This window comes from Halomonas sp. McH1-25 (assembly GCF_022348165.1).
Lineage (GTDB): Bacteria > Pseudomonadota > Gammaproteobacteria > Pseudomonadales > Halomonadaceae > Modicisalibacter.
This window is the reverse complement of record NZ_JAKRFI010000001.1, coordinates 1015599-1128864: the sequence shown is the minus strand read 5'-3', so window position 1 is coordinate 1128864 and position 113266 is coordinate 1015599. Positions and strand designations below refer to the sequence as shown.

At 61.1% G+C, this 113266-nt stretch carries 105 protein-coding genes, 1 pseudogene and 1 riboswitch (2 of these 107 only partly in view); of the genes and pseudogenes, 60 read left to right on the top strand and 46 right to left on the bottom strand.

What is annotated here, in order from left to right; genetic code table 11:
- The 4 genes from astE to MHM84_RS05660 form a co-directional block, all read right to left on the bottom strand.
- Positions 1–871 carry the 5' portion of a succinylglutamate desuccinylase gene (gene astE, locus MHM84_RS05675; RefSeq protein WP_239263851.1) on the bottom strand. 116 nt of this gene lie to the left of the window's left edge, so the window shows 871 of its 987 coding nt (coding positions 1–871); its start codon is at positions 869–871; the stop codon falls past the left edge of the window.
- A 291-nt stretch (positions 872–1162) separates the two neighbouring features.
- The gene (locus MHM84_RS05670) at positions 1163–2194 is read right to left on the bottom strand and encodes an SMP-30/gluconolactonase/LRE family protein (RefSeq protein ID WP_239263444.1); all 1032 of its coding nucleotides are present in this window, start codon (positions 2192–2194) and stop codon (positions 1163–1165) included.
- 144 nt (positions 2195–2338) lie between these two features.
- Positions 2339–2911 carry a lipocalin family protein gene (locus MHM84_RS05665; protein ID WP_239263442.1) on the bottom strand — a complete coding sequence of 191 codons (573 nt, stop codon included), beginning with the start codon at positions 2909–2911 and terminating at the stop codon, positions 2339–2341.
- A 151-nt stretch (positions 2912–3062) separates the two neighbouring features.
- Entirely contained in the window at positions 3063–4139 is a 1077-nt protein-coding gene (locus MHM84_RS05660; protein WP_239263439.1) for a tartrate dehydrogenase, read from the bottom strand.
- A 111-nt stretch (positions 4140–4250) separates the two neighbouring features.
- Between MHM84_RS05660 and MHM84_RS05655 the strand changes: the two genes are divergently transcribed.
- Together MHM84_RS05655 and MHM84_RS05650 are read left to right on the top strand one after the other, a co-directional pair.
- Positions 4251–5195, top strand: a complete 945-nt coding sequence (locus MHM84_RS05655) for a LysR family transcriptional regulator (RefSeq protein WP_239263437.1) — start codon at positions 4251–4253, stop codon at positions 5193–5195.
- Between the two features lie 48 nt (positions 5196–5243).
- Entirely contained in the window at positions 5244–6554 is a 1311-nt protein-coding gene (locus MHM84_RS05650) for a glycosyltransferase (protein ID WP_239263434.1), read from the top strand.
- A 4-nt stretch (positions 6555–6558) separates the two neighbouring features.
- Here the strand turns inward: MHM84_RS05650 and MHM84_RS05645 are convergent, their stop codons facing one another.
- Both MHM84_RS05645 and MHM84_RS05640 read right to left on the bottom strand, forming a co-directional pair.
- The gene (locus MHM84_RS05645) at positions 6559–7245 is read right to left on the bottom strand and encodes a TVP38/TMEM64 family protein (protein ID WP_239263432.1); all 687 of its coding nucleotides are present in this window, start codon (positions 7243–7245) and stop codon (positions 6559–6561) included.
- Positions 7246–7332: 87 nt separating this feature from the next.
- Complete coding sequence (locus MHM84_RS05640; protein ID WP_239263430.1) at positions 7333–8268, bottom strand: ABC transporter substrate-binding protein; 936 nt, start codon at positions 8266–8268, stop codon at positions 7333–7335.
- 156 nt (positions 8269–8424) lie between these two features.
- On the opposite strand from MHM84_RS05640, the gene MHM84_RS05635 reads away from it, so the two are divergent.
- The 3 genes from MHM84_RS05635 to MHM84_RS05625 all read left to right on the top strand — a co-directional run bounded on the left by MHM84_RS05635 (position 8425) and on the right by MHM84_RS05625 (position 11046).
- Positions 8425–9291, top strand: coding sequence for a LysR substrate-binding domain-containing protein (locus MHM84_RS05635; RefSeq protein WP_239263428.1), 867 nt, complete (start codon positions 8425–8427; stop codon positions 9289–9291).
- A 42-nt stretch (positions 9292–9333) separates the two neighbouring features.
- Complete coding sequence (locus MHM84_RS05630) at positions 9334–9702, top strand: hypothetical protein (RefSeq protein ID WP_239263426.1); 369 nt, start codon at positions 9334–9336, stop codon at positions 9700–9702.
- A gap of 198 nt (positions 9703–9900) precedes the next feature.
- Positions 9901–11046, top strand: a complete 1146-nt coding sequence (locus tag MHM84_RS05625) for an aldo/keto reductase (protein ID WP_239263424.1) — start codon at positions 9901–9903, stop codon at positions 11044–11046.
- 42 nt (positions 11047–11088) lie between these two features.
- Here the strand turns inward: MHM84_RS05625 and MHM84_RS05620 are convergent, their stop codons facing one another.
- The 7 genes from MHM84_RS05620 to glcD all read right to left on the bottom strand — a co-directional run bounded on the left by MHM84_RS05620 (position 11089) and on the right by glcD (position 18976).
- Entirely contained in the window at positions 11089–11886 is a 798-nt protein-coding gene (locus tag MHM84_RS05620) for a M90 family metallopeptidase (RefSeq protein ID WP_239263422.1), read from the bottom strand.
- Complete coding sequence (locus MHM84_RS05615) at positions 11886–13445, bottom strand: bifunctional GNAT family N-acetyltransferase/carbon-nitrogen hydrolase family protein (RefSeq protein ID WP_239263420.1); 1560 nt, start codon at positions 13443–13445, stop codon at positions 11886–11888. The genes MHM84_RS05620 and MHM84_RS05615 overlap by 1 nt, the downstream gene beginning before the upstream one ends.
- 141 nt (positions 13446–13586) lie before the next feature.
- Positions 13587–14285 carry a dienelactone hydrolase family protein gene (locus MHM84_RS05610; RefSeq protein WP_239263418.1) on the bottom strand — a complete coding sequence of 233 codons (699 nt, stop codon included), beginning with the start codon at positions 14283–14285 and terminating at the stop codon, positions 13587–13589.
- 343 nt (positions 14286–14628) lie between these two features.
- A complete protein-coding gene (locus MHM84_RS05605) occupies positions 14629–15033 on the bottom strand; it encodes a heme-binding protein (RefSeq protein WP_239263416.1) in 405 nt (134 codons plus the stop codon).
- Between the two features lie 34 nt (positions 15034–15067).
- Complete coding sequence (glcF, locus tag MHM84_RS05600; RefSeq protein ID WP_239263413.1) at positions 15068–16339, bottom strand: glycolate oxidase subunit GlcF; 1272 nt, start codon at positions 16337–16339, stop codon at positions 15068–15070.
- Position 16340: 1 nt separating this feature from the next.
- Entirely contained in the window at positions 16341–17468 is a 1128-nt protein-coding gene (gene glcE, locus MHM84_RS05595) for a glycolate oxidase subunit GlcE (protein ID WP_239263410.1), read from the bottom strand.
- An 8-nt stretch (positions 17469–17476) separates the two neighbouring features.
- The gene (glcD, locus tag MHM84_RS05590) at positions 17477–18976 is read right to left on the bottom strand and encodes a glycolate oxidase subunit GlcD (protein WP_239263407.1); all 1500 of its coding nucleotides are present in this window, start codon (positions 18974–18976) and stop codon (positions 17477–17479) included.
- Between the two features lie 224 nt (positions 18977–19200).
- On the opposite strand from glcD, the gene glcC reads away from it, so the two are divergent.
- Positions 19201–19950, top strand: coding sequence for a transcriptional regulator GlcC (gene glcC / locus MHM84_RS05585; RefSeq protein ID WP_239263404.1), 750 nt, complete (start codon positions 19201–19203; stop codon positions 19948–19950).
- A 104-nt stretch (positions 19951–20054) separates the two neighbouring features.
- Here glcC and MHM84_RS05580 read toward each other — a convergent pair whose 3' ends face one another.
- The gene (locus MHM84_RS05580) at positions 20055–21752 is read right to left on the bottom strand and encodes an L-lactate permease (RefSeq protein WP_239263401.1); all 1698 of its coding nucleotides are present in this window, start codon (positions 21750–21752) and stop codon (positions 20055–20057) included.
- Between the two features lie 349 nt (positions 21753–22101).
- On the opposite strand from MHM84_RS05580, the gene MHM84_RS05575 reads away from it, so the two are divergent.
- The 3 genes from MHM84_RS05575 (at position 22102) to betC (ending at position 25195) form a co-directional block, all read left to right on the top strand.
- Complete coding sequence (locus MHM84_RS05575) at positions 22102–22812, top strand: glutathione S-transferase N-terminal domain-containing protein (RefSeq protein ID WP_239263398.1); 711 nt, start codon at positions 22102–22104, stop codon at positions 22810–22812.
- Positions 22813–22853: 41 nt separating this feature from the next.
- Entirely contained in the window at positions 22854–23543 is a 690-nt protein-coding gene (locus tag MHM84_RS05570) for a glutathione binding-like protein (protein ID WP_239263395.1), read from the top strand.
- Positions 23544–23680: 137 nt separating this feature from the next.
- The gene (gene betC / locus MHM84_RS05565) at positions 23681–25195 is read left to right on the top strand and encodes a choline-sulfatase (protein WP_239263393.1); all 1515 of its coding nucleotides are present in this window, start codon (positions 23681–23683) and stop codon (positions 25193–25195) included.
- Between the two features lie 83 nt (positions 25196–25278).
- Here betC and MHM84_RS05560 read toward each other — a convergent pair whose 3' ends face one another.
- The 4 genes from MHM84_RS05560 to MHM84_RS05545 form a co-directional block, all read right to left on the bottom strand.
- Entirely contained in the window at positions 25279–26040 is a 762-nt protein-coding gene (locus tag MHM84_RS05560) for an amino acid ABC transporter ATP-binding protein (RefSeq protein WP_239263391.1), read from the bottom strand.
- Positions 26033–26698, bottom strand: a complete 666-nt coding sequence (locus MHM84_RS05555) for an amino acid ABC transporter permease (protein WP_239263389.1) — start codon at positions 26696–26698, stop codon at positions 26033–26035. The genes MHM84_RS05560 and MHM84_RS05555 overlap by 8 nt, the downstream gene beginning before the upstream one ends.
- Before the next feature lie 19 nt (positions 26699–26717).
- Positions 26718–27359, bottom strand: coding sequence for an amino acid ABC transporter permease (locus MHM84_RS05550; RefSeq protein ID WP_239263387.1), 642 nt, complete (start codon positions 27357–27359; stop codon positions 26718–26720).
- A 74-nt stretch (positions 27360–27433) separates the two neighbouring features.
- Positions 27434–28318: a transporter substrate-binding domain-containing protein gene (locus MHM84_RS05545; protein ID WP_239263385.1), complete on the bottom strand. Its 885-nt coding sequence runs from the start codon at positions 28316–28318 to the stop codon at positions 27434–27436.
- 247 nt (positions 28319–28565) lie between these two features.
- On the opposite strand from MHM84_RS05545, the gene MHM84_RS05540 reads away from it, so the two are divergent.
- On the top strand, positions 28566–30035 hold the full coding sequence (locus MHM84_RS05540) for a PLP-dependent aminotransferase family protein (RefSeq protein ID WP_239263383.1): 1470 nt from the start codon (positions 28566–28568) through the stop codon (positions 30033–30035).
- A gap of 9 nt (positions 30036–30044) precedes the next feature.
- Here the strand turns inward: MHM84_RS05540 and MHM84_RS05535 are convergent, their stop codons facing one another.
- A complete protein-coding gene (locus MHM84_RS05535; protein ID WP_239263381.1) occupies positions 30045–31373 on the bottom strand; it encodes an aspartate aminotransferase family protein in 1329 nt (442 codons plus the stop codon).
- Between the two features lie 225 nt (positions 31374–31598).
- Between MHM84_RS05535 and MHM84_RS05530 the strand changes: the two genes are divergently transcribed.
- Entirely contained in the window at positions 31599–32351 is a 753-nt protein-coding gene (locus tag MHM84_RS05530; protein ID WP_239263379.1) for a sulfite exporter TauE/SafE family protein, read from the top strand.
- Positions 32352–32406: 55 nt separating this feature from the next.
- Positions 32407–33165 carry an SDR family NAD(P)-dependent oxidoreductase gene (locus MHM84_RS05525; protein WP_239263376.1) on the top strand — a complete coding sequence of 253 codons (759 nt, stop codon included), beginning with the start codon at positions 32407–32409 and terminating at the stop codon, positions 33163–33165.
- Positions 33166–33169: 4 nt separating this feature from the next.
- Here the strand turns inward: MHM84_RS05525 and MHM84_RS05520 are convergent, their stop codons facing one another.
- From MHM84_RS05520 to MHM84_RS05460, 13 genes are all read right to left on the bottom strand, one after another.
- Positions 33170–33850 (bottom strand): hypothetical protein, encoded by a 681-nt coding sequence (locus MHM84_RS05520; RefSeq protein WP_239263373.1) that lies wholly within the window; start codon positions 33848–33850, stop codon positions 33170–33172.
- Positions 33847–34929: a 2-oxoglutarate and iron-dependent oxygenase domain-containing protein gene (locus tag MHM84_RS05515; RefSeq protein ID WP_239263370.1), complete on the bottom strand. Its 1083-nt coding sequence runs from the start codon at positions 34927–34929 to the stop codon at positions 33847–33849. The genes MHM84_RS05520 and MHM84_RS05515 overlap by 4 nt, the downstream gene beginning before the upstream one ends.
- 18 nt (positions 34930–34947) lie before the next feature.
- A complete protein-coding gene (gene atzF, locus MHM84_RS05510) occupies positions 34948–36765 on the bottom strand; it encodes an allophanate hydrolase (RefSeq protein WP_239263367.1) in 1818 nt (605 codons plus the stop codon).
- Complete coding sequence (gene uca / locus MHM84_RS05505) at positions 36762–40370, bottom strand: urea carboxylase (protein WP_239263365.1); 3609 nt, start codon at positions 40368–40370, stop codon at positions 36762–36764. Before uca ends, atzF begins: the two co-directional genes overlap by 4 nt.
- Before the next feature lie 215 nt (positions 40371–40585).
- Complete coding sequence (locus tag MHM84_RS05500) at positions 40586–41224, bottom strand: urea amidolyase associated protein UAAP2 (RefSeq protein ID WP_239263362.1); 639 nt, start codon at positions 41222–41224, stop codon at positions 40586–40588.
- Between the two features lie 13 nt (positions 41225–41237).
- Complete coding sequence (locus tag MHM84_RS05495) at positions 41238–41978, bottom strand: urea amidolyase associated protein UAAP1 (protein ID WP_239263359.1); 741 nt, start codon at positions 41976–41978, stop codon at positions 41238–41240.
- Entirely contained in the window at positions 41975–42772 is a 798-nt protein-coding gene (locus MHM84_RS05490; protein WP_239263357.1) for an ABC transporter ATP-binding protein, read from the bottom strand. Before MHM84_RS05490 ends, MHM84_RS05495 begins: the two co-directional genes overlap by 4 nt.
- Entirely contained in the window at positions 42769–43596 is an 828-nt protein-coding gene (locus MHM84_RS05485; protein WP_239263355.1) for an ABC transporter permease subunit, read from the bottom strand. The genes MHM84_RS05490 and MHM84_RS05485 overlap by 4 nt, the downstream gene beginning before the upstream one ends.
- A 74-nt stretch (positions 43597–43670) precedes the next feature.
- On the bottom strand, positions 43671–44756 hold the full coding sequence (locus tag MHM84_RS05480; protein ID WP_239263354.1) for a putative urea ABC transporter substrate-binding protein: 1086 nt from the start codon (positions 44754–44756) through the stop codon (positions 43671–43673).
- Between the two features lie 58 nt (positions 44757–44814).
- A riboswitch (guanidine-I (ykkC/yxkD leader) is annotated at positions 44815–44958 on the bottom strand.
- A 203-nt stretch (positions 44959–45161) separates the two neighbouring features.
- Positions 45162–47225 carry an FUSC family protein gene (locus MHM84_RS05475; RefSeq protein WP_239263352.1) on the bottom strand — a complete coding sequence of 688 codons (2064 nt, stop codon included), beginning with the start codon at positions 47223–47225 and terminating at the stop codon, positions 45162–45164.
- Positions 47226–47231: 6 nt separating this feature from the next.
- On the bottom strand, positions 47232–48101 hold the full coding sequence (locus MHM84_RS05470; protein WP_239263350.1) for an HlyD family secretion protein: 870 nt from the start codon (positions 48099–48101) through the stop codon (positions 47232–47234).
- 5 nt (positions 48102–48106) lie between these two features.
- Complete coding sequence (locus MHM84_RS05465) at positions 48107–48322, bottom strand: DUF1656 domain-containing protein (RefSeq protein ID WP_239263348.1); 216 nt, start codon at positions 48320–48322, stop codon at positions 48107–48109.
- An 89-nt stretch (positions 48323–48411) separates the two neighbouring features.
- Complete coding sequence (locus tag MHM84_RS05460; RefSeq protein ID WP_239263346.1) at positions 48412–49341, bottom strand: LysR family transcriptional regulator; 930 nt, start codon at positions 49339–49341, stop codon at positions 48412–48414.
- A 257-nt stretch (positions 49342–49598) separates the two neighbouring features.
- Here MHM84_RS05460 and MHM84_RS05455 point away from each other — a divergent pair, with 257 nt between their 5' ends.
- The 6 genes from MHM84_RS05455 to MHM84_RS05430 all read left to right on the top strand — a co-directional run bounded on the left by MHM84_RS05455 (position 49599) and on the right by MHM84_RS05430 (position 55937).
- Complete coding sequence (locus MHM84_RS05455) at positions 49599–51560, top strand: ligand-gated channel protein (RefSeq protein WP_239263344.1); 1962 nt, start codon at positions 49599–49601, stop codon at positions 51558–51560.
- 53 nt (positions 51561–51613) lie between these two features.
- Positions 51614–51898 (top strand): DUF2218 domain-containing protein, encoded by a 285-nt coding sequence (locus MHM84_RS05450; protein ID WP_239263342.1) that lies wholly within the window; start codon positions 51614–51616, stop codon positions 51896–51898.
- A 41-nt stretch (positions 51899–51939) separates the two neighbouring features.
- Positions 51940–52860 (top strand): iron-siderophore ABC transporter substrate-binding protein, encoded by a 921-nt coding sequence (locus tag MHM84_RS05445; RefSeq protein WP_239263339.1) that lies wholly within the window; start codon positions 51940–51942, stop codon positions 52858–52860.
- Positions 52861–52946: 86 nt separating this feature from the next.
- The gene (locus MHM84_RS05440) at positions 52947–53939 is read left to right on the top strand and encodes an iron ABC transporter permease (protein WP_239263336.1); all 993 of its coding nucleotides are present in this window, start codon (positions 52947–52949) and stop codon (positions 53937–53939) included.
- A gap of 37 nt (positions 53940–53976) precedes the next feature.
- Positions 53977–55086: an iron ABC transporter permease gene (locus MHM84_RS05435; protein WP_239263849.1), complete on the top strand. Its 1110-nt coding sequence runs from the start codon at positions 53977–53979 to the stop codon at positions 55084–55086.
- Positions 55083–55937, top strand: coding sequence for an ABC transporter ATP-binding protein (locus MHM84_RS05430; RefSeq protein WP_239263334.1), 855 nt, complete (start codon positions 55083–55085; stop codon positions 55935–55937). Before MHM84_RS05435 ends, MHM84_RS05430 begins: the two co-directional genes overlap by 4 nt.
- Positions 55938–55944: 7 nt before the next feature.
- Here the strand turns inward: MHM84_RS05430 and MHM84_RS05425 are convergent, their stop codons facing one another.
- Complete coding sequence (locus MHM84_RS05425; RefSeq protein WP_239263331.1) at positions 55945–56892, bottom strand: threonine/serine dehydratase; 948 nt, start codon at positions 56890–56892, stop codon at positions 55945–55947.
- Positions 56893–57056: 164 nt separating this feature from the next.
- On the opposite strand from MHM84_RS05425, the gene MHM84_RS05420 reads away from it, so the two are divergent.
- Together MHM84_RS05420 and MHM84_RS05415 are read left to right on the top strand one after the other, a co-directional pair.
- The gene (locus tag MHM84_RS05420; protein WP_239263328.1) at positions 57057–57416 is read left to right on the top strand and encodes a phasin family protein; all 360 of its coding nucleotides are present in this window, start codon (positions 57057–57059) and stop codon (positions 57414–57416) included.
- Positions 57417–57572: 156 nt separating this feature from the next.
- On the top strand, positions 57573–57893 hold the full coding sequence (locus MHM84_RS05415) for a hypothetical protein (protein ID WP_239263326.1): 321 nt from the start codon (positions 57573–57575) through the stop codon (positions 57891–57893).
- Positions 57894–57938: 45 nt separating this feature from the next.
- Here MHM84_RS05415 and MHM84_RS05410 read toward each other — a convergent pair whose 3' ends face one another.
- Positions 57939–58793, bottom strand: coding sequence for an EamA family transporter (locus MHM84_RS05410; protein WP_239263324.1), 855 nt, complete (start codon positions 58791–58793; stop codon positions 57939–57941).
- A 104-nt stretch (positions 58794–58897) separates the two neighbouring features.
- Between MHM84_RS05410 and MHM84_RS05405 the strand changes: the two genes are divergently transcribed.
- From MHM84_RS05405 to MHM84_RS05390, 4 genes are all read left to right on the top strand, one after another.
- On the top strand, positions 58898–59368 hold the full coding sequence (locus MHM84_RS05405) for a DUF192 domain-containing protein (protein ID WP_239263322.1): 471 nt from the start codon (positions 58898–58900) through the stop codon (positions 59366–59368).
- 243 nt (positions 59369–59611) lie between these two features.
- Complete coding sequence (locus MHM84_RS05400; RefSeq protein ID WP_239263320.1) at positions 59612–60619, top strand: DctP family TRAP transporter solute-binding subunit; 1008 nt, start codon at positions 59612–59614, stop codon at positions 60617–60619.
- Between the two features lie 90 nt (positions 60620–60709).
- Positions 60710–61192 (top strand): TRAP transporter small permease, encoded by a 483-nt coding sequence (locus tag MHM84_RS05395; protein WP_239263318.1) that lies wholly within the window; start codon positions 60710–60712, stop codon positions 61190–61192.
- Positions 61182–62477 (top strand): TRAP transporter large permease, encoded by a 1296-nt coding sequence (locus MHM84_RS05390; RefSeq protein WP_239263316.1) that lies wholly within the window; start codon positions 61182–61184, stop codon positions 62475–62477. The genes MHM84_RS05395 and MHM84_RS05390 overlap by 11 nt, the downstream gene beginning before the upstream one ends.
- Before the next feature lie 12 nt (positions 62478–62489).
- On the opposite strand, the gene MHM84_RS05385 is transcribed toward MHM84_RS05390, so the two are convergent.
- Positions 62490–63017, bottom strand: a complete 528-nt coding sequence (locus MHM84_RS05385; protein WP_239263314.1) for a macro domain-containing protein — start codon at positions 63015–63017, stop codon at positions 62490–62492.
- A gap of 422 nt (positions 63018–63439) precedes the next feature.
- Here MHM84_RS05385 and MHM84_RS05380 point away from each other — a divergent pair, with 422 nt between their 5' ends.
- The 4 genes from MHM84_RS05380 (at position 63440) to MHM84_RS05365 (ending at position 68633) form a co-directional block, all read left to right on the top strand.
- Positions 63440–64414 carry a TAXI family TRAP transporter solute-binding subunit gene (locus tag MHM84_RS05380; RefSeq protein ID WP_239263312.1) on the top strand — a complete coding sequence of 325 codons (975 nt, stop codon included), beginning with the start codon at positions 63440–63442 and terminating at the stop codon, positions 64412–64414.
- A gap of 158 nt (positions 64415–64572) precedes the next feature.
- Positions 64573–67164, top strand: a complete 2592-nt coding sequence (locus MHM84_RS05375; RefSeq protein WP_239263309.1) for a TRAP transporter permease — start codon at positions 64573–64575, stop codon at positions 67162–67164.
- A gap of 12 nt (positions 67165–67176) precedes the next feature.
- On the top strand, positions 67177–67605 hold the full coding sequence (locus tag MHM84_RS05370; RefSeq protein ID WP_239263307.1) for a universal stress protein: 429 nt from the start codon (positions 67177–67179) through the stop codon (positions 67603–67605).
- 212 nt (positions 67606–67817) lie between these two features.
- Positions 67818–68633 (top strand): DUF2189 domain-containing protein, encoded by an 816-nt coding sequence (locus MHM84_RS05365; RefSeq protein WP_239263305.1) that lies wholly within the window; start codon positions 67818–67820, stop codon positions 68631–68633.
- Positions 68634–68774: 141 nt separating this feature from the next.
- Here MHM84_RS05365 and MHM84_RS05360 read toward each other — a convergent pair whose 3' ends face one another.
- Together MHM84_RS05360 and MHM84_RS05355 are read right to left on the bottom strand one after the other, a co-directional pair.
- The gene (locus MHM84_RS05360; RefSeq protein ID WP_239263303.1) at positions 68775–68978 is read right to left on the bottom strand and encodes a cold-shock protein; all 204 of its coding nucleotides are present in this window, start codon (positions 68976–68978) and stop codon (positions 68775–68777) included.
- Positions 68979–69290: 312 nt separating this feature from the next.
- A complete protein-coding gene (locus MHM84_RS05355; protein WP_239263300.1) occupies positions 69291–69497 on the bottom strand; it encodes a cold-shock protein in 207 nt (68 codons plus the stop codon).
- Between the two features lie 259 nt (positions 69498–69756).
- Here MHM84_RS05355 and MHM84_RS05350 point away from each other — a divergent pair, with 259 nt between their 5' ends.
- The 3 genes from MHM84_RS05350 to MHM84_RS05340 all read left to right on the top strand — a co-directional run bounded on the left by MHM84_RS05350 (position 69757) and on the right by MHM84_RS05340 (position 71779).
- Positions 69757–70596, top strand: coding sequence for a 2OG-Fe(II) oxygenase family protein (locus MHM84_RS05350; RefSeq protein ID WP_239263297.1), 840 nt, complete (start codon positions 69757–69759; stop codon positions 70594–70596).
- Between the two features lie 54 nt (positions 70597–70650).
- Complete coding sequence (locus MHM84_RS05345; protein ID WP_239263294.1) at positions 70651–71070, top strand: TM2 domain-containing protein; 420 nt, start codon at positions 70651–70653, stop codon at positions 71068–71070.
- A gap of 67 nt (positions 71071–71137) precedes the next feature.
- Positions 71138–71779, top strand: coding sequence for a LysE family translocator (locus MHM84_RS05340; protein ID WP_239263291.1), 642 nt, complete (start codon positions 71138–71140; stop codon positions 71777–71779).
- Between the two features lie 51 nt (positions 71780–71830).
- On the opposite strand, the gene MHM84_RS05335 is transcribed toward MHM84_RS05340, so the two are convergent.
- Positions 71831–73777, bottom strand: coding sequence for a transglycosylase SLT domain-containing protein (locus MHM84_RS05335; protein ID WP_239263289.1), 1947 nt, complete (start codon positions 73775–73777; stop codon positions 71831–71833).
- Positions 73778–73902: 125 nt separating this feature from the next.
- On the opposite strand from MHM84_RS05335, the gene MHM84_RS05330 reads away from it, so the two are divergent.
- The 22 genes and pseudogenes from MHM84_RS05330 to MHM84_RS05225 all read left to right on the top strand — a co-directional run bounded on the left by MHM84_RS05330 (position 73903) and on the right by MHM84_RS05225 (position 99293).
- Positions 73903–74232 (top strand): DUF1232 domain-containing protein, encoded by a 330-nt coding sequence (locus MHM84_RS05330; RefSeq protein WP_239263287.1) that lies wholly within the window; start codon positions 73903–73905, stop codon positions 74230–74232.
- 87 nt (positions 74233–74319) lie between these two features.
- Positions 74320–76218: a molecular chaperone HtpG gene (gene htpG / locus MHM84_RS05325; RefSeq protein ID WP_239263285.1), complete on the top strand. Its 1899-nt coding sequence runs from the start codon at positions 74320–74322 to the stop codon at positions 76216–76218.
- A 146-nt stretch (positions 76219–76364) separates the two neighbouring features.
- Entirely contained in the window at positions 76365–77192 is an 828-nt protein-coding gene (locus tag MHM84_RS05320) for a protein bax (RefSeq protein WP_239263283.1), read from the top strand.
- 471 nt (positions 77193–77663) lie between these two features.
- Positions 77664–79235: a Re/Si-specific NAD(P)(+) transhydrogenase subunit alpha gene (locus MHM84_RS05315; protein WP_239263281.1), complete on the top strand. Its 1572-nt coding sequence runs from the start codon at positions 77664–77666 to the stop codon at positions 79233–79235.
- Between the two features lie 16 nt (positions 79236–79251).
- Complete coding sequence (locus MHM84_RS05310; protein WP_239263279.1) at positions 79252–80694, top strand: NAD(P)(+) transhydrogenase (Re/Si-specific) subunit beta; 1443 nt, start codon at positions 79252–79254, stop codon at positions 80692–80694.
- A gap of 106 nt (positions 80695–80800) precedes the next feature.
- Complete coding sequence (locus tag MHM84_RS05305) at positions 80801–81862, top strand: NAD(P)H-dependent glycerol-3-phosphate dehydrogenase (RefSeq protein WP_239263277.1); 1062 nt, start codon at positions 80801–80803, stop codon at positions 81860–81862.
- The gene (gene sixA / locus MHM84_RS05300) at positions 81859–82344 is read left to right on the top strand and encodes a phosphohistidine phosphatase SixA (protein WP_239263275.1); all 486 of its coding nucleotides are present in this window, start codon (positions 81859–81861) and stop codon (positions 82342–82344) included. Before MHM84_RS05305 ends, sixA begins: the two co-directional genes overlap by 4 nt.
- 277 nt (positions 82345–82621) lie before the next feature.
- Positions 82622–83539 (top strand): 5-dehydro-4-deoxyglucarate dehydratase, encoded by a 918-nt coding sequence (gene kdgD, locus MHM84_RS05295; RefSeq protein WP_239263272.1) that lies wholly within the window; start codon positions 82622–82624, stop codon positions 83537–83539.
- 153 nt (positions 83540–83692) lie between these two features.
- The gene (locus tag MHM84_RS05290; protein WP_239263269.1) at positions 83693–84718 is read left to right on the top strand and encodes an ABC transporter substrate-binding protein; all 1026 of its coding nucleotides are present in this window, start codon (positions 83693–83695) and stop codon (positions 84716–84718) included.
- A gap of 110 nt (positions 84719–84828) precedes the next feature.
- Complete coding sequence (locus MHM84_RS05285) at positions 84829–85272, top strand: tripartite tricarboxylate transporter TctB family protein (protein WP_239263267.1); 444 nt, start codon at positions 84829–84831, stop codon at positions 85270–85272.
- 15 nt (positions 85273–85287) lie between these two features.
- Entirely contained in the window at positions 85288–86796 is a 1509-nt protein-coding gene (locus MHM84_RS05280) for a tripartite tricarboxylate transporter permease (RefSeq protein WP_239263265.1), read from the top strand.
- Positions 86797–86837: 41 nt separating this feature from the next.
- Positions 86838–88406, top strand: coding sequence for a galactarate dehydratase (garD, locus tag MHM84_RS05275; protein WP_239263263.1), 1569 nt, complete (start codon positions 86838–86840; stop codon positions 88404–88406).
- A 43-nt stretch (positions 88407–88449) separates the two neighbouring features.
- Positions 88450–89775: a glucarate dehydratase family protein gene (locus MHM84_RS05270; RefSeq protein WP_239263261.1), complete on the top strand. Its 1326-nt coding sequence runs from the start codon at positions 88450–88452 to the stop codon at positions 89773–89775.
- A gap of 56 nt (positions 89776–89831) precedes the next feature.
- On the top strand, positions 89832–90587 hold the full coding sequence (locus tag MHM84_RS05265; protein WP_239263259.1) for a FadR/GntR family transcriptional regulator: 756 nt from the start codon (positions 89832–89834) through the stop codon (positions 90585–90587).
- Positions 90588–90642: 55 nt separating this feature from the next.
- Positions 90643–92220 carry an aldehyde dehydrogenase (NADP(+)) gene (locus MHM84_RS05260; RefSeq protein WP_239263257.1) on the top strand — a complete coding sequence of 526 codons (1578 nt, stop codon included), beginning with the start codon at positions 90643–90645 and terminating at the stop codon, positions 92218–92220.
- A 370-nt stretch (positions 92221–92590) separates the two neighbouring features.
- Positions 92591–92731, top strand: a pseudogene (locus MHM84_RS05255) (5-dehydro-4-deoxyglucarate dehydratase); the annotation flags it as partial.
- A 153-nt stretch (positions 92732–92884) separates the two neighbouring features.
- On the top strand, positions 92885–94225 hold the full coding sequence (locus MHM84_RS05250; protein WP_239263255.1) for a glucarate dehydratase family protein: 1341 nt from the start codon (positions 92885–92887) through the stop codon (positions 94223–94225).
- Positions 94226–94319: 94 nt separating this feature from the next.
- Positions 94320–95399, top strand: coding sequence for a TRAP transporter substrate-binding protein (locus tag MHM84_RS05245; RefSeq protein ID WP_239263253.1), 1080 nt, complete (start codon positions 94320–94322; stop codon positions 95397–95399).
- A gap of 62 nt (positions 95400–95461) precedes the next feature.
- On the top strand, positions 95462–96013 hold the full coding sequence (locus MHM84_RS05240) for a TRAP transporter small permease subunit (protein WP_239263251.1): 552 nt from the start codon (positions 95462–95464) through the stop codon (positions 96011–96013).
- A complete protein-coding gene (locus tag MHM84_RS05235; RefSeq protein ID WP_239263248.1) occupies positions 96013–97329 on the top strand; it encodes a TRAP transporter large permease subunit in 1317 nt (438 codons plus the stop codon). The genes MHM84_RS05240 and MHM84_RS05235 overlap by 1 nt, the downstream gene beginning before the upstream one ends.
- Before the next feature lie 21 nt (positions 97330–97350).
- A complete protein-coding gene (locus MHM84_RS05230; RefSeq protein WP_239263246.1) occupies positions 97351–97503 on the top strand; it encodes a hypothetical protein in 153 nt (50 codons plus the stop codon).
- Positions 97504–98537: 1034 nt separating this feature from the next.
- Positions 98538–99293 carry a FadR/GntR family transcriptional regulator gene (locus MHM84_RS05225; RefSeq protein WP_239263245.1) on the top strand — a complete coding sequence of 252 codons (756 nt, stop codon included), beginning with the start codon at positions 98538–98540 and terminating at the stop codon, positions 99291–99293.
- 87 nt (positions 99294–99380) lie between these two features.
- Here MHM84_RS05225 and uxaC read toward each other — a convergent pair whose 3' ends face one another.
- From uxaC to MHM84_RS05195, 6 genes are all read right to left on the bottom strand, one after another.
- Positions 99381–100802 carry a glucuronate isomerase gene (gene uxaC / locus MHM84_RS05220; RefSeq protein WP_239263243.1) on the bottom strand — a complete coding sequence of 474 codons (1422 nt, stop codon included), beginning with the start codon at positions 100800–100802 and terminating at the stop codon, positions 99381–99383.
- Positions 100803–100834: 32 nt separating this feature from the next.
- A complete protein-coding gene (locus MHM84_RS05215; RefSeq protein WP_239263241.1) occupies positions 100835–102124 on the bottom strand; it encodes a TRAP transporter large permease in 1290 nt (429 codons plus the stop codon).
- A complete protein-coding gene (locus tag MHM84_RS05210) occupies positions 102121–102612 on the bottom strand; it encodes a TRAP transporter small permease (protein ID WP_239263239.1) in 492 nt (163 codons plus the stop codon). Before MHM84_RS05210 ends, MHM84_RS05215 begins: the two co-directional genes overlap by 4 nt.
- A gap of 90 nt (positions 102613–102702) precedes the next feature.
- A complete protein-coding gene (locus MHM84_RS05205) occupies positions 102703–103668 on the bottom strand; it encodes a C4-dicarboxylate TRAP transporter substrate-binding protein (protein ID WP_239263237.1) in 966 nt (321 codons plus the stop codon).
- Positions 103669–103747: 79 nt separating this feature from the next.
- Complete coding sequence (locus MHM84_RS05200; RefSeq protein WP_239263235.1) at positions 103748–104488, bottom strand: GntR family transcriptional regulator; 741 nt, start codon at positions 104486–104488, stop codon at positions 103748–103750.
- Positions 104489–104639: 151 nt separating this feature from the next.
- A complete protein-coding gene (locus tag MHM84_RS05195) occupies positions 104640–105584 on the bottom strand; it encodes an AEC family transporter (RefSeq protein ID WP_239263233.1) in 945 nt (314 codons plus the stop codon).
- 265 nt (positions 105585–105849) lie between these two features.
- Between MHM84_RS05195 and MHM84_RS05190 the strand changes: the two genes are divergently transcribed.
- Positions 105850–106737, top strand: a complete 888-nt coding sequence (locus tag MHM84_RS05190) for an alpha/beta hydrolase (RefSeq protein WP_239263231.1) — start codon at positions 105850–105852, stop codon at positions 106735–106737.
- Positions 106730–107755 carry a patatin-like phospholipase family protein gene (locus tag MHM84_RS05185; RefSeq protein WP_239263228.1) on the top strand — a complete coding sequence of 342 codons (1026 nt, stop codon included), beginning with the start codon at positions 106730–106732 and terminating at the stop codon, positions 107753–107755. Before MHM84_RS05190 ends, MHM84_RS05185 begins: the two co-directional genes overlap by 8 nt.
- Before the next feature lie 15 nt (positions 107756–107770).
- On the opposite strand, the gene MHM84_RS05180 is transcribed toward MHM84_RS05185, so the two are convergent.
- The gene (locus MHM84_RS05180) at positions 107771–108346 is read right to left on the bottom strand and encodes a Smr/MutS family protein (RefSeq protein WP_239263225.1); all 576 of its coding nucleotides are present in this window, start codon (positions 108344–108346) and stop codon (positions 107771–107773) included.
- A 139-nt stretch (positions 108347–108485) separates the two neighbouring features.
- On the opposite strand from MHM84_RS05180, the gene prmB reads away from it, so the two are divergent.
- Complete coding sequence (prmB, locus tag MHM84_RS05175; RefSeq protein WP_239263222.1) at positions 108486–109454, top strand: 50S ribosomal protein L3 N(5)-glutamine methyltransferase; 969 nt, start codon at positions 108486–108488, stop codon at positions 109452–109454.
- 10 nt (positions 109455–109464) lie between these two features.
- Positions 109465–110550: a chorismate synthase gene (aroC, locus tag MHM84_RS05170; RefSeq protein ID WP_239263220.1), complete on the top strand. Its 1086-nt coding sequence runs from the start codon at positions 109465–109467 to the stop codon at positions 110548–110550.
- Between the two features lie 24 nt (positions 110551–110574).
- Here the strand turns inward: aroC and MHM84_RS05165 are convergent, their stop codons facing one another.
- Positions 110575–111108, bottom strand: coding sequence for a DUF1269 domain-containing protein (locus MHM84_RS05165; RefSeq protein WP_239263218.1), 534 nt, complete (start codon positions 111106–111108; stop codon positions 110575–110577).
- 162 nt (positions 111109–111270) lie between these two features.
- Here MHM84_RS05165 and MHM84_RS05160 point away from each other — a divergent pair, with 162 nt between their 5' ends.
- The 3 genes from MHM84_RS05160 to phaC form a co-directional block, all read left to right on the top strand.
- The gene (locus tag MHM84_RS05160) at positions 111271–111615 is read left to right on the top strand and encodes a DUF6489 family protein (protein ID WP_239263216.1); all 345 of its coding nucleotides are present in this window, start codon (positions 111271–111273) and stop codon (positions 111613–111615) included.
- A 155-nt stretch (positions 111616–111770) separates the two neighbouring features.
- Positions 111771–112238 carry a phasin family protein gene (locus MHM84_RS05155; RefSeq protein ID WP_239263214.1) on the top strand — a complete coding sequence of 156 codons (468 nt, stop codon included), beginning with the start codon at positions 111771–111773 and terminating at the stop codon, positions 112236–112238.
- Positions 112239–112322: 84 nt separating this feature from the next.
- Positions 112323–113266, top strand: the 5' portion of a protein-coding gene (gene phaC / locus MHM84_RS05150) for a class I poly(R)-hydroxyalkanoic acid synthase (RefSeq protein WP_239263212.1). 979 nt of this gene lie beyond the right edge of the window; only the first 944 of its 1923 coding nucleotides appear in the window; its start codon is at positions 112323–112325; its stop codon lies off the right edge, out of view.

Genomic DNA, 113266 nt, shown 5'->3' with positions numbered 1-113266 from the left:
CGTTGGCATCGCAAGCCAGCCGGGTCCCGACGGGAAACTCGCTGAAATTCGGCGTGTCGTCGGGAAAGCACAGGCGAAAATCATCGCTTTCTCGCATCAGCTCATGCTCGACCCTGAAGAACTTCATCTGGTCGAGGTCGGCGGTGGGCGGCTCGCGCCCCTCGATCAATGCCTCGATCAGCCGGCGCATGGGACGCAAGGCAGCAAGGTCATTTTCTCCGAATGGCCGCACCTTGCCTAGCTCCAGAGTGAACGCCTGGGCCTGATGATAGTGTTTCGAGTAGTGCGAGAATGTCCAGCTGTGCTGATGCTGATGCAGCACCGCCTGAATGTCGGCGGCCGCGAGCCAACGCCACTGCTCGCCCCGAGTGGCGGTATCCGCGTAAGGTTCGACGGCGAAGCGCGGGTAGCGACTGTCGCGAATCGCGGTGTGCAGGTCGTAATGCAGGCGCGGCTGGGGATGACGCGCATAGAAGGCATCCACCGCCGCCATCAGTTCATGGGCACGTTGCGGTTCGTCACCGGTGTCATTCAAGTCGCGGCGGAACAGACGATTGAGATTCGTCTGGCAGAAACGTTTTCCGGCACGGATCGAGGGCAGGTTACCCAGAATGATCAGTGTCGGGGCGCCGAGACGCAGCAGGCCGGCTTCCAGGCGTGCCAGCAATTCGCCGACCAGCTCGATGGGGGCCGTCTCGTTGCCATGAATGGCGGCGGAAGCGATGACGGCATGCGCCTGGGGCTGGAGAACGTTGGGTGTCAGCTCGAGTATGCCCGGTCCGTGGATGCGATAATGGCCGAAGGACACTTGCCCTTGGGCAGCCGAGGGCGACTTACCGTCCAGCGTCAGGCCGAGCCATTCAGCCAGCATGGCGCTCGCCTCGGGCATCGGTGGACTCAACGAAGTGTTCGAGTTTCATTGGCGTCTGCCTGTCGTTTTGACAACGGTTTGTTCTGAAAACGAGCGTTTCTTGACGGCTCATCGATGACGTTAATGGCCGATTAGCTGTCTCGATGATTAGCTACCTTCCGTTGCGCTTTGCATGGTGGCAAGAGAAGGCGTCGGGCTGATGAAAAATGGGGTGCGATAATGAAAACCTGCAGCAGGGCCGACAATTGTGTCCGGCCCTGCAAGGCTGGCTAAACTGACGTGTCGCGATGCCTAGGCGCCGCGCGTAGCGGTATACAGCGTATAGATCGACTGGCTGGCGGTCATCAGCAACTGGTTGCGATCCTCGCCAACGAAACAGACGTTGGAGCAGATTTCCGGTAGCAGGATACGCCCCAGCAGGGTGCCGTCAGGAGAGAACACGGCGACACCGTCGACGTCTTCGCCGCCTGATGCACTCGACCAGATGTTGCCGTGCATGTCGCAGGTCAAGCCGTCATACGTCGTGCTGTTGCTGGTGACGAGTTCCTGCCGGTTGCTGACGCTCTTGCCGTCATCGGCCAGGGACCACTTGATGATCGCGGCAGGTTGGTCCGGGAAGTGGGACGGTGCGGTATCGCTGGCGTAGAACGCCTTGCCGTCGGGGGTCAGTGCGATGCCGTTGGGCTTGTGGATCTCGTCGGTCAGCAGTATCGGTTCGTCGAGCGTATCGTCGACGTAGTAGATCGCCGGCTTGAGTTGCAACTCGCGCTTGTGTCCCTCGTATTCCACGTGCGCCCCGTAACCGGGATCGGTGAAGATGATCCCGCCCGACGGCAGCGCCACCAGGTCGTTGGGCGCATTGAGCGGCTTGCCCTGATACTGGCTGGCCAGGATCGTGGTGGTCCCGTCCCATTCGTAGCGAATCACGCGTGCCGGATAGTGCTCGCAGGAGACCAGGCGCCCGTGGTCATCGAAGGTGTTGCCGTTGGAGTGGCCTACCTTATGGCGAAGCACGCTGACTTGTCCGGTGGGTTCGTCCCAGCGCATCTGCCGGGCGCGGGGGATGTCGCTGAATACCGCATAGCGACCCACGGCGTTCCAGGCCGGTCCTTCCAGCCACAGCCCGCCGGTCCATTGGCGCTGAAGCGGGGTATTGAAGAGGAAGTAATCGCGAAAGCGTTCATCGACGATTTGCCAGGCATCGGCCGGATAACGGTCCGGCGGAGAGGCGTTCATGGCAGTATGGGCAAAGAGGGCGGGGGCGGTGCCGGCAGCGGCCAGAGCGGCCGATGCCGACAGGAACTGTCGGCGTCCAAGCTTCATTTTTCTTTCTACCTGTTTGTTCGTGGCGTTGTGAACAGGACGTAGGCCGCAATGAGCCTACCTAGAAAAATGTAGAAGCTTTGATATTAAATGTTAAACATAGGTGGGGCGCCTTTAGTCGAATACGGCGTCTGCCAACTATCTTTAGCCGGCCTGACGCTGGTCTGGGCAGATGACCGGGCGTTGCTCGACCTTGATCAGTTTCTCGACGGGAAATTGCAATTCCCTGGCCCGGCGCACCAGGGAGCGATAGGTGCGTTCGTCGAGGCTGGGCTCGCGAGCCAGTATCCAGAGGTAGTCACGATCAGGGCCGGCCACCAGGGCATGACGATACTCGTCATCGAGTTCCAGGATGTTGTAACCGCCATAGAACGGCCCGAAGAAGCTGACCTTGAGTCGACCCACGCTGGGGTTCTCGATGAAGTACGCCTTGCCCTCGGCAATGTCCCACTGGCCCGTTTCCAGGTTGTAACCTCGATTGATGACGTCGATGCCTCCATCGTCGCGCCGTCGATAGGTGGCAGTGACACAGGAAAGGCCTTCCTCGAAGCTATGCGGTAGACGGGCGATTTCGTACCAGCGACCCAAGTATCTCTCGAGCCGAAAGTCGCTTACGGCCTGGGTGCCGTCGGGGATGCCGGTGCAACCGGCCAGGAACGTGAACGGCGCCAACCAGGTCAAGCGGGGAAACGAGGGTAGCTGCGTGGCAATGGCCATGGCCGATATCCTTATCGTTGTTGCTTTATTCAGGGATAGGGGGATCGGCAGCGACTTGCAAGACGAAAATACCAGAAAATTGATCTAGCTATTAATGAACAGCGTACTGTAACCGTACCGGCAGTCCTTTTGGACATACCGGTACGTTTCGTTACGCTTCGAGTGCGTCGACGATGGCCTTGCCCAACGACTGGGTCGTGCCCTGACCCTTCAGGTCGGGGGTAAGAGGCGCCTGATCCGGGCCGGCGCCAAGGACGCGTTCGATGGCCTCGACGATAGCCTTGCCGGCGTCTTCATGACCGAGATGCTCGAGCATCATGGCGCCACACCAGATCTGGCCGATGGGGTTGGCGACGCCTTTGCCGGCGATGTCCGGCGCGCTGCCGTGGACCGGCTCGAACAGACTGGGGTATTTGCCTTCCGGATTGATGTTGGCCGAGGGCGCCACGCCGATGGTGCCGGTACAGGCCGGACCCAAGTCGGAAAGGATATCGCCGAACAGGTTGCTGGCCACGACGACATCGAACCAATCGGGATGCAGGACGAAGTTGGCGGTGAGGATATCGATGTGGAACTGATCGACGGTAATGTCCGGGTAATGCCTGGCCATGGCTTTCACCCGCTCGTCCCAGTAGGGCATGGTGATCGAGATGCCGTTGGACTTGGTGGCCGAGGTCAGTGAATGACGTGGGCGTTTCGAAGCCAGTTCGAAAGCGTACTTGAGTACCCGATCGATGCCGACTCGGGTCATGACCGTGTCCTGGATGACCACTTCGCGTTCGGTGCCTTCGAACATTTTGCCACCGACACTGGAGTACTCTCCCTCGGTATTCTCGCGTACGACGTAGAAGTCGATGTCGCCGGGCTTGCGGTCGGCCAGCGGACTTTTTATTCCCGGCATCAGGCGACACGGGCGAAGATTGATGTACTGATCGAAGGCGCGACGGAACTGCAGCAGGGACCCCCACAGCGAGATATGGTCGGGTACCTTTTCCGGCCAGCCCACGGCGCCGAAGAAGATGGCGTCGAATGAAGACAGGATATCGAACCAGTCGTCCGGCAGCATCTGGCCGTGCTTGAGGTAGTAGTCGCAACTGGCAAAGTCGAAATGCTCGATTTCCAGTTCGATACCGAAGCGCTTGGCGGCGGCGTCCAGAACGCGCAAGCCTTCCGGCATGACTTCGGTGCCGATGCCGTCGCCGGCGATGGCGGCTATGCGATGGACCATGGTGGACTCCTTCTTGTTGAGCGGCAGGTCACCAGAGTCTAGTCGCTGTTACGCCTGAGATAATCAGGATAGAATGCAAGCCACTCTTGCGTTCTAGTTGATAATCACGCTATGGCCAATATCGATGATCTCGCCTTCTTCCAGCGGCTGGCCCACTGCGGCAGCCTGACGGCGACGGCCCGCGAGCTCGGCATCTCGCTGTCGGCGGTCAGCAAGCGTCTCAAGCAGGTCGAGGCCCGGCTGGGCGTCGAGTTGGCCAGTCGTACCACGCGCCGTCTCACACTGACCCCTGAAGGCGAGCTTTATCGTGAGCGTGGCGCGGCCATCCTCGATGAGATCGGCGAACTGGAAGGCGCACTGAGTGCCCAGCAGACCGCGCTTTCGGGACGTTTGCGCGTCAACGCGACCTTCGGTTTCGGCCGGCGGCATGTCGCGCCGTTGATTTCCTCGTTCACTCAGCGCCACCCGCAGCTCGAGGTGCTGCTTGAATTGACCAACTTTCCTCTCAATCTGGCGGATCATGGTTTCGATGTCGGCATCCGTGTCGGCCAGCCACCGGATTCCCGACTGATTGCCCGGCGCATTCTGTATAATCGCCGCATTCTGTGCGCTGCCCCGGATTATGTGGCGCGCATGCCGGCGTTGACCTCTCCCCAGGATCTGTCAGCGCACCAGTGCCTGCTGATTCGCGAAAACGACAGTGACTATGCACTCTGGCGCTTCGTGAACGGAATGCATGAAGCCGCAGTCAAGGTATCAGGTCGGCTTGCCAGCAATGATGGTGAAGCGATTACGCTACTGGCGCTGGAAGGGCATGGCATCATGCTGCGGTCGTGGTGGGATGTCTATCTCCATCTGGAAAGCGGGCAACTCGTCGAATTGCTGCCAGACTGGCAGGGAGTGGAGGCAGACTTTTATGCCGTCTATGACCAACGTCGTCATCTGCCGGCTCGTTTGCGCGCTTTCGTCGCCTATCTCGAGCAAGCCCTGCCAGGTCGTGTGCCGGCACCACCGCAGCGCGCTGGCATAGGCCCGAAAGGCATCGCGAGTGCTTGAGGCCAAGCGGTTGTCGCGGTCATCTGCCACTGCCAAGGAGAGATTGGCTTGAACATACTCATGTTTACCAATACATATCGCCCAATCGTCGGCGGGGTCAGCGAGTCGGTGCAACGGCTCAAGGCCCGTTTGCAGGCGGAAGGGCACAAGGTATTGGTCGTGGCGCCCAAGCTGAAGGGACAGCCGAAGCATGAGCCGGACGTGGTCCGCGTTGCAGCGGTGCAGCATTTCAATGGCAGTGACTTCTCATTGCCGGTGCCGATCCCAGGACAGCTCTACGAGGCCATCGAGGCCTTCGATCCCGATATCGTCCATTCGCACCATCCGTTTCTGCTCGGCGATACCGCGGCCCGGGCGGCGGAAACCTATGGTCTGCCGCTGATCTTCACCCACCACACTCTCTACGAACACTATACGCACTATGTGCCGGGCGACTCGCCACGCATGCAGCGCTTCGCGGTGGCGCTGTCCACGGAATACACCCGCCTGTGCGATGCGGTGATCGCGCCCAGCGACAGCATTCGTGACCTGCTGCGCTTGCGTGGCGCCAACGAGGCCGTGCATGTGGTCCCCAGCGGCGTCGACACCCGGCGCTTCGCCCAGGGCGATGGCGCTGCCATTCGGCAACGCATGGGGATCCCCGACGATGCGTATGTCGTCGGTCATGTCGGCCGCCTGGCACGTGAGAAGAACCTGCCGTTCCTGACCGAGGCGGTTACCCGGTTCCTGAGCGAACGACCGCGTGCGCACTTCCTGGTCGTCGGCGACGGGGATGCACGCATTGCCATGCACGAGACCGCCTTCCACGCCGGTGTCGTCGACCGGCTTCATTTTACCGGCAAGCTCCACGACCAGACGCTGATCGATGCTTACCACGCCATGGATGTGTTTGCCTTTGCCTCGCATAGCGAAACCCAGGGCATGGTATTGGTCGAAGCCATGGCGGCCGGCCTGCCCGTGGTGGCGGTAGACGCGCCGGGGGTACGCGAAGTCGTGGAAAATGGTCTCAATGGCTATTTGCTGCCCGGCGATCACGCTGGCGCGCTGGCCGCAGCCCTGCACAACCTGGACGATCGGGGGCTGCGATCCGAGCTGCGTAGCGGCGCATTGTCGACCGCGCAGGCTTTCGATGAGTCATGCTGTGCCGCGCGTTGTCTGGAGGTCTATCGGCAGGCGATCGCTGCCGGGGGGCCCGTCAGTCACGCCGACGAGGATGCCTGGGAGCGCATGCGTGGTCGCCTGGAGGCGGAGTGGCAGCTACTCCGTCATCGGGGGCGAGTGCTGCGCTCGTTGCTCCAGGAAGAACCGGTGTACGGTCTGATGGCCAAGCCCGAGGCGCCGGAAACCTCGCAGAAATAGTGCACTAGCGCCGGCCGCGCTGCTGTTTGTAGGTGGCGTACCGCTTGAGCCCCAGCAACACCAGCACTGCCAGGACCAGACCGCCTAGCGCATAATAAAGTTCGCTGCGGTTCTCGGCGGTCACCAGCGAGCCCAGCTGGCTGCCCAGCAAGGTCATGCCGATCAGACCGGGAACGATGCCGATCAACGAGCCCAGCATGTAGTCTCGAAAACGTAGATGAAAGGCGCCGGCCATCATGTTGGTCAGCGTGAACGGGGCCAATGGCAGCAGGTTGACGACCGTCATGGTGCGGATACCCCGCCCGGCCAAGTGTTTGGCGAGCCCGTTTAGGCGCTGGCCGCCGTGGCGCAAAAGAGCGTCGCGTCCCAGCTTGCGACCCGCCCAGTAGGTCGTGGCCGAGGCGACCAGCGTACCGGCCAGGGCGTAGCCGAATCCCCACCATGGTCCGAACATCAATCCGGTCACGGCCACCAGGATGCTGAGCGGAAACACCAGAAGCGAGGCGCCGGCGTAGACGCCCACGACCACAAGGATGGCCCAGGGCGAGTCGCGCCAGGCGACGGTATACTGGACGAGGTCCATCAGACGTTCCGGTGTCAGGGCGTCGTTCATGGCCAGCCATTGCCACAGCAGGCCCAGGCCGGCCAGCACGACCAGCGATACGATGACGATGATGAGGGGACGGGACATAAGCGCTGCGCATCCATTCGCTTGGGTGGCGGTTAGGATACGCATGAAGGACATGGCGGCCAATGCTTGGCCGCCATGAGGGGAGGGTTACAGCGACAGTGCGTCACGCACGGCCGGCCAGGCCGGTTCGCCCGCCTGGGTGGTAACGCCCTCGAGCATGGCTTGAACGCGCTCCGGATTGCTGCGAATCCACTCTTTGGCAACCTCGTCGGCCGGACGTTCTTCCTGACCGAAGCCCTGAATCATCCAGCTCTGCTCTTCGGCCTCGAAGGCGAACTTCTCGAAGAAGGCCTTGAGGTTGGGGTGGGCCTCGGCATAGCCGCTGCGCATCAGGGTCAGCACGTCGCTCTGGCCGTTGTTTTCGCCGAACAGATCCTTGGAATCGTCGAGATAGCGCATCGGCAGTTCCAGATTCATCCAGTGCGGCGTCCAGCCCACCCAGACGATCGGTTCCTGACGCGATATGGCATCTTCGGCGGCACTCAGCATGCCCACCGTACTCGTGTCGACGATACTCCAGTCGCCCAGGCCCCAGGTGTCGTTGTCGATGGCCTCGTTGAGGATCTCGCTGGCCGCGGAGCCGGCACCGAAGCCATAGATCTCGCCGTTGAACCGCTCACGGTTGGCGTCCAGATCGGCGAAGCTCGTTACGCCGCTCTCATAGACGTAGTCGGGCACGGCCAGGGTCATCTGGGCGCCGTCCACGTTATTGGCCAGGCGAACAACGTCGCCGCTTTCCTCGCGCGGCTCGAGCATATCCTGCTGTGCCGGCATCCAGCCGCCGAGGAAAACATCGATATCGCCGGTGTCGAGTGCTTGGTAGATCACCTGTAGGCCAAGTTCCTGGCTGCGTGTCTCATACCCTAATGGCTGGAGCAACTGCGAGGCGATCTCGGTCTTGACGGTAATGCCGGGCCAGGCCGGAACGCCGAAATCGAGCGTGGCGTCATCGGCCATGGCCGGTAGGGCAATGGCGCCGGCCAAGGGCAAGGCAAGGAGGGGCTTGATCATGGGATGAGTCATAGACAGTTCTCTTTCAGGTTGTTGTAGGGCCGGACCGCCGTGCTTGTCGGGAGGGTTCGGCATCATGCACTGATGTAACCATGCCGAGTGGGCATATCCATTACAAACGATTATTCTAGGGGCTATGCCCAAGTTATACTTATACCGAGCTTTTTCATGAAGCCATTACCTCCCGTTCTCTGGCTTCAGGCCTTCGAGTCAGCGGCCCGCACACTGAGTTTTACGGAAGCCGGCAATGAACTCGGCGTCACCCAATCCGCCGTCAGCCAGCGTATTCGCCTGCTCGAGGATCGCTTGGGCCAGAAGCTGTTCGTGCGTCATCCTCGCAGCCTGACGCTGACTCCGGCCGGCCAAGCGTGGCTGCCTAGCATTCAAGAGGCATTTACGCGGCTGGCCGAGGGCACTGCCGAGGTGTTCGGACCCCGTCCAGAAGCGCCTGTCACGTTACGAGCCACACCGATAATGCAGCAGACTTGGCTAGCGCCTCGCCTGCTTGAGTTCCATCGCAACCATCCGCAGGTTGCAGTGCATCTCGTCAGTGCGATCTGGACCGAGGACTTCGGCCCGGAAGGCGCCGATCTGGAGATTCGCTACGGTCGGGGCGACTGGGAGGGATTCGAGGCTCACTCACTGGGCACCGAAACCATGCTGCCGGTGTGCTCCCCGGAGGTGGCTGCGCGCCTGCGCGAACCGGCCGATCTGGCGGGAGAAACCCTGTTGTCTGCACTGGGATTCGCCGTCGGATGGCAGGCCTGGCTGGAGCAGGCAGGCCTACCGGAGCTCGACACGCGATGTCCCACGATCAGCTGTGACAATCAGGTCACGACATTATCTCTGGCAGCCCGGGGCGGGGGCGTGGCCCTGACGCATCACAGCCTGTTGACCCAACGTGACGATCTGATCGCACCATTCTCGCTGTCGGTACCCAGTGACGAGTGCTTCTGGCTGGTGCGTCCGTTACGCCTCAGGTGGCGCCAGGAGGCCGGGTTGCTATGGGACTGGCTGATGCGTTCCGCCGCCTGACGCCTATGCTGTAGTCAACATTCCACCATGGAGGTCAAGACAATGCGTGAAGCATTAGCGGCGGCATTTCAGTGCCGATACCGCCCCATGGCACTGATGATGGTCGCCTGGTTATGGGTACTGGCTGCCCCGGCCAGTGGCGATGAAGTGCGTGAGGCTGACGGCCATCGTCACCACAGCGCCAAGCATGACGAGCGTGGCTATGGGGCTCACGCCGAGCCTCGCATCGAGGTGATCGTCGGTGGCGTGAGCAACGGCGAACCGGCACGGCAGAAGACGGAGAGCGACGCGGATGAGGAGGCGAGTATCTGCCGGCAGGCGCATAGCGTGACCTGGTCCACCCGCAACCTGCCTTGCCCGGACGCTCAGCCGGCCGAACGTTCCAAGGTCTGGTCGACCACGGGGAATTGATTGGCCGGTCAAGGCAACGACGTCACGTAGCGGGAACATCATGCGGCGAGAAAGCCGGAGAGATGCGTTGGGAAACCAACCTTTACATATCGGTAGTGGTACGGTCATGCATCTTGTTCCAGCTTTAGGATGAGTTTCATCACTATGTTGGCCTCATCGGGCCACTCGTTTCCCGACAGCGTCCAAAGGAGTGAACGCATGCCGAATCGTCGCGAATTTCTTGTTGGCGCAGCTGCAGCCGCCGCAGCTACCTCCGCCTCAAAGCTGCTGGCCGCTCAGGATGGCCCCTCACTGAGCAATACCAACGCCGGTGGCAATAATGGGGAAGTCATCTCCGAACTGCCCGAGAATCCGCCCCTGGCCTCCAAACTGTTTCCGCCCGAGCACAAGTTCGGGGTAGGCGGCACTCAACTGGGCAACATATTCAAGGTCACGTCCGACGACGAGGCCGAGAACATGCTCGAAGCCTGCTGGGAAAATGGCGTGCGTTATTTCGATACCTCGCCATTTTACGGCCTAGGACTCTCCGAGCGCCGTCTGGGCCATTTTCTGAATGGCAAATCGCCGCAGGAATATCTGCTGTCGAGCAAGATAGGGCGGTTGCTGAAGGCCGATGCATCGGTGGACAGCAAAGGCAACTGGAAGGGCGACCTGAACTTCAGCTACCACTTCGACTACACGGCTGCAGGCACCCGTCGTTCCATCGAGGACAGCCTGCAGCGCCTGGGCGTTCCCAAGATCGACATCGTCTATATTCATGATCTGACACCGGGCATGTTGGGCGACGACTGGCGGGAATATCTCGAGACTGCGCGTCAGGGAGCCATGCCAGAACTGTCGCGCATGCGTGACGAGGGCATCATCGGTCACTGGGGCATGGGGGTGAACAACATCGAATCCTGCCTTGCCGCCATGGAATCCGCCGATCCCGATGTCATGCTGCAGGCCACCAAGTACAACCTGATGGACCATGAGGATGTGTTGAATCGCCTGTTCCCGAAATGTCGTGAAAATGGCGTATCCGTCGTTGTCGGGGCGCCGTTGGGCGCAGGCTTTCTCGCTGGCGTGAATCGTTGGCTGTACAGCGAGGGCATTCCGGACGGTTATTGGGAAAAGCGCGACCGTATCGCCCAGATTGCCCACCAACATGACATCGACCTGCGTACCGCGGCGCTGCAGTTCACTGCGGCGCCGGATGTGGTCGCGGCGACCATTCCAGGTGCCCGTAACGCCCAGCAGGCCAAGGAGAACCGCGATTCGATGAACGTCAGGATTCCCGCTGAGTTCTGGCAGCAGCTCAAGCAAGAAGGGTTGATCGCTCAGGAAGCACCTACACCCAGCTAAGGGCAGCGGCCGGCAGACCGGTGGGCTGGTCTGCTGGCCATATCAAGCGGATTGATAAGCTCTCATGCGCGTTAGCGGGTCCTGTCGGAAATAGCGACGCAGCAGGGCGTATAAGGCGGGATAAGCCTCGTTCAGTACGTCCGGGGCAGAGAAAAAAAGCTCGCAGCAGACGGCAAAGCATTCACCGGGATGGGTGGCTGCGTAGTCATCGATGGGTGTCGGTTCACCGCGTTCGAGGTGAGCCTGCAGGTCGTTCCAGACGGCCATGAAGGTTTGGTACCACTCTCGACCGGCAATGTCCGACGACAGTGGCGGAAAGCCGTCGGCATCCAGTGAGTTGTCCATGTCGAGCTTGTGGGAGAGCTCGTGGATGATCACGTTGAAGCCGGTCCAGTCGCCGCTGTCACGTACGTCGGCCAGCGACAGCACGACCGGCCCTTGATGCCAGGTCTCGCCGACTCTCTCATCCGTGTATTCATGCATGACGCCGGCCTCGTCCATCTCCTCCACCCGGCGGCGGAAAGCGTCGGGCAGGACGACTATCTCATGAATACCCGCAAAGGCCTCTTCGGCATCCGCTTCACTCCAGCCCAGCGTGAGCAGGCCGGCCTGGGCCAGTAGGCTCAATCGATCGGACAGATCGAATTCCAGCCCATCCGGCAGAGTCAAGCGCTTGCGATGCAGTAAACGCCAGGTGCGTTGCCCCAGGCGCTGACGTTCATCGTCATTGAGGGCAGCCAACAGCGGCAGGCGTTTGCAGGCCCGTTGCCACTCCGCCTGGGGGAAAGGATGGCGGGCATCGAAGCGTGCGGCCCGCCATTGGCGCCATTTGCTCAGCATCAGTCTTCCTGACGGCCCCCGCTCTTCCACGACCAGTCGCGCCAGCGCAGATCGAACAGGTCCTTGCGGCGATCCTTGAGGTTGGTCACCGAGCCTTCCGAGCGGACGATCTTCAGGCGCAGCAGATCGAGGTCCGAGAAGATCACCATTTCGGTGTTCGGCGTAGTCTCGGAGAGCACGGCATCATGCGGGAAGGCGAAGTCCGACGGCGAGAACACCGCCGACTGGCCGTACTGGATGTCCAGATTCTCGATCGAGGGCACGTTGCCCACGCTGCCGCACAGTACCACGTAGCATTCGTTCTCGATGGCGCGGGCCTGAGCGCAGTGACGTACGCGCAGGTAACTGTTCTTGGTGTCGGTCCAGAACGGCACGAACAGGATATCCATGTCCTGATCGGCAAGCAGGCGCGGTAGCTCCGGGAACTCCACGTCGTAGCAGATCAGGATGCCGACACGCCCGGCATCGGTTTCGAAGACGCGCAGTTCGTCGCCGCCTTCCACCACCCAGTCGCGGCGTTCCTGTGGAGTAATGTGCAGTTTGGCCTGAGACTCGGTGGAACCGTCGCGATGGCATAGATAGGAAACGTTATAGAGCTTGCCATCTTCGCCTTCCTCGACCATCGACCCGGCGATGATGTTGATGTTGTAAGAGACCGCCATGCGAGAGATTTCGGCCTTGAACTGCTCGGTGAAACTGGCCAGAAAACGAATCGCCTGGATCTGGTCCGACTGGTCGGTCAGACCCATCAACGGAGTATTGAACAGCTCGGGCAAGACCACGAAATCGCTCTGGTAGTCGGACACCGCATCGACGAAATACTCGACCTGCTGCAGCACCGACTCCACCGAGGCGAACTCACGCATCTGCCACTGCACGGCACCGACGCGGACCTGAGTGCGGCGCGACTCGAGAATGCGCTCGGCGGGCTCGAAAAGGATGTTGTTCCACTCGAGCAGCGTGGCGTACCCCTGCGACTTCTCGTCCTCGGGCAGATACTTGCGCAGCAGGCGTTTGACCAGAAAGCCATTGGCGAGCTGGAACGACAGGATCGGGTCGTGGATTTCCTTGCGCGCAACCTTTTCCAGATAATCGGTCGGCGACATCTCGTCGGCATATTGATGGTAATGGGGAATCCGCCCGCCAGCGAGAATGGAGCGCAAGTTCATCGAGCGACACAGGTCCTTGCGCGCTTCATAAAGGCGCCGACCCAGTCGATAGCCGCGATAGTCGGGGTGGATAAGTACGTCCAGACCATACAGGGCATCGCCATCCGGATTGTTGAGGATGATTTCACGATGGCCGATCAGGTCGTCGTACTTGTGCGGGTTGGAGAAGCGGTCGTACTCCACCAACGCAGTCAGAGCCACGCCGACGATACGACCATCATCCTCGATCACGATCTGGCCATCGGGGAATTCCGCGATCAGCTTGTCGATGGTCAGCTTGGGCCAAGCGCCGCCGATATCGTTGTAGACGGAATCCATCAGGGCCTTCAGCTGCGGATAGTCGTCCAACGTCAGGTTGCGCAGGTTGAGATGGAGTTCGTCTAGGGCCATGGGCGTCTCGAGTCCTCAAAAAGTGGCAGTATGGTAACACGCGTGGTGTTAACGCCAGGACGGGCATGGACAGCAAACGCGCTCAGACGTTCACTGCCCTTGGGACTGGCATGGAGTGACGCGGTGGGAGAAGCGGTTGCCTCAGCGGCCCAACGTTTCCAGAAAGGCCAGGGTGCGGCCGTGCGAAAGTGCCGAGGCGTGCTGGTCGTAGGCGCTGCGTGCCCAGCAGTTGAAGCCATGGTCGGCGCTATCGTAGACGAACATCTTCACGTCGTCGCGACCGGCAAAGGTGCGGCGCGTCTGCTCGATGTGCTCGTCGGTGATGTGCTTGTCCTGGCCGGCAAAGTGAAATTGCACGGGGACCTGAAGCCGATCGGCCTTGTCGAGATGATTGGCAATACCGCCCGGGTAAAAGCAGACGGCCGAATCGACACCGGCATCCAGCGCGCTACGGAAGGAGAGAATGCCGCCCATGCAGTAGCCCAGCGAGGCTACCTTGCCTCGGCACTCCGGACGTCCGCGCAGAGTGTCGACGGAGCAGGCGATATCTGCGATAGCCTGGTCCGAGTCCATGGCTTTCATCAGCGAGAACGCCTTTTCCATATCCTCGCCTTCATAACCCAGCTCGACGCCGGGCTCCTGACGCCAGAAAATATCCGGGGCCAGCACCACATAACCGTCCAGTGCATACTGTTCCGCAACGCTGCGAATATGGGCGTTGACGCCGAAGATTTCCTGCAACAGTACGATGCCGGGGCCCTGGCCTGCCGGCGGCAAGGCCAGATAGCCCTTGAACTTGCCGCCGTCCCTGGCCGTGATGTCGATCCATTGCGATGTCATCGAAGACTCCTTATCGATTCGTGAACAGGCGAGAGTGTCATGCCTGCCATGTTACCGAGTCCAGTCTAGGTGTCTCCAGGTCGCTTGTGCCAATCGGCGGCATGGTCTGCTTCCTTGACGGTAGTTGAGATGAGTCCGCATGGGGACGCTCAACTAAGGCGTATTCCGTGCCACAGACTAAATTGAATTGATAAACAATAGGTTAGCGATTTTCTGGGGTAGGGGTGCCGCAGGCGGGGTAAGGGCTTGCCTGGAATGGGCAGCAGCTTGCCTGAAGGGCAGAACGTTGCACACCGTCCTGGCTGGCCATCCCCGGTTGGACCGGGGATGGCTCAGGTTCTTGTCAGTCAGCGATGGCTTTGGCGCCGGCCTTGGCGACCTGTACGTCCTGCTCGGGCTTGACACCCGAGATGCCGATACTGCCAGCCACTTGGCCGTCGACGATGATCGGCACGCCACCGGAAAGCAGTGCCTGCATCGGGGCGGTGACGAAGGCGGTACGGCCGTTGTTGATCATTTCCTCGAAGACCTGGGTCTCCTTGCGACCGATGGCGGCGTTGCGCGCCTTTTCGGTAGCGACGCCGGCACTGAACGGCGCAGCGCCATCCATACGACGCAGACCCAGCAGGTGACCGCCATCGTCGGCCACGGCGATAGTCACTGCCCAGCTATTGGCCTGGGCTTCCTGCTGGGCGGCGTCGAGAATCGCGTTGACGTCGTCTAGGGTCAGCACGGATTTGGTCTGCATAATGTTCTCCTTGAGTGGTTGTTCCTGACGAAAGCTATGCGGGGTGCGCCTCATTGTGCGTACGGCTCGCCGCTGATGGCAAAGACCCATCGACGATCTCGATCCAGTGCCTGACAGGCGTGCGGCTAGCGCCGTCGAGGTGGGTCTGGCAGCCGATGTTGGCAGTCACGATCAGTTCCGGATTGCCGGCTTCGAGTGCCTCGAGCTTGTTGTCGCGCAACTGCTTCGAGAGTTCCGGCTGGGTCACCGAGTAGGTGCCCGCCGAGCCGCAGCACAGATGCGCGTCGCGCACTGGCGTCAGTTCGAAACCGAGACGCGAGAGTACGCCTTCGACGGTACCGCCGAGCCGCTGCGCATGTTGTAGCGTACACGGGCAATGGAAGGCGAGTCGGCGCGAGGCCTTGACGTTCAAGGCGTCGAGGTCTTCGTCGCGCAGGATCTCGACCAGGTCCTTGGCCAGTGCGCTGACGCGCGCGGCCTTCTCGGCATATGCCGGATCGTCGGCGAGCATCTCGCCGTACTCCTTGACGAAGGCGCCACAGCCGCTGGCGGTCTGCACGATCGCCTCGGCGCCGTTCTCGATGGCTGGCCACCAGGCATCGATATTGGCGCGAATGCGTTGCCGGCCGGCTTCCTGGGCATTGAGATGAAAGTCAATAGCGCCGCAGCAGCCCGCCTGTGGGGCAGGTGTCAGGCCGATGCCCAGCCGGTCGAGCACCCGGGCCGTGGCGGCATTGGTATTGGGCGACAGACCCGGCTGTACACAGCCTTCGAGAATCAGCATCTGACGGGCATGCTGACGGCCGTCTGGACGTTTGCCCGGATCGATGGGGCGAGCCGGCATCTTGTCACGCAGCGTGCCGGGCACCAGTGGACGAAAGGTCTGGCCAGCCTTCAGCAGCGCCGCGAAGCGCTTGGGATCGACCAGCGCCTTGCGCAGGCCGTAGCGCAGGGCGCGCTCCTTCGGTGTACGTCCCACGCGGCGTTCGACCTCGGCGCGACCGATATCGAGCAGCTTGTGATATTCCACCCCCGATGGACAGGTGGTCTCGCAATTGCGGCAGGTCAGGCAGCGGTCGAGGTGCAGCTGGGTCTCGCGGGTGATCTGGTCGTCATCATCGCGGCTTTCCAGCAATTCCTTCATCAGGTAGATACGCCCACGTGGCCCGTCGCGCTCGTCACCGAGCAACTGGTAGGTGGGGCAGGTCGCATTGCAGAAGCCGCAGTGCACGCAGGTGCGCAGCACTCGGTCGGCTTCGCGGATGTGCGGTTTCTGCAGGTCGGCGTCGGTAAATTGCGTCTGCATATCAGAACTCCGGATAGAGCCGGCCGGGATTGAAGATGCCGTTGGGGTCGAGCTGCGCCTTGAGCTGGCGGTGGTACTTGGCCACGACTGGGGCCAACGGCGTGAAAGGCTCGGCCGCCCCGCCTAGCGACTGCGGGGTGAAGCAAGTGGCATGACCGCCAGCGCGGGTGGTGGCATCGCGCAATGCCTGGGCACCGGCATCGCTGCGCACCCAACGCTGGGCGCCGGCCCAGTCGTAAAGGGTATCGCCGTCGATGGTCAGGGGCGGGGTATGGTTGGGTAGCGACAAGCGCCACAGCGGGCGAGCATCCTCTTGGGAAAAGAACGCCAGGCGCTGTTCGCGCAGGTCCGACCAGAACGTTGCATCCAGGGCTTCGCCACCCAGGCGCTCCGCCGTGGCGGCGACCGAGCTGCGTCCGCCCTCGAGGCGCAGATGGAGCGCGCCGTCATGCCAGGCGGCTGCACTCAGCGGCAGTGGCTGGCGGCCCCATTCGGCGAGGCGTTCGAGTGCGCTGTCCAGCGTCATTTCCAGGCGCAGGCTGCGTGTCTCGGTGGGCTTGGGCAGAACCTTGAGCGAGACCTCGGTGACGACACCGAGCGTGCCTTGGGCACCCACCATCAGCCGGGACAGGTCATAACCGGCGACGTTCTTCATGACCTCGCCTCCGAAGCGCAGATGCTTGCCCTCGTGATTGATGACCCGAGTACCGAGCATGAAATCGCGAACGCTGCCGGCCCAAGGGCGACGCGGCCCCGACAGGCCGGTGGCGATCATGCCGCCGACCGTGGCTGCCTGGCCGAAGTGCGGTGGTTCGCAGCCGAGCTGCTGGCCCTCGGCGTTCAGGGTGGCCTCGAGTTCGCTCAGCGGCGTGCCGGTGCGCACCGAAATCACCAGCTCGACCGGGTCGTAGTGGGTAATGCCGCGATGCTCGGCCAGCGATAGGATCTCGCCCTCGACAGGCCGACCGTAGAACGTCTTGGTATCGCCGCCGGCGATCCTGAGTGGCGTCCTGTCGGTATTGGCCTGGCGCACCCGCTCGCAGAGCGCCTCGCTCATGTCCCGGTCCTGTGCCGACGACGTGCTGCGTTCGGCGTGTGCGGAGTAGTTGTCCTGTTCGTGATGTTCCATGTCAAACCTCAAAAGCGCGGCAGTTCCGGGTGCGGCAATTCATTGTTATGCACATGCATCGCGCCGAATTCGGCGCAGCGCTGCAGCGTCGGAATGTTCTTGCCCGGGTTGAGCAGGCGACGCGAGTCGAAGGCCGCCTTCACGGCATGGAACGTGGTCAGCTCGTCGGGCTGGAACTGGGCGCACATCTGGTTGATCTTCTCGCGGCCGACACCGTGCTCGCCGGTGATGCTGCCGCCGGCCTCGACGCACAGTTCGAGAATCTTGCCGCCCACCGTCTCGGCCAGCTCCAGTTCGCCTTCGCGATTGGCATCGAACAGAATCAACGGGTGCATGTTGCCGTCGCCGGCATGGAACACGTTGGCGACACGCAATCCGTACTGTTCGGAAAGATCGGCGATGCCCTTGAGCACGCGTGGCAGCTCGCGACGCGGAATGGTGCCGTCCATGCAGTAGTAGTCCGGCGACATGCGGCCCACCGCCGGAAACGCATTCTTGCGACCGGCCCAGAACTTGGCGCGCTCGGCATCGTCGCGCGCCTGGGCGATGTCGGTGGCGCCTGCTGCCTCGAGAACGCGGCGCACGGTCTGGCAGTCGTCGTCGACGTCGGCTTCCACACCGTCCAGCTCACAGAGCAGGATGGCCTCGGCGTCCACCGGGTAGTTGGCGTGGATGAAGTCCTCGGCGGCACGGATCGCCAGGTTGTCCATCATTTCCAGACCGCCCGGGATGATGCCGGCGGCGATGATGTCGCCGACCGCCTTGCCGGCCTTCCCGACGTCGTCGAAGCTGGCCATCAGCACCTTGGCGCTTTCCGGCTTGGGCAATAACTTGACGGTGATTTCGGTGACCACGCCGAGCATGCCCTCGGAGCCGGTGAACAGCGCCATCAGATCGAAGCCCGGGGCATCGAAGGCTTCGGAGCCCAGCGTCATGCGTTCGCCCTCGATGGTCACCACTTCGACGCGCATGACGTTATGCACCGTCAAACCGTATTTCAGACAATGCACGCCGCCGGCGTTTTCCGCCACGTTGCCGCCGATCGAGCAGGCGATCTGTGAGGAGGGGTCCGGAGCGTAGTAGAGGCCATAGGGCGCGGCAGCCTCGGAAATCGCCAGGTTGCGTACGCCGGGTTGGACACGGGCGATGCGCGCGTCAGGGTCGACATCGAGAATTTTGGCGAAGCGCGACATGACCAGCAGTACGCCCTGCTCCAGAGGCAGGGCGCCGCCCGACAGGCCGGTGCCGGCACCGCGAGTGACTACCGGCACGCCCAGCTCGTAGCAGATGCGCAGCAGGGTCTCGACCTGGGCCAGCGTATGCGGCATGGCGACCAGCATGGGCAGGATGCGGTAGGCCGCCAGACCATCGCATTCGAAGGGACGAAGGTCTTCCTCGCGGTGCAGCAGGGTCATGTCCGGCAGCGCTTTCTGCAACTGCTCGAGCACGCTCGTTTTGTCCTGTTTCGACAACGCCCCGTCGAGGCGTTCGTCGTAGAGAATGTTCATGGTCACTCCCCGATCAACGTCACGGTAGCCACACAATCTGCGTCTTTCGTCAGGTCGTGTCCATACATTGGTATGCTGGTCAGACCAGCCATTAGTCTAATTCCTGCAAACGCGTTACAGCGTTTCAATGGGCCGCCAGGATCAAGCTCATGCTGATATCCTGACTCCAACTAAACTGGTCAGACCAGAGGAATACGATGCGCGATGCCTCTAGAAGCCGGCCCATGGAAAGAACGGCGGACACCGTAGTGGCGCGGCTGGAGCAATTGATCCTCGACGGAGTGCTAAAGCCGGGACAATTGCTGCCCTCCGAACGGCGTCTGTGCGACAAGCTTGGCGTCTCGCGCGCCTCGCTGCGCGAAGGGCTCAGGGCACTGCGCAGCAAGGGCATCATCGAGACCCACCAGGGACGTGGCTCGACCGTGGCCAGCTTGTTGCCCGAGCGAGACGATAGCCCGCTGATGCACCTGTTCCGCGACCACCCACGGACCCTTTACGACCTGCTCGAAGTCCGTGCCCTACTGGAAGGGGAGTCGGCGCGTCTTGCGGCGCTACGCGGTACTTCAGCGGATCGGGTGATCATCACCCGTCGTTACGAGGAATTGACTGCCTATATCGAAAAGGCCGAATCGATCGATGCCGAACGCTTGGCCCGCCTGGATCACGCCTTTCATCTGGCGATCTGCGAAGCCTCGCATAACCCCGTCCTGGTACATACTCTGCAAGGGTTGACCGATCTGCTGCTCAGTTCGGTCTTCGCCTCGCTCAAGAATCTCTATCACCGGCCTGGTCCACGTACGTGGATCAACGAACAGCATGCTCAACTGTTCGAGGCGGTCGTGGGGCAGGATGCCGAGCGGGCCAGGCAGGTGGCGTTGCAGCACCTGGATAGCATCGAACGAGGACTGCGTGAGATCGAGGCGGAAAACGAGCGTCTGGTGCGCTCGTCCATGCGTCTGGAAGGGTGGGGGTAGGAAGATTGAGCGGTTAAGCGCTTAGCAGGTAAAAGAAGTCAGACATGACAAACGCCCCGGTAAACGTAACCGGGGCGGTATCTCTGCATGCTAATAACGCGTCTTCAATTACCCATCAACGGGTCGCCGAGGCCAAGCACATAGAAACCGATCAGGCCCAGGATACCGGTGAAGGTCACGTAGTAGAGCGTCGGCAGGATGGTCTTGCGCAGGGTAACCCCTTCGCGACCGAGCAAGCCGACCGTGGCCGAGGCGGCTACCACGTTGTGGATGGCGATCATGTTGCCGGCGGCAGCACCTACGGCCTGCAGCGCAACCATCAGCGCGGTAGAGACCCCGAGCACTTCGGCCACGTTGAACTGGAAGTCCGCCAGCATCAGGTTGGATACCGTGTTGGAACCGGCAATGAAGGCCCCCAGTGCACCCACCCATGGCGCGAAGAACGGATAGACATCGCCCACTCCGTCGGCGACGAACTGTGCCATGGCCACCGGCATGGAAACCAGGTCGGCCTCGTTGACGCCGGAATTGATCAGGATGCGCACCATGGGAATGGTGAACAGCAGCACGAAGCCGGCCCCGAAGATGGTGCGGGTCGATTCGGAGAACGCAGCCTGGACTTGGCCACCACGCATGCGGTGCATGAGGATGGTGATCAGCACGACGACCAGCAGGATGCCGCCAGGCAGGTAGAGCGGCTCGATGCTGCCCGAGATGCCGGCTTCGCCCAGGATGTTGCTCCAACCCAGGCTCAGTGAGGTCAGGGCCTCCTTGACCGGGGCAACGGTACGCGAGATGACCAGGAAGAGGGCCAGCAAGACGTAGGGCAGCCAGCCCATGAACACCGACATCGGTGCGCGTCCGGCCACCTGGTCGAGCTTGATATCGAGCTTGCCGATCCACTCATCCGGCCAGGAGCTCGACTCGGGGAAGTCCCAGGTCGTCTTGGGCAGCAGGAAGCCACGCCGTGCCGCCGGAACGACGATGGCCAAGCCGACCATGGCGCCGATCATCGACGGGAATTCCGGCCCGAGCAGAACACCGGCCAGCATGTAGGGCACCACGAAGCAGACCCCGGTAAACAACGCGAACGGCGCAATATCCAGCCCCTCGCGCCAGGAGCGGTTGGCACCGAAGAAACGCACCATGATGGTGACCAGGATCAATGGCATGAGCACGCCGACGATGCCATGCAGAATGGCAACTTCGGAAGTGACCAGTTGGAAGTAATCCGCCCAGTCGCCGCCGCCCGTGGCCAGGCGCTCGGTGATGTCCGCCTTGCCGAGCCCACCGCTGACCCCGACCACGATCGGCGTACCCACGGCGCCGAACGAGACCGGCGTGGATTGAATCATCATGCCCACGACGACTGCGGCCAGGGCCGGGAAGCCCAGCGCCACCATCAGCGGCGCGGCCACGGCCGCTGGCGTGCCGAAGCCCGAGGCGCCTTCGATGAAGCAACCGAACAGCCAGGCGACGATGAGTGCCTGCACGCGGCGGTCCGGGCTGATGCCGGAGAATCCGTTGCGAATCGCCGCGATACCGCCCGAATGCTTGAGCGTATTGAGCAGCAGAATGGCACCGAAGATGATCCACAGAATCGCCACGGTCAGGATCAAACCCTGGAACGTGGAGGCCAGGACGCGAGTGAACGTCATGTCCCAGGCCAACAGGGCGATCAGTGCCGTGACCAAATACACAATGGGCATCGCGGTACGTGCCGCGATACGGAAGCCGATCAATAGCACCCCTGCCAAAACGAGTGGCAGGAAAGCCAATAACGCTAACAACGTTGGGTTCATGAGGCGCAATTCCTCTTGTACGTGTCCAGCCGTGCTGGCATGGAGAAATGACCATTTGCTTCGTCTGCACGGAGTGGCAGGTGAGGGCACGATAATGGGGAGTTAGAAGTTTGGCCATCCTTGGAAAATTGGTATTACCAATAATACGAACGATTAATATACTGTTTATCTTATTGATATTTAAGGGGTAGTTTTTAAAGTGGATGTTTCTTGACGAGGCGGTGTGAGACGAAAGGGTAAGGCGATTAGACTAATAGACAAGCTATGGCGGAGCTTTCGGAGGCAGTGGCGTCACGCATCGCACAGTGCTAGCGTCAGAGGACTTCGTATTACGCTTCAAGGAGGTTCCATGACTCGGCAACTCTATGATCTGTGCGGTATCGACGAGCGCCTGCGTTTCTCGCCCTATTGCTGGCGGGTCAAATTCGCCCTAGCGCACAAGGGGCTGGACTACGAGGCCTTGCCGTGGCATTTCACCGACAAGGAAGTCATCGCCTTCTCCGAGCAGGGCAAGGTGCCGGTCTTCATCGACGGCGATCAGACCGTTACCGACAGTTATGAAATCTTCCGTTATCTCGACCGGGCCTATCCCGACAAACCGCTGCTCGGCGAGGGCGAGGCCGAAAGTCGGGCACGCTTTTTCAAATTCTATGCCGAGCGCAGCCTGGCGCCGGGCATGATGCGTACCATCGTCATGGACTTGTTCAACGCCATTCATCCCAAAGATCGAGACTACTTCCGCGAGACCCGCGAGAAAGCCATGGGCCGGACCTTGGAAGAGGTCCATGCACCAAGCACCGGACTGACCCTGCTCGACAAGGCGCTCGAGCCCTTGCGTGGCCGGCTTTCCGAAGCCGGTTTTCTGGATGGCGATGCGCCGGCGGGGGCCGATTACCTCATCTTTGGCCACTTCATGTGGGCGCGTACCGTCTCCACGGCCGATCTGGTATCGAACGCCGATCCAGTCTATGCCTGGATGGAGCGTATGCTCGCCTTGCATGGGGGATTGGGGCGCAGTGCGACGCGTATCGTCGATATCGAGGGGGCTTACGGTTCCTGAGTGGCTAACGATTGGCTGTCAACGGCATAAGGAATCCTTCCATGATAGATCTTTACTACTGGACGACCCCCAACGGTCACAAGATCACGATCTTTCTCGAGGAAGCAGCACTGGATTACCGTCTACAGCCGATCAATATCGGCCGCGGCGAACAGTTTACGGCCGAATTCCTGGCCATCGCTGCCAATAATCGCATCCCCGCCATCGTTGACCGTAAGCCGGCCGATGGCGGCCAGCCGCTATCGTTATTCGAGTCCGGAGCGATTCTCGAGTACCTCGCCGACAAGAGCGGCAAGTTCCTTCCCCGAAGTGGACGCGAGCGTTACGTGGTACTGCAATGGCTATATTGGCAGATGGGCGGGCTGGGGCCGATGGCCGGTCAAAACCATCATTTCCGCAATTATGCGCCCAAGAAGATCGAGTATGCCGTGGAGCGCTACTCCAAGGAGACGGCGCGTCTGTATGGCGTACTCGACCGCCAGCTCGAAGACAATGATTACGTGGCCGGCAGCGATTACTCGATCGCCGACATGGCGATCTGGCCATGGGTCAAGCCCTACGCCAAACAGGGCATGGATATCGAGGATTTTCCCAACGTGCAACGCTGGTTCGAGGTCATTGCCGAGCGCGGCGCAATCAAGCGTGCCTACGCTCGGGCCGAGGAGGTCAATCCGCAGGATGGCGTGGAAATGGATGACGAAGCGCGCAAGCACCTGTTCGGTCGGCAGTGATGAGGAAAGTGCACGCTACTTCAGCATGAGGCCCAGCCAGGCTGGGGCTTTGAGCCCAAATAAATCGTTTGTGACGATTCGCCTCCGAACGCAAGCTGAGGCTTCTTCAGTTAACCTACAACGACACGGAGGCGGCGATGAAAAAACCCAACATCCTGGTGCTGATGGCCGATCAGGTCAACGGTACGCTGTTCGACGATGGCCCGGCGGATTTCCTGCACATGCCGCATCTGAAGGCGCTGGCCAAGCGTTCGGTGCGCTTTGGCAATGCCTATACGCCGAGCTATCTGTGCGCTCCCGGGCGCGCCGCGTTCATGTCCGGTCAGCTCCCTTCGCGTACCGGCGTCTATGACAATGCCGCCGAGTTCCCGTCGAGCATACCGACCTGGGCGCACCATCTTCGCCGCGCCGGTTACCACACCTGTCTGTCGGGCAAGATGCATTACGTCGGCCCCGATCAATTGCACGGTTTCGAGTCGCGCCTGACCACCGATGTCTATCCGCCCGACTTCGGCTGGACGCCGGACTATCGCACGCCCGGCGTGCGCATCGACTGGTGGTACCACAACTTGGGTTCGGTGACCGGCGCCGGGGTGGCCGAGATCACCAATCAGATGGAATATGACGACGAAGTCGCCTTCCACGCCGAGCAGAAGCTCTACGACCTGGCGCGCGGCCAAGACGATCGTCCCTGGGCGTTGTGCGTGAGTTTCACCCATCCGCACGACCCCTACGTGGCGCGGCGCAAGTTCTGGGATCTCTATAACGACTGCGAGCACCTCGAGCCGAAGGTGGGCGAGATTCCCTATGAGCAGCAGGACCCGCACTCGCAGCGCATCTTCGATGCCAACGACTACACCAAGTTCGACATCAAGCCCGAAGACATCCGCCGCGCGCGGCAGGGCTATTTCGCCAACCTTTCCTACGTCGACGACAAGGTGGGCGGCATCCTCGACGTGCTCGAGCGCACCCGCATGCTCGACGACACCATCATCCTGTTCGTCTCCGACCATGGCGACATGCTCGGCGAGCGCGGGTTGTGGTTCAAGATGAGTCCTTACGAAGGGTCGTCGCGGGTGCCGCTGATGATCTGCGCGCCGGGACTCGAACCGAAGCGCATCGATACGCCGGTCTCCTCGCTAGACGTCAATCCGACGCTGGCCGATCTGGTCGGCATCGACCTCAGTGCCATCGAACCATGGACCGACGGCGAGTCCCTGGTACCACTGATGAACGGCGAGGGGCGCGATACGCCGGTGTACCTGGAGTATGCCGCCGAGGGCAGCTACGCACCTCTTGTCACCATCCGCCAGGGCCGTTACAAGTTCAATCACTGCGAGCTCGATCCGCCGCAGCTGTTCGACCTCGAAGCCGATCCGCACGAGCTGAACAACCTGGCCGAGGATCCGGCGCATGCCGAGCTGCTGGCTGACTTCCAGAGGCAGTGCCGCGAACGTTGGGATCTGGCGCGTTTCGATGCCGAGGTGCGCGAGAGCCAGGCACGCCGACTCATCGTGTACGAAGCGCTGCGCAACGGCGCCTACTATCCGTGGGATTATCAGCCGCTACAAGTGGCCTCGGAGCGCTACATGCGTAATCATATGGATCTCAACGTACTCGAGGAGGCCCAGCGTTTCCCGCGCGGAGAGTGAACGTCATTGTCGGAGTGACAGCAATATACACCCTCAAGAACCCGGCCATGGCCGGGTTCCTGTCGTTTGGTAGATCGCCCAGCTCAGTTCTGGCGCTCCAGGAAGCGCTGGACGCGCTCCGTGGCCGGTCGGGTGAAGAAGGTCTCGGGGACGGCGCGCTCGATGATGATGCCCTTGTCGAGGAACACCACCTGATCGGAGACGGCACGCGCGAAATCCATCTCGTGGGTTACGATCACCATCGTGTAGCCTTCTGCGGAGAGGTCCTTTATCACTGTGAGTACCTCGCCGACCAGTTCGGGATCGAGCGCCGAAGTCGGCTCGTCGAACAGCATCACTTGGGGCTGCATCGCCAGCGCCCGGGCGATCGCCACGCGCTGCTTCTGGCCACCGGAAAGGGTATACGGATAGCTGTCCTTCTTGTGCGCCATCCCTACTTTCTCTAGTAGTTCCATGGCCAGCTCCTCCGCCTCGCGGCGCGATTTGCCGAGTACGTGGATAGGCGACTCGGTGACATTGTGTAGTACGCTGAGGTGTGGCCACAGGTTGAGGCTTTGAAACACCATGCCTGTGCGAGCCCGTACCTTGGCCAGCTCGCGCATCGACATGCTGCGCCCGGAGGCTTCGTCGATACCGATGCGGATCCCGCCGATATGGATGCTGCCGCGGTCGGGCACTTCCAGCCAGTTAATGCAGCGCAACAAGGTCGACTTACCGGAACCCGACGAGCCCAAAATAGTGACCACTTCTCCGCTGTTGACCTCTAGGTCCACATCGCGCAGGACTTCGGTCCCGTCAAAGCTCTTGGAAAGCCGTCGAATGCTAACGGCGACCTGTTCAGACATTGTCGAATCCTCTCTTGGTGCCGAAGCGGCCGGCCTGCTTGATGGCCACTTCCATGACGATACTCACCAGCCAGTAACAGCCGATGACCACCACGAAGGCCTCGGTGGGGATGAAGTAAGTGGCGGACACGGAATTGGCCGCCCAGGTCAGTTCATTGACGGTAATGATGACCAGAAAGGCAGTGTCCTTGAGGGCAATCACCAATTGATTGCCGAGCAATGGGCGCGACTGCATGACCAACTGCGGCAGGATCAGGCGCAGGAACATGCGTGACGTCGTGAAGCCGTGGGCGTAGGCGGCTTCGACCTGCCCTGGCGGTAGCGACACCCGGCTGCCACGCAGGATCTCGGCGAAATAGGCGCCATGATAGGCCGCCAAGGCGCCGACACCGGCCCACCAGGCATCGAGACGAATTCCGAAGGTCGGCAGGCCGTAGTAGAGCAAGTAGGCCAGGATCAAAAACGGCAACATGCGCATCACGTCAATATAGATGCGCAGCGGTACTCGGAGGCGGGGCCGGCTGCCTTCCAGCAGGTAGAGGACGCCGCAGCCGATCAAGAATGCAGCAGCGGTCGACAGGGCAAAAATGACCAGTGTATTGAGAAAGCCCTGCAGGAACAGCCCGCGTGCCTCCCAGATGATTTCCCAGTTCGTCATGGTGGCTCCTAGGTGGGCGTCACATGGCCAGGCGGTTGGCCTTGCGCTCGGCGATTCGCTGCGTCCAAACCAGACAGCCGATGATCGCCATATAGAGTGCGGCAGCGGCCAGGATCGGCGGCAATGGCTCGTAGGTCACGGCGGAGATACGGTTGGTCACCCGGGTCAGGTCGACGATACCGATTACCGCAATGGCCGGGCTTCCCTTGATCAGAAACGACATCTCGTTTACCAATCCGGGCAGGCTCGTGATGACCATTTGCGGCAGCATGATGCGACGGAAGCACACCGTGGGTGTCATGCCGCAGGCGAGAGCGGCCTCACGCTGGTCGCGGGAAAAGTTCTGAAAGGCGGCACGCCAAATCTCGGCGTTGAAGGCTGTGGTGTTCAGTGTCAGCGCCATGATGCCGGCGACACTGCGGTCCATGTTGATGCCGAAAGTCGGCAATGTCAGGAAGATGAACAGGGTCAGCGTCACCAGTGGCGTGGCGCGGGCCAGGCTGATGTAAGTCACTAGCAGTTGCTCGATGACCGGAAGGCGTGCCAGGCGGATCAGGGCTATGGCCAGGCCGGCCGTCACCCCGATGGCGATCGAAACGGCGGAGATCCATAACGTGGTCCATGCGCCTTCTAGGAGCATGCTCCAGGCGTTGGCGTCCATGGCAGTTCCTCGCAGGCGGAAGACAAAGAAAGCGGCCGTGCCCCAGGCAACCGGGACACGACGTTCGGGTGGGATCAGTCTTTCAGGCCGGCCAGCTCATGGAACTGCTCGACGCTTGTCAACGGCTCCTGCGGCAGGTCGGGGAAACTCTGACCGAACCATTTTTCCTGCAGTTCGGCCAGCTTGCCGCTTTCACGCATTTCGGCGAGGAAGCCCGTCATGTAGTCGAGCAGTTCCGGCGAGCCCTTGGGAATCGGCCAGGATACGTAGCCTGGGCCGGAAACGGCCTGCCCGGCGGCGAAGACGTCGGGCTTCGAGGTGACCAGCGCGTTGACCGGAACGGCCGAGTCGATCACGTAGTCGAGTCGGCCGTTGGCCAAGTCGGCGAAGGCTTCCGGATAGGACTCGTACTGAACGACTTCACCCAGTTCGCCGCCCTGTTCCTCGAGCATCGCTTCGAGTTCGGGCAAGCGGCTGAGCAGTACACTGCCGGCCTGTACGCCGACGGTCTTGCCACTCAGGTCGGCAACGCTGTTGAGGCGGTCGTCATCGGCACGCTTGATGTAGAAATGCTGGGCCGAAGCGTAGGGCGGGGTATAGTTGAAGACACGCAGGCGCTCGTCGGAGACCGAGGCCCCAGTCAATGCCATGTCGTATTGGCCGTTGGCCACGGCTGCCAGTAGGCCTGTCCAAGGCAGAATCTCCTGACGGACCTCGAAGTCGGCATAGTCGCGCAGCTCGGTCAGCATGTCCTCATTGAAACCGTCGGACTGGCCATCGACGATGAAGTTGAACGGCGCATAGTTGTCTTCGGTGGCGACCACCATATAGCCGCGCTCCTTGATTTCCTCCAGGTCGGCGGCACTGGCACTGGATAACGGCAGTAATGAGCCGGCCAGGGCCAGAAGGGCAACGGGAACGCTACGGCGAAGGCGACGCGGAAACTTGCGAAGCATCATGGAATCAATCCTCTGCGTTGTTGTTGGATCACCTCCGTTCAACCCTAAAGAAACGTTTCACTCTCGCTGTAGGGCCAGTTGGCGAAGATTGTTTGGCCAGTCGGAGCAAGCGCTTCTTTGCGGTGCAAGTGATTGAGTAATCATGAATAAATGCGCCATGAAGGCGCGCAAAACGCGCTGATAACACCTGAATTGGCTGGCCTGCGAATTGCATTGTCTGGGTAGGGACTGAACGAGGAACCCAGGCATGAACGCACGTTGCTTCCCGATTGAGTTCGATAGTACTTGCAGCTTGCAGGAGCAGCTTCGCAAGGCGCTGTTGGATGCAATTCTCGCCGGCACGTTACCCGCCGACGAGCCACTACCATCGTGCCGGAAACTATCTTCGCAATTGAATATCTCGCGCAATACGGTAGCGCTGGTCTACGAAGGCCTGGTGGAGGATGGTTACTTGGTCAGTCGTCCGCGCAGTGGCTACTACCTGCACGACAGCTACCGGGACGGCGACGCCTTCGAGACGTATGACGACGAGAGCGACGGTCTTGCTGCAACGCGTATCGACTGGCAGCGTCGCTTATCGCATAGGCCCAGCCACTACCAGGGGGTGCTCAAGCCCAGCCGTTGGCAATCCTTTCCTTATCCGTTCATCTATGGGCAGCTCGACCCGCTACGCTTCCCGCTCGAGGCCTGGCGCGATGTCACCCGCCGGTTGCTGGGAGGACGACGCGAGAGGCCCTGGGTCAGTGATCGTGTCGACCAGGACGATCCGTTGCTGATCGAGCAGCTACGCACCCGAGTGCTGCCCAAGCGTGGCATTCTGGCGCGAAGCGACGAAATACTGGTTACCCTCGGCTCGCAGAATGCCTTGTTTCTGGTAGCCATGCTGCTGTTCACATCACGCACCCGTGTCGGCGTGGAGAGTCCCGGCTACCGTGAAGCGGTAAATGCCTTCGCGTTTCAGGGGGCTCAGCTTGACTACCTGACGGTGGATGACGAAGGCCTGCAACTCGATGAATGCGCTCGGGTCTGCGACTATCTGTACACGATGCCCAGCCATCAGGTGCCGACCGGCATCACCATGAGCCAAGCACGGCGACAGGTGCTGATCGCGCAGATCGAACGACATGACCAAGTCGTCATAGAGGACGATTACGATGCAGAGCTCAACGTGCATCGCAACGCCTTGCCAGCCCTCAAGGCCAGTCGGGTCGGCCATCGCGTCATTTACGTCAGTAGCTTTTCCAAGTCGCTGTCACCGGGCATGCGACTGGGCTATCTGGTAGCCGATGCCGAACTGATCGACGAGCTTCGAGCATTGCGTCGCCTGATGTATCGTCACCCGCCGGCCAGCCTGCAGTACAAGCTCGCCGAGTTCCTGGCCCAGGGACATTATGAACGCCACGTTCGCGATCAAATCGAGGTGGCGCGCCGACGCTGGGCGACGTTGCACGATGCCTTGGCGCGACATTTGCCTCAATGCCGGCGCATTAGCGATGACTATGCCAGTGCGTTTTGGCTGCAGGCGCCGGCGGGCGTGGATACTCAGCGCCTGGCCTGGCGAGCGGCCCAGCAGGGCGTGCTGATCGAGCCCGGTTTTCAGCACTTCTTCGATCAGGCCCCGCCGCGCAACTTTCTGCGCCTGGGGTTCGGGGCCATCAGGGACGAACGTATCGTTCCGGGCATCGAGCGGTTGGCCGGCGTGTTCGGCACCGGCTGACGGAGGACTTCAGGTCATGTGGCGCTTGGTGATAGCGCCCAGGCAGTCGTCGAGGATTGCCAATCCCAGATCGATGTCGGCTGCCGTGACGATACAGGGAGGTACCACGTGGATGCGGTTCTCGGCCATGAATGGCAGCAAGCCGCGTTCGATGAGCATGCCCTTGAGTTCGGCCATGGCCGGGGCCGGTAGTGGGGTCTTGCTGGTCGGATCGGAGACCAGCTCCAGGGCATGGAAGACGCCCAGTCCGCGAGTCTCGCCGACGACGGCATGGGACTTCGCAAGTTGCTGAAGTCCACTCGCCAGGACGCCATTGCCGATTCGATCGGCATTGGCGACCATGCCTTCCTCTTCCATGGCATCCAAAGTTGCGACGATGGCCGCCATGGCCAGCGGATGGCCGGAATAGGTCAGCCCGCCATAGAAGAAATGATCCTCGAAATAATCGCAGATTCGTTGGGAAACGATCACGCCGCCGGCCGGAACATAGCCCGAGTTGACGCCCTTGGCGAACACGATCAGGTCCGGCACCGCCGCGAAGCTTTCGAAAGCGAACCAGCGGCCGGTACGCCCGAAACCTGACATGACCTCATCGAAGATCAGCAGGATGTCGAACTCGTCGGCCAGTGCACGTACGCCCTGAAGATAGGCATTGGGTGGCACCAGAACGCCAGCGGTACCGGGAATGCTTTCGAGCAGGATGGCGGCGATGGAGCTCGCGCCTTCACACTCGATGACTCGGCGCAAGTGATGCAGCGCGCGGCGGCACTCCTCGTCCTCATTGTCGGCGAAGAACTCACTGCGATAGAGGTAAGGGTTGAAGAAGTGTACGTGACCGCGAGCGAATTCATTGGGAATGCGACGTAGATCGCCGGTGGCGGCGATCGCTGCGCCGGTGTTGCCGTGATAGGAACGGTAGGCAGATAGGATCTTGTCGCGCCCGGTGACGCTGCGCGCCATGCGGATGGCATTCTCGTTGGCATCGGCACCGGCATTGGTGAAGAACACCTTGCCAAAGCCCGCCGGCGCGCGCGCCAGGATGCGCTTGGCGGCTTCGCCACGAGCCAGGTTGGCATGCGCTGGCGCGATAGTGGCCAGGCTGCCGGCCTGTTCCTGGATCGCGGCGACAACCTTGGGGTGCTGATGGCCGATATTGGTGTTGACCAGTTGACTGCTGAAGTCCAGATACTGCTTGCCGTCGTAGTCCCACAGGCGACAGCCGGCGCCTCCGGCAATGACCAGCGGATCGAGGGTGCCCTGTTGCGACCAGGAGTGAAAGACGTGGCGGCGGTCGAGTTGGCGGACAGTATCGTTGGTCATTGAATCAGATGGGGACATTGGCTCCTCCAGGAACGGTGGCGGCAGGAAAAAGAAACTTGCGCTTCGATTAGCCTAGGGAAGCGCTGGAGACCGCGCGTAGAGCCAGAATGTCGTCGTGTTCTGGACAGAGAGGCATGTCCCAGGGCTGTCCGTCATCTGGCCCTGTGGAAACATGTCGCGACGAGTTAGGGTCCGGGCTTGCCTTTTTCTTTCTCGTTCCAGACCGGCCCCGGGGAGCCCTGAATGCAACTCGCCCTGTCCAGTCTCATCCTTGCCATACCGCTGGCCTGGGTTGCCGGCATGGTTCGAGGCTATAGTGGTTTCGGATTCGCCATGCTGCTGGTACTGGGGTTGATGGGGATGATGCCGCCATTGGAAGCGATCGCGGTTGCCCTGTTGCTTGATCTGGTGGGGAGTGCAAGTCTGTGGCGGTGGGCCTGGCATCAGGCAGAGCGGCGCTTGGTGGGCCATCTGGTCGTTGGCATGCTGATTGCCACTCTCGTTGGGGTCTGGCTGGCGACGCACATAGCCGCAGACAGGCTACGTCTTGTCATTGCCACGATCACCTTGCTAGGGGCCATCGCCATTGCCTGGCAACGACCCGCTCCACCACGCTCCAGCGAAGGCCATTTGCATTGGAGCGGTACGCTGGCGGGTGGAATCTCGGGGTTGTGCATGACGCTCGCCTCGGCTGGCGGCCCACCGCTTATGCTGTACCTGTTGCAAACCAGACTGCCTGCCGTGGCGGTTCGGGCCACGGCGATTCTGTTCTTTGCAGCCAGCAGCGCCTGCTCATTGATCGGGCTGGCGCTAGTCGGCGCATTGTCTGGGCAGGCCGTCATCTGGTCGGCTTACCTGATCGTACCGGCTTGGATAGGCAATTCAGTGGGGCAGTGGGCGTTCCGTCGTTGGCGACCCGAGTCCCTCAAGAGCGTGGTGGTGCCCCTATTGGGCGGGTTGTCGCTGTGGGTGCTGGTCGGGGAATGGTTGGCCTAGCCCCACAAGACGAGTCAAGGCAATATGAACGAAGTATAACCAGGGAGAACAGTTGATGAGCGATGTCGTATTGATTACCGGAGCCACCTCGGGCTTTGGACGTGCCGCGGCGCGGCGCTTCGCCAAGGCGGGTTGGTCGCTGATCCTCGCCGGGCGCCGTGAAGAGCGTCTGCAGGAACTGAAGGAAGAGTTGTCGCAGCAGGTCCCCGTGCATACCGTGGTACTCGATGTGCGAGATGCCGAGGCGGTGAAACGGGCCGTTGCCGAACTCCCCGATGAGTTCCGTCCCATCAAGAGCCTGATCAACAACGCTGGTCTCGCGCTGGCGCCCAAGCCGGCTCAGGAAGTGGATCTGGCCGACTGGCATACCATGATCGATACCAACATTACCGGCTTGGTCAATGTCACTCATGCGGTGCTGCCGTCGCTGCTCGAGACCGGCCAGGGCGCAAGCATCGTCAACTTGGGTTCGGTGGCTGGTCAGTGGCCGTACCCGGGCGGGCATGTCTACGGAGCGACCAAGGCCTTCGTTCAGCAGTTTACCTATAACCTGCGCTGCGACCTGCTGGGTACCGGCGTGCGTGTCACCGATATCGCCCCGGGCATGGCCGAGACCGAGTTCACCCTGGTACGAACCGGCGGCGACCAGGCAGCCTCCGACAAGCTCTATCGCGACACCACCCCGCTTGAGGCCGAGGATATTGCGGAAATGATCTACTACGCAGCGAGCCTGCCTGCGCATATAAACATCAACCGGCTGGAAGTGATGCCAACCCGCCAGGCTTGGGCACCGTTCGCAGTCGATCGCGATTGACCGATCAGTTCGAGGTCGGTGAGATCCTCCGTCCTTCGTGCCAGGGCCGGGTCGACAGAACGACCTTCCAGCTACCATTTGCGCGCTGGGCATAGCTGATTTCCAGCCCGGCGCGCAGGCGTAGTGCGAACGTCTCGAGCGACTCCGGCGAGGCAAGCAGATCGTGCGCCTCCGGCAGGGTGGGGCGAGGCACGATGGCCATGGCGTGATCGCCCCACTGCAGCCAGCGTGGCAGGCCGTCGGATCCCAGTTGGATGCACTCTTCGTCATGCGCCGCCGTTTGCCGTACCCAGCGCTCGAGATAAAGACCTCGGGGATGACGCTCCTCCAGCACGCCATCGTCACGCCAGGCCATCTCGCCGACATCCTTCTCCAGTCCCGGATGCAGGTCGAGCAGACGATGCCAGGTACAGAAGCGGCCCTCGACCCGGGTGATGCCGGCAAAGGCGGTCTGGCTCGCCAGCCATACGAGCCGATCTCGGTCGCAGTCGTCCAGCGACGTGACGTCGGCGAAATCGGGGCGATCCGCCGGCACGCGCAGGTCGGCGTGCCAGCACGCCGTCTGCAGCCAGATCACCCGGGTCGTGCGATCCTCGATATGGCGATCTTCGTCTCCTACGCCGGCATAGAGCGTGCGTTGCCACACACCGCGATAGTCGAGAGGCACGCCGGCGGGCAGGCTCATGCCCGCTCCTTACCGGTGTCCTGGTGTCGCGCATGCTGACCCAGTGTAGCGGTGTCGCGGGCACCCTCCGGCAAGTGGATCTCGCCGCGCTCAAGGCATGTCTGCAGATAGGCGAAGGTGTGGATGGTCTGGGCGTAGAGGTGATCCCCGGCCTTGAGCGGCGCGTAACGGGAGGCACCGTCGCGCTCGACGAGCTGTGGCAGCGGCGCCACGCTGGTGGCGTAATTGCAGGCGAAGAACAGCGGGAACGAATAGCGCTCCTGCTTGACCTTGCGGACCCGGTGCGAAGTGGCAATGAATTCGCCGTTGGTCCAGATTTCCAGCATGTCGCCGATATTGATGACAAGGGCGTCGTCGCGGTAGGGCACGTCGATCCATTCGCCCTGCCCGTTCATGACCTCGAGCCCCGGCGCCGTGGGCAAAAGCAGCGTGAAGCACTCATAGTCGGTGTGCGCGCCGATGCCCTGTACGTCCTCGGCCTGCGCGTCGAACGGATAGTGGATCAGGCGCAACTGGCTGGGCGGCTTGGTCACGTCCTTGAGGAAGTGCTCTTCGGGCAACCCCAGCGCGAGAGCGAAACCTCGCATCAGGGCGCGGCCCACCTCGTAAGTCGCCTGGTAGTAGGCATAGACCTGCTCGCGGAAGCCGGGCAGCTCGGGCCAAACGTTGGGCCCCAGCATGGGGATGCCGGCGAGCACGTCCGGGTCATCGGCGGGCAGCTCGAAGGCCAGATCGAAGGCCTCCTTGAGGTCGCGCTTGCCCTTTTCGGGCATCTCCTCGCCTTCGGGCACGTAGCCGCGATGACGGGTGGTGCCGTTGCCCGCGGACAGTCCGATGTAGTGGCGCATCTTGGTCTCCATCGGCTGGGCGAAGAAGCGCTTGGCCTGGTCCAGAAGGGCTTGGCGCAGGTCTTCGTCGATGCCGTGGCCGACGATATGGAAGAAACCCACGTTGCGTGCCGCGTCGCCGAGCTGCTCGGCGACGGCCTGACGTTCGTCATCATGGGGACTGAAGAGCCCGCCGATATCGATCACCGGCAGTGACTGGAAATTACTGAGTTGCTGCTGTGCATGGCTCATGGCTTTCTCCTGGTTCGATCACTGCTGGCTGGCGATCCAGCCTCTCCAACCCCCGAAATGGGTCACGTCTTCGGCCGGGCCATCCGCTTCCAGGGCGCCGGCGGCGCAGATGAAACCGGTGCGCCAGCTGCCGTCTTCCAGCTCGACCTGCCCCAGTCCCAGCGGAGCGGGAATGCCGGCCAGGAAGCTGCCCACACTGTCGATGGGCAGGCGCCATACCTCCACCTCGATGACTGCGCCATCCTTGTCGTCGCGCACCATCGCCGGACGCGCCGGTGGCCCGCCGGCCAGCGCATAGAGCCGGTAATTCGGGCTGCTATGAGTGCTGGCGACCTTCGTGGCGCCGCGGCGGGTCAGTTGATGGTTGAGCGGCAGACCGTCGAGATGCGCCCCGCATACCACCAGTTCCAGTGTGCCGTCCTTCGCCGGTGGCAGGGCCGATAGTTGAGGGCGGGCGACGCCGGTGGCGCCCAGCGGCAAGTCGAGGCGGCGCTCCAGCGCGCGGCCGAGACTCAACAGCGTCAGGTCGGCAAAGACCGGGCCGAACAGGGTGACGCCGAACGGCAGGCCGGTGTCGGTAAAGCCGGTGGGCACGGCCAGGGCGCTGTAGTCGAGCAGGTTCATGAAGTTGGTCCAGGTGCCCAGCCGCGAATTGACGGCAATGGGCTCCGCCACGACCTCGGCCTTGGTGGGATGCTCCACTGTGGTCGGTGACAGCATCACGTCGACCTGGGCGAGCAGGGCGTCGGCCTGGCGCTTGTACTCGGCGAGCTTGTAGCGGGCATCGAAGGCGTCCACCGCCTTGGGCGTGCCGCCGCCTTCGATGACCTTGAGAGTGACCGGATGCAGCGCCTCGGGCTGGCTTTCGAGCAAGTCACGCACGGCATGGTAGCGTTCGGCCACCCATGGACCTTCGTAGAGCAGGCGTGCGGCGGCCAGCAGCGGCGTGCAGTCGAGTTCGAACCTGATGCCGCCCAGCGCTTCGAGCTCAGCGATGGCCTGGCGCATGCCGGCGCTGTAGGACTCGTCGGTGTGCCATTGCGACTCGGGGGGCACGCCAAAGCGGAAGCGCTTCGGGGCCTCGCCATAGGCCTGGCCGGCCACGGCGAAATCGTGACGCCGCGACCAGGCGCACTCCGGATCGTGCTGGCCGGCCACGTCGAGCACGGCTGCAGCATCGTCGGCGCTCAGCGCGAAAATACTGATGGTATCCAGGGTGGCGCAGGCTGGCACCACGCCGGCGGTGCTCAGCAGGCCCAGCGTGGGCTTGACGCCGAACAGGTTATTGAAGCACGCCGGCACGCGTCCGGAGCCGGCAGTATCGGTACCCAGCGCGAAGCTGACCTGACCCTGGGCGGTAGTCACCGCCGAGCCGCTGCTCGAGCCGCCGGGAATGCGCTCGCCGTCGAAGGCGTTGCCGGGCACGCCGTAGACATCCGGGGCGCGCTCGCCGACCAGTCCGGTGGCGAACTGGTCGAGGTTGGTCTTGCCCAGCGGAATGGCGCCAGCCTCGATCAACCGGCGCACCACGAAGGCGGATTCGTCCGGCGTGTAGGCATAGGCCGGGCAGCCCGCCGTGGTCGGCACGTTCGCGAGATCGATATTGTCCTTGATGGCAAACGGAATGCCGTAGAGAGGCAGCGCCTGGGGGGCGATGGTCTCGAGTCGTGCCAAGTAAGGCTCGAGCTGCTCGCGCGTGAGTTGCGTGATCCAGGCGGGATCAAAGCCGCGCGCCTCGGCATCGGCCAGCAGCGTGTCGATCAGCCCGCGTGGGGTGAGCTCGCCGGCACGGTAGCGAGCCAGCAGTGAAGTGATGGTCATGTCGATGGCGTTCATGCTGACTCCCTGGATTGTTCAAGAATGACGATCGGTTGGCCGGGCGCCACGGCGGCACCTTCGGCCAGTGGCAGACGCGTGACCTGGCCGGCCTCGTGGGCGAGGATCTCGACCTCCATCTTCATCGACTCGACCAGCGCCACGACCTGGCCAGCCTCGACGCTATCGCCTTCGGTAACCATCAGTTTCCACAGGCTGCCGGTCACCGGGCTGTCGATACCCAACTCGTCACTACCCAACTCCGTCGCCTCGGCGGCTTCGGGAGCCTGATCCTCGAAGGTGAACTGACCGTTGGCGCGCCAGTCGGCCATCTCCTGCTGGAAGGCGGCGTCGCGACGCTTCCGGAATTTCTCGATCTGCTCGGCACGGGCGTCGATATCGGCCTGGTAGTCTGCGAGCCTGAAGCGCGTGGTTTCGATCTTGAGCGGATAACGCCCATGCGGGAAGTCGCGGCGGATCTGCAACAGCTCGTCGTGACTGACCTCGAAGAAGCGCAGCTGGTCGAAGAAGCGCAGCAGCCAGGGATTGTCGAAGTACTCTGTCTGGCGGTAGCGGTTCCACATCTGCAGGGTGCGACCGACGAACTGATAGCCGCCGGGGCCTTCCATGCCATAGACGCACAGGTAGGCACCGCCGATGCCCACCGAGTTCTCGGCGGTCCAGGTGCGTGCCGGATTGTACTTGGTGGTAACCAGGCGCTGGGTGGGATCGAGCGGCGTGGCCACCGGTGCGCCGAGGTAGACGTCACCCAGCCCCATCACTAGATAGCGGGCGTTGAAGACGATGTCGCGCACCTGTTCGATGGCATCAAGCCCGTTGATGCGGCGGATGAACTCGAGGTTGCTCGGACACCAGGGCGCGTCCGGACGCACGCTGCGCTGGTACTTGTCGATGGCTTCCTGACAGGCCGGGTCGTCCCAGGACAGCGGCAGGTGTACGGTACGCGCCTCGACCTCAAGCGACTCGACATCGCGCAGTTCGCGTTCGGCCCGCTCCAGGTGGGCGAGCAACTCGTCGAGGGCGAGTTTGCTGGGTTCGTAGTGGATCTGCAGCGAGCGGATGCCCGGCGTCAGCTCGCGCAGGCCGGGTAGGAAGTTTTCCTGCAGCCACAGCATCCAGGCATGCGCCCGGAAGCGCAGCGCGATGTCCAGCTCCATGACCCCGAACTCGACCAGCAGGAAGTCGTCGCCGGCGCGGCGGTAGACGATGCGCTCGCCGGCGGTATCGGCGGAGACGTCACGAAGCACCGGGCTGCCGCGGTCTTCCTTCACTGTCACGGCCGGCTGCTCGCTCAGTGACGCAAGCTGGGCCTGCTGGCGCGCTTCCAGTTGCCGGGCGGTGACCAGATCCACCGGCACAAAGCGAATACGGTCGCCGGCGGTGAGCTGACCAAGCTTCCAGCGCTCGGCGCGCACCACCGTGGCCGGACACACGAAGCCGCCCAGCGAGGGGCCATCGGGGCCGAGAATGACCGGCATATCGCCGGTGAAGTCGATGGTGCCGAAAGCGTAGGCGTTGTCATGGATGTTCGACGGGTGCAGGCCCGCCTCGCCACCATCGGCTCGGGCCCATTCGGGGCGTGGGCCGATCAGGCGTACGCCGGTACGGCTGGAGTTGTAGTGCACCTCCCACTCGTGGGCGAAGAAGGTATCAATGTCGTCCTCGGTGAAGAAGTCCGGTGCGCCGTGGGGGCCGTAGAGCACGGCAATCTCCCAGACGTGGCCGTCCTCCCCGCCCAGTTCGGGCTTGAGCGCCTCGGGTAGGATGTGCGGTGTCGTGGCGGCGAGTTGGGGCAGGGCGAGCATGTCGCCGGTGCGCAGGGCACGCCCGCCGTGGCCGCCGAACTGGCCCAGAGTGAAAGTGCTGCGCGAGCCGAGATACTGGGGGCAATCGATGCCACCGCGCACCAGTAGGTAGGCACGTGCGCCGGCACTAGCCTTACCCAGCATCAGCGTGGCGCCGGCGGGAATATCCAGCACCTGCCAGAAGACCACGGGCTTACCGTCGAGCTCGGCGGGCAACTCGCTGCCAGCGAGCACGATCTGGGTGGCGCGATGAAAGCGCAGCGTGGGTCCGGTCAGGGTAATCTCGAGTCCGGCGGCGTCAGCCGGGTTGCCGAGCAGGCGGTTACCCAGGCGGAACGACCAGTCGTCGAACGGGCCGGAGGGTGGCACGCCCACGTCCCAGTGCCCCTGGCGGCCGGGATAATCCTGAATAGTGGTCATTGTGCCGGCACTCAGCACCTCGATGGCCGGCGGTGCCCAGTCAAGATCGGTTAGCCAGCGAGTGTGGATATCGGCACTGCGGAACCTGGCATCGCGCAGCACATGCGACAGCCAGGTGCGGTTGGTCTCGAAGCCGTAGACGCTGGACTGCTCAAGCACTTCGGCCAGACGCTCGGTAGCCGCATCGCGGTCGTCGGCGTGAACGATCACCTTGGCCAGCATGGGATCGAACAGCGCCGAGACTTCCAAACCGGCTTCGATGGCGTGATCGACGCGCAGGCCGGGCGCCTCGGGAAACTCGACCTCAGTGAGCAGCCCGGCGCTGGGACGGAAATCGTGGCTTGGGTCCTCGGCGTAGAGACGCGCCTGGATGGCGTGACCCTTCGGGGCGAGATCGCGGGTCAACTCTTCGAGATCGGGCAGCTCGCCCGCGCCGAGGCGAATCATCCATTCGACGATATCCACGCCCCAGACCTCCTCGGTGACGCCATGCTCGACCTGCAGGCGGGTGTTGACCTCGAGGAAGTAGAAGGCTTTGCGCTCGGCGTCATAGATGAACTCCACGGTGCCGGCATTGCGATAGCCGACGGCTTCGCCCAGGCGCACGGCGGTGGCGTGAAGTTCACGGCGCACCCTTTCGGGCAGGTTGGGGGCCGGGCACTCCTCGAGCACCTTCTGATGGCGGCGCTGAGTGGAGCAGTCGCGCTCGCCGAGCGCCACGACCTTGCCCTGGCCATCGCCGAACAGTTGCACTTCCAGGTGGCGTGCACGGGCGATGTAGGCCTCGAGGAAAACGCCGGCATCGCCGAAGTTGCGCTCGCCAAGGCCACGCACCGAGTCGAAGGCACGTGTCAGTGCGGCTTCATCGTCGCAGACCTGCATGCCGATACCGCCGCCGCCGGCGGTGGACTTGAGCATCACCGGATAGCCGATGCGTGCGGCCTCCTTGACGGCCTCCTCGATGCTGTCGAGCAGCCCGGAGCCGGGCACCAGCGGCACGCCGGCGCGTTCGGCCAGGGCGCGCGCCTCGTGCTTCAGGCCGAAGTCGCGGATCTGTTCTGGCGTCGGGCCGAGAAACGTCAGTCCGGCGTTCTCGCAGGCCTGGATGAACTTGGTGTTCTCGGACAGGAAGCCGTAACCGGGATGCACCGCCTCGGCGCCGCTCTGCCGGGCGATAGCGATGAGCTTGTCGATATTCAGGTAGGTATCGGCGGCGGCGCCTTCACCAAGTGAGTAGGCCTCGTCGGCCTGGAATACATAGGGGGCGTCACGGTCGGCGTCGGCGTAGACCACCACCGAGCCGATACCCAGGCGCTTGAGCGTGCGCTGGATGCGCGCGGCGATGGCGCCGCGATTGGCAATCAGGACTTTGCTGAACATGAAAGCGGTCCATGGCTTGGCGGGCCGTCCCGCCGAAACTTGTTGCGCCATGGAGTCGTCTTCATGGCGAAAAAACGTTTTTTATGGGGCGGTAAAAAAACTGAGCGAGCGATGGCCAGACAAGGCAAAAATCGGCGAGAAAGCGGAGTTTGCTGGTGTAAACGAGCATTTTGAGCCGATTTTTAACGTCGTATGGTCGAGCGCAGCCAGTTTCGCTAGTCCCAGATCAGCAGCTCGATTGGCGTCGGGTCATAGCCATTGCATGGATTGTTGAGCTGCGGGCAGTTGGAGACCAGCACCACCACGTCCATCTCGGCGACCATCTCCACGTATTTGCCCGGAGCGGAGATGCCGTCCTCGAAGGTCAGCCCGCCCTCGGCGGTCACCGGCACGTTCATGAAGAAGTTGATGTTGTGGGTGATGTCGCGCTTGGTGATGCCGTACTCGGGATGGTTGGCGATGGCCTGCATCCAGTTGTCGCGGCATGAGTGCATGTGGCGCTTTTCCAGATCGTAGCGCACGGTATTGCTCTCGCTGGCGCAGGCGCCCCCCAGAGTGTCGTGGCGCCCGCAGGTGTCGGCGGTCACGGTCAGCATCACGTTGCCTTCACTGGATAACAGCTTCGAGCCGGCGGTGAGGTAGACCGCGCCCTGTTCGCGAATGGTGTCCATGGCGCTGTAGCGCTCGGCGGTGTCGTGAGCGTTGAAGAACAGTGTGTCGGCAGCCTGGTTGCCCTCCAGGTCAAGGATGCGCAGGGTCTGGCCCGCCTTGACGATGCCGATGTAGTGATCGCCCGCGTCCACGGTGGTGCGATTCACGGCGTTCCCGGGGCGTTGGGTGCTCTCGATGATCATGGGGCGGTCTCCCTTACAGGCCGAGGTGGTAGAGGCGGTTGTTCTCGAAGGCACGGGCGTTTTCCGGGCGCGAGTGGTAACAGACGTCGTCCTCGGTGGGTGCCGGTGCGGTGCCGAGTGCGATATCGACACCGCGACGCGGATATTCCCGGCTGGGGTCGAGCGGGTGCGGGCAGGTATGCAGGATCACCAGGGTGTCCATCTCGAAGCGCAACTTGACGCTCGCGCCGGGCTGACAGTGTCCGGGCACGTAGCGCAGGTGGCCTTCGTCGTCGCTTTCCACCCGCGAGAACAGGTTGAGATTGGCGGCCATGTCGCGCCGGCCGAGGCCGTACTTGGCCAGTTCGACCAGGAAGCTGTCATAGCCGGTACGGGTCCACTCGTTATGGGCCTGCTGATAGCTGACCGGTTGCCAACCCTTGGCCAGCATGTGCTGAGGCATCAGATTGCCGCCCACGCTGTCGTGCCAGCCGAGGTCGTCCTCGACGATCGAGGCGAAGACGCGGCCCATGTCGGAATAGAGGCAGTGGCCGCGGGTCAGCTTGAAGGTGTGCTGGCCCTTGAGGGTATCGGGAAGGTTGAGCCGCTCGAGCAGGTTTTCCGGATTGTAGAGCAGCATGCCGGCGTTGGTGTCGGCGTCCTTCGCCGTCAGCGTCATGGTCGTGCCGCGGCGCAGGCGCAGTGACCAGTGCTGGCCGCCGGGCAGGTGGGTAGTGTAGAGCGCGTCGCTGGCTTCGTTGGATGGCGTACTCATGACAGCGTCTCCTGAGAGTTGAGGTTAAGGCGGGTTGTGGCAGCGATTCTGTCCGTCAGATCTTCGGATACCTGGCGGTCACCGACCGGAAGGTCATAGGTGACCGTGGCGCCATAGGCCTGGGGTGCCTGGGGATCGTGGCGTACCTTGTCGAACACCCACAGTCGGGTGCCCAGTGTGAAGGCTTCTTTCACGTCGTGAGTGATCATGAAGATGGTCAGTTGCTGCTCTTTCCAGAGCCGTGTAATCAAATCGTGCATGTCCTGGCGGATGCCCGGATCAAGTGCCCCGAACGGCTCGTCGAGCAGCAGGATGCGCGGCTTCATCATCAAGGCTTGGGCAATGGCCAGACGCTGCTGCATGCCGCCGGAGAGCTCATGCGGATACTTGTCCAGGGCATTCTCGAGGCCCACTTCCTGTAACCGGGACACGGCGGCATCCCGAGCCTGTCGACGGGCGGTGCCGAACAGCTTGCCTAGCCACTTCGAACGGGCCAGCTCCTCGGCCATCATCACGTTGCCGAGTACGGTGAGGTGCGGGAACACCGAGTATTTCTGAAAGACCACGCCACGATCCGGGCCGGGTTCGTCGGGTAGCGGCTTGCCGTCCAGGGTCAGACTGCCGCGGGTGATGCGCTCGGTACCCAGCAGGAGCTTTAGAAACGTGGTCTTGCCGCAGCCTGAGGCCCCGACCAGTGTCACGAACTCGCCGGCATCGACGCGGAAATCGATCCGCTCCAGCACCACCTGATTTCCGTAGCGCTTCTCGAGATGTCTGGCTTCGAGCAGGCTCATTTTTGATCTCCCTCTTCGGCGTGATACCAGGGGAAGGCGCGTTGCGAAGTCAGGGCCAGAATCCGATCGATCAGGAAGGCCAGGAAGGTGATCCAGGCGACATAGGGCAGGATCACGTCCATGGCCAGATAACGGCGCACCAGGAAGATGCGATAGCCCAGGCCCTCCTGGGCGGCGATGGCCTCGGCCGCAATCAAAAACAGCCAGGCACTGCCGAGCGCAAGGCGGGTCGAGGCGATCAACCGGGGGGTGAGCTGTGGCAGCAATACCCGCAACAGCACCTGCCAGGAACTGGCGCCTAGCGTTTGTGCCTTGATCAACTGCTCGTCGGGCAGGCGCAGGGCATGGTTCTGCAGGTCGCGAATCAGAAACGGTGTGACGCCGATGACGATGAGCGCGATCTTGGCCATCTCGCCGGTGCCGAAGGCGATGAACAGGACCGGCAGGATGGCCATGGGCGGAATCAGCGAAACCACGGTGACCAGCGGCGAGAGCTTGGCGCGAATCAGTGGCAGCCCACCGTTGAGCAGACCGACGACCAGCCCGATCAGGGCGCTGATGGCAATGCCCACTCCCAGACGCTCGAGACTGGCAAAGGTATCGTCCCACAGTGGAATGGTGCCGGTGCGCACGCTGGCTTCTGTCGCCAGTTGGCGGAAGGTCTCGGCCATGGTTGCCGGAGAGGGCAGCAGCCGGTCGTTGGGATTTTCCGCCAGGCGTGCGTTGGACAGGCCGAGATAGACCATCGCGATGATCGCGAAGGGAATCAGGCCCAGCAGCCAGCGGCTGCCGCGTGAGGGTGTCAGGTTGATAAATCGCTTCATGCGCGTAGTACCGTCGGGAGATTGGCGTGCTTGCCGGCCACCTGATGTCAGGAAGCCGGCGACGTGACGACGGGTTACTGTTGAGACTCTATATAAGTCTCGGTGTAAGTCGGGTCGAAGCGCAGCTGGATATTGTTTTCGTCGCCGAACACGCCCTGGGGCGTCTCGATGCCGATGAATTCGGCGCTGGGCGCCATTTCACCGAGCAGGCCGTGCTTGTAGCTGAATTCGGCGACGCGCTGCATGGTGCTGAGCAGCCCCTCGCTGTGCATCAGCTCGGCGGCTTCCTGCGGGTCGGTGTAAAGATAGGTGGCGGCCAGCTGGTTCTTGTAGCCGGCCAGGTCGGTGCCCGCCGCTTCGGCCATCTGGCTGAGCGCTTCCTGATTGTCGGCCTCGATTTCGTCCATGACCTCGTACCAGGCGCCGACCAGGGCGCGACCGAAGTCGGGATTGGCAGCCAAGGTGTCGGTATTGACCACCATCATGTCGAGAATTTCGGCAGGCAGGTTGCGCGAGGTAAAGACCACATTGCTGTCGTTCAGCTCGTCGATGGCGCTGAGCTGGGGGTTCCAGGTAACCACGGCCTCGATATCGTCGTTGGGGTAGATGGCCACCATGTCGGCATCCGAGGTATTGACCGTCTGGATATCGCGCTCGGTGAGGCCGACGGTTTCCAATGCGCGAGCCAGGAAGTAGTGGGATACGCTGAACTGCACCAGGTTGACCTTGCGCCCTTCGATCTCGGCGAGATCGTCGCTGCCCTTGAGTACGACGCCATCGTTACCGTTGGAATAGTCGTTGATGATCAGCGCCGTAGAGTCGACGCCGCTGGCTGCTGGCAGCGTCAGTGCATCCATGTTGGTCATGGCGCAGCCGTCGACGTTGCCTGAGGTGTACTGGTTGATGGATTCGACGTAATCGTTGACCTGGACCACATCGATTTCGATATCGTACTTGTCGGCCCACTTGTCGACGATGCCCTGGGTGTCGGCATAGCTCCATGGCATCCAGCCGGCATAGATCGACCAACAGACATTGAATTGGTCTTTCTCCTGGGCACTGGCGTTAGACGTGGCGAGCATGCCGGTCAGCAGAGTGGCGGAGATCGCCGTGGTCAGGACGAGGCGAGCGGGCAGAGCAGTGAGGGACGAGCGGGTCATGGCAGCCTCCAATTGGCTCGAAAAAACTCGGGGGCATCGGCGCGTCAGCAGCACCTTATCCTCCCGGGCTTTTATCCCGCCGTGTAACCTTGCACACGCTGGCCTTCATTGAAGCCTGCGTTTGTGCCGGGTCGACGGCTCTCGGACCAGTCATCGCACCGGGGGTGTCGGTGGTGCGATCGGAACCCTAGCCGTCCTTTGAAGACCGAATTGTCTGGCAGCTTGGCTGCCGATACCCCATACAACGCTCTATTCGATACAAGAAACCTGCCGAGTATTGGATAATCCTTTTATTACAGTAGGTTGTTTAGGTGAGTTGAGTGATGGAAGAAATGTGCACTCTCTCGATGCACCAGAAAGCAGCGCCTCTTGGCTTGGTGCGCGTTCCTGGTGCGGCATGCCGGCTTATCCAGCCGCCGCTGTAGTGGACTGCATGCGTGTCGCTTCGGAGGCGCCGGCCACGAGGCGCGCTTGGCGCTGTAGGGTAAGGCCGACTCGCTCCAGCAGGCCGGCAAGTAGAATCCGGCGCTCCGTGGGTACGCTGCCATGCCGGGCGATAGCCTCGATCAAGGCGTCGCTGGCTTGCTCGATGCCGCGTGGTGCCTGGCCTCGGGCGCTTTCCTGATAAGCGCGAGCCAGGGTGTCGAGCATGTGCCGGTGGGCATGGCGGACCTCGCTGGCGGAGGCGTCATCCAGACGCTGTCGCAGCCGCAGGCAGGCACGGCCCACATCGAGCCCGGTCAGCCCCAGGCTGAACAGCACACGACGTTGTTCGGGCAATAGTTCGTCATGATGGGCCAATCGAAGCAGGCGATCGGCCATGCGGCCACTGAACCAGGCATCGGCTCGTTGTACGCGTTGCCGGGTGAGGCGATGCAGGTCGCGCCCAATGGCGCTGACCAGGCGCCGGCGCAGGAAGCGCGGCCCGGGGCCTGGGATCATCCGGAACCCGAGCACGACGACCGTCAGACCGATAACCACGGCCAGGGCGCGGTTGAGGAAGCTGTCGACACCGAAATCCATGCCGTTGCCGGGCATGGTGAGCAGGATATTGCCAATGGTAAAGGCCAGGCTGTAGCCCATGGCGGCGGGATGAGCGGCGCCCAGCAGGCCGATGAACAGGGGCGCGCCGAATAGCATGGCGAGCATGGGAAAGCCGTTGGCCTGGGCCAGCAGAACATGGCCGAAAATGAAGGCACTGGGAATCGCCGCCAGCATACCCTTGAAGAACATCATGCTGATGCGGGCCGGGTTGTCGCGACTGGCGAAGAACGCCGAGAACAGCGTGGCGAGCATCATGGCGACGGGGCCGTTGTTCCAGCCCGTCACCAGCCAGAAAATGGCGGTGACCGAAAACACGATGCCTGCCCGAGCGGCATTGATGCCTGCCACCATGCGGTCGCGATGCCACGACAAGGACGGGCTGTTGCGTAGGCGTCGAGAGCCGGGCCGGGTGATCGCCTCGCGGGCGTCGAGCAGGATCATCGCCTGGCCCAGGATCTCGCGCAGGCCAAACCACACCCGTTGCTGCAAGGCCGACAAATGGCTCGTCTCGGCCTGATGGGCACGGTGCCGCAACTGCTGCAATACGCTGCGGGCCTCGGGTACGCCCTTGATCCGCTCCGCCTGGCGTAGGCCATCGGCGACGTCGTCGGCAAATCGGTAGAGTTCCTCGCCGAGACGTTCACGGTGCTCGCCTAGTAACTGATTGAGTGCGTACAGCGAAGCGAACATGGCCACCGTGTGGCGGGTTAGTTCATGTGTGGCGCGAACCCGTCCCGGACCGGCCGGACCCTCGTAGCGGGCCGCCTGACTATCGGTTTCCAACGTCATCAGCGGGCCGAGACTGGCAGTCAGTGACTGTTGCAGTTCGCTATCGCCATGCCCTGGTTCCAGGCGTTGGGCGGCATGCAGGAATGCCTGGTTTACGACGGTGTCCGCCTGGGTGGCAAGATGCTGTTTTACTTGGGTGGGCCAGAGCAGGCCGCTGACTAGCGTGGCGCAGATCGCACCCAGACCGAGCTCGGAAAGCCGGGCGACGGCGACGTCGAATGTGCTGGTTGGGTTGCTGCCGGCCAACACCACGACCAGCAGCGCCGAAACGGCGGCCATGATGCAGCCGTAGGCGGCGTTGTTGCGCGTCATCGACGAACCGTAGACACACAGCATCAGCCACAGAGTGAGCGAATACAGGGCGGGAATCCGGGCCTGGGCGAATAGCGCCATGATGAAGGTCCCGGCAACGACGCCAACGAAGGTACCCCCGAGCTGATATAGCCCCTTTTCGATCACCATGCCGCTCATCGGGCGGATCTGCAGGAAGGCAGCCGAGATCAGCGCCCAGTAAGGGCGTTCCAGATCCGCCCATAGCGCGACATACAGCGCCAGAAACATTGCCAGAGTGCCCTTGATGGCGAATTTCACGGCATCCGAGCTGGGCGTCAGGTAGGCCTGAAGGAGTGGGTGCATGAAGCCTCAGCGTTCTGCAGTGTCGTCTTGGATGCGCACCGTGGCAGTCATCCCGGCGCTTAGCAGAACATCGTCCGGTACGCTGTCGAACTCGATGCGAACCGGAATGCGCTGAGCCAGCCGGACCCAACTGAACGTCGGCTCGACCTGGGGCAGTAACTGGCTGTTGGGGGCCGTATTGGGATCGGCAATGGCCCGGCCGATACTGACCACATGGCCCGACAGTACCGTGTCGCCACTCATCAGAATGATCGCTGCCGGGTCGCCGACTTCGATACGTGGCAACTTGGTTTCCTCGAAGTACCCCGTGACGTAGTAGGACTCGTCCCTGACCAGCGCCATCACCGACTCGCCGGCGTTGACATAGTTGCCCTGGGCGAGGTGAAGGTTGAGTACGCTGCCATCGACCGGAGCGGCCACCTCGGTGCGTCGCAGATCGATTCGGGCTTGTTCGAGATCGGCCTGGGCCTGGGCCAGGTTGGCGGCGGCGACCCGTGTGTCGATACGTGCAATCTCCTGATTCTCCGCACTGATGGCTCGCTCGCTCAAGCGGCTGCGACGCTGCTCCTCGTGACGCCGCAGCTCAAGAGTGGCCTGACGGTCGGCCACCACGGCCTCGGCCTTGTCCACGGCGGCCCGATAGCGGGCATCATTGAGCGTGAACAGCACATCGCCAGCCTCCACCGACGCGTTGTCCGCGACGGCGAGCGTTTCCACATGCCCCGCGACGTCTGGAGCGATGGTGATCACATCGGCACGGACCCGGGCGTCCCGGGTCCAGGGTGTGTACAGATAGTAATGCCAGAGCCAAGTCCCTGCCGCGATGGCTGCCGCCACGATGAGGAGGGTGATCACGAGTCGGAGCGATATGCGCATAGGCGTCAGTGCCAGATCGATAACGAAAAGAAAAAGGCGCAACCCGCCATGGCGATGATGAACAGGGAAACATCGAACCAAGCTTCGAACCACGGTGCGTCATGACGGATCAGCCGATAGAGCAGCGTACGTAGCGACAATGCCAGAAGAAAGCCCAGGGCGGCATATAGCAGGAGCGGGCTGACGTAGATACCTCCGATGGCGATTTCCCTGAGTCCCATGGCGCCCCTTGGTTGCTGTCCTGGTACGAGTTGACATCCTAGGATGTTCCGCTTCACCCAAGATAGCGGTCGTTCTCGAGAGTGTCGTGTCAGGCGTGCACGTGAGTTGCGACAGGGGGCGACGTGCGCCAGGCGGCGGGGACGGCACGACGCAGATGATCGATCAAGCTGACCATCTTGCGAGGCAGGCGGCCGAAGGGGTAGAGCAGGACGATGGGGTGAGCGGGGGGATGCCAGTCGTGCAGACAACGAACCATGGTGCCCGGGTGGGCACGCAGGCGACGCTCCACCAGCCAGTCGGGCAAGATGCCCAATCCTTGACCATGGGCTATGGCATCGGACTGGAAGAATTCCTGATCGACACGCAGGCGTGACAATGGCGGCATGAATTCATAAACGCCTTCATGCGCATGATGCAGCTGGAGGCCTTGTTGGGTTTCGCCCAACAGATCGATCCAGGCGTGTTGGCTCAACTCCCGTGGATGGCGTGGCGTGCCATGTTTTGCCAGGTAGTCGGGGTGGGCGTAGATACCGCGGGGAAGCTGCCCCAGCGTCTCCTGGCGCAGGCCGCACTCCTCCACCTCGCCCAGCCACAGACACAGCGAAGTGTCATCGGGGCTGACCGGTGGACGCAGTTGGGTGCGCAGTTCCAGACGGACCTCGGGGTAGCTGGCCAGAAACTCTTCCAGTCGTCGTGAAAACCAGCCGCGCGCAAAGACGCTGTGCACATGCGCAGTCATTTCTCCACTGACTTCACCGCTCAGATCGTCCAGCACCCGTCGGCTTTGCTCGGCCAGGCTGAGGATCTGCTGGCAATAGGAAAGAAACAGGGTGCCCGCTTCGGTGGGAAGCAAGCGGTTGGATTGGCGACGTAGCAGTGGTTGGCCGACCTGAGCCTCGAGTTGGGTGATTCGCCGGCTGACAGTGGATTTGGACACGTCGAGTTGGCGGGCACTCGCAGTCAGGTTGCCGGTCTGCATGACCGTGGCAAAGGCGGTCAGGTCCTCAAGGTCGTACATCGGGTGTCTGCGTTGGTGGTATGTGCGGTGCTATCGGTTGGCTGCTGTCATCCTGCCCAATCTCGTTACTTAATGCAAATAATTGTCGTTCTCTGATGAGTAGCTTTTCTGCTGCCCATCAATAAGCGTTGCGGATTCCGAAACGGCTTGTCTCGGGAACTTCGACCGGCAGGTGTGCAACAATCTAAATAATAAAAATTCGCATTTACTCGTGACAAGCTGGCACACATACTAAATAAGTTGAGTAAGGGTGAACGATGTCCAACCAGTACCAGAAGACACTTCTCGTACTTGCCATTGCCGGTACCCTCAGCGCAGCGGCACAAGCACAGAATGAAGTCGATCTCGACGACGTCGTGGTCACGGCCAGCGGCTACGAGCAGCAGGTCAAGAATGCCCCCGCCTCGATCAGTGTTCTCGACCGTGAAGAGTTGGAAGATCGCTATTTCAATGATGTGACCGATGCGCTGCGCAGCATTCCCGGCGTTATCGTCACCGGGGGGGGCGCAGGAGACAACGGTGCGGATATCAGTATCCGTGGCATGCCGGCACAATATACGTTGATTCTGGTCGATGGTAAGCCGCGGGCCACACGCGAAACCCGACCCAATGGTAGTGCTGGTTTCGAGCAGGACTGGCTGCCGCCGTTACAGGCCATCGAGCGTATCGAGGTCATTCGCGGCCCCATGTCGACGCTTTACGGATCGGATGCGATTGGTGGTGTGATCAACATCATTACACGCAAGGTGGCCGATGAATGGCATGGCAGCCTGCAGGCTAGCACGGTCATTCAGGACAGTGGCGATTCCGGCAACAGCCAACAGACCAACGTCTATCTGAGCGGGCCGCTCAAGAAGGATCTGCTGGGCCTGGAAGTCTACGGTCAGGTACAGCATCGTGACGAGGATGACATCGTCTACGGCTATGAAGACAAGAGCCTGCGTAGCATGACGGCGCGGCTGTCGCTGACACCGACCCGCAATCACGAATTCACCCTGGAAGGTGGGGCGACGGAGCAGACCCGTGAATCCAACATGGGGCGTTCTGCCCCAAGCGAGGGCTGCCGTGGTGGCTGTGAGGATTCGTATAACGAGTTCACCCATGAACATATAGCAGTGACCCACACTGGCCATTGGGATATCGGCACTACCGATACCTACCTCCAGCGCGAGACGAGCGAGAACGAATCGCGTGAAATGGAAATCACCAATACCACGGCCAAGACCAGCCTGGTCATGCCATTGAGCGCGCATATCGTCACGCTCGGCGCCAGCTACGAGAAGGAAGAGCTGGACGATAGTACCTCGAACCAGATTTCCGACGACCTGACCAATATTGATGCGTATCAGTGGGCCGTGTTTGCCGAAGACGAATGGCTATTGACCAATACCTTCTCGGTGACAGGTGGCATACGTCTGGATAATTCTGAAAACTACGGTAGCCACATCAGCCCCAGGCTATACGGAGTCTGGAACTTTACGCCGCAATGGACCCTGAAAGGGGGCGTATCGACCGGCTATCGTTCACCCAACCTGCGCGAAATCACGGCGGACTGGGGACAGATCAGTCGCGGTGGCAATGTCTACGGCAACCCCGATCTCGAGCCCGAAACCTCGCTCAACAAGGAGCTCGGCCTGCTCTACACCAATCGTGGTGGGCTAAGTGGCGGCATTACCGTGTTCCATAACGACTTCGAGGACAAGATCACTCGTGTCGCCTGTCCCATCGACATCTGTACTGCGGGGCCCAACCAGTTCGATGCTTATCCCACCTACAGAATTAACGTCGACGAGGCGGTGACTCAAGGGGTGGAACTCTCGCTCTCGGCGCCGCTGACCGAGACGCTGGAGTTCTCGGCCAGCTACACCTACACCGACTCCGAGCAGAAAAGCGGTGAGTACGAAGGCGAGCCCTTGACACAGTTGCCCAAGCATCAGGCAACGGCCGGCCTCGACTGGCAGGCCACACAGCGACTCAGCCCATGGGCACGCATCACCTATCGTGGCGAGGAGAGCCAGCCGACTACCGGGCCATCTTCTAGTGCGTTGATTGCACCATCGTACACCTTCGTCGATACCGGCATCGGTTATCAGTTGACCGAACAGGCCAAGGTGAACGTCGGCGTCTACAACCTCTTCGACGAGAACGTAACGTATGAAGAATACGGCTACGTCGAGGACGGACGCCGTTACTGGGTAGGCCTCAACATCAATTTCTGAACGTCGCGCGGGAGCCATACGGCTGCCGCTTTCCTGCAACGATGGAGAATGCCATGCCAATCACTCGAGCCACGGTCAATACCGACAATCCCTCGCTCAATCTCAAGAAGCTGTGTCGTCATTTCAGCCACAAGGCGGAGACGCAGTTCGACGACGAACGCGGCGAGATCCAGTTTCCCTTCGGCACCGTCGTGCTCGATGCCCAGCCAGAGGAGCTGATAATGCAGGGCCATAGCGACAGCGAAGAAGAACTGGAGCGGCTGGAAGGCGTCATCGCCAGTCATCTGGTGCGCTTTGCCAGCAAGGAGTCGCTGGTCGTCGAGTGGCAGCGCGGCTGATTCGGTGTCGTGCACTTGGTTTGATTAACAGGAGTCTTGAGATGCTGGCTTTTCGTTTCGCAAGTCGCCCTTTGCTGGGTACGCTGGTTGGGTTGGGTCTGTGCGCCCTCACGCTGAGCCAGGCCTATGCTCGCACGTTGAGTACCGCCTATGGTGACGTCGAGGTGACCGACCAGCCTGAGCGTGTCGTCACCCTCTATGAAGGTGCCCTGGACACTGCGCTCGCGGCCGGCGTGACGCCGCTGGCGGCAGTCTCGACGCGGGGCAGTGACGGGGTGGCAAGCTACCTTCAGGATCGGGTCGAGGATATCGCTATCGTGGGCACCGCCCGCGAGATAAACATCGAAGCCGTCGTGGCGCAGCGCCCCGACATGATCCTGGCGGCACCGCGCCTGCCCGAAGACCAATATCAGTTGTTGTCGCGTATCGCACCGACGTTGGTGCCCGCGAGCGAACCCTACCAGCCCGATACCTGGAAAGAGGAAGCGCGGTTCTTCGCTCAGGCACTGGGACGCGAATCCCAGATCGACGAGGCGATTTCCGGCATCGAGCGGCGTGCCGCCGAGCTGAGCGATCAGCATCCACGTGAAAGCGCCAGCCTGGTGCGCTGGATGCCGCAAGGTGCGCTGGTCATGTCGCCGATGATTTTCTCCAGTACCTTGCTTACCGCCAGTGGCTTCGACGTCAGCGACGGCGGCGTAGTCAAGCAAGGCCGCCCGCACAGCGATCCGCTGAGTCTGGAAAACCTGTCGCGCATCGATAACGACTGGCTGTTCCTGGCAACGCTCAATGCAGAAGGCGAGCAAGCGCTGGCCTCCGCCAAATCGTCTCCCGCCTTTGCGCGTCTCGACGTGGTGAAGCGCGACCAGGTGGTACCGGTCGACGGTCAGCTGTGGACCAGTGCAACGGGGCCGCTGGCCGCCGAGGCGATCCTGGATGATATCGAAAAGGCGCTGCGGTAGACTCGCTCACGCCGCAAACGCGAGGAATGGGTTTGAGTCAAGGCGTAACGTGTGAGGCAGGGGGAGAGAGACTTTCCCTGCCTTCGATGTTTTTACTGTTGTCGGCCTGTCTGGCTGTCGTGTGCCTGCTCAGTCTGCTCTTCGGGGCGGGTGAGATCGGTGCACTGGATTCGCTGTCGAGCCTGTTGGGCATGCTGGACGGCGCGCTAGCCGAGCATGCCGAGGAAGCGGCGTTCGTGATTCACGAGCTACGCTTGCCGCGTACTCTGATTGGACTGGCTGTCGGTATGGCGCTGGGGGTAGCCGGTGCGCTACTCCAGGCCGTGGCGCGCAATCCGCTCGCCGAGCCCGGCCTGCTGGGTGTCAGTGCCGGGAGCGCCTTTGCCGTCGCCGTCGCACTAATGCTGGGTGCCAGTGCGGCCACGCTGCGAATATCGGTTGCTCAACTGGGGGCGCTGGCTGGTTGCCTTTGTGTTCTGGCTGCAGCGCGCATGCGCGGTGTCGGTAACGATCCGGTCCGCCTCGTGCTGGCGGGGGCGGTGCTGTCCGGCCTGCTGGGTGCGCTGACCTCGATGATCCTGCTCATCGATCAACGCACTGCGGACGAGATCCGCTTCTGGATCGTGGGCAGCCTGGCAGGCCGGCGCCTGGCAGACTTGCAGGCGATCCTGCCCAGCCTGGCGCTGGCAGGCATAGTCACGCTGTCGATAGGGCGACCGCTGGCGGCACTGGCGCTGGGCGAACGCGTCGCCGTCGGGCTCGGTCATCATCCTCGGCTGGTGCGCCTGCTGGCGATTGGCGTCGTGGCGCTGCTGGTCGGTGCCGCGACGGCCGTTGCCGGTCCGATCGCGTTTATCGGCCTGGTCGTGCCGTTTGCCGCGCGTGCCCTGGCTGGCCCCGACATCCGCCGAACGCTATGGCTGTGCCTGCCGTTAGGCCCGCTCGTCGTGATCGGCGCCGATATCGTGTCGCGTTTGGTGGTGCAGCCCTCCGAGCTACCGCTGGGTGTGCTCACGGCATTGATCGGAGCGCCCGTGTTGATTTGGGTCGTGCGCAGCCGGCGGTTGCCGACGTTATGATCGTCGAGTTTCCATGGATTTGAAATCGTCTTCCGCTATGCCCCATGACGCACGACAGGCCGAAGGGCAGATGCACGCCTCGCGAGACGGGCGATGGGTCGCTCCGCCGGAGGGAACCTGGCGTCTGCCGTTGCCTTACTCACCTTCCCGCGCAGTGCTGCTGGACAAGCGAGCGGTTTCCGCCAATCTGTTGTTGGGCGGTCTACTGGTCATGGTCGCGCTGCTTTCGTTGTGTCTGGGGAGTGCGCTGATTTCACCGCTGGCGGCCGTCCGGGCCTTGCTGGGACAGGGTGACGCGATGGCCGTGTTCGTCGTTCAGGAATTGCGCCTGGCGCGGCTGACGGCCGGCCTGCTGACCGGCGCCGCCTTCGCCCTGGCCGGTTGCCTGATGCAGACACTGGCCCGCAACCGACTGGCCACGCCGGGGATCATCGGCATCGACAATGGGGCGACGGCTTTTGCCGTAGCTTCCGTCGTAGGGCTGGGGATCGGTCTGTCGCCGCCACCCATGGCGCTGGCCGGTGCCGCTGTCGCTACCGCGATCACCTTCGGCCTGGCCGGAGGGGCCGGCACACGCGGCTATCGTTTCATCGTGGCCGGTATCGGTGTCGGGGCCGTATTCGGGGCGTTGACCCAGCTGCTACTGGCCCGAGTCGCGATCGACGTGGCTAACTCGGCCTACCCGTGGACGGTGGGTAGTCTCAATGCGCGTTCGGGAGATGCCGTATCGATCCTGGGCGTGGGGTTGGCATTGGGTATCGTGGCTGCACAAATGCTGGCGCGTTCGATGGCGGTGTTGCGTTTTTCCGATGCCGTGGCCCAGGGTCTGGGGATTCGCGTACGCTTATGTCGCCTGCTGGCCCTGGTTCTTGCGGTCGGCCTGACTGCACTGGCCGTCGCCGTGGCCGGTCCGATCGGGCTGGTGGCCCTGATCGGCCCCGAAGTCGCCCGTCACTTGTCCTCCCGGCGTGGCGTGCCGCTGATCGGGTCGGCGTTGGCCGGCGCCGTGATGATGGTGGCCTCCGATCTTGCCGGACGGCTGCTGTTCGCGCCGATCGAGATTCCCGTTGGCATCGTCACCGCCGTGGTCGGCGGCCCGTTCCTGCTATGGATATTGCTGCGCCCTGCTTCTAGAGACCTGACATGACCCGACCTTCCCATTCCGCCGACAGCTTTGCCGCATGTCGCCAAGAGAGCGTCATCGCTACCCAAGGACTCGAGCTGTCCTATGGCCGCGTGGCAGTGGTCAGACGCTTGGACCTCGACCTGCCGCGCGGTCAGGTGACGGCGATCGTCGGGCCCAACGGTTGCGGCAAGTCGACACTATTGGCCGGGTTGGCGCGTTTTCATAAGCCGCATGCCGGTGCGGTGTTGCTCGATGGGCGCGACATACAGCAGTTGCCATCGCGCGAGTTGGCGCGTCGCCTGGCCTTGCTGCCTCAGGAGGCCCAGGCGCCGGAAGGCCTGACCGTGGCGGAACTGATCCGTTTCGGGCGTCAGCCGCATCAGGGCTGGCTGCGGCAATGGTCGGCCGAGGACCGCCAGGTGGTGGACGAGGCGCTGGCGGCGGCCGACCTGCAGAGCCTGGCCAACCGGCCGCTGGAAGCGATGTCGGGCGGCCAGCGGCAGCGCGCCTGGATCGCCATGGCGATTGCCCAGCAGACCCCCTTGCTGCTGCTCGACGAACCCACCTCGGCGCTCGACCTGGGACACCAGATCGAGGTTTTCGAGCTGATCCGCGAACTGACAGCCCGCGGCAAGACCATCGTCATGGTCGTGCATGATCTGGTGAGTGCCTGCCGCTATGCCGATCACCTGGTGGCCATGCATGCCGGCGACGTGGTCGCCGAAGGGCCGCCTGGCGAGGTGGTGACGGCCGATCTCGTGCGTCGGCTGTATGGCATCGACTGTACGCTGATGACCGACCCGGCCACGGGTAGCCCGATTCTCACCAACATGCGGCGTACCGCCGAACCGCTGACCGGTAGCGCAACCTAGGCTGCAGTCACAACGTTGTCAGCTCGTCCAGCCCCATGTTGCCGCCCGTAACGACCACCACGATATCGCTGTCTGGCAACGGGACCGGCAGGCGATTCTCGAGCAGGGCGGCGAGGCCTACGGCGGCGCCGGGTTCGGCGAACAGCTTGGTTCGGGTCAGTAGATGTCGTGTCGCCTGCCGGATGCCGGCTTCGCTGACCGTGACCAGGGCGTCGACATGCTGGCGACACAAGGTGTAGGTATGCTCGCCGACGATGGCCGCTCCCAGGCTCTTCGCACATGTCTCGGCCGAATTCAGCCGGTATGGACCCTGATGTGTCCAGGCCGCCCGCATGCTGGCGGCGCCTTCGGGTTCGACCCCAATGACCCGAATGTCGGGGCGCAAGGCGCGGGCGGCAATGGCAATGCCTGCAACCAACCCGCCGCCGCCGACCGGACAAACGATGGTGGCAGCCTCCGGAGCCTGTTCGAGAATTTCCAGCCCGACGGTCCCTTGACCGGCGATGATGCGCAGATCGTCGTAAGGGTGGACCAATGTCAGCCCCCGCTCTTCTACGAGTCGGTGCATCAACGCCCATGCCTCGTTGATGTCACCGTGCAGAATCACCTCGGCGCCTAGTTTCCGGCTACCTTGCACCTTGAATTCACTGGCTCCTTCGGGCATGACGATGGTGACGTCGATGTCTGCAGTTTGTGCGGCCCAGGCAAGACCCAGGGCATGATTTCCCGCCGAGACGGCTCCCAGTCCGCAATGCAGTTCGGCGTCGTTAGCGGTGCAGATCCAATTGAGACCGCCGCGCGGTTTGAATGAGCCGGTATGCTGGAAAAGCTCGCATTTGAGCAGAACGCGCTGCGCCAAGGCCGAGGAGAGCTCCTTCTCGGGCAGGATGGGAGTGGCGAAAAGCGTACCCGCGATACGCGCTCGAGCATCGCGGATATCGTCGATAGTCAGCATGACGACCTCTTACGGCTAGCAGCACTGGGATCTAGCGAAGCAGCATAGCTGACGGGACAATAATCAGCGCTTCTCATGTTGCACTGCAACAAGGGTTTTGCTATTGTGCAGTGCAACGAAGGAGAAACCTTCGCTACCTGTAACATCGTATGGAGGTGGTTTCCATGGCAACGAAAGATTTCGACAAGACGACCCAGCAGTTCGAATCCCTGTTCTTCGGCCCGGCACGGGCATATGCCTCTCTGGCCGTCGACTACACAGAGCAACTGGTCAATACCCAGCTCGAGTTTACCAAGAGCTATGCTGAGGCAAGCTTGGGCCAGATGCGCGCTTTCATGAACGTCAGGGATCCCGAAGGGTTCCGCTCCTACGTCGAAGGCCAGCAGAAAGTGGCCAAGGATATGGGCGACATGCTCAAGGTCGATGCCGAGAAGGTCGTCGCCTTGAACCGTGACTTCATGCAGAAGAGCCAGAAGCTGGTCGAAGACAACGTGAAGTCGGCTTCCAAGGCAGCTAATCAGTAAATCATTTCGCCCCATGGGGCAGTGACGACTGGCACCCTAACGGGCCGCAGCATTGGCTGCGGCCCGTTTTCGTTGTGAAGCGCTTGCCATCTTCTCTAGCGATAACTACGGTCAATAGGATTCGCCCATCGGTTCGACACAAGGGAGGTGACGACTATGTCCGAGTCAAACAGGAAGGACACGGCGAGCGAAGAAGGCAAGCGCCTCGACGAGAAGGACAAGGCCAGGCACATGGTAGAGCGTGACCGGCGCGAGGATGAGACATCCGCGCAGCCGATAGACGATGGCGATTCGGTGTATCGTCCCGACGAGAACGTGGACGACGAGAAGTCACCGAAGGCGCGTAGCGAGCCGGGTCACAATCCGCATCTCAAGGAGGCCTCGATCAAGGGCAGCCAGAGCAAGGACAAGACGCAGCAGAAGCGCAACATCGACGATACGGCGGAAGATGCCGAGTCGACGCGCCGCGATGGTTAAGCTTCGGTCCGTCGGTCGGTAAAAGGGGCGCGTGACCGGCTACGGTTACGCGCCCTTTCGCTTGAAAGAAATGTTGATGACCGCCAGCCCGGAAACCACCATCAACCCGCCCACCAGTTTGTTGACGCCCAACGGGTCGCCGAGTAGCCACATGCCGAGCAATACGGCGAATACCGGCATGAGCAGCGAGAGAGGAACGACACGGCTTACCGGATGTTTTTGCAATAGCCGATACCACAAGCCGTAGGCGACGATCGAGGACATCACGGCGGTATAGAACACGGCGCCCCAGCCGGCCCACCCGGCACGCGACAACGCCAACCATTGAGCGTCTTCGAACCACCACGTTCCCAATCCAACCTGGGGGATGGCGAATAGCGCGATCCAGCCTGCGAGCGTCAACGGCGGAATGTCGGGTGCCGCCTTGATGATCAGGTTGGAGACGGCCCAGAAAAAGGCGCTGGCCAGCAATAGGGCCGTCGGTAGCAGGGAAGGCAGCGATGGTCCGCCGGCGAGCACTACGACGCCACCAAAGGAGAGTGCCAGGCCCAGCCAGCGGCGTGGACTGAGGCGCTCCTTGAGGAAAGCTGCGGCCAACAGGGTAGCGAAAGGTGTGCCCATCTGGACGAGCAGGGCGCCGGTACCGGCTTCGGCTTCGCCCAGGCCCAGGAACAGCAGCGGAAAGTGCAGCCCGCCGAAGGTCACTGATAACAACAGCAGCCAGGGCAACTGCTTCCGGTCGATGCGCGTAAATGGCACGATCAGGGCAGCGACGAGCATGAAGCGTAACGTCATCAGCAATAACGGCGGCATATCGGCAACGCCGAGCTTGATGACGATGATGTTGAGCGCCCAGATGGCGATGATGAACAAGCCCAGCAGGAGGTCTCGGAGGGGCACAGGTCTTCCTTGATCAGGGGTAAGGCGGGCGACAGTATAGAAGCGTGGCATGGAGCCTGGCGACCCTGGCCGTCGACGTGGCGATACGTGAAGCGAGAGAATACATGGAAAACATCAATACGTTAGCGTGGCGGGCAGTGCTCGTGTCGGGGTTGGCATTGGCCTGGGTAGCGCCGACCGAAGCGCTGGAAGAGGGCACCCTGACCATCGACAATGGCGAGCGGACCTATCGCTTGACCGTGGAGATTGCCCGTACCGCGAAGGAGCGGTCCTACGGCCTGATGGAGCGCGATCGCCTCGCTGCCGATGCCGGCATGCTGTTCGTTTACCCGCAGCGGCAATCGCCATCCACCGGCTTCTGGATGCACCGCACGAAAATTCCCCTGGATATCGCCTTCATCGGGTCCGAAGGGACGATCCGTGCCATCGACAGCATGGTGCCGTGCGGCAACGATGTGAACACCCGATGCCCAACCTACCCGGCCGGCGTGCCTTTCCAATATGCCCTGGAGGTCAATGCCGGCTTCTTCGAAACCCATGACATCGAGGTGGGCGATCGGGTCGATCTGCCCTGAGGCTATCGTCTTCGCCCAACGGAGCCTTTTCTTCGGCGTGGCGGCCCTTACAATAGCAGGGGAACGGGGCACCTCGCGCCTATCACGCGTTTCCCGTTCCGGCTGCGCCACAAGCCGGCCACCCACGGTCTTTGTACCCGAAGGACCTTGCAAGCGATCGGGACGGCTCCATGCGTCCCCACGATACCGATAACGATGCCCGTGCCGACATTGCCGGCCGGCTGCATGCAAGGAACAAACGACATGCCGACACGCCGCTTCTCTGCGCTTTCCACCACACTGGCGGGAGCCGCCCTATTCTGTGTGGCACTGAGCGCCCAGGCACGTGAATATTCCGTGTCCACCGTACTTTCCGCCGACTTTCCCTGGGGCCAGGCCGCCGAGAAATGGGCCGAACTGGTGGAAGAGCGCTCCGAGGGGCGTATCACCCTTCGCGTCTACCCCAATTCGCAACTGGTCAGTGGCGATCAGACCCGGGAGTTCTCGGCGATGCGCCAGGGGCTGATCGACATGGCCGTCGGCTCGACCATCAACTGGTCGCCACAGGTCCCAGAACTCAACCTGTTTTCGCTGCCTTTCTTGATGCCCGACACCGAGGCCGTCGATGCCATTACCGGAGGCGACGCCGGACAGATGGTCTTCGATGCCATCGAATCGCGTGGCGTCGTGCCGCTGGCCTGGGGGGAGAACGGCTTCCGCGAGCTGTCCAACTCCAAGCTGCCCATCGATTCGCCGGACGACCTCGACGGACTCAAGATTCGTGTAGTCGGCTCGCCGCTGTTCCAGGATACCTTTACCGCGCTGGGTGCCAATCCTACCCAAATGAGCTGGGCCGACGCCAAGCCGGCGCTGACGACTGGCGCCGTCGACGGTCAGGAAAATCCGCTGTCGGTCTTCGACGTGGCGCGTATCGATCAGGTCGGACAAAAGTACCTCACCTTATGGCACTACATGAACGATCCGCTGATTTTTGCCGTCAATCAGCGAGTCTGGCAGCAATTGCCCGAGGAAGACCGCGAGCTGCTTCGCCAGGCGGCGGTCGACGCCGGCCAGTGGGAAATCGAAATGTCCCGCGATCAGAAAGACGAGCGACTGGAGGCCATCAAATCGCGCGGCGTCGAGGTCATCGAGCTTGACGAGACGCAGCGCCAAGCCTTCGTCGACGCCACTCAGAGCGTCTATGAGAGCTGGGCGCCGGAAATCGGCCCGGACCTGGTCGATGCGGCTCGCCAGGCGGTAGAGAACCGCTGAGTTCGCCCCGTCATTTTCCTGTCAACGGGGCGCGGTACCGGTGGCTGTTGAGTCGGCCGGTACCGAACCTCGCTTCGAAACGGTCTTGTCATGAAATCGAAACCCGATGCCCGGCTGGAGCGGGTGCTGGCGACTCTGGCTCTGGTCGTCATTGCGCTAATCAGCCTGGGCAATGTGATCGTTCGTTATGTCACGGATGCATCCTTCGCCTTCACCGAGGAGATCTCGGTGTTTCTTCTCGTCGTGCTGACCTTTGCCGGGGCCGCCGTCGCGATGCGGCGTAACGGTCATATACGCATCGGCTTGCTCGAACGGGCCCTGCCCAAAGGGCCGCAGCGCGCGCTGATCGTTTTCCAGTGGCTGGCCGGGGCGGTCGTGCTGGGACTGATGGTGTGGTTCGGCGCCAAGCTGGCCATCGAGGAGTACCGCTGGGAAACCCAGTCACCGGGTCTGGGTGTGCCGCAATGGTGGTATATCGTCTGGCTGCCGGTCCTGGCTGCCCTGATGTTGCTGCGGCTGACGCAGCAGACCTTGGACCGCCTGCGCGGGAGGCTCAACGACGATGAGTCCTGACTTGTGGATGATCTTGAGCTTCATCGCGCTGCTGGTCGCGGGTCTGCCGGTAGCATTGGCGCTGGGTCTGTCCGGCGCCGTGGGCATCGTTACCGGCCTGTCGCCGGCCATGCTCGCCACCTTGGGCACCAACACCTATAACAGCGTTGCCAAGTATCCACTGATCGCGATTCCGCTGTTCATTCTCACCGGTCTGATCTTCGAGCGGGCGGGCGTGGCGGCCCGGCTGGTGCGCTTCGCCCAGGCATTGATCGGGCCGCGCCACGGTGGGTTGGCGCTGGTTGCGGTACTGGTATGCATGATCATGGGTGGCATGAGCGGGTCCGGTCCGGCGGATGCCGCCGCAGTGGCGATGGTCATGTTGCCGAGCATGACGCGTGCCGGTTATCCGAAGCCGTTCTCGGCGACGCTGATCGCTGCTTCGGCCTCGACGGCGATCCTGATTCCGCCGTCGGTAGCGTTGATCCTGTATTCCATCGTGGTGCCCGGGGTGGATCTGCGGGCCCTGTTCGCGGCCGGTCTGTTTCCCGGCATTCTGGCCGGGCTGTCTCTGCTGGTCCCGGCTTTCTGGCTGGCACGGCGCCACGGCTGGGAAGCGCCGGACACCACCGAACGTCCGCCATTGGGCGAAAGCTTTCGCCAGGCGTTACCGGCACTGTTCGCGCCGGTCATCATTCTCGGTGGGCTACGCAGCGGTCTGTTCACTCCGACCGAGGCGGCAGTGGCCGCCGTCGCCTATGGCGTCGTGGTGGGGCTGGTCATCACCCGTGAGTTGGACTGGCGTGACCTTTGGCGGCTATTCGGCGAAGCGGCGGTGATTTCCGGTGTGGTCATGCTGATCATTGCCCTGGCCGGCATTTTCGCCTGGGCGGGGACCATGCTGGGAACGTTCCGTCACATGGCGGAGTGGCTGATCGGGCTATCCGATAATGGTGCGGTGTTGCTGGTACTGATCATGCTTGCCGTGCTGCTGGCCGGCATGCTGCTGGATGCGATCTCGATCTATCTGATCCTGATGCCTATTCTGGTGCCGGTCATGCAGCACTTCGGCTGGAATCCGGTATGGTTCGGTATCCTGCTGGCCATGAATATCGCCATTGGCCAGTTCACGCCACCCGTCGCGGTCAATCTGATGGTGACGACCGAAGTGGCTCGGATCCGCCTGGAGCAAACCATGGGCTGGGCCCTATTGTTCGTCGTCGCCATGGGCGGTGCACTGCTGCTGGTAGCGCTGTTCCCGGAAATCGCCCTGTGGTTGCCGCGCATCCTTGGCTACAACCTGTAATAAGCAGTCGTGTCAGGGCTCCTGAAGCGAGCCGAGGATCTGCTGATGGATGCGTACGGCGTCTTCGCTGAACAGGACGAAACGGATATGGCGTAGCGAATGGCTGTCGCGGCTGGCCTGAATGACGGTGTCGAGAGCGATGCGTGTGGCATCCGGCATGGGGTAACCGAAGGCGCCGGTGGAGAGCGAAGGAAAGGCGAGCGAGGCGATGCTCTTGTCTTCGGCCAGACGTATCGCTTCGCGGTAGCAACTGGCAAGCAGTTCATCGGCGGGCTCGTCGACGCCGTAGACCGGGCCGAGACAATGGATGACGTAACGGTTGGGCAACTTGTGGGCACCGCTGATAACGGCTTGGCCCGGGCGAATCGGTGCCATAGGGCGGCACTCTTCTTCCAGGCCGGGGCCAGCGGCACGATGCAATGCCCCGGCTACGCCGCCACCGATAGTCAGGTCGGCATTGGCGGCGTTGACTACGGCCTCCATGTCCGGCTGTTGTGCGATATCCCCTTGAACGCATTCGATGTGCGGTTGTGCGCTCATGGCGCCTCCTTCGCTATGCTTGGCGTATTCTCAGCGTAGGCCGCTCGACGTTTATGCGCTAACCTGCCTGCCGCATCGGGTCGGGAACGCCTCCAAGTGGAAATGCTCGTTAGCCATTTTGCAAGAAGCAATTCTGTCTAGCATGGCGTGGTATAACGAAAATCCTGCTTGTAATATAACGGTGCTGTTAGATTAACGCACTGTAAGCGCGATCGATGCACTAGCCTTACCTGCATCGGCTTGCATTGCTGGCTGGTGTCGGCAATTTAGCGACTGCTTTTGCAGCCCTGCATGGCAGTGCGTATCTTGTTAACGTAGGGATAGCGATGTTGACCGGCAGGTCGATGTGCAGCCAACCGTTGAACGGCAGGCTATCGACCGTCGTCGATATTCGTAAAACAACTCATGAAGAGGAATCGTGCATGAAACGCCACTCCCTTTCCGCAGCCGTCATGCTGTCCGGTGCCATGTTGGGTGCCGCGACGCTATCTACACCGGCGATGGCGCAGGAGCAGTTCCTGACCATCGGCACCGGTGGCCAGACGGGGGTTTACTACGTGGTCGGCCAGTCCATGTGTCGCATGGTCAACCGCAGCGAAGAGCAGGACATCAAGTGCAACGCACCGTCCACAGGCGGTTCCGTCGCCAACGTCAACGGCATCAAGTCCGATGAACTCGACATGGGGGTGGTGCAGTCCGACGTGGCTTACCGTGCCTATAACGGCGAAGGCAACTTCGAGCAGCCGTTCAAAGAGCTGCGTTCGGTTTTCTCGATGCACGGCGAGCCGCTTACCGTGCTGGCGCGCGCCGATGCCGGCATCGATGAGCTCGAGGATCTCAAGGGCAAGCGTGTCAACATCGGCAACCCGGGCTCCGGCCAGCGCGCCACCATGGAAGTGCTGATGGATGCCAAGGGCTGGACCAACGATGTCTATTCGCTGGCCTCCGAGCTGACCGCGGCCGAGCAGGCTGCCGCCCTGGCCGATAACAACATCGATGCCATGGTCTATGTGGTGGGGCACCCCAACGGTTCCATCCAGGAAGCGACCACTACCGTCGATGCCAAGCTGGTCCCCCTCGAGGGCGAAGCCGTCGATCAACTGGTCGAGAAATATCCTTACTACTCCACCGTGACTATCCCTGGCGGCCTGTACAAGGGCAATCCGGATGACGTGGACACTTTCGGCGTGATGGCGACCGTGGTCACCGACGAAAACACCGATGCCGATGTGGTCTATGCCACCGTCAAGTCGGTCTTCGAAAACTTCGACCGCTTCAAGCGACTGCATCCGGCCTTCGCCAACCTCAAGCCCGAGGAAATGATCAGCAATGGTCTGACTGCACCGCTGCACGAAGGCGCGGCGCGTTACTACAAGGAGCAAGGCTGGATCGAGTGATCTCCTGACGGAGACAGTCGATAGTGACTCGGAGGATGCGCGGAGCCGATGGGCTGCCGCGCATCTTTCGGTTATACGGCCTACCGGCGGTATGCGACTACGCGATCCAGGAACGTCGATACCGCCTTTTTTCGATCAGTCTATAGCAGGTCATGAGTATGGCTGAAAACAACAAGGGCGCCTCGGCGCCATCCAATGAGTTGGAGGAGCTGGTCGCCGCCAGCGATACCGGCTCGAGAAAGTTGGGCGGGGTACCCAACAAGATCCTGCTTGGAACGGCTGCCGTCTGGTCGCTGTTTCAGTTGTGGATTGCCTCGCCGCTACCCTTCATTGTCGGTTTCGGTGTGTTCAGTGCCACCGAATCGCGCTCGATTCACCTGGCCTTCGCTCTGTTTCTCGCTTACATGGCCTACCCGGCATTCAAACGTTCACCGCGTGACCGGGTGCCTGTCACCGATTGGATCATGGCTTCGGTGGCGGCATTTGCCGGCGCCTATCTGTATTTATTCTACGATCAGCTGGCCCAGCGGCCCGGGGCGCCAATCCTTCAGGACGTCATCGTGGCCGTGGTCGGCATCGTGCTGTTGCTCGAGGCGACGCGTCGTGCCTTGGGGCCGCCGCTGATGATCGTGGCGATCGTCTTTCTGGTCTACTCCTTGGCCGGTCCCTACATGCCGGGAATGCTGGCGCACCGTGGAGTGAGTTTCGAAGCGCTGGCCAATCACCAATGGTTGACCACTCAGGGCGTCTTCGGTATCGCACTTGGCGTATCGACGAGTTTCGTTTTCCTGTTCGTGCTATTCGGTGCCTTGCTCGACAAGGCCGGGGCCGGCAACTATTTCATCAAGGTCGCGTTTTCATTGTTGGGGCACTACCGCGGTGGGCCGGCCAAGGCTGCCGTGGTTGCTTCGGGCATGACCGGCCTGATTTCCGGTTCATCGATTGCCAATACCGTCACCACAGGTACCTTCACCATTCCCATGATGAAGCGGGTCGGCTTCTCCGCCGAAAAGGCCGGCGCCGTCGAGGTGGCATCCTCGGTCAATGGCCAGATCATGCCGCCGGTGATGGGCGCCGCCGCGTTTCTGATGGTGGAGTATGTAGGGATTTCCTATGTCGAGGTCATCAAACATGCTTTTCTGCCTGCGCTGATTTCCTATATCGCGCTGATCTATATCGTCCATCTGGAAGCGCTCAAGGCCGGCATGCAGGGGCTGGAGAGCAGCAATCCGGCCAAGCCGTTCCTGCGTAAGGTCATTGGGTTTCTGACCGGTCTGATCGCGTTGATGGCGCTGTCCTTTATCGTCTACTACGGCCTGGGCTGGCTCAAGCCGGTGCTCGGCGATGCCACGCCATGGGTTGTCGCTGTCGCGCTCGCAGTGGTCTATGTCGGCTTGCTCAAGGTGGGGTCGCATTATCCCGAACTGGAAATGGATGATCCCGATCAGGAGGTCATGACGCTTCCGCAGACCAAGCCAACAGTCATGGTTGGGTTGCACTATATCCTGCCGGTTATCGTTCTGGTCTGGTGTCTGATGGTGGAGCGTCTATCGCCGGGATTATCGGCCTTCTGGGCCACGGTCCTGATGATTATCATCATGCTGACTCAGCGTCCCTTGATGGCCATGTTCCGTGGCCGTAGCGACATGGCGTCGGATATCAAGGAGGGAGTTATCGATCTCTGGGCCGGCCTGATTGCCGGTGCCCGAAACATGATCGGTATCGGCATTGCCACGGCCGCGGCGGGCATCATCGTGGGCGCCGTTTCCCAGACTGGGGTCGGGCTGGTTCTCGCTGATCTGGTCGAGACCCTGTCGATGGGCAACCTGATGCTCATGTTGTTATTGACCGCAGTACTCAGCCTGATCTTGGGTATGGGCCTACCGACTACGGCCAACTATATTGTCGTCTCGGCATTGCTAGCGCCGGTCATCGTGTCTCTGGGCCAGCAGAACGGACTGATCGTGCCGTTGATCGCTGTGCACCTGTTCGTGTTCTACTTCGGCATCATGGCGGACGTGACGCCGCCGGTTGGTCTGGCGTCGTTCGCGGCGGCAGCCGTTTCGGGTGGCGATCCGATCCGTACCGGCTTCCAGGCCTTCTATTACAGCTTGCGTACCGCGGCGCTGCCGTTCCTGTTCATCTTCAATACCGACCTGCTGCTGATCGATGTCTCGCCCTTGCAGGGGGTCGCGATCTTCATCGTCGCCACGGTGGCCATGCTGATCTTCGCCGCCGCCACACAAGGGTACATGCTGACACGCAACCGCTGGTACGAGAGCCTGCTGCTGTTGCTGGTGGCGTTCACCCTGTTCCGGCCCGGGTTCTGGATGGATATAGTCCACGATCCGTACCGCGACGTCCCGCCCTCGCAGTTCGAGCAGGCAATGGGCAATGTGGATGAGGGCAGTAACTTACGGGTGCGCGTCGAGGGTCTCGATGCCTATGGCAACCCGGCCAGCTTCGTGGTCCTGGTGCCGGTGCCGGATGGCGAGACAGGGGCCGAGCGCATGGAAAGCCTGGGGCTGCAACTGATGGAAGAGGATGGGCGAACCCTGGTCGACATGACCACGTTCGGCAGCCAGGCCGAGGAGTTGGGCTTCGAGTTCGATCAGGAGATCGTCTCCGTCAGGGCGCCGGTCGAACGCTGGTCCAAAGAGTGGATGTGGATTCCGGGGCTAGCGGTATTCGCTCTGGTGGTTTTGCTGCAGCGACGCCGACGTAAGCATGCAGCGGCGACGCCTGCCTGAGGAGGGGAGTTCATGTACCAGAACATTGTCCTACCCGTCGACTTGAACCATGACGAGTCCTGGCAAAAAGCGTTGCCCACCGCGCTGGCGCTTTGCCGAACGTTCGATGCCGCACTGCATGTGGTAACCGTGCTGCCGGATTACCGCATGCCGCTGGTGGGTAGCTTCTTTCCGGCCGACTTCAGCGAGAAGGCTCGCAAGAAACTCTCCGAGACTCAGCGAAAGTTCGTCGACGAACATGTACCGAGCGATGTTAGAGTGCATTGCCATATCGTCGAGGGCTCCCCTTACGAGGGGATAATACGTACGGCCAAGTCCGTAAAGGCGGACCTGATCGTCATGGCATCGCACAATCGCCATGAACTGGCCGACTTTCTCGTCGGGCCGAACGCCGAGCACGTCGTACGCCACGCCGATATCTCGGTGATGGTGGTGCGCTGACGGCAAATGCCACACTGCAGACGCCCGGCCCTGTGCCGGGCGTCTTGCGTTTGCGGTGACCTTATTGACCAATCTCCTATCTTGCCGGTTCGGTATCTTTACGTTGCGTCGACTACATTGAAAGTAGGGTAGTGCCCATACCGCAACTGCGTACTGCGCTGAGGCTTGGCCCCGTGTCCAACCGCCGCTATGCCTCGGTAGGGGATGACGCCATGAAAGCTGCAACCAACAAAAACGTTCCTCTCTCTCGAACCGATGCCCAGCTTGTCATCCGCAGAGTCGATCTCCAGCGACCTCGACAATGGCTGATGGCGGGAATCAACGATTTTCGCGTCGCCATGTCGGTCAGCTTGGCTTACGGTCTGTTCTGGGTCGGTCTGAGCCTTGCCGTCACGGCAGTGGCCTTTTCGCTGGGGCTCTGGCACTGGTTGTTGCCCATGATCGCCGGTTTCATGTTTCTGGGACCGCTTGTGGCCGTCGGTTCCTACGGAGTCAGCCGGCGTCTTGGCGAGGGCGGCCAGCCTACGCTGGGCGATGCCTTCGGTGCCTGGATGTCCCATACCGGGCAACTGGCAATGATGGGGGTCATGATGATGATTTTCTTCATGGCCTGGATTCGAGTGGCGACACTGCTGTTTGCCTTGTTCTTCGGTTACTACATTCCCAGCCCGGAGACGCTTTATGTCGCGCTATTCACGACAGCCGAGGGGCTCGGCATGCTAGTGGTGGGAGTCGGCGTTGGCGCGGTACTCGCCTTCGGGGCGTTTTCCATTAGCGTCATCGCCATTCCCACGCTGCTGGATCGTGACCTGACCTTCATGGAGGGCATCGAGGCCAGCATCAAGAGTGTGGCTTGCAATTTCCGTCCCATGCTGCTCTGGGCGGCGATCCTGACTGGATGCACGGTGATCGGCATGGTCACGTTCTACCTTGGACTCGCCGTGATCTTGCCCGTACTTGGCCATGCAACGTGGCATGCCTATGAAGATCTGGTCGGGATCGAGCGTAATGACAGTGTTGCGGAATAAGAGGGGAGTTTTCGTATCGATGCTCAACAACGAAGAACCCCACCTTGAGGTGGGGTTCTCTTAGGCACCCTTGGCAGAGTGCCGATCAGGCCAGCATGAATGATTCATGCTTCGTCATGCATGCAAATGGCATGCATCCGATTAGATCGGCTTGATCTTGGAAGCCTGAAGGCCTTTCTTGCCCTGAGTGACTTCGAAGGAGACCTTCTGGCCATCCTGCAGGGACTTGAAGCCTTCAGCCTGAATTTCAGAGAAGTGAGCGAACAGGTCGTCACCGCCGTCGTCTGGAGAAATGAAGCCGAAACCTTTGGTATCGTTGAACCACTTGACAGTGCCAGTTGCCATTGTCGATTTCCTTGATGTTACTGAGGTGTTAATGACATTGCGGAATAATGTCCTGCAATGGTCGGTGCGAGGCTTATATGCCAGAGAACGCGCACGAGGATGTTCCAAGGGAATCGATCACAACTGACGTCATTCTGCCTACAAACCAACGGGAATGAGCATGCCCCTTCAGCGAAAAATCGTCAAGCATTATTTAACTCATGCAGATGGCGGGGGAGAGTGGCGTAGAGACATAATAAAAGGGCCCGCCGGAGCGGGCCCTCTACAACGGGCAACCGATCGGGTGCCGTTGTCGTCAAGTCTCGCCAGCGCTTAGCTGACGGGCTTGATGTTGGCGGCCTGAAGGCCTTTCTTACCCTGAGTTACCTCGAAGGAGACCTTCTGGCCATCCTGCAGGGTCTTGAAGCCGTCAGCCTGAATTTCGGAGAAGTGGGCGAAGAGATCATCACCACCGTCGTCCGGAGAGATGAAGCCGTAGCCCTTGGTGTCGTTGAACCACTTGACGGTGCCAGTTGCCATGTGTCTATTTCCTTAACTAACTAATAATGGTGCTGGGCAGGAAAGGCACTAGCCTTACCGTAATGCCCGTATTACGTGGGTAAGACAAGGGAAGGGAATGCGTTCTGAGTTTCTCGAGGGAAAATCGATAACGACTGACGCCATTCTACCTGCTAACCAACGCAGCGTTGATGCATCGTTTCCTGCGACCACGTCGATCTACGTTATGAGTGGATTACACGTTACGATGCTCCGCACAAGCAACATAGATGGAAATCGCATGAACGTCCAGAACGTCGATTACACCCAGCCCGATGCCGCTGCACGCTTCGTCCAGTCGCTGAGAGAGACTGGCTTCGGTGTGCTGCGCAACCATCCGATACCCGCCGATCTGGTGAGTTCGATCTACCGAGACTGGTTGGCTTTCTTCAATAGCGCCGAAAAGAACCAGTGGCGCTACGACCAGGGGCGTCAGGATGGCTACTTTCCGCCTGACGTCTCGGAAACCGCCAAGGGGCACGCCGTCAAGGATCTCAAGGAGTATTACCATGTCTATCCTTGGGGGCGCATTCCCGACACGCTGCGCGATGACATTCTCGCTTACTATCGACGCGCCAACGAGGTCGCCTCGACCTTGCTCGGCTGGGTCGAGTCACAGACGCCGCCTGACGTCGCTAAACATTATAGCGAGCCGCTATCGCAAATGATCGAGGGCAGCCAGCAAACGCTGCTGCGCGTACTTCATTATCCACCGCTCAGCGGTAATGAGCAGCCCGGTGCGGTTCGCGCTGCCGCACACGAAGACATCAATCTTCTGACGGTATTGCCGGCCGCTAACGAGCCTGGGCTGGAAGTCCGGGGTGGCGATGGCACGTGGCATGAGGTCCCTTGTGATCCGGGCCAGCTGGTCATCAACGTTGGCGACATGCTGCAAGAAGCCTCGCAGGGCTATTTTCCCTCGACCACACACCGGGTGACCAACCCTCATGGCGAGTCACGCCTCCATTCGCGCCTTTCGTTACCGCTGTTCCTGCATCCGCGCTCCGATGTCGTGCTGTCCTCTCGGCACACGGCCGACAGTTATCTGAAGGAACGTTTACGCGAGCTTGGCGTCATTTAACCGTCGGGCTGCGCCATGCTTGGCGGAATTTCTCAATCGAGGCTAGGAGGGAAGATGGTTCAGTTGTCATCCAACGATACGCATAGCAAAGCCGTCGGCTATTTGCTCTGGATTTTCGGTTTCACCGGAGCCCACCGATTCTATTACGGCAAGCCGGTCACCGGTACGATCTGGTTCTTCACGTTCGGCCTGTTCTTCATCGGTTGGCTGATCGATCTGTTCCTGATTCCGAGCATGGATCGCCAGGCCGACCTGCGTTTCCAGGCTGGGCCCACCAATTATACGGTGGCCTGGGTGTTGCTGACGTTCCTTGGGGTGTTCGGCCTTCACCGCATGTACATGGGCAAGTGGCTGACCGGCCTACTGTACTTGTTGACTGGTGGCTTGTTCCTGATCGGGGTGCTGTATGACTTTTGGACATTGAACGATCAGATTTCCATGAAACACTCCCGGCGCGAAATCTTCAGTCATTGAGAAAGGCAATGCGACAGGCACCGCCGCCAGGCCGGGGTTGCTACCCATGTCTTGAGTCGAGATCGGTATGTTGATCGATGCGCAGTTTTTCCCCTTCGTGCTGGCCATTACCTTGCTGAGCATTACGCCGGGCGTGGATACCCTGCTGGTCATTCGCAACACGGCGCGAGGCGGTGTGCGCGATGGTGTCGTGACCAGCCTCGCCATCTGCTGCGGGCTGTTCGTGCATGCCGCGGTCTCGGCATTGGGTATTTCACTGATCCTGCTGCAGTCGGCCTGGGCGTTCGGCGTGCTCAAACTGCTGGGGGCGGGCTATCTCGTATGGTTGGGCATACAGAGCCTGCTCAGCGCGCGGCGCGGCAATCCGCTGCCAGTGGCAGGGCTCGAAACGGCTCGGCGCGACGTTTCGCTGTGGTTGCCGGTGAGAGAAGGTTTCCTGTCCAACGTGCTCAATCCCAAGACCATCGTCTTCTACATGGCGTTCCTGCCCCAGTTCATCGCGCCCGGCGATCCGGCACTGCTCAAGTCGCTATGGCTGGCGTTGGTGCACTTCGTCATCGCCAACATCTGGCAGATCGCGATCGTGCTGATGATCGGCAAGGCGGGGCACTGGTTGGCCAGGCGCAGCGTTTCGCGCACGCTCGACAGCGTGACCGGGACAGTGTTGGTGATCTTTGGCATCAAACTGGCCCTGCAGCAGCGGCCCTGAACATGGCGATCGCGCCTCTCCAAGGCGCGATCGCAAGATAGACCTTACCGCTTAGTTGCGCGCCAGCAATGAGGTGTCGTAACTCACCTGGCGTTCGGCCGGGGAGAGCATGGCGATGCCCTGCGTGCTACCGCTCTGGGCCAGGCTGGCGAAGATCACTTGGTAAGCCAGGACCGCTTGAACATAGTCGCGCGTTTCCCGGAAAGGAATGCTTTCCACGAACAGGTCGAACTCCTGGGGGGCTTCGCTCAGCCAACGGTCCACCCGGCCAGGACCGGCATTGTAGGCCGCCGTGGCCGCTAGTCGGTTGCCGCTGTAGCGATCCAGCATACGGCTGATGTAGTGGCTACCCAGACGAATGTTGGTCTCCGGCTCGAACAGCTCGTTCATGCTGGGCGTGTCGATGCCCAACTGGCCACTGACGTGGGCGGCCGTGCCAGGCATGAGCTGCATCAGACCGCGGGCGCCCACGGGGGATACCGCCTCGTTGTTGAAGGCGCTCTCGCGACGGGCGATACCCATGAGCAGGAACGGATCGACGCCGTTGGCATTGCCCCAGCGCAGGAAGCTGTCCTGATAGGCATTGGGAAAGCGCCATGCCAGCGCGTCCCACTGATCGGCGGCGATCGTCGTCTGGACCAGGGTGGCATACCAGCCGCGTTGCTGGGCGTAGTCGGCGAGGGCCCTGGCTTCCTCTTCGCTGGCACGCTCTATGGCGGCGTACCACTCGCTGCGCGCCAGGCCCGGCTCGCCGATGCGCTGGAGCGCCTCGGCACGTTGCACGACGGGCCAGTTGGCTACTTCGCGCCGGTAGGCGTCGTTGAAGGTGGCCTGGGCCATGTTGAGTGCATAGGGTTGGCCGAGTTTGTCCGCCGCCGCGAAGCCGAAGAAGCTGCGTTCATCGGCGGCAGCGGCGTAGGCCTTGCGTGCCGTCTGCTCGTCGCCCAGTTGCTCCAGCGCACGTCCCAGCCAGTACTGCCAGCGTGCATCCTGGCGCGGATCGTCGGGCATCTGGTGGACCCAATGCACGACGTCGTTCCAGTTGCGCTCGGCGAGGGCACGACGCACCCTTAGTTCGAGCAGGTCGCCATCGGCCAGGCGCGGTAGTGCATCGTCGACCCATGCCTGATTGTTGCCGACTTCCCGTACCATGGAGTAGAAGGCCAGGTCGTGTTCGACGCTGTGGCGCTGTTCGTTGCTGAGGGTGAGGTGCGGGCCGATCTTGCGCCAGGCTTCCAGGGCCGCTTCGGTGTCGGCACGGGTGAAGTTGTACATCGCCGCCGTGAACAGCGCGGCGCTGGCCTGGCCTTGAGGACCGAGGTCGACCGGCACGCGAGTCACTGCAGCGTAGTCGCCTTTCAGGCGGGCCAGGGCCTGCTGGGCATCGCTCCAGGACGGCGGCAGCTTTTTCGCCAGATAGCTCATCAGGCCATCTTCGCCGTTTTCCCAGGCCAGCATCATGCGCTGCCAGATGGCTTGTGAGTCGATGGATCCACGGCTGAGCAGCGTATCGAATAGCGGATCGCACTCGCTGGGTTGCGAGCGTCCGGTCAGCCACAGGTCGAGACCGCCCTGGGCGGCACTCTCCGGATCGCGGTCGAGCAGTGCCGTATAGTAGTAACACTGGCGAATGGTGCCGCGAGGTTTGCCGTCGCTCACGGCCAGCAGCGCATCGTAACGTTTGGCGTCACCGTAGCTGACCTGGGCCACGCCACGCATCCAGTCGCTCAGCGGCGAGTCGGCGTGACGTTGCAGAAAGCCGTTGATGACTTCTGGCGTCACATGGGGCAATTGACTGCGCAGACGATGGTATTCCACGTAGCCGGCCAGAACGTGATCTTCGATGGCCGCGTCGTCGATACGGCTCCACTCGCGGTCACGGGCCGCTTCCAGCGCCTCGCGCATGGCGCGATCGGATGCCTCGTCGGCGGCGACAGGCAGGCTCAGGAGCAGGCCGGCCATTAGGGCCATGGCCCGTTTCGTATACCTGAATTTCATGGACGGCTCTCCTCGTACTTGCCCCACGGATGCGATGTACACCATCCTCTATGATACGGCCTGTTTTGAGTAGTGTCGTCAAGCGACGACAAGGCCTTTTTCTCGACGATGCGGAGAGCCACGCAATGTCCCTGTTCAAACTGTCTCGTCTCAAGCACCGCGCTGGCGCCTTGTCGCGCATCGTACGGGCGTTGCGCTTGTTTCTGCCGATGTGCGCCGATGTCATAAGTGGCCGTTATCGCCCGGCGCCCTGGCCGGCGTTTGGATGGATGGCCCTGGCGCTGGTGTATTTAATCTCGCCCATCGACCTGATTCCCGAGATGCTGATGTTGATCGGGATCATCGATGATGTGGTCATCGTCGGTTGGTTGCTGGCGCGGGTGGATACGGCGCTGACCGATTATCGGCGCTGGAAGGGCATCGATATCGACAATCCGCTGGACCGGCCCCGTTGAGCTAGTGCCAGCCAAACGCTTGAAAACCATCGGGCAATCCCCATATCGGTGACGAAACGCTTGTCAACACCGTAAGGGGCTTGCCAAATGACCACTGCCACCCATGAAGAAACGCTAGGCTTCCAGACCGAAGTCAAGCAACTGCTTCACCTGATGATTCACTCCCTGTATTCCAACCGGGAGATCTTTCTTCGTGAGTTGATTTCCAACGCCGCCGATGCCTGCGACAAGTTGCGCTACGAGGCGCTGGACAACGATGCGCTGTACGCCAACGACAGCGACCTGCGCATCGAGATCGAACATGACGCCGAGGCCGGTACGGTGACGGTGCGCGACAACGGCATCGGCATGAATCGTGATGAGGTGATCCGCAACTTGGGCACCATTGCCAAGAGTGGCACCGCCGAGTTCCTCAAGCAGCTCTCCGGTGAGCAGCAGAAGGACGCCAAGCTGATCGGTCAGTTCGGCGTGGGCTTCTATTCGGGCTTCATCGTCGCCGACGAAGTCACCGTGCGCACCCGCCGTGCCGATGCCGAAGAGGGCGTGGAGTGGCGCTCCAAGGGCGAGGGCGAGTTCACCATTGCCGATGTCGACAAGCCCGAGCGCGGCACCGAGATCATCCTGCACCTCAAGAAGGACGCCAAGGAATTTGCCGACGACTTCCGCCTGCGGAACCTGGTGCGCAAGTACTCCGATCACATCGAGGTGCCGGTGCGCATGCCCAAGACCGAGACGGCCAAGGACGATGAGGGCAATGAGGTCGAGGGCAGCGAAGTTACCACCTGGGAGACCGTCAACGAGGCCCAGGCGCTGTGGGTGAGACCCAAGTCCGAGGTCAGCGACGACGAATACAAGGCGTTCTACAAGCACATCGCTCATGATTTCAGCGATCCATTGACCTGGAGCCACAACAAGGTCGAAGGCAAACTGGAGTACACCAGCCTGCTGTATGTGCCCGGCCGGGCGCCGTTCGACCTTTATGAACGTGACGGCTCGCGTGGGGTTCGGCTGTACGTTCAGCGTGTCTTCATCATGGACGACGCCGAGCAGTTCCTGCCGCTGTACTTGCGTTTCATCAAGGGTGTGGTCGATACCAAGGATCTGTCGCTGAACGTCTCCCGCGAGTTGCTGCAGAAGGACCCGCAGGTCGACAAGATGAAGTCGGCGCTGACCAAGCGGGCCCTCGACATGCTCAAGAAGCTGGCCAAGGACAAGGATGGCTACCAGACCTTCTGGAACAACTTTGGCAGCGTGCTCAAGGAAGGTCCGGCGGAAGACTACGCCAACCGCGACAAGATTGCCGAACTGCTGCGCTTTTCCACCACCCATGCCGACAGCGCCACGCAGGATCAGTCGCTGGCCGACTATGTGTCACGCATGAAGGAAGGGCAGCAGAAGATCTACTATATCGTCGCCGACAACTTCAATGCAGCCAAGCACAGCCCGCATCTTGAGATCTTCCGCAAGAAGGGCGTCGAAGTGCTGCTGCTACATGATCGTATCGACGAGTGGTTGATGAGCCATCTCACCGAGTACGACGGCAAGTCGTTTGCCGATGTCGCCAAGGGCAACCTGGATCTGGGCGATATCGAAGGCGAGGAGGAGAAACAGGCCCAGGAGGAAACCGCCAAGGCCAAGGAGGATCTGGTCAAGCGCATCAAGGAGGCGCTCGGTGACGAGGTGCAGGAAGTTCGCGTCACCCATCGGTTGACCGACTCGCCGGCCTGCGTGGTGCTCTCCGAACACGAGATGGGATTCCAGATGCGCCGCATCATGGAAGCCGCCGGCCAGCCGCTCCCCGAAGTCAAGCCGATCCTCGAGCTCAATCCCGAGCATCCTCTGGTGGCGCGTCTCGAGTCGACCGAGGGCGAACGTTTCGGCGATCTGTCGCGTATTCTTCTCGACCAGGCGATCATTGCCGAGGGCGGTCACCTCGACGACCCGGCTGCCTACGTCAAGCGCCTCAACGCGTTGTTGACCGCCTGATTGTGCCTCAGGGCTATCACGTGAGTTGACGCTAACCCGGCCGGCCCCTGAGGCCGGCCGGGTCGTTTTGCGCCGCCGCAAAAAACGCTCGGTGTTTTAGCATTCCCTTGATAGACTCCAGATTCCTTACCTCTGGAGTCCAACCCATGCGTCGATGTCGTCCCAGGAGACGGCTTCGAGTCACGGCAGTTCTGGCTGTAACGGCGTGTCTCGGTGTCGGCGTTGCTCCCTTTCCCATGACGGCTCAAGCCGAGTCGACATGGGAAACGAGAGCCGAAACGATAACTCAGCAGGCTCTGTACCAGAGCGACCTGGATCCGGTCAGCGAATTGCCCGACTTGCGGGATTACCCGGCCGGCCCCGTTCGCAAACAGGTCTTTCTGAAATTGCTGGTACCCTTGGTCGAAGCCGAGAATGCGCGCATTGCTGCGCAGCGTGAATGGCTGGAAACCGTGCAATCCCGTGGCGGTGCGAGATCCGCCAAGGAGCGGGAACGCTTGACGGTGTTGTGCCAGGAGTACGACCTGCCCTGTCGTGACCGGCGTGTCTCGAACGCGTTGCTCGAACGCGTTAACACCGTGCCGATCTCCATGGTGATCATCCAGGCCATCGAGGAGTCGGGCTGGGGAACGTCTCGTTTTGCCCGCCAAGGCAACAACCTTTTTGGCTTACGTTGTTTCCAGGATGGCTGCGGCCTTGCCCAGGCCGGTAGCGGCCGCCAGTACAGTGCGTTCGATACCGTTCGCGATGCCGTACGTACCTACCTGCACAATCTCAATACCCACAAGGCATATACGCAATTGCGTAAGCGTCGCGCGCAGTTGGTCGCGCAGGGCCGTCTCGTGACCGCCGAGGCGCTGATTGGTGAGCTGGAAGGCTATGCGACACGCCACGACTATCAGGATGTACTGTTGACGCTGTTGCGTACCAACAATGATCTGATTCGTCGGCATCGCTCCGATAAGACCGTTTAGCGTTCAGGCGAGGGTGATTCTTGAAACCGCTCCTCTTGGGAGCGGTTATTTTATGGGCGCCGTTTCGGTGAAGGTTTCATCTGCAGGCTTGGGATCTGCTCGTTACATCTCCTGAAAATAGTTGGATAACGTTTTATTTATAGGTTCTATAATCTATCCAGTAGGTAAAAGTTAAGTATCGTTTCTTTGGAAAACAATGCCTTAACAGCCGTTCTAGCCATAAGGCTATTGTTATGGTTTCCATAAATACTTGTATATAAAGATTTTTTGTTGCACGTCTCGAGCATTTTCTGCATTTTATAAAAAGCTATCTTTTATTGCTTTGTGAAACATAAGTCGTCACTCGCGACGCAAGCATTTCCGTTGCGCCGCGAGTGATGATCCAAGGAGCGGCAGAATGCGAAGAACGATAGGGACGCAAGACAGCGGAACCGGCATCTCTTACGATCACCGAAATGCAAGGGGGTTGGTGTGAAGATCGGGGCACCCAAGGAGACAGCCCGGGGGGAGGCGCGCGTTGCACTGACTCCCGAGAGCGCTCAGCAGATCCAAAAGCTGGGCCACGAATGCTTTGTCGAAGCTGGCGCCGGTGAGGCGGCGGGATTCAACGACGAAGCCTACCGCGATGCCGGCGTTACGGTCGTCGATAACGCCCAGGCACTCTGGGATGCCGTGGATATCGTAATAAAGGTGCGCGAACCCTCCGAAGAGGAAGCCGATCGCCTGCGAGATGGGCAGACGCTGATTTCCTTCTTCTGGCCGGCGCAGAGCGAGGCAATGCTCGAGCGCTGCAAGGATAGGGGGGCCAGCGTCATCGCGATGGACATGGTGCCGCGCATTTCCCGCGCTCAGAAGATGGATGCCCTGTCGAGTACCGCTAACATCGCCGGTTATCGCGCAGTCATCGAGGCGGGCAACCAGTTCGGCCGCTTCTTCACCGGCCAGGTCACGGCGGCAGGTAAGGTTCCGCCGGCCAAGGTGCTTGTGGTGGGGGCAGGTGTCGCCGGCCTGGCGGCCATCGGTACGGCAACCAGCCTTGGCGCCGTGGTGCGTGCTTTCGATGTGCGTCCCGAAGTCGCCGAACAGATAGAGTCCATGGGCGCCGAATTCCTGTTTCTGGATTTCGAAGACAGTGCCGATGGATCGGAGAGCGGCGGTTATGCCAAGCCCTCCAGTCCCGAGTTTCGCGAGAAGCAGCTGGCCCTGTTCCGTGAGCAGGCGCCAGAGGTCGATATCGTCATTACCACCGCACTGATTCCCGGCAAGCCGGCGCCCAAACTGTGGCTCAAGGACATGGTCGAGGCCATGAAGCCCGGCTCGGTGATCGTCGACCTGGCTGCAGAAAAGGGCGGGAACTGCGATCTGACCGTGCCTGACGAGCGCATCGTCACCGATAACGGCGTCATCGTGGTCGGCTACACCGATTTCCCGTCACGCATGGCGACACAAGCTTCGCTGCTCTATGCGACCAACGTTCGGCATATGCTCAGCGATCTTACGCCCGGCAAGGATGGCGTCATCGTCCATAACATGGATGACGACGTCATTCGTGGCGCCACGGTAACCCACCAAGGGGAGATCACCTTCCCGCCGCCGCCGCCCAAGGTAAAGGCCATCGGCGCCACCAAGCCGAAGGAAAAGCCCAAGGAGCCGACCCCGGAAGAGAAGAAGGCCGCCGAGCATGCCGCCTTCGTGTCGCAGACCAAACGACAGGTCGGGTTGCTGGTGGCCGGCGGAATAGTGATGTGGCTGCTCGGGCTGGTAGCGCCGGCGTCGTTCATGCAGCACTTCATCGTCTTCGTGCTGTCCTGCTTCGTGGGTTTCCAGGTGATTTGGAATGTCAGCCACTCGCTGCATACACCATTGATGGCGGTAACCAATGCCATTTCCGGGATCATCGTGCTGGGAGCGATATTGCAGATCGGCTCGGGCAGTTGGCTGGTCGGTTTGCTGGCCGGATTCTCGGTACTGATTGCCACCATCAATATCGTGGGCGGCTTCCTGGTGACACGCCGGATGCTGGCCATGTTCCAGAAATCCTGAACCGCGGAGATACGATATGTTGGGACAAGAGTTCGTTTCTGCCGCGGCAATTGCGGCAAGTGTATTGTTCATCCTGTCATTGGGTGGATTGAGCAATCAGGAGAAGGCCAAGCGGGCGGTCTGGTACGGCATCGCCGGTATGGCCATTGCGGTGTTGTTCACTTCGCTCGGGCCGGGTATCGGCGGCTATTGGTGGATGCTGCCGATGATGATCATCGGTGCCGTGATTGGGGCCTATGTCGCCAAGAAGGTCGACATGACCGAGATGCCCCAGTTGGTCGCGGCGCTGCACTCCTTTGTCGGCCTGGCGGCGGTCTTCGTCGGCTTCAATGCCGATCTCGAGCGGCGCCGCGTGCTGGCGGCACAATTGGCGGACCGTGGCACCGAGGGCTTTTCCGCCTTCGCGGCCCTGGTCGCCGAGAAAACGCCCGCCGAGCTGACCTTTTTGCAGGTCGAAGTGGTGTTAGGGGTGTTCATCGGCGCTGTCACCTTCACCGGCTCGGTGATCGCCTTCGGCAAGCTCGCCGGCAAGGTCAATGGCAAGCCGCGCCAGTTGCCGGGCGGGCATTGGCTCAATGCCGGGGCAGTCATCCTTTCGCTGATACTGGCCATTCTGTACCTGAATGGGGCCGGTTTCTGGACGCTGCTGTTACTGGCGCTGTTGGCTTTCTTCATCGGGTATCACCTGATCATGGGCATCGGCGGGGCCGACATGCCGGTGGTGGTGTCGATGCTCAACAGCTATTCCGGCTGGGCTGCGGCAGCGATCGGCTTCACCTTGTCCAATGATCTGCTGATCGTCACCGGGGCGTTGGTGGGTTCGTCGGGCGCCATCCTCTCGTACATCATGTGCAAAGCGATGAACCGCAACTTCGTCAATGTGATCCTTGGCGGCTTCGGCGGCAGCAAGGGACCGGCGGCAGAGATCGAAGGCGAGCAGGTGGCCATCGACACCAATGGGGTGGCCAACGCGCTCAATGACGCCGACAGCGTGATCATCGTGCCGGGCTATGGCATGGCGGTCGCCCAGGCACAGAATGCGGTGAGCGAGTTGACCCGCAAGCTGCGTGCCGCTGGCAAGACCGTGCGCTTCGGTATCCACCCGGTGGCGGGACGTCTGCCAGGCCATATGAACGTCTTGCTGGCCGAGGCCAGAGTGCCCTATGACATCGTGCTGGAAATGGACGAGATCAACGACGATTTCGCCGAAACCGACGTGGTGATCGTCATAGGTTCCAACGATATCGTCAACCCGGCCGCCCAGGAGGATCCCAACAGTCCGATTGCCGGCATGCCGGTACTCAAGGTCTGGGAAGCCAAGCAGGTATTCGTCTGCAAGCGCGGTCAGGGGACCGGTTATTCCGGCATCGAGAATCCGTTGTTCTTCAAGGAGAACACGCGCATGTTGTATGGAGACGCCAAGTCCAGCATCGACTCTCTCGTGCCGATGATCGACTGACTTTTGGCCGATTCAGCGTCGTGACATGCGGCGCCCAAAGAGACGCCCCGCCAAGCGGGGCGTTTTTCGTTACAATGATCCCAACATACTCATCTAGGGATCGAGCATGACAGAGGATCGCCTGAAGGTCGCCGTGCTGGGCGGGGGGAGCTTCGGCACGGCATTGGCCAGTATCGCCGCCGACAATGGTGCAACGGTGCGCCAGTGGCTGCGCGACGATTCACTGATCGCCGAGATCAATCGCGACCACCGTAACTCCCGCTACCTTCCCGACTTCGCTATCAATCCTGCCGTGGTGGCCTCGAGCGATATGCGCTCGGTACTCGATGGGGTTGAACTGGTATTCGTCGCGATTCCCTCGAAAGCGTTTCGCGACGTGGTTCGGCAGGCACGTCCCTGGTTGAACGCGCGCCAGATCCTGGTCAGTACCACCAAAGGCATCCAGGAAGACGGTTTCAAGCTGATGAGTCAGATACTGGAAGAAGAAACCGGCTTCTCGCACATCGGCGTGCTGTCCGGCCCCAATCTGGCTGCGGAAATCGCCGAGAAGCAACTGACCGCGACGGTGATCGCTAGTGACGACGCATTGACCCGGGCACGCGTGCAGACGGCGCTGGGCTGCGACTATTTCCGCGTCTATGCGAGTAATGACCGTTATGGTGTCGAGCTGGGTGGTGCGCTCAAAAACATCTATGCCATCGCCGCCGGTATGGCCGCCGCACTGGGCATGGGCGAGAACACCCGCAGCATGCTGATGACCCGGGCATTGGCCGAAATGAGCCGTTTTGCCGTGGCCCTGGGGGCCAACCCGATGACGTTCATCGGTCTGGCCGGCGTAGGCGATTTGATCGTGACCTGTTCTTCCAATCGGTCGCGCAACTATCGGGTCGGTTATGCTCTGGGCCAAGGGCACAAGCTCGAGGAGGCGGTCGATGCCTTGGGGCAAGTTGCCGAGGGCGTCAATACCGTTAGCCTGGTGTGCGCCAAGGCGCGACAGGAAGGTATTTACATGCCGCTGGCCGAAGGCTTGTACCAAGTGCTGTTCAACGACGTCCCGGCGCGCGACATGGCCAAGCTGCTGATGCTGAACGAGCAGAGCAGTGACGTCGAATTCACGCTATCGCGGGAGGACGTCAAGCATGCGAGGCGTTTGGAGGGAGACTCATGAGCTTAGCGCTCTGGATCATGCGTCACGGTCAGGCGGCACCCGGGCACCCTGACCCGCAACGCCCCCTGACCGATGTCGGGCGCCAGGAAGTGGCCCGCATGTCGATGTGGCTCGCCGAAAGGCTGGACGAGGCCCAACTGGCCCGATTGCAGATTGCGGCAAGCCCCTACAGGCGTGCCCAGCAGACGGCGACTATTGTCGCCGACCGACTCGGCAAGCCGGTACAGGAACTGGCCCTGGTCACGCCGGATGATCCCATCGAACCGGTCATCGACTGGCTCCAGGCACATGCACTGGCGTCGCCCTGGTTGCTGGTCAGCCATATGCCGCTCGTTGGCGGGCTGACAGGACGGCTCGTTGAAGGTGACCCTCGACACAGCCTGCCCATGCCGACGGCAGCTGTCGCCGAGCTGGAGGCAGAAGTCTGGGCGGCGGGCTGTGCCCGGCTGCGCGCCTTTCGGCATCCTGCTGAACTTAGCTGAGTCGAAAGCGCCGTTGAGTTGACCTTCCTCTATAACCGTTTCTTCGCTCTTCTTCAGCGAAGCTCTCTGCGTGGCCTGATATACCGGCCATGTGACGATTCCTTTATCTGTAGCTGCCGCATGGTTTTCGGCCTAGCAAGACCTAAGTCGTATTGTCGGCTTCCGCGTCAGCCTATAGTTTTTGCACTTGTATGATGTATGACATCCGGTAAGCACGCAAACTATTGTACCGGAATCCCGGTTTCGCCAAGCATCGCATGAGCAAGAGGAATCCTTTGTGAACTTCACCAGAGACGATGTCCGGAAAGCGGTTGGGGACGGCCTGCTTTCGTTTCCCATCACCGACTTCGACGCCAACGGCAACTTTGACTCCGAGAGCTACCGCCAGCGCCTCGAATGGTTCATCAGCCACGACATCTCTGCCGTGTTCGTGGCCGGCGGTACCGGCGAGTTCTTCAACCTGACCCTGGACGAGTTCCGTGACGTCGTGACCCTGGCCGTCGAGACGGTGAACGGCAAGTTGCCGGTGATTGCCAGCGCCGGATTGAGCGTCGGCAGCGGCAAGGCCTTCGCCAAGGTCGCCGAGGAGGCTGGCGCCGACGGTATCCTGCTCATGCCGCCGTACCTGACCGAGTGCCCGCAGGAAGGGCTGGTGGACTATGCCCGCCAGATCTGCGACGCCACCGATCTCAACGTCATCTATTACAACCGCGGCAACGGCGTGCTCGAGGCCGATGCCGTCCAGCAGCTCGCCGATGCCTGCCCCAACCTGATTGGCCTGAAGGACGGCAAGGGCGACATCCAGCTGCTCAACAAGATCGTCAAGACCGTCGGCGACCGTCTGGTCTATGTGGGTGGCGTGCCGACTGCGGAAATCTTCGCCGAGGCGTATCTGTCCATTGGCGTGAACACCTATTCATCGGCGGTATTCAACTTCGTGCCCGAGATGGCGGTGAAATTCTACAAGGCGCTGCGCCAGGGCGACTCGGCCACCGTCAAGAAGATCACCAACGAGTTCTTCATTCCCTTCGTCACCCTGCGCGACAACAAGAAGGGTTACGCGGTCAGCTTGATCAAGGCGGGTGCGGACATCATCGGCAGGCCGGCGGGCTCGGTAAGGGCGCCTCTCGAAATGCCAACGCCAGAAGAGCGGAATGTGCTGGAGAAGCTCATCGGTAAAGCCAACGACTTGTAAGAGCTCTGGTCAGGTTCGTACGAAACGATAACAAGCGAGTCTGGCCATTAAAGAGAGGTCTGGCCTAAGGGCAATACAATCTACAAGGGCCTCATAAACGCCAAGCCAAAGGAAGAACGATCTATGAAAGTCATGAAAACTCATCTTCGCAAGTTGGTCTGTGCCGTAGCGATTGCAGGGACTGCAGGGGCCTCGATGTCGAGTTTTGCAGCGGATTGTCCGATTCCCGGCAATCTGCGTGTCGTCATCGGTTCTACCTCGACGGGTGGGGATACCTACCAGAACTCCAGCATCGTTGCCGATCATCTGGCCAAGAAGCTGGATATCAACGCCAAGGTCGATGCCGTTGGGGCCATGGCAGGGTTTCGTGCGCTTGATCGGAGCCGTAATGGCAACACCGTCATGATTTTCCATGATCAGGCCTACTTGGGTAATCTTTACGGCGTCAAGGGTTACGACAATATCTTTGAGAAATACACCGTAGGGCCGACCGTTGCGATCAACCCAGGCAACGCGTACCTGGTGCCCAAGGATTCGCCCTACCAGAACATCGATGAGGTTATCGCTGCAGCGGGCGAAGGCGAGGAGATACGTGTCGCCATTCAGCCCGGTGGCGTTTCCGAAATCGGCTTCAGTGCGTTGAAGAATGCCGTGAAGGTCGAGCATCCCGGAATGGAAGACAATGTCGTCGCCGTCAACACCGGATCTCAGGCGGACAAGAACCAGTTGCTCTTCGATGACATGGCCGACGTGATCAATGGTTCGGTACAGGCGAACGAGCAGTACACCCGCTTGCCGGCAGACGACCAAAAAGCCATGCGTTTCGTCTGGCTGACGGCCAGAAACGACACGATCAAACAGACCAATGAAGAAGGCATGGGCAAGACATCAAGGGAAGATCTCCTTCAGTACGTCAACCCCAACGTGACCGTGCCGCAGAGCGAGTCGCAGAACTTTACCTTCGACAAGGAATTCTTCTTCCTTTACAACAAAGACATGAACCCCGAGATCGTCAGCTGCATCGACAACGCGCTCGAAGAGATCTATGCACAAGGCGATATTCAGGAACAGCAGAAGAAGTCATTCTTCATTCCTAACTTCAAGCCTTCCAGTGAAGCGCAGGCTTATCTAAAAGATAAGCGCGATCAGTACAAGACGATTATCGAAAACATAAAATAAGCATGTTTCGGCGCCAAGCTTAGCTTGGCGCCGGTCGTTACGGTCACGCTCACAAGTGTAACCCACCTTGTGGAACGTCACCTGACAGCAAAAGTCAAAGTGGGGCACATATGGAAAGCCAATTTCTATCCTTGTTCGAAGTGTCTATTGCCTTCGAAGAGTCGCATCTTTTTTTCCCAAGGATAGTGTCTTGGGTCCTGGTAGGTCTGCTCGCCATCATCCTGTTGAGCAAGTCGAATAGAATTGCACCGGCACTGCGGCGTGCAGGACAGGCCGTTACACAGGGTGGCGACGGTTTCGACAGGAAACGGTTTTTCGGAACGATTCTGCTGATCGTCATCTACTTCTACATGATGGCCGTGGTAGGCGACATCTTTCCGAACACGGGGTTTGGTTTCTTGTTTGTCTCCATCCCATTCATCTTCCTATTGTCAATGCTTTATGTAGAGCACAGCACAAGAAAGAATATCCTGATAATAGCTGTGACAGCTGCTATCGCGCCGACTTTGGCTTGGTATGTGCTCTCTCAACTCTTCAGAATCACACTTCCCTGATGGCAGGATAACGCTATGGAATTTCTGTCTTATCTAAGCCCAATGTTTTTTACGTTAATCGCTGCCGGGGCCCTGATCGGTGTGATTTTCGGTGCTATCCCCGGTATGACGGCAACGATGGCTGTCGCTGTCTGCTTGCCGCTGACCTATGCTCTCGATCTGACCAATGGGTTGGCGCTGCTGCTTGGCCTGTACGTAGGCGGTATTTCAGGCGGCATGGTGCCTGCTGTCTTATTGAATATTCCGGGAACGCCCTCGTCGATAACGACGACATTCGACGGTTATCCCATGGCCAAGAAAGGCGAAGGTGAGCGTGCACTCAAGATCAGCATTGTCGCTTCGCTGTTTGGGGGGCTGTTCAGCGCGGGGGTACTGTTTTATTTTGCCCCTGTGCTCGCCGATTTCGCGATCAAGTTTTCGTATGTCGAGAAGTTCCTGATCATCTTCCTCGCACTGACGGTAATTGCCTCGCTGACCAAGAACATGCTGATGGGCATTTTCAGCGGTGTGCTGGGCGTGTGGCTTAGCCTGATTGGCACGTACGAAATCACTGACGGCGGCAATGGCGAGACCCGTCTGATGTTCGATTTCATGGAATACTACCTTGTCGCCGGATTCTCCCTGCTGCCGGTATTGATTGGCATCTTCGGTATCACGACGATCCTGCAGGATGCGGAAAAAGGCTTCAAAGGCGATGCCGGCAGCCCTACCATCAAGCTGACCAAAGGCTCGCGTTTCTCGTTGAGCGTGTTCAAGGGCCAACTGGTCAATCTGGTACGCTCATCCTCGATCGGGACATTTGTCGGCATGCTGCCCGGCGTTGGTGGAAGTGCCGCTTCGGTACTGGCCTATACACAGGAAAAGAACTTTTCCCATGATTCATCGCAGATGGGTAAAGGCGCACCCCAAGGCCTCGTAGCATCCGAGTCATCCAATAATGCGCTTACCGGGGGAGCCCTGGTCCCCTTGTTGTCGCTCGGTATTCCCGGCGACTCGACGACGGCAATCCTTATCGGTGCATTCACGCTGCAGGGTATCCAGGTTGGTCCGCTGTTCATCGGGGACAATCTCGATACTTGGTACATCATGATTGCTGCCCTGGTGGTCGCCAACTTTCTGATGTTCGGCATCATGTTCTTTGCCATCAAGTATATCGCCAAGGTCATAGAGGTGCCCAAGCATCTCCTCTACCCCATCATCGTCATGATGTGCGTGGTCGGCGCCTATGCCATCAATTACGGCATCATGTTCGATGTCTGGACGCTGCTGATCTTCGGCGTCTTCGGCTATATCGCAACCAAAGTGGGCATCGAACTCGTGCCGCTGATCATTGGGTTCATTCTCGGCGGCTCGGCGGAAGTCTATTTCGTGAAGAGTCTCGAGTCCTACGGAAACCTGACCATCTTTTTCACGAAAAGCCCCATTGCCGTTCTCCTTTGGGTGCTCATCGTGCTGTCGCTCGTTTTCGCCATTTTCCTCAAGGTACGTGCACGGAAGCAGGAGAATCTGGTCTCCAGCAACTAGGTGACAGCGAGAACCGACCCCAAAAGTTACGGAGGCACTGAATGAGTACCGACCAGGCAAGAATTCGCGTTATCAAGGTACACGACGATGACAACGTGGCCATCGTCGTGGAGCGGGGCGGATTGCCCGAAGGCGCCCGTCTTCTGGACGGCACAACGCTGGCTACAGCCATTCCCCAAGGGCATAAGGTTGCCTTGACGCCCTTGGCGAGCGGCGAACCCATCGTTCGCTACGGCGAGGTGATTGGCACTGCGACATGCGACATTCCCCGGGGCGGACACGTAAATGAAACGAACGTGCAACTGCCGCAGCCCCCGGCGCTCGGGGACATGCCGTTGGCGACGCGATCCGCACCCGAAGCCGAGCCGCTCGAGGGCTATACCTTCGAGGGGTTCCGCAATGCCGATGGCTCGGTAGGCACCAAAAATGTCCTGGGCATTACCACCAGTGTGCAGTGTGTCGCCGGGACCACCGACCATGTGGTCCGCCGCATCAAGAGTGAACTGCTGCACGACTATCCCAATGTCGATGATGTCGTGGCGCTCAATCACACTTATGGATGTGGCGTTGCCATCAATGCGCCGGCGGCGATCGTGCCCATTCGTACGCTGCAGAACATTACTCTGAATCCCAACTTCGGCGGCGAAGTCATGGTCATCGGTCTGGGCTGCGAAAAACTGCAGCCCTCGACACTGGTATCCGATCGACCGGTCAAGATCTACGAAAACACCGAAGCGGCAGACCCCGAGGCCAATATCCTGAGTCTGCAGGACGAGAGCTTCTCGGGCTTCGAAGACATGGTCGATGGCATTCTGGCCATGGCCAAGCGCCACCTCGAAAAGCTGAATCGTCGTCAGCGCGAAACCTGCCCGGCCTCGGAGCTTGTCGTCGGTATGCAGTGTGGGGGCAGCGACGCCTTCTCGGGGGTGACCGCCAATCCTGCGGTGGGCTTCGCCACTGACCTGATCGTGCGTGCCGGTGGCAGCGTCATGTTCTCCGAAGTGACGGAGGTGCGTGACGCCATTCATCTGCTCACGCCACGCGCCGTCAATCAGGAAGTCGGCCAGGCACTGCTGGACCAGATGGCCTGGTATGACAATTATCTTGAGCAGGGCCAGGCGGATCGTAGCGCAAATCCTTCTCCCGGCAACAAGCGCGGCGGCTTGAGCAATGTCGTGGAAAAGGCGCTGGGCTCGATCATCAAGTCTGGAAATAGCCCTATCGTCGACGTCATTGGACCGGGGGAGCGCATTCGCAAGCGTGGCCTGACGTTTGCCGCAACGCCGGCCAGCGATTTTATCTGCGGCACACTGCAGCTTGCTGCGGGAATGAACCTTCAGGTCTTCACGACGGGGCGGGGCACCCCCTATGGCTTGCCCATGGTGCCGGTCATCAAGGTCGCTACCAATACTGCACTCAGTCAGCGCTGGCACGACATCATCGACCTTGATGCCGGGCGTATCGCCGCCGGAGAGGCAAGCATCGAGGATGTCGGCTGGGAGCTCTTCCACCTGATCCTGGACATCGCCAGCGGTAAAAAGCTTGCCGCTGCCGATCGGTTGGGCCTTCACAACGACCTTGTGTTGTTCAACCCGGCGCCAGTCACCTGAGAGCGCTCATCAACCTCTGTAACATTTTTAGGAATCGTTAATCATGTTTCCAACCGTCAAAAGCATGCGTGTGGTACCGGTTGCCGGCTATGACAGTTTTCTGCTCAACCTGAGCGGTGGGCATGCCCCGTGGTTCGTACGTTGCGTGGTGATCCTGGAAGACAATGACGGCAACCAGGGGGTAGGTGAGATCCCTTCCAGCGAAGGCATTCTCAAGGGGTTGGAGCAGTGCCGTTCTTTGGTGGAGGGCTCGGCGGTCAACGACGTCAAGCGTACCCTCAACCGTTGTCGTTTGCTGCTGGCAGGCAACGGCCGCGAGGAGCGTGGTCGTCAGACCTTCGACCTGCGCGTCGGGGTGCATGTCCTTACCGCCATCGAGTCGGCATTGTTCGATCTGTTCGGTCAGGCCTTGCACATGCCAGTGGCAGACCTGCTGGGCCAGTTCGGTCGCCAACGCGACGAGGTCGAGGCGCTTGGCTACCTGTTCCTGCTCGGTGATCCGGACAAGACCGACTTGCCGTATCCCAAGCCGAACAATCCCCAGGATGCCTGGGATGAGGTGCGTTGCCGTGAGGCCATGACCCCCGAGGCCGTCGCCAACCTGGCCAAGGCAGCCTATGAGCGCTACGGTTTCAAGGATTTCAAGCTCAAGGGTGGCGTCCTGCGTGGTGAGGAAGAAGCCGATTGCATCCGTGCGTTGTACGAGGCCTTCCCCGAGGCACGCCTGACCCTCGACCCCAACGGTGCCTGGAAGCTGGAAGAAGCCGTACGTGTGCTGACACCGATCCGCGACCTGCTTAGCTACGCCGAGGACCCGTGCGGCCAGGAAGAGAGCTACTCGGGACGCGAGACCATGGCCGAGTTCAAGAAGCGTACCGGCCTGCCTACTGCCACCAACATGATCGCTACCGACTTCAAGCAGCTGCAGTATGCGGTGCAGCTCAACGCTGTGGATATTCCGCTGGCCGATTGCCACTTCTGGACCATGCAAGGTGCGGTTGCGGTAGGTGAGCTGTGCAACGAGTGGGGCATGACCTGGGGCTCGCACAGCAACAACCACTTCGATGTCTCGCTGGCGATGATGACTCATGTGGCCGCGGCCTGTCCGGGCGAGATCACCGCCATCGATACGCACTGGATCTGGCAGGATGGCCAGCGTATCACCAAACAGCCGTTTCAGATCCGCGATGGCAAGCTGCGTGTTCCCGAAGCGCCGGGTCTTGGCATCGAACTGGACATGGAACAGCTCGAAGCGGCTCACTCTCTCTACAAGAGTCTCGATGTTACGCAGCGCAACGATGCCATGGCCATGCAGTATCTGATCCCTGGATGGACCTTCGATCCCAAGAAACCCATCATGGTACGTTGATGGGTGCCTGCACCTCATGAGCCGAGGTATTCCGGGTGAAGCAGGGGCAGGGAGCCATGGCAGATAAATCTTCATCGCTAGAGAACGTGGCGCAGCTGAACGTTCGGCGGGTTGTGCGTAGCGGGAGCTTGGCGCTGCATGTGGCCGATCAGTTGGAGGCAATGATTGGTGCTGGCAGCATCGCGGTCGGCCAGAGGCTGCCGGGGGAAAATAGGCTCTGCGAATCCTTTGGGGTGAGTCGCACGGTCGTCCGCGAAGCTATTGCGCATCTCAAGTCCCTGGGACTGGTGGCCACTCGCCGAGGCGTTGGTACTACCGTGGTGCGAGCCGCAGTGCCTGAGGCCATGCCGGTGGAAAAGGTTCGTCCGTCCACGGTCGAGGAGATCCTGCACATTCTCGAGCTGCGTCTGGAGATCGAGCCGGCCATGGCTGCGCTGGCGGCCGAGCGGCATGGCTACGAGGAGAGGCTGCGTCTCCAGTCGGCGCATGGGTCCTTCATGCAGGCCTGCGCTGCAGGGTCGCTGGCGCGGGAGGAGGATTATACTTTCCATCACGCCATCGCCGAAGCGACCGGCAACCCTTGCTTTACCACGTTTTACACGAAGCTGCGCCATAGCATCATCCCGCGCGCCAACCTCCTCGACGCCGAGATGAATCCCACAGGGACGGGGAAATACCTGTCCAAGGTCGAAGGGGAGCATACCGACATCGTTGAAGCCATTCTGGCTCGCGAGCCGCAAAGGGCCCGAGACATGATGTTGCGGCATCTCAACCGGGCCAAGAGCATGTATGTAGCGTTTCATGAATCCTGAGTCGCCAGGCTTGGGCATTGAACATACTTACGACGCACGATACCTAGGAGGAAGCATGACCCTGGAAGGCAAATCACTCATCGGCCAACAAGCCGTCGCCGGTAACGGCAGCGCCATCCACGCCGTCAACCCGGCCACCGGCGAGCAGCTCGACCCGGCCTACGCCGGCGGCAGCACCGCCGAAGTCGACAAGGCGGCGCAGCTCGCCTGGGACGCGTTCGACACTTACCGCGAAACCTCGCTCGAGGATCGCGCAGCGTTTCTCGAAACCGTGGCCAGCGAGATCGAGGCCATCGGCGATGACCTGATCCAGCGTGCCGTGGCCGAGACCGGCCTGCCCCAGGCGCGTATCGAGGGCGAACGCGGACGCACCTGCGGCCAGCTGCGCCTGTTCGCCAACGTGGTGCGTGCCGGCGAGTGGCTCGACGTGCGCGTCGATCCGGCGATGCCCGACCGCCAGCCGATGCCGCGCGCCGACCTGCGCCAGCGTCACATCGCCCTCGGCCCGGTGGCGGTGTTCGGCGCCAGCAACTTCCCGCTGGCCTTCTCCGTGGCCGGCGGCGATACCGCCTCGGCACTTGCCGCGGGCTGCCCGGTGATCGTCAAGGCGCACTCCGCCCACCCCGGCACCTCCGAGCTGGTCGGCCGCGCGGTGCAGAAGGCCGTCGCCAAGTGCGGCCTGCCGGAAGGCGTGTTCTCCGTGCTGTTCGGCTCCGGCCGTGACGTCGGCGCCGGGCTGGTCGCCGACCAGCGCATCAAGGCGGTGGGCTTCACCGGCTCGCGCAGTGGCGGCACCGCACTGATGAAGATCGCCCAGAACCGCAAGGAGCCGATCCCGGTCTACGCCGAGATGAGTTCGATCAACCCGGTATTCCCGTTGCCGGCCGCGCTGAAAGCGCGCGGCGAGGCCATGGCCGAGGGCTTCGTGGCTTCGCTCAACATGGGCGCCGGGCAGTTCTGCACCAACCCGGGCCTGGTGATCGCCGAGAAGGGCGAGGCGCTGGACGCCTTCGTCGCCAAGGCCGGCGAGGTGCTCAAGGGCAGCGCGTCGCAGACCATGCTCACCCCGGGCATCTATGATGCCTACCAGCAGGGCGTGGGCCGGCTCTCGAGCCACGACAAGGTGCGCGAAGTGGCGCGTGGCCAGGTCGGCGAGACGCCCAACCAGTGCCAGTCGGCGCTGTTCGTGACCTCGGCGGCTGACTTTCTGGCCGAAGAAACCCTGCAGGAAGAGGTGTTCGGCTCCTCCTCGCTGGTCATCGAGTGCGCCGACACGGCGGAAGTGAAGCGGGTCGCCGAGCACCTCGAAGGCCAGCTCACCGTCACGCTGCAGATGGACGACGCCGATCTCGACGCGGCGCGGGCGCTGCTGCCGACGCTGGAGCGCAAAGCGGGTCGCGTGCTGGTCAACGGCTGGCCGACCGGGGTCGAGGTGTGCCACGCCATGGTGCACGGCGGGCCGTACCCGGCCACGTCCGACAGCCGCACCACCTCGGTGGGCTCGGCGGCGATCTTCCGCTTCCTGCGCCCGGTGTGCTACCAGGCGCTGCCGGAAGGGCTGCTGCCCGAGGCGCTCAAGGAGAGCAACCCGCTGGGCCTCAAGCGGCTTTACGACGGCAAGCGCGAGGGCTGAGTCGCGTCACTGGCATTGCAATGATCGAGCCGGCATGGGGCGACCCATGCCGGTTTTTTTTGTGGTTCACGGCATTTTGTCGGTGAAGCATTTAATTGCCGAATCAAGCTGATATCGCAACGCCCTGATAGTCGTGATTCATCTGATCATGACTCACTCATACGATTAGCCGTTTCTGCGTGCCTCTCGGATAGACGGGCCTTTCAGCGGAAGTCCTGCATGTCGAATACATATTACTCGTGTGGGCTTCTTAGCCTTTAGTTTATCAATACGTAAGTTGTATTGATGAGGTTGAGGGAAGTCGATAGTTTCTATTTGTATGATGTATGACGTTAAATGAGTGCGCAAATTATCTCGCAATCGAAAAGATCACGAGCTCTTCATTCCTTTCGTCACCCTGCGCGACAACAAGAAGGGCCATGCGGTCAGCCTGATCAAGGCGGGTGCGGACATCATCGGCAGGCCGGCGGGTTCGGTGAAAGCACCGCTGACCATGCCCAACGAACAGGAAGTGGCCAGCTTGGAAAGCTTGTCGAGAAGGCCAAAGCGCTCTGAAACGGAGTCCCGATTCGCGGATCGGCTTCACGGGCTCCCGCGACTCTCACATGTGTTGTGCCGCGGATAGCGCAGTACGCACCCTAGATTAGCTGACGGAGATTCTCCAATGCCCAGCCATGGTACTCCCACCATCACCAATATGCGGGTCATCCCAGTCGCTGGTCGTGACAGTATGCTGCTCAATATCGGCGGGGCGCATTCACCCCATTTCACACGCAACCTGGTCCTCCTGGAGGACAGTGCCGGCAACGTCGGTATTGGTGAAGCACCCGGCGGCGAGACGATCCAGAAGTCGCTGGAGCAGGCGCAACCGCTGGTCGTTGGGCAACCCATAGGCAAGTTGCGCTCCTTGGTCGCATCGCTGCATTCCGCCGGTCGCAGTGCCGATTTTGAAGATTTCGGCAAGGGGGCCTGGACCTTCGAGCTACGTGTCAATGCGGTGGCGGCGCTCGAGGCTGCATTGCTTGATCTGCTGGGCAAGTTCCTCGACGTGCCAGTAGCGGAGCTGCTCGGCGAGGGCAAGCAGCGCGACAGCGTCGAGGTGTTGGGCTACTTGTTCTTCATCGGCGATGGGCTCAAGACGCCGTTGAATTATCGCCGTGGAACCGCGAATGCCAGTCATGATTGGTATCGCCAGCGTGACGAGGCAGCGATGACGCCGGCGCGAATCGTTGAGCTGGCTCAGGCGGCTCAGGATCGTTACGGCTTCAAGGATTTCAAGCTCAAGGGCGGCGCGCTGCCTGGCGAACAGGAGATCGAGGCCGTTACTACCTTGCACGAGGCCTTCCCGGAAGCGCGAGTGACCATCGATCCCAACGGCGCATGGTCGCTCGCCGAAGCGACTCGCTTGTGTCAGAACCTGCGTGGCGTGATTGCCTACGCCGAGGACCCTTGTGGCGCCGAGCAGGGCTTCTCCGGGCGCGAAATCCTGGCTGAGTTCCGTTACGCGACAGGATTGCCTGTCGCCACCAACATGGTGGCGACCAACTGGCGCGAAATGGCTCATGCGTTGATGCTGCGTTCGGTCGACATTCCGCTCGCCGATCCGCACTTCTGGACGCTCTCCGGGGCGGTCCGGGTATCCCAGCTATGCCGGGACCACGGCATGACATGGGGCTCCCATTCCAACAATCACTTCGATATCTCGTTGGCCATGTTCGCCCACGTCGGTGCCGCCGCCGTCGGGCGTACCACGGCACTGGACACGCACTGGATCTGGCAGGAGGGGGATACGCGCTTGACGCGCAATCCGCCACAGATCGTCGACGGCAAGGTCGCTGTCACCGACGCGCCGGGGCTTGGTGTCGACATTGACATGGCGGAAGTCGAAAAGGCCAACGCGCTCTATCGCAGCTTGCCCGCAGGTGGGCGCAATGACGCGATGGCGATGCAGTACCTGATCGACGGCTGGACCTTCGATCCTAAGCGCCCGGCATTGGTGCGCTGAACACGCCATGTTCTGGAATGGCTGTTCGACTCACATCGCCTCGCTTAGAGGCGCATTCACTGTTGAAACCACAAGAGCGACAAAGGAACCCAACATGAAGATCCGCACGCTGACTCACTCAATTACGCTGGCCTCGGCCACCCTGGTCATGGCCGGTACTGCACAGGCCCAGCAGGAACTGCGCATCCAGACCTCGTTCAACTCAGGCGATTATGCCTACCAGTACCTGCAGGAAAACTGGGTCCCTAAAGTCGAAGAAATGACCGGTGGAGATGTCACGATCAACCTGATGCCGATCGGCAGCGTGGTGCCTTACAAGGAAACCCTCGAAGCCGTGGGCATGGGCCTGCTCGATGGCGACCTGACGGCACCGGCCTACTTTGCCGGTCGTGATCCCGCCTTTGCCTTGATGGGCGATCTGATCGCCGGTTATGACAAGCCTTCCCAGTTCCTCGATTTCTGTCAGAACGGTGGCGGTGAGGAAGTCCTGCAGAAGGCCATCGACAAGGTGGTGCCCAACCGGGTGCATGTGGTCGGCTGCGGTCCATACAAGCGTGAAGCGCTGGTGGCTGCCAAGCCGATCCGTAGCGTCGAGGACCTGCAAGGGCTCAAGTTCCGCTCGCCGGAGGGGCTGGCCGCAGCGGTCTTCGAGCGTGCTGGAGCGACACCGGTCAATATCCCGTTCTCTGAAGTCTACACCTCGCTGCAGCAGGGCGTAGTGGATGCCGCTGACGCGTCAGCTTACGTCAACAACGACGCTTCGGGCCTGCACGACATCGCCAAGTACCCGATCTATCCGGGCATTCACTCCATGTCATCGCAGCAATTCACGCTCAACGAGAATACCTGGGAATCCTTGAGCGAGGAGGATCAGAAGGCGTTGAGCCAATGGTTCTACGATGCCTTCAATGACCTCGCCGGTGCCGTGCATCAGCAGGACGAGAAACTGGTGGCGCGTGACAAGGCCAAGGGGGACATCACCGTGATCGACTGGCCGCAGGAAGAGCGCGACAAGTTCCGTGAAATTGCACGTGGTGCCTGGGAGGATTTCGCCCAGAAGAGTCCCATCGCCCAGGAAGCGCTCAATGCGCACCTCGAGTACATGAAGGCGCATGGCCTGCTCGAGGATAATGCCGCCCAGACTCAGGATGGCGCTTCATCCACCCAGGGCTAATCAACTACGCCGGGTCGCGACAGCCAGCTGTCGCGACCCTTTTCTTGCCCGGAGAGTTCGCTATGTCTCTACTCAGTCGCCTGGCGGCCGGCATGGATCGGATCAGTGCCTTCATCGGCTATGCCTGTGCCGTGCTGTTCTTCGCCTGCATCGTCCTTTCCGCTGTCGAGGTGGTGATGCGTTACGTGTTCAATGCGCCCACCCAGTGGACCTTCGAAACCGTGATGGCCCTCTGTGCTACCGGTTGGGTGCTGACCAGTGGCTACGTCACCCAGCGCAAGCGTCATATCGCCATCACCATGGTGGAGTTGCTGGTCCCTGCCCATATCTGGAAGAAGATGGAGCTGGTTTCGCTGTTCGTCGCGATCTTTGCCTTGGCCGCGCTGATCTGGGCCGCCTGGGAACCGGCCATGATGGCGCTGCATGGCCTCGAGCGCAGCGGTAGTTCGTTCAACCCACCGTTGCCGGCTTACCTCAAGCCGATCCTGGTGGTAGGGGCGGGCCTCTACCTGCTGCAGCTGTTCGCCAACGTGGTGCATTGGTTCGAGGATCGTGCCCGCGAGCGAGACAATGCGGCATCGTCCGCCACTCCCGCCGAGAAGGATGCCGACTGATGGGTATCGAAGTCGTTACACTGTTGATCGTCCTGGCGCTTCTGGCGTTGATGGCGTTCGGTATTCCGCTCGGTGTCACCACGCTTGCCGTATCGGTATGTACGGCATTGATCTACTACGGCACCAATGGCCTGTTTCTGGTCGCCTCGAATGTCTATCACGTACTCGAAAAGTACGAGCTCGTCGCCGTGCCGTTCTTCGTGTTCATGGCCAACGTTCTCGAACGCTCGGGAATTGCGCATGCCTTGTTCGATAGCATGTCGATCCTGGGTGGGCGCGCACGTGGTTCGGTCGCCGTACAGACTTGCGTGGTTGCCGTCATACTCGCTGCAATGAGTGGCATCATGGGTGGCGAAATCGTCATGCTTGGCCTGATTGCACTGCCGCAGATGCTGCGCCTGGGCTATGACCGCAACCTGTCTATCGGGATCATCTGTGCAGCGGGCGCCCTGGCGACGTTGATTCCTCCGTCAGTCGTCATGATCGTCTACGGTCTGGCGGCCCAGGTATCGATCACCAAGCTGTTTGCCGCCGGCGCCATTCCCGGCATGGTCCTGGCGTCGATCTACATCACTTATATCGTCATTCGCTGCAAGCTCAACCCGGCATTGGCGCCTATCAACGACATTCCCGAGACGGCGCTGCCATTTCATAAGCGTCTCAAGTATCTCAAGGGTGCCATCCTGCCGTTCATCCTGATCGGCTGCGTATTGGGTGCCATCTACACTGGTATCACTACGGTGACCGAGGCTGCTGCCATGGGCGCGGTCGGGGCCATGATCATAGCCGTCATTCTCAAGCAGTTCTCCTACAGGATGATTCGCGACGCCATGCGCCAGACGGCACTAACCGTCGGTTCGATCATATGGCTGGTGCTCGGTGCGGTGAGTCTGGTCGGTATCTATAATCTGATCGGCGGTGTCAGTTTCCTGACAGGGTTTCTCGAGGGACTCGATATGCATCCGCTGGCGGTCATCGCGATCATGATGGCCATCGTCATGGTACTGGGGACGTTCCTCGAGTGGATTGCAATCATCTTCATCACCGTGCCGATCTTTGCACCGGTCGTGGTGGGGCTGGGTTACGATCCGGTCTGGTTCGGGGTGTTGTTCGCCATGAACATCCAGATCTACTACCTGTCGCCTCCGTTCGGTCCGGCTTGCTTCTTCCTCAAGAGCGTGGCGCCCAAAGGTATCGAATTGCAGCATATCTTCGTGGCCGTGCTGCCGTTCATCGCACTGCAGGTGATTGGCATGGTGTTGGTGCTGTTCTTCCCGCAGTTGGCGTTGTGGCTACCCAACCTTATGTTCAACTAACGACAGGGGAGGAGACGATTCATGAAGATAAGCAACGACGATCTGACCCGCCAGGATGACGAGCTGACCATCAGCGACTCGCCGGAAGAGGTCAGCGAGTTCAAGTTCGGTTATTGGCCGGAGATTGCTGGGTTGGCAATGTCGCTGGCCATCGTCTGGGTTATTTTCCAGTGACGTCCATAAGATCAGGCGGTACGTAAGCGAATACTGTTACTTAGCTAATTTGCCACGTACGTTATGAAACGAGCCGATATGGGACAGCCCATGTCGGCTTTTTTATACGAGAGTGAAGGATGACAACTAGCATATGTCTGAAAAAATTCCTGCGCTCGCCGATTTTTCAGGCAGAGCTTAGCCAATCTTTGACAATAGTTGGTTTGAGGATGGCTTTGTGAGTCGTGTGCTGTAGCCGACCTTCTCTTGGAAATAACACAAAACCAATTTTAGATATTCTTTTCGTTATTGGGCTTTGGTGGTATCCACTAATGTCGATATTGCGGATGGTAGGAAGGGGGTTAATTTCTATGATATATGATGTATGATAAAAGAAGGCCTACTTTGCTTGCGGCCTACTTTTGAACCGCCGATCTGAGTGAGGCAGCATTCGACGAGCAACTGTTGATGTGCGATCTGGCGATGCTCAGGCCGTGCAGAATTTGATGTCCGGATGCGATGGTGTCATTTATCTAGGTAGCGCTTCGGTCGAAAAGCCTTGGCGCGGCATTCTTCAATCTAGCATCCTCGGCACATATATAATGTGAGTTCTCGTGCCATCTCGGCAGGCCGCGTATCGTCTTAGCATCTCCAACCATACCACCGGATGTCATGAGAGCAATCATTGGTGTTGTGCCCAAGTACCGCGCCGCTCGGGCTGCCTGTATGGTATTTCCAAGTGTTTCGGGGAGGGCCTGGCCAGTCATGTATCATTGCAAGTTTGGCATAGAGACGTTGGATGGCAGGATCGGGTCATGCTTCCCAAGCCCAAGCCCAGCACATGATGGCAACATGGCTGAGCGTAGAAGGCTTCATGCGCTTGATGTAGCGTATGCCCGTGATGCCTAAGTTGGGGCGTACCGGTTTATGGAGCGTCGGATAATACCGAACAATGGTGGATAATGGCGCTTCGGCGTTTTCTGGGTTGGACGCTCCAGGATAATTCCGAGCCGTGGCGTGACGATCGATGAATGTTTTGGGTAGTGGAAACGGCTATGACAGGTAAATCCAATGTGCTGAGCGATGTGGCACAAATCAATGTACAGAAGCTTTCCCGCGAGGGCAGCCTGTCGTTGCACGTGGCCGACCAGTTGGAAAGCCTGATCACTAGCGGCAGCATTGTAGTCGGACAGAAACTGCCGACCGAGAACGGTCTGTGTGACTCCTTTGGTGTGAGTCGCACAGTCATTCGCGAGGCCATTACGCATCTCAAGTCCCTGGGGTTGGTAGAAACCCGGCGCGGCGTGGGCACGACGGTCATTCGTACGGCAACCGTCGAGGCCATGCCGGCCGAGCGCATTTCACCACGTACTGTCGAGGACATATTGCATGTACTCGAGCTACGCCTGAACCTTGAGCCGGCAGCGGCCGAGCTGGCCGCACAGCGCCATGACGACGACGACCGGCGGATCCTGCAGGAGAAGCACGCCGCGTTCATCAAGGCGCGCGCCGAGAAGACGCAGGCACGCACCGAGGATTATGCGTTTCACTATGCCATTGCCGCAGCGACCAAGAATCCCTTCTTCAAGGCCTTCTACGAGCAGCTGAGCCAGAGCGTGATTCCGCGTGCCAAGCTGATGAGTGTGGAAATCAACACAGCCGCGACGGATAAATATCTCGAGCGGGTCGAGGAGGAGCATACTTACATTCTCGAGGCGATCCTCGCCCGCGATCCAGCCACGGCCCGCGAAATGATGTATCAACACCTCAACCGTGCCCGGAGCATGTACGCGAAGTTTCAAGAGGCCTAGGTAGGCCTCTCTTCCAATGCGATCGTTACGCCGTGCTCCTGAAGCAAGCAGTAGGCAGATGACTGGTCCATTGCATAGGTTCCGCGCTCAGCGCTCGAAGAGATAACGTTGGACATTGTCGTAGCAGACGGCCCGGACCAATTGACCGATGCGGTCGATGTCGCTGGGCAGTTCGCCGCGTGCCATCTGCTGGCCAAGCATGTTGCAGAAAATGCGCCGAAAGTAGTCGTGGCGGGAGAACGACAGCAGGCTGCGTGAGTCGGTGAGCATGCCGACGAAGTGACGCAACAGGCCAAACTGCATTTGCGTGGTGAGTTGCCGCTCGATGCCGTCGCGCTGATCGTTGAACCACCAGGCAGCCCCGAACTGTATCTTGCCGGGAATCCCATCGCCCTGAAAGCTGCCGACCAGGCTGGCAAGCATCTCGTTGTCGCGCGGGTTGAGGTTGTAGAGCACGGTACGCGGCAGGGCCCGTTGCTGGTCCAGTGCATCGAGAATCATCGCCAGGGGTTCGCCATAGACGACGTCGCCGATGGCGTCGAAGCCGCTGTTGGGACCGATCTCGGCCAAGCCGCGCCGGCTGACGCTGCGCGCCGCGCCCAGGTGCAACTGCATGACCCAGCCGCGTTCGGCGTATTGCCGGCCCAGCCACAGCAGCAGCGCCGTGGTGAAGCCGGTGTACTCTTCCTCGCTGAGCGACTCGCCGCTTCTGCGCCGGTCGAGGATGCGATCGAGCTCGGCGCTCGACGGCGGCGCGACGAAGGCCGGCTTCTCGAGGCTGTGATCCGACAGGCAGCAACCGTGGGCGGCGAAATAGTCGAGGCGTTGATGCAGCGCCGCGAGCAGGTCGTCGTAGCGCCGAATGGCGACGCCGCTGGCCGCTTCCAGTTCGGCCAGATAATCGGCGTAGCCTTCCTGTTCGATCTTGAGCACGGCATCGGGACGGAACGTCGGCAGCAGGGCGAGTCGCGAGCCGTTTTCGGCGTGTCGGCGATGGGCATCGAGGGCGTCGCATGGATCGTCGGTGGTGCACACGGTGCGTACCTGAAAACGATCCAGAATTCCCTGGGCATGGAGTTCGGGCGTCGCCAGGCGTTGGCGCGAAAGCGTCCAGATTTCCTCGGCAGTCGCCGGTGATAGCAGCGTATTCTCGATGCCCAGCGGGAAGCGCAACTCCAGGTGGGTCCAATGATAGAGCGGGTTGCCGAGACAATCGGGCACGGTCTCGGCCCAGGCCTGGAAGCGTTCGCGTGCGTCGGCGTCGCCGGTGATGCGCCGCTCGTCGATGCCGGCAAAGCGCATGGCCCGCCACTTGTAGTGATCGCCATGCAGCCACAGCTCGGTGAGATTGTCGAAGCGGCGGTTGTCGGCGATTTCTTGGGGGCTCAGGTGCGAGTGGTAATCGCAGATCGGCATTTGCGCCGCATGGTCATGGTAAAGCCGCCGGGCCGCCTCGTTTTCCAGCAGAAAATCCGGCCCCATGAAGTCGATCTTGTCCCTGAAAGTCATGTTACTCACCCTTGGTTGGCCTCGTTTCGCGCTTAGCCCATGAGCATGTTGGGCAGGAAGAGCACGATATCGGGGAAGAAAATGATGCCGAGTACGACGACGAAGACGGCAATGGCAAAGGGCACGAGCTCGCGGCTGTAGTCCGTGAAGGGACAGCGCAGGATGCCGCATACCGTGTACATCGAAATCCCCACGGGCGGGGTCATTCCGCCGAACGTCACCAGAGTCATCATCAACAGCCCGAAGTGCACGGGGTCGATCCCGGCTGCCTTGATGACCGGCACCAGGATCGGGGCCAGCAGCATGACCACCACGGTCGCCTCGAGCAGCATGCCGAGGAATACCAGCAGGACCGCCAGGGTCAGCAGCAGGGCGGTCTGGCTGGAGAACACGCCCAAGGTGAGTTCGGCAATAGTCTGGGGCACGCGCTCGAAGGACACTACATAACCGATGATTCCCGAGAACATGATGATCAGCATGATCATGCCGATGTCCCGTACGCTGGCACGCATGGCCTCGATGATTTGCCTTATGCCCATTTCGCGGTGAATGAAACAGCCCACGACGAGGGCGTAGACCACCGCGAAGGCACCGGCCTCGGACGGTGTGAACAGCCCGTAACGAATACCCACCAATAGCCACAGCGGGAACAGCAGGGCCCAGATGCTGCTGCGGGTGGCGCTGATGACTTCACCGAACTTGGGCAAACTTTCGCGGACCGGGGTATAGCCGCGTCGCCGGGAGACGAGCCAGGTGGTGATCATCAACGCCACCATCAGCAGTACGCCCGGCACGACGCCCGCGATGAACAGACGGCCGATCGAGACCTCACCTAGATAACCGTAGAGAATCAGGCCGATGCTGGGGGGAATGGTGGCGGTAATCAGCCCGCCGATGGAAAGCACGGCCCCGGCGAAACCGGGCGAATAGCCTTCGCCGACCATGCCCTTGCCCAGTACGCGCGACTGCATGGCGGCGTCGGCCACCGCCGAGCCCGAAACGCCACCCATCAGGGTGCTGAGCACCAGGCTGGCCTGGGCCAGACCGCCGCTCATCCAACCCGCCAGTAGGGTCGAGAGGCGCAGCAGGCGAGGCGTGATTCCGCTGGCATTCATCAGATGGCCGATGAAGATGAACAGCGGAACGGCCAGCAAGGGGAAGGATTGCGTGGCGGAAACGATGCGCTGCGGGCCGATGCCAACAGGCAAAAACGTTCCCGGCAACAGGAAATACAGAAAGCCGGCGATGCCGATCGCGAAGGCCACGGGCATGCCGATGGCCATCAGCAGCAGGCCGAGTACCAGCAACAGGGCGGTGATCATAGTGTTTCCTCCACGACATCGTCGTCGGGATCCAAGCTATGCACGATGCCCTTATCGACAATGCGGCGGATCAGGGAGATGAACATGAGCGCGGCACCCACCGGCAGAGCCAGGGTGACGTAGCCATAGCTCAGCCCGGCAAAGCCCATCGGGCGCTGCCAGTTGGACAGGGCGAGCGGCAGCCCGTACCACACCAGCATGGCAAGAAATGCCAGCATCATCGCCAAAATGACCGCGGTGATGGCACGCAACACTCCGGCGGACATAAGCATGACCAGGGCGTCGATGCGTACCTGGCCGCCGCGACGCAAGGTGATGTCGGCGCCGAATACGGCTGTCCAGATGAAGAAGAATTGGGCCAGTTCGGCACCGCCGGCGAAAGGATGGCCGATCGCACGGGTGGTCGAACTCGCCAGGATCGTGAGTGAGGTACACCCTAGCAGCACGATAGCCAGGATATCTTCGAGCTTGTCGAACCAGCGCCACATAAAGGTTCCTCGCAGCGTTTGCAGAGCTGTCTTGGTCGGAAGAGCGCAGGCCGGCGCGGGCCGCCGGCCTGGTATCGGCGTGATGGGCGATCATTCGGCGGTGCCGGAAACCAGTTGGTCGCGGTACTCGTCGTAGCCGAGTTCCTTGTAAACGCTATCGACGCGCTGGCGGAACAGCTCGGTATCCACTTCGGTGAAGGTGACGCCGTCTTCTTCCATGCGCTGGCGAGTCGCATCCAGGGCGTCGACGGTCGCCTGGCTGGCCTCGGCACCGGCCTTCTTGAGTTCCTCGTCGAGGATGGTGCGCAGGTTCTCGGGCAGGGACTGGTACCACTGGTCCGAGGTCACGATGCCGCTCATCAACTGAATGTGGTGGGTCAGGGCGACATGGTTGATGACTTCCTGCAGGCGCTGACCATCGGCGGCGGTCAGCTGCGCCTCGGCGCCATCGATCGAGCCCAGCTGCAGCGCGGAATAGACCTCCGACCAGGGCAGCGGTGTCGGGGTGGCGCCCATGGCCTCGATGGTCTTGAGCCAGACCGGCGAGTTGATGGTGCGGATGCGTACGCCTTGCAGGTCTTCGGGTTTTTCGACCGGTTCCTTGGTCAGCATTTCGCGAGCGCCCTGGAACCAGTTGTAATTCATCAGGCGCAGGCCGCTGCTATCGGCGAGGCTTTCTACCCATTGGTTGTAGAGATCGGACTGGGTAATGGCGTCGTACTGGGTATAGTCTTCCACCAGGTATGGCGCACTGAGGATGCCCAGTTCCGGTTGGTATTCCGAGAGTCGTCCTGCATCGATGAGAATGGCGATGTTGGCGCCGCTGCGGATCTGCTCGACGACATCTTCGTCGGACCCCAACTGACTGTTGGGAAAGATATTGAGTACCAGCTCCCCATCGGTGCGCTGTTCGATCGATTGCTTGGCGTCCTGCATGGCCTGAACGATGGGATCCTGCGTGTTCAGGGCCGAGGATAGGTTCAATTCGTAGTCGGCATGGGCCAGGCCGCTGGCGAATGCGATGGCGAAGGTGGGTATGATTAGTCGTGCTTTCATGATTTTCTCCTGACGTGCATGTTGTGCTTGTTTGGGTCAAGGGACTCGTCATACGCGCCCCTCGCGTTCGAGCGCGGCGTTATGCCGTTTCGCGCTTGCTTGTCATACGCGGTGTGGCGGAGGAATCGAACATTGCAGGGAATCGCCGCATCAGCTCAGGCAGAGAGTGCAGAATTTCACGCTGGTGGGTACACATGGCCTGTTCTGCGGCGTTGGGGTCTTGGCGGGCAATCGCATCGACGATCGCCTGATGCTGATCGACGAGCTTGGGGATGGGCGTCGACTCGGGAATGCTCAAATAGCGCACCCGATCCAACTGGGCCTTGACCTCTTCGATGACCCGCCAGGCCGAGGTGTGATCCGCGCCCAGGGACAGGGCTCTATGAAAGGCTTCATCGAGTTGAAAGAAACGGCTGTAGTCCTGCGGCGCGGCACAGCGCCGCTGACGTTCGATCAGCTCGTTGAGTTCCGTGAGTACACTGGCGTCCAGCCCCGATTCGGCGGCAGATCGGGCCACGGCCGCTTCAACCGCCTCCCTGACGAAGCGCGCTTCCATGACGGCGCTCTCGGAAATCCGCACCACATAGGTTCCACGCTGCGGGCGTACCTCCAGCAGACCGGACTCGGAGAGGCGGATGAACGCTTCGCGTACCGGCTGACGGCTCACGTCGCATGCATCGGCTATCTCTTTTTCCGACAAGGCCTGCCCCGGAGCAAGCACCATGCGAATGATCGCTTGGCGCAGCACCAGGTAAAGGCGCTGGCGCACATTGCCGTCGAGGGATGTTTCTGTCCAGAGCGATTGCAGCGTGGTAGTCATGTTCGGTCCGATCCATTCTTGTATAACTAGTATGGTAGTATGGTTAGGTCGGAACGCGATGCGACTTTGGTCAAAACTCGACGTCACTCGTCGAGGCTTGTCTCAGGAAGGGGGTAAGGGAAAGGAGAAGGAAGAAAGAGTGGTGTCCTGCTCAAATCAGGCCGCTTAGCGTGAGTATAAATATCCCCAGACTCACCGTGAGCATACAACTGAACGTGGATACCACGATGATGTTGGCGGCCAGCTTGGTGTCGGCATTGGCGGCCTTGGCCATGACGAAGCTGACGGCTGCGGTGGGGCTGGCCAAAAAGAGAAACAGCGTACCCAGGGCGGCATCGCGATAGCCCAGCATCAGGGCGCCCAGCACCCCCAACGCCGGCAACCATACGGTCTTCCACAGGCTGGCATCGATCGCCAGGCCGCTTCCCGCCTTGACCGACCTGACCGACAGTGTCCCACCGATGCAGATCAATGCCAGCGGCAACGACATGGAGCCGAAATATTCGCCCGAGGTCATCAGCCAGGATGGCAGGGGAATCTGCCAGTAGGCGACAGGGATGGCCAGCAGGACGCTGAGTATCAGCGGGTTCCTGATCAGGTTGCGCAGGATCGAACCGATGTCCGACTGAATGCTGGGGCTGTAGATGGCGAGCACGATGGCAGACAGGATGTTGTAGATCACGATGATCGCCCCGGCCATGATCCCGCCGAGGGACAGGCCTAAGTTGCCGTACATGCTGGCGGCAAGCGCTAGCCCGACGATACCGCAATTGCCGCGAAAGGCGCCTTGGGTGAAGACACCGCGCTGTTCGACGGGGCAGCGCCAGAGTGCCCAGCCCCAGGCAAGGAAGAAGCTCAACGTCGAGTAACCGAGGAAATAGCCGATCAGGCCCGGCTGGATCATGTCCAGGTCGGCCTTGATAATGCTCAGAAACAGCAGCGTCGGCATGGTCGCCTTGAATACCAGCATCGACGCCGTGGAAATGAAGTGTGCGTCGATCCAGCCGATACGCTTGAGGACAATACCGAGAAAAACCATGGCGAAGACCGGGAGGGTCACGTCCAGGGTGTGCAGAAAGACATCCAGCAAGGCCATGACGGCGGCTCCTCCTAAGCGCTAGCGAACCAGCCAGAAGCCGACGATAAGGGCGGCAAGTGCGGTCAGAAAAAACAGACCGTTACGCAGGCGAGTATCGCGTGGAGGGCGGGATTTCGTCACGAGTGGAACCTTTTATCGTCAATGGAAAGGAGGAATTAATACGGGCGTATGATTGGCGGCGACACCCAACCATGGTAAACCCGTTAGCCTGCTAGGCCTAGCGTGAGCGCCAGGCTGTCTATCGCCGACGAGGAGTGCCCACATGAGTATCGCCACTGAAATGACGCTGGCCGAAGGCCGTCTTGCCGCCTTGAGCTGGGGCCATGAAGCGGCGCCGACCTGGTTGGCACTGCATGGCTGGCTGGACAATGCAGCCAGCTTCTCACGGCTGGCGCCGCTGCTGGTGGAGCATCTGAACATCCGCATCGTGGCCATCGACTTCGCTGGCCATGGCCTGTCAAGACGCCATCCGTCCGGTGTCGACTATGCCATTTGGGACTACATCCACGACGTGCTCGATGCCCTGGCCTCCCTGGGGTTGGAACGCGTTACGCTCCTGGGGCACTCGATGGGTGCCGGCGTCTCCTGTCTGGTGGCGGCCGCGTTGCCCGAGCGCGTCCAACGGCTGGTACTGATCGATGGCATCGGCACGCTGTTCACGCCGGCCGAAGACACCGCCAGCCAGTTGCGCAAGGGCATCCTGGGGCACCGGCGCCGTGCCTCGCCCGCCCCACGCTATCCCGATCTCGAAACCGCCGTGGCGGCCCGGGTCAGCGGCGGCGTGACGCCCATCGACGCGTCCACGGCGGAACCGCTGGTCAGGCGCAACCTGGACATCGAACCACAGGGCGCGTGCCGCTTGCGTACCGATGGGCGGCTGCTGCGTCCCTCCCTGGTGCGTTTCTGCCCCGAGCAGGCGTTGGCCCTGCTGGGCGCCATCGAGGCCCCGGTGCTGCTGATCGAAGGAGAACATGGCATTCTGGCCGAGCGTGACTTTGCACAGCATGCCCGCTCGACGGTTCGCCATCTGTCTCGACGTGTCCTGCCTGGCGGGCACCATTTGCATCTGGAGCCTTCGGCCGTAGCCGCAGTGGCCGATAGTATCGGTGAGCATGTGGAGACGTGGCTGGAAGGGGAGGAACATGGCTAAACGCATCGCACTGGTACTGGGGAGTGGCGGCGCTCGCGGCTATGCCCACATCGGTGTCATTGACGAAGTCGAGGCGCGCGGTTACGAAGTCATTGCCATCGCAGGCTGCTCGATGGGTGCCGTCATTGGCGGGATCTATTCGGCAGGCCAGCTCGAGAGCTATCGCGACTGGGTCTGCCAGCTCGATTACTTCGACGTTCTCAAGTTGGTCGACGTCACCTGGAGCGCCATGGGGGCGATGCGTGCCGGCAAAGTCATGAGCAAGCTCAAGGAGTTGATCGGCGACGTCTGTATCGAGGATCTGCCGATTCCGCTGACCACGGTGGCCACCGACCTGACACGGCAGCGTGAGGTGTGGTTTCAGAGCGGTTCGCTGCTTCAGGCCATCCGCGCTTCCATTGCCGTGCCCGGCATCATTACCCCGCTCAGGGTCGGCGACCAGATACTGGTCGACGGTGGACTGCTCAATCCGCTACCGATCATCCCCACCGTTTCTGCGCATGCCGACCTGATCCTGGCAGTGAACGCGACGGCTCAGACCCACCAGCCCGTGTCGCTCGAAGAGCTGCTGCCACCCGACGAGGCTGCCGAGGAACATGCGCGTGAAGCTGAGCTCGAAGCCCAAGGCAAGGGGTTCTCCGGATGGGTCGGGGGCATGCGAACCCGGGCCCAGCGTATGCTCAACGGTAATGGGGTGCCCATTGCTCCCGAGGGTATGGAGGGGGGGACGGAACGTCAGCGGGCGACCCAGCGTGCATGGAGCAAGCTGGATATCATGCTGGCCTCATTCGAGATAACCCAGGCGGCCCTGGCCAAGTACAAGATTGCCGGCTATCCACCGGACGTGCTCATCGACATTCCCAAGACGGTATGTGGCGCCTATGAATTTCACCGTGCCGAAGGGCTGATTCGTTTGGGGCGCCACCTGGCTTCCCAAGCGCTGGACCGTTACGAAGGTGGCGCCGGCGGCGGACAATCGATCGTCAGTGAGCCGCCGGTAGGCAAGCCGGCCAACTGATACACAGTAGGGCGACTACGCTTCGCCGCGACGACGCAGCAGAACGTATACGGCGCCGGTGCCGCCATCGGTGTCGCGTGCCGAACAGAAGGCCAGCACCGTCGGCCATTCCCTCAACCAGGCATTGACATGGCTCTTGATCACCGGATGATCGGCCATGCCCGTCCACGCCTTGCCATGCACGACCAGTACGCAGCGCATCCGACTGTCGCGCGCCTCTCGCAGGAACGCTTCCAGTTCATGCCGAGCTTCGTCAAGTGTATAGCCATGCAGATCGAGGCCGGCCTCCCAGTCGATCTGGCCGCGCTTCAGCGCGCTGCGTGTGCGGTAGGGCAGATCGGGCACCGCGAAGTCCAGCGCCTCGCTGGGGCGGACCGGCTCGACCCGGCCGTCGCTGGTGCGGCTGGAAGGGGCATCGGTGGAAGCCGCAGTGGCAGAGACGCGGCGTTGGGCGAGCCGGCCATCGTCCCGGCGGGGCCGGCCCGGGTCGGCGCGGTCGCTGATCAGCCGCTTGACGCCGGCGTCTTCCAGGGCCTGGCGGAACAGGGAGATTTCCTCCTCGTCAGGCGCGTGACGGCGGCGTCGGCTCATGGCGATTCTCTCGGCTAGGTCGGGTTGAACGGGGCCCCGGTAGGGAGCGCCCAGTATAGCGACTTGACGGTGACTGTGAACCGCCGGGCTCGGCGGGTACAATCGGCTTCCATTGTCATTGCCATCAACAGGACGCCGCGTGACCGATTCCCGACTCGCCGCCGTATCCACACTCAGCCTCGACGACGCGCAACTCGCCGAGGAGCTGGTCAGCCTGCGCGATTGCCTGCGCTGGGCGACCAGCGAATTCCACACCCGGCGCCTGCACTTCGGCCATGGCACGGCGAGCGCCTGGGACGAAGCCGTAGCACTGGTGCTCGGCGCGTTGCACCTACCCTGGGATGTCGATCCTGCGGTGCTCGATGCGCGCCTGCTGGGCATGGAAAGGCGGCGCATCGTGGCGCTGGTACGCGAGCGCATCGAGACGCGCCGGCCACTGCCTTACCTGCTCGGCGAGGCATTCTTCGCCGGTTATCCCTTCGACGTGGATGAGCGCGTATTGATTCCCCGTTCGCCGATCGCCGAGTTGATCGAGCACGGCTTCGCCGCTTGGTTTCCCGACTTCCCGCCGGCCCGGGTGCTCGACATGTGTGCCGGTTCGGGGTGTATCGGCATTGCCACGGCCCTGCACATGCCGACGACGGAAGTCGATCTGGTGGATGTCAGTGCCGAGGCGTTGGACGTTGCCAAGGCCAACATCACCCGCCACGACGTCGGGGCACGCGTACGAGCGGTGCTGTCGGACCTGTTCGATGGCGTGGCGGGACAGCGCTACGACCTGATCGTCGCCAACCCGCCTTACGTCGATGCTCGGGATCTGGCCACTATGCCGGCGGAATTCCATCACGAGCCCGCCCTGGCGCTGGGCGCCGGCAAGGATGGCCTGGACATCGTGCGGCGTCTCCTGCGCGAGGCACGTAGCCACCTCAACGACGATGGCGTGTTGATCGTCGAGGTCGGCAACTCGGATCGCCACCTCGAGGCGACCTTTCCCGAGGTGCCATTCCTGTGGCTGGAGTTCGAGCGCGGCGGCCACGGCGTTTTCGCGCTGACGGCACAAGAGCTCGACGAATACGCGCCTTACTTCACTTTGCCTGAGTCTCTTTGAGGATCGCTGCATGTCCGGCAACACCTTCGGTAAGCTGTTCACCGTCACCACCTTCGGCGAGAGCCATGGCCCGGCATTGGGCGCCATCGTCGATGGCTGCCCGCCAGGGCTGCCGTTGACCGAGGCCGACCTGCAGCGCGATCTGGATCGGCGTCGGCCGGGAACTTCGCGCCATACCACGCAGCGCCGGGAACCGGACGAGGTGCGTATTCTCTCGGGCGTCTTCGAGGGCGTGACCACCGGCACGCCGATCGGACTGCTGATCGAGAACACCGATCAGCGATCCAAGGACTACTCCAACATCAAGGATCGCTTTCGTCCGGCGCACGCCGACTACACCTATCACCACAAGTACGGTTTGCGTGATTACCGCGGCGGAGGCCGCTCCAGTGCGCGCGAGACGGCGATGCGCGTTGCCGCCGGGGCGATCGCCAAGAAGTACCTGGCCATGCAGGGAATTCAGGTGCGTGGCTACATGAGCCAGCTCGGGCCCATCGCCATCGAGTTCAAATCCTGGGATGGCGTCGATGACAATCCCTTCTTCTGTCCCGATCCCGACAGGCTCGCCGAGCTGGAAACCTACATGGACCAGCTGCGGCGCGACCAGGACTCGGTCGGTGCCAAGATCACCGTGGTGGCCGAGGGCGTTCCCGTGGGGCTGGGCGAACCGGTCTTCGATCGTCTGGACGCCGAGCTGGCTCATGGCCTGATGAGCATCAATGCGGTCAAGGGCGTGGAAATCGGTGACGGCTTCGCCAGTGTCGCGCAGCGCGGTAGCGAACACCGCGATGAGATGACCCCCGAGGGCTTCGTGTCCAACCATGCCGGCGGCGTACTTGGCGGCATCAGCTCGGGCCAGCCGCTGATTGCCCACCTGGCGCTCAAGCCGACATCGAGCATCACTCAGCCCGGGCGCTCCATCGATGTCGACGGCAATCCGGTCGAGGTCATCACCAAGGGCCGTCACGATCCGTGTGTCGGCATTCGCGCCACGCCCATTGCCGAGGCAATGATGGCGCTGACTCTGATGGATCACTTGTTGCGCCACCGCGCCCAGAACGCCGACGTGGCGGTGTCGACTCCTCGCTTGCGCTGATCGCCGGTGCCGGGCCGGTGGGCCTCAGTGCCCCTGGCCCTCGGCATGCTGACGCTCTTCGCGTGTGATCTTCTCGATATCCACCTGCGGATGGTGGCGGTGGATGAGACTCACGACCTCATCTTCCTGACTCTCGGGTATGTCGACCATCATTAGGACGGCACCACGACGGATATCGCCGTGAAATTTCTTGACCTTGGCGTCGGGCACGGAGACACCGATCAAGGTGCTCGCCCATAGCCCGAAAAGCCCGCCGAAGATGCCCATCCCGACGATCACGCCGGCCATGCCCGCTGGGCTGGGGATGGCCAGGATCAGCGCGGTAACCAAGCCCAGGAGCAGGCCCAAGGGAGCGCCGATCATCGTGCCGCGCTTGGCGGCATCCACGGTGTCGGTCGTCTGCACGAATGTGGCTTTTTTCACCCCCGTCTCCTGCCAGGCCTGTGAGTTCCCGGAAGCCACATGGATATGACTTCGGTCGAGCCCAAGGCCACCCAACTCCTCGGTGATGTTGGCGGCCGTCTGTGTATCTGGCGTCAAAAAGTAGAGCCGTTGCATCGTGTTCTTCCTTGTAAGTTGTTGTCTGGAAGGATCGCGCTTGATCTAGATCCCAGTGTAGATCGGCATCGGTCAACGCTAGAGCTTGACGAAGCTGGCGATGCACCGTAACGGAACACATTGCTGCTACACTCAAGACACGTTCACTGATCGAGCCAAGCCATGAAAATCCACGTCGAGTTCGACCTGACTCCCGCCGAATTTCGTCAGGCCATGGGCCTGCCGGATGTCGATGCCTTCCAGCGCGAGTTGATGTCGCGCATTCAGCAGCAGATGGAGGCTGGCGTGGAGGGATATGACCCATGGAGTCTGATGCAGCCTTTCATGCAGCAGGGCTTGTCCCAGGGAATGACCAACTTCGGCAATTATCAGCAAATGATGCTGGACATGATGCGCCAGGCCGGCACCGGCCGACGCTCGGAGTCGACCGAGGAGAGCGACGCCAAAACGAACGAGACGCGTCGCGCTAGCGCGTCTGCGACATCGCGTCAGTCGAGGAAGAGCTGATGAAAGAGCTGCGACACCAGCCGTTGGGCTGATGGTTTCATTGCCGTCCTGAGGCATCGCGCTATTGCAACTGTAAGCAAGGGAAAGTATCTTTTTGCAGTGCAGCAAAACGCGTATTGCCACTATCGTGCTTGATCCTCCGGGAGGGATTCGTCATGCAACAGGATCAGTTTTTCAATGCGTTTACCGAGCAGACTCGCAACTTCTTCGAACCCATGCGCAAGCTGAATGGCTTGATGCTGGACAACATGGAGAAGATGACCCAGTTCCAACTGGAGTCGATGAAGCGCTATAGCCAGATGGGGACCGAACGCCTGCGTGCCGCGTCGGACATCAAGAGCCCCGATGACATGCGCGACTTTGCTGCACGTCAGAGTGAGCTCATGAGCGAACTGTCGCAGCAGATGATGGAAGACGCCCGCGCCATGACCGAGCTGAGTCTCGCCTTCCGCGATGAGCTGCAAAAGACTTTCTCCGATGTCAGTCAGCAGGCGATGGATCAGGCCAGTTCGACAGCGCAAGAGGCCGAAAACGCGACCAAGTCATCCACCACGGCTTCGTCTTCTTCAAGTAAATCCTCCAGTGCGTCCAATAGCTCTCGGGGCGGCAAGAACAACAGTTGATGCGCAAGACCAACAAGGCCGGCTCAGTCGGCCTTGTCTCGTTTCGTGAGCGTCCTGCGGTCGGGCGGGGTGTCAGGAGGAGATATGCAGTCAGGTTCGCAATTCGGCGTCGGGCCATGGGTCGATGAAGAGTGGGCTGTCAGGTTGGAAACGATCGGGCAGGAGTATCAACTGTTGATGCAGGAGTTCCTGAGCCGAGCGTTACCCGGCGAAGCCGGATCGACGATCTATCAGGATATGCGCGATAACCTGCGTGCGGGCACCCAGGCTTTGGCCTCCAAACCGCAATCCATCTATGCAGCGCAGATGCGGCTCGCTCAGGACCAGGTGCGGCTGTGGCAACAGACCCTGCGCGAGGTGGCCGGTGACGGGGAGCCGGGTGAGCCTATCATCGAGCCGGAGCCGACGGATCGGCGCTTCAAGGACGAGGCCTGGCACAAGGATCCTTACTACCGTTTTGTCATGCAGCACTATCTGCTGCTGGTACGGCTGGTCAACGAACTGATCGAGAGCATCGACAGCCTGCCCGCGCAGCAGAAGCGCAGCCTGGCGTTTTATGTCCGTCAGTACATCAACGCCATGGCGCCGACCAACTTCGTCACCACCAATCCCGAAGTGATGCGCCGAACCCTGGAAACCAACGGTCAGAACCTGATCGACGGTTTGAAGCGGCTGCGCGAAGACCTGAACAACTCCGCCGAAGGCATCAACGTGTCGATGACCGATCGGCAGGCATTTCGTATCGGCGAGAACATTGCCGTGACGCCGGGAGCCGTGGTCTACGAAAACGAACTGATGCAGTTGATTCAGTACCAGCCCACCACGGAAAAGGTGTTCAAGACGCCACTATTGGTCGTGCCGCCCTGGATCAACAAGTACTACATTCTGGACCTGCGCCAGGACAACTCTATGATGAAGTGGCTGGTCGACCAGGGCCACACCGTCTTTCTGATCTCCTGGCGAAATCCCGGTGTCGAGCAGCGCGACATCACTTGGGCCGATTACATGCAGATGGGGCCGATTGCCGC

Coding starts and splice junctions, on each gene's coding strand:
- MHM84_RS05670 (WP_239263444.1), bottom strand. CDS start 2,194: ATGAAGCTTGGACGCCGACAGTTCCTGTCGGCATCGGCCGCTCTGGCC.
- MHM84_RS05665 (WP_239263442.1), bottom strand. CDS start 2,911: ATGGCCATTGCCACGCAGCTACCCTCGTTTCCCCGCTTGACCTGGTTG.
- MHM84_RS05660 (WP_239263439.1), bottom strand. CDS start 4,139: ATGGTCCATCGCATAGCCGCCATCGCCGGCGACGGCATCGGCACCGAA.
- MHM84_RS05655 (WP_239263437.1), top strand. CDS start 4,251: ATGGCCAATATCGATGATCTCGCCTTCTTCCAGCGGCTGGCCCACTGC.
- MHM84_RS05645 (WP_239263432.1), bottom strand. CDS start 7,245: ATGTCCCGTCCCCTCATCATCGTCATCGTATCGCTGGTCGTGCTGGCC.
- MHM84_RS05640 (WP_239263430.1), bottom strand. CDS start 8,268: ATGACTCATCCCATGATCAAGCCCCTCCTTGCCTTGCCCTTGGCCGGC.
- MHM84_RS05635 (WP_239263428.1), top strand. CDS start 8,425: ATGAAGCCATTACCTCCCGTTCTCTGGCTTCAGGCCTTCGAGTCAGCG.
- MHM84_RS05630 (WP_239263426.1), top strand. CDS start 9,334: ATGCGTGAAGCATTAGCGGCGGCATTTCAGTGCCGATACCGCCCCATG.
- MHM84_RS05625 (WP_239263424.1), top strand. CDS start 9,901: ATGCCGAATCGTCGCGAATTTCTTGTTGGCGCAGCTGCAGCCGCCGCA.
- MHM84_RS05620 (WP_239263422.1), bottom strand. CDS start 11,886: ATGCTGAGCAAATGGCGCCAATGGCGGGCCGCACGCTTCGATGCCCGC.
- MHM84_RS05615 (WP_239263420.1), bottom strand. CDS start 13,445: ATGGCCCTAGACGAACTCCATCTCAACCTGCGCAACCTGACGTTGGAC.
- MHM84_RS05610 (WP_239263418.1), bottom strand. CDS start 14,285: ATGACATCGCAATGGATCGACATCACGGCCAGGGACGGCGGCAAGTTC.
- MHM84_RS05605 (WP_239263416.1), bottom strand. CDS start 15,033: ATGCAGACCAAATCCGTGCTGACCCTAGACGACGTCAACGCGATTCTC.
- glcF (WP_239263413.1), bottom strand. CDS start 16,339: ATGCAGACGCAATTTACCGACGCCGACCTGCAGAAACCGCACATCCGC.
- glcE (WP_239263410.1), bottom strand. CDS start 17,468: ATGGAACATCACGAACAGGACAACTACTCCGCACACGCCGAACGCAGC.
- glcD (WP_239263407.1), bottom strand. CDS start 18,976: ATGAACATTCTCTACGACGAACGCCTCGACGGGGCGTTGTCGAAACAG.
- glcC (WP_239263404.1), top strand. CDS start 19,201: ATGGAAAGAACGGCGGACACCGTAGTGGCGCGGCTGGAGCAATTGATC.
- MHM84_RS05580 (WP_239263401.1), bottom strand. CDS start 21,752: ATGAACCCAACGTTGTTAGCGTTATTGGCTTTCCTGCCACTCGTTTTG.
- MHM84_RS05575 (WP_239263398.1), top strand. CDS start 22,102: ATGACTCGGCAACTCTATGATCTGTGCGGTATCGACGAGCGCCTGCGT.
- MHM84_RS05570 (WP_239263395.1), top strand. CDS start 22,854: ATGATAGATCTTTACTACTGGACGACCCCCAACGGTCACAAGATCACG.
- betC (WP_239263393.1), top strand. CDS start 23,681: ATGAAAAAACCCAACATCCTGGTGCTGATGGCCGATCAGGTCAACGGT.
- MHM84_RS05560 (WP_239263391.1), bottom strand. CDS start 26,040: ATGTCTGAACAGGTCGCCGTTAGCATTCGACGGCTTTCCAAGAGCTTT.
- MHM84_RS05555 (WP_239263389.1), bottom strand. CDS start 26,698: ATGACGAACTGGGAAATCATCTGGGAGGCACGCGGGCTGTTCCTGCAG.
- MHM84_RS05550 (WP_239263387.1), bottom strand. CDS start 27,359: ATGGACGCCAACGCCTGGAGCATGCTCCTAGAAGGCGCATGGACCACG.
- MHM84_RS05545 (WP_239263385.1), bottom strand. CDS start 28,318: ATGATGCTTCGCAAGTTTCCGCGTCGCCTTCGCCGTAGCGTTCCCGTT.
- MHM84_RS05540 (WP_239263383.1), top strand. CDS start 28,566: ATGAACGCACGTTGCTTCCCGATTGAGTTCGATAGTACTTGCAGCTTG.
- MHM84_RS05535 (WP_239263381.1), bottom strand. CDS start 31,373: ATGTCCCCATCTGATTCAATGACCAACGATACTGTCCGCCAACTCGAC.
- MHM84_RS05530 (WP_239263379.1), top strand. CDS start 31,599: ATGCAACTCGCCCTGTCCAGTCTCATCCTTGCCATACCGCTGGCCTGG.
- MHM84_RS05525 (WP_239263376.1), top strand. CDS start 32,407: ATGAGCGATGTCGTATTGATTACCGGAGCCACCTCGGGCTTTGGACGT.
- MHM84_RS05520 (WP_239263373.1), bottom strand. CDS start 33,850: ATGAGCCTGCCCGCCGGCGTGCCTCTCGACTATCGCGGTGTGTGGCAA.
- MHM84_RS05515 (WP_239263370.1), bottom strand. CDS start 34,929: ATGAGCCATGCACAGCAGCAACTCAGTAATTTCCAGTCACTGCCGGTG.
- atzF (WP_239263367.1), bottom strand. CDS start 36,765: ATGAACGCCATCGACATGACCATCACTTCACTGCTGGCTCGCTACCGT.
- uca (WP_239263365.1), bottom strand. CDS start 40,370: ATGTTCAGCAAAGTCCTGATTGCCAATCGCGGCGCCATCGCCGCGCGC.
- MHM84_RS05500 (WP_239263362.1), bottom strand. CDS start 41,224: ATGATCATCGAGAGCACCCAACGCCCCGGGAACGCCGTGAATCGCACC.
- MHM84_RS05495 (WP_239263359.1), bottom strand. CDS start 41,978: ATGAGTACGCCATCCAACGAAGCCAGCGACGCGCTCTACACTACCCAC.
- MHM84_RS05490 (WP_239263357.1), bottom strand. CDS start 42,772: ATGAGCCTGCTCGAAGCCAGACATCTCGAGAAGCGCTACGGAAATCAG.
- MHM84_RS05485 (WP_239263355.1), bottom strand. CDS start 43,596: ATGAAGCGATTTATCAACCTGACACCCTCACGCGGCAGCCGCTGGCTG.
- MHM84_RS05480 (WP_239263354.1), bottom strand. CDS start 44,756: ATGACCCGCTCGTCCCTCACTGCTCTGCCCGCTCGCCTCGTCCTGACC.
- MHM84_RS05475 (WP_239263352.1), bottom strand. CDS start 47,225: ATGCACCCACTCCTTCAGGCCTACCTGACGCCCAGCTCGGATGCCGTG.
- MHM84_RS05470 (WP_239263350.1), bottom strand. CDS start 48,101: ATGCGCATATCGCTCCGACTCGTGATCACCCTCCTCATCGTGGCGGCA.
- MHM84_RS05465 (WP_239263348.1), bottom strand. CDS start 48,322: ATGGGACTCAGGGAAATCGCCATCGGAGGTATCTACGTCAGCCCGCTC.
- MHM84_RS05460 (WP_239263346.1), bottom strand. CDS start 49,341: ATGTACGACCTTGAGGACCTGACCGCCTTTGCCACGGTCATGCAGACC.
- MHM84_RS05455 (WP_239263344.1), top strand. CDS start 49,599: ATGTCCAACCAGTACCAGAAGACACTTCTCGTACTTGCCATTGCCGGT.
- MHM84_RS05450 (WP_239263342.1), top strand. CDS start 51,614: ATGCCAATCACTCGAGCCACGGTCAATACCGACAATCCCTCGCTCAAT.
- MHM84_RS05445 (WP_239263339.1), top strand. CDS start 51,940: ATGCTGGCTTTTCGTTTCGCAAGTCGCCCTTTGCTGGGTACGCTGGTT.
- MHM84_RS05440 (WP_239263336.1), top strand. CDS start 52,947: ATGTTTTTACTGTTGTCGGCCTGTCTGGCTGTCGTGTGCCTGCTCAGT.
- MHM84_RS05435 (WP_239263849.1), top strand. CDS start 53,977: ATGCCCCATGACGCACGACAGGCCGAAGGGCAGATGCACGCCTCGCGA.
- MHM84_RS05430 (WP_239263334.1), top strand. CDS start 55,083: ATGACCCGACCTTCCCATTCCGCCGACAGCTTTGCCGCATGTCGCCAA.
- MHM84_RS05425 (WP_239263331.1), bottom strand. CDS start 56,892: ATGCTGACTATCGACGATATCCGCGATGCTCGAGCGCGTATCGCGGGT.
- MHM84_RS05420 (WP_239263328.1), top strand. CDS start 57,057: ATGGCAACGAAAGATTTCGACAAGACGACCCAGCAGTTCGAATCCCTG.
- MHM84_RS05415 (WP_239263326.1), top strand. CDS start 57,573: ATGTCCGAGTCAAACAGGAAGGACACGGCGAGCGAAGAAGGCAAGCGC.
- MHM84_RS05405 (WP_239263322.1), top strand. CDS start 58,898: ATGGAAAACATCAATACGTTAGCGTGGCGGGCAGTGCTCGTGTCGGGG.
- MHM84_RS05400 (WP_239263320.1), top strand. CDS start 59,612: ATGCCGACACGCCGCTTCTCTGCGCTTTCCACCACACTGGCGGGAGCC.
- MHM84_RS05395 (WP_239263318.1), top strand. CDS start 60,710: ATGAAATCGAAACCCGATGCCCGGCTGGAGCGGGTGCTGGCGACTCTG.
- MHM84_RS05390 (WP_239263316.1), top strand. CDS start 61,182: ATGAGTCCTGACTTGTGGATGATCTTGAGCTTCATCGCGCTGCTGGTC.
- MHM84_RS05385 (WP_239263314.1), bottom strand. CDS start 63,017: ATGAGCGCACAACCGCACATCGAATGCGTTCAAGGGGATATCGCACAA.
- MHM84_RS05380 (WP_239263312.1), top strand. CDS start 63,440: ATGAAACGCCACTCCCTTTCCGCAGCCGTCATGCTGTCCGGTGCCATG.
- MHM84_RS05375 (WP_239263309.1), top strand. CDS start 64,573: ATGGCTGAAAACAACAAGGGCGCCTCGGCGCCATCCAATGAGTTGGAG.
- MHM84_RS05370 (WP_239263307.1), top strand. CDS start 67,177: ATGTACCAGAACATTGTCCTACCCGTCGACTTGAACCATGACGAGTCC.
- MHM84_RS05365 (WP_239263305.1), top strand. CDS start 67,818: ATGAAAGCTGCAACCAACAAAAACGTTCCTCTCTCTCGAACCGATGCC.
- MHM84_RS05360 (WP_239263303.1), bottom strand. CDS start 68,978: ATGGCAACTGGCACTGTCAAGTGGTTCAACGATACCAAAGGTTTCGGC.
- MHM84_RS05355 (WP_239263300.1), bottom strand. CDS start 69,497: ATGGCAACTGGCACCGTCAAGTGGTTCAACGACACCAAGGGCTACGGC.
- MHM84_RS05350 (WP_239263297.1), top strand. CDS start 69,757: ATGAACGTCCAGAACGTCGATTACACCCAGCCCGATGCCGCTGCACGC.
- MHM84_RS05345 (WP_239263294.1), top strand. CDS start 70,651: ATGGTTCAGTTGTCATCCAACGATACGCATAGCAAAGCCGTCGGCTAT.
- MHM84_RS05340 (WP_239263291.1), top strand. CDS start 71,138: ATGTTGATCGATGCGCAGTTTTTCCCCTTCGTGCTGGCCATTACCTTG.
- MHM84_RS05335 (WP_239263289.1), bottom strand. CDS start 73,777: ATGAAATTCAGGTATACGAAACGGGCCATGGCCCTAATGGCCGGCCTG.
- MHM84_RS05330 (WP_239263287.1), top strand. CDS start 73,903: ATGTCCCTGTTCAAACTGTCTCGTCTCAAGCACCGCGCTGGCGCCTTG.
- htpG (WP_239263285.1), top strand. CDS start 74,320: ATGACCACTGCCACCCATGAAGAAACGCTAGGCTTCCAGACCGAAGTC.
- MHM84_RS05320 (WP_239263283.1), top strand. CDS start 76,365: ATGCGTCGATGTCGTCCCAGGAGACGGCTTCGAGTCACGGCAGTTCTG.
- MHM84_RS05310 (WP_239263279.1), top strand. CDS start 79,252: ATGTTGGGACAAGAGTTCGTTTCTGCCGCGGCAATTGCGGCAAGTGTA.
- MHM84_RS05305 (WP_239263277.1), top strand. CDS start 80,801: ATGACAGAGGATCGCCTGAAGGTCGCCGTGCTGGGCGGGGGGAGCTTC.
- sixA (WP_239263275.1), top strand. CDS start 81,859: ATGAGCTTAGCGCTCTGGATCATGCGTCACGGTCAGGCGGCACCCGGG.
- MHM84_RS05285 (WP_239263267.1), top strand. CDS start 84,829: ATGGAAAGCCAATTTCTATCCTTGTTCGAAGTGTCTATTGCCTTCGAA.
- MHM84_RS05280 (WP_239263265.1), top strand. CDS start 85,288: ATGGAATTTCTGTCTTATCTAAGCCCAATGTTTTTTACGTTAATCGCT.
- garD (WP_239263263.1), top strand. CDS start 86,838: ATGAGTACCGACCAGGCAAGAATTCGCGTTATCAAGGTACACGACGAT.
- MHM84_RS05270 (WP_239263261.1), top strand. CDS start 88,450: ATGTTTCCAACCGTCAAAAGCATGCGTGTGGTACCGGTTGCCGGCTAT.
- MHM84_RS05265 (WP_239263259.1), top strand. CDS start 89,832: ATGGCAGATAAATCTTCATCGCTAGAGAACGTGGCGCAGCTGAACGTT.
- MHM84_RS05260 (WP_239263257.1), top strand. CDS start 90,643: ATGACCCTGGAAGGCAAATCACTCATCGGCCAACAAGCCGTCGCCGGT.
- MHM84_RS05250 (WP_239263255.1), top strand. CDS start 92,885: ATGCCCAGCCATGGTACTCCCACCATCACCAATATGCGGGTCATCCCA.
- MHM84_RS05245 (WP_239263253.1), top strand. CDS start 94,320: ATGAAGATCCGCACGCTGACTCACTCAATTACGCTGGCCTCGGCCACC.
- MHM84_RS05240 (WP_239263251.1), top strand. CDS start 95,462: ATGTCTCTACTCAGTCGCCTGGCGGCCGGCATGGATCGGATCAGTGCC.
- MHM84_RS05235 (WP_239263248.1), top strand. CDS start 96,013: ATGGGTATCGAAGTCGTTACACTGTTGATCGTCCTGGCGCTTCTGGCG.
- MHM84_RS05230 (WP_239263246.1), top strand. CDS start 97,351: ATGAAGATAAGCAACGACGATCTGACCCGCCAGGATGACGAGCTGACC.
- MHM84_RS05225 (WP_239263245.1), top strand. CDS start 98,538: ATGACAGGTAAATCCAATGTGCTGAGCGATGTGGCACAAATCAATGTA.
- uxaC (WP_239263243.1), bottom strand. CDS start 100,802: ATGACTTTCAGGGACAAGATCGACTTCATGGGGCCGGATTTTCTGCTG.
- MHM84_RS05215 (WP_239263241.1), bottom strand. CDS start 102,124: ATGATCACCGCCCTGTTGCTGGTACTCGGCCTGCTGCTGATGGCCATC.
- MHM84_RS05210 (WP_239263239.1), bottom strand. CDS start 102,612: ATGTGGCGCTGGTTCGACAAGCTCGAAGATATCCTGGCTATCGTGCTG.
- MHM84_RS05205 (WP_239263237.1), bottom strand. CDS start 103,668: ATGAAAGCACGACTAATCATACCCACCTTCGCCATCGCATTCGCCAGC.
- MHM84_RS05200 (WP_239263235.1), bottom strand. CDS start 104,488: ATGACTACCACGCTGCAATCGCTCTGGACAGAAACATCCCTCGACGGC.
- MHM84_RS05195 (WP_239263233.1), bottom strand. CDS start 105,584: ATGGCCTTGCTGGATGTCTTTCTGCACACCCTGGACGTGACCCTCCCG.
- MHM84_RS05190 (WP_239263231.1), top strand. CDS start 105,850: ATGAGTATCGCCACTGAAATGACGCTGGCCGAAGGCCGTCTTGCCGCC.
- MHM84_RS05185 (WP_239263228.1), top strand. CDS start 106,730: ATGGCTAAACGCATCGCACTGGTACTGGGGAGTGGCGGCGCTCGCGGC.
- MHM84_RS05180 (WP_239263225.1), bottom strand. CDS start 108,346: ATGAGCCGACGCCGCCGTCACGCGCCTGACGAGGAGGAAATCTCCCTG.
- aroC (WP_239263220.1), top strand. CDS start 109,465: ATGTCCGGCAACACCTTCGGTAAGCTGTTCACCGTCACCACCTTCGGC.
- MHM84_RS05165 (WP_239263218.1), bottom strand. CDS start 111,108: ATGCAACGGCTCTACTTTTTGACGCCAGATACACAGACGGCCGCCAAC.
- MHM84_RS05160 (WP_239263216.1), top strand. CDS start 111,271: ATGAAAATCCACGTCGAGTTCGACCTGACTCCCGCCGAATTTCGTCAG.
- MHM84_RS05155 (WP_239263214.1), top strand. CDS start 111,771: ATGCAACAGGATCAGTTTTTCAATGCGTTTACCGAGCAGACTCGCAAC.